This is a genomic window from Haloferula sargassicola, from assembly GCF_040362925.1.
Classification (GTDB): Bacteria; Verrucomicrobiota; Verrucomicrobiia; order Verrucomicrobiales; family Akkermansiaceae; genus Haloferula; species Haloferula sargassicola.
Window position 1 is genome coordinate 1 of record NZ_BAABRI010000003.1, and the last position, 115343, is coordinate 115343.

Here is a 115343-nt window from a genome sequence, read left to right on the forward strand (position 1 = left end):
GCTTGGTAGATATTTTTTGGGGGTTCTGGGCGGGGGTTTTGGCCCGGGGGGGGCGGGCGGGGTGGCGCCCCGCCCAAAACCCCCCCCGCTCCGATGTTAGAAAGGGAGCGGCGTGCCTTCGGCCGCCGCTGGGAGGAGGCCGCGGGTGGGTGATGGCCGGGAGGAACTCCGAGCGCCTTTTCCGGTCGGGCCTCGGTGCCGCTGCCCAGCCCGGCGGTCGATGCCCGCCGCCCCGGTCACACCACCTCGCCGTAGAGGGTGAAGCCGGTGGATTCGTGGATGCGGAGGTCGAGGAGCTGGCCGGTGAGCTTGTGGGGGTCGCCTTCGAAGATGACGATCTTGTTCTGGCTGGTGCGGCCGCTGAGGCGGGATTTGTTGGTCTTGCTGGGGCCTTCGCAGAGGACTTGCTGGACCGTCCCGACCAAGGCTTCGTTCTTGGCCTTGGTGATTTCGTTGACGACTTCCAGCAGACGCTGGTTGCGCTCTTCCTTCACGCGCTCGGGGAGCTGGCCGTCCATTTCGGCCGCGGGGGTGTCCTTGCGCTTGGAGTAGCGGAAGATGAAGGCGTTGTCGAAACGGAGGCGCTGGCAGGTGTCGATGGTCTGCTGGAAGTCCTCTTCGGTTTCCTCAGGGAAGCCGACGATGATGTCGGTGGTGATGGCGAGGTCGGGCCGGGCGCCGCGCATCTTTTCGCAGATCTCAACGAACTTCTCGTTCTTGTACGGCCGGCGCATCAGCTTGAGGATGCGGTCGCTGCCGCTCTGCATGGGGAAGTGGATATGCGAGCAGAGCTTGGGCAGATAAGTGAAGGCGGCGACGAGGTCGTCGCGGTAGCCGATCGGGTGGGGGGAGGTGAAACGGATGCGCTGGAGGCCGTCGATTTCATGCACCGCTTCGAGCAGCTGCACAAAGGGCGACTTGCCGTCGATCTTGTCGAACTCGGTGCGGCCGTAGAGGTTCACGATCTGGCCGAGCAGGGTGACTTCCTTCACGCCGTGATCGACGAGCCGCTTCACTTCCTCGACGATCTCGGCGATCGGGCGGCCGCGTTCTTTTCCGCGGGTGTCGGGGACGATGCAGAAGGAGCAACGCATGTTGCAGCCCTGCATGATGGAGACGAAGGCGCTGGCTTCGTGGGCCTTGGGGACGTGGTCGCGGATGGTGTTCTGCGAGCCGGTCTCCTCCTCGGTATCGCAGACGCTCTCGCCGGTGAGGCTGAGGGAAAGGTCGTCCATGCGGCGCTCGAGCCGGCGCTGGAGGATGCCGTCGACGTATTCGAAGACCTTGTGGTATTTCTGGGTGCCGACGACGACGTCGAGGTGCTTGACGCGCTCGAAGAGTTCGGGCCCGCGGCTCTGGGCCATGCAGCCCATGAAGCCATAGACGACGTGGGGCTTTTCCTTCCGGTGGGCACCCATGAGGCCCATTTTCCCGAGCGCCTTCTGCTCGGCCTGGTCGCGGACGGAGCAGGTGTTGATGAGGATGGCGTCGGCCTCCGACTCCACGGGCGTGAGCGTGTAGCCGCCCTCGACGAACATCTGGGCGACTTGCTCGGAGTCGCGCTCGTTCATCTGGCAGCCGTAGGTGCGGATGTGGACTTTGGGCACGGGGCGGGAAGAAAGGGGAAATCGGAGCGAGGGATCAAACCGAAAAAGCGCGTGGTGGCGGCTGGACCTCGGGCGGGCGGCCGCTCAGCTTGGCCCCGCGATGAAGCCGGGCGCGCTGAGCATTTACCGCGACTTCCACCGCCGCAAGGTGCCGGTGGTGGCGGTGATCGTGCTCGGCATCATCTGGGCGATCTTCGAGTGGGGCGATCCCGGCGAGGAATCGTCGGATGATGTGGTGGAGGCGATCGCACGCTCGGCGGACGTGTCGATGACCCTCGGCGAGCAGCTCGGCGGGTGGAGCCGTCCCGTTTCCTGGCTGTTGGCGGAGGAGAATCGCGGCGAAACGCGGGCATGGGTGATGGATGATCTGAAGCGCGAGGAGCTTCTCAGCCTGACGGATCTCGACGAGTTCCTGACCGGTCGGATTTCCAAGGAGGACGAGGACGAGCTGCTGGTCCGGCTTTCGATCCGCGGGGAAAAACCGGACGCGGAGGAGTGGGCCAAGCTGAAGGAGGACTACGACGGGCTGGCCCTCTATTCCTGGGAAGCCGCGGCCTTGGAGAAGCTGGACGGCGCGCCGGCATGGGTCGGGACCACGGTCGCGCGCCGGGCCGAGATGCAGCGGTGGATGCTGTTCGGGACATGGGGGGCGGCAGGGGCGACGGCCTTGGCCATGGTCGCGGGCTTGTTCGGCCTGCCGGCCGCGTGGCGGGGGCTTCGCGATGCCCGCCCGCCGCGGCTGGCGTTGCGGGTGGTGTCGTGGCGCTGGGGGCTGTTTGCGTTTTTCCTGTCGGATCTGGCGCTCGGCTGGATGGTCGGGCGGGCTTGGGACGGCGTCGATGCGGTCGCGTCCAGCTCGCTGCTGGTGGAAGCGGCCATCGATGCCGCCTGGCGGCTCGGCGGGGCGGCCCTGCTGATGGTCCTGGTGCTGCCGCGTTTTCAGGACGGCTGGCGCGTGTTCGGCTTCGACCGTCAGCTGGGATGGAAAGCCACGCTCGGCATGCTGGGCTTGTTGTTGGTCGGCAGCTCGGTGTGGTATCCGCTGTCGCTGAGCTGGTTCCCGGAGGCTCCGGCGCTGCTTTTCGACGAGGACGGCTGGGGCGGCCTCGGCTATGCGCTGCTGTCCGGCGTGGTGCTGGCGCCGCTGTGCGAAGAGCTGGTCTTTCGCGGCTGCCTGTTCGGCACCCTGTGGCAGCGCGTGGGTTTCTGGCCGGCCACGCTGGCGTCGTCGCTGGTGTTTTCCGCGATCCATCACTACGGCGTGCCCGGCAGCGTGGGGGTGTTTGCGATCGGCGTGGCGGCCTGCGTGCTGTTCCGCCACACGCGTTCGCTCAAGGGACCGATCCTGCTGCACGCGGCCTACAATTTCCTGATCACGCTGGCAGTGTGGCCGGTGTATCAGGCGCCGTATTCGCTGTGATCCGGCGAAAAAACCCCGCCCGCAAGCGGGCTTGCCAGTCCGCGGGTCCGCCGCGAAGCTCCCGCGCATGATGACCGGCTACGACCTGTGGGATCTCCTCCGCCCGAACTTCCTGCTGCCCGGCTGGAAGAAGGAGGCGAAGCACCTGGTGAAGGGCGCGAAAAAGTTCGTCCACTACAAGCGCGACCTGCTGCCGGAGGATCGCATCGCCGAAATCGAATCCCGCCGCATGGACCTGAAGGACGCGCTTCGCCGCGGCGACCGGAAGGCCACCGAAGAGGCCGGGAAACACCTGCAGGACACCTGCGAGCGCGCCACCTCGAAGGTCTTCGTGCAGAGCTGGTGGGAAGAGAACCTCGAGGTCATCTTCGTGGCGCTGGTGGTGGCGCTCGGCTTGCGGGCCTACGTGGTGCAGCCGTTCCGGATCCCGACCGGATCGATGCAGCCGACCCTCAACGGCATCGTCATCCGCAACGAAGGCCCCGACTTCAAGGCCCCGTGGATCGGAAAAAAGGCATGGGACTTCGTTTTCAGCGGGAAAACCTATCACAAGATCATCTCCGATGCCGACAAGCGTCCGACCCACATGCGCGATGCCTCGTGGTTCCTCTTCACCCGCACCGAGGTGACCTTCAGCGATGGCAGCAAGATCAAGCTGCCGGCAGCGACCGGAGAGGTGACGGATCTCTTGGGTTTCAAGCGCGTCGAAATGCCCGACGGCCGCACCGGCGTCATGACCAAGTCCTACAAAAAGGGTGACGCCATCCTCAACGGTTCCATCACCACCGGCGATCTCGTCCTCGTGGATCGCATCTCCTATCATTTCCGGCGCCCGAAGCGCGGTGAGGTCTTTGTCTTCGATACCCGCGCGCTGCCGACCGGCGGCGACGTCCACCCGGAGCTCAAGGATCAATCGGGAGGCTCCCACTACATCAAGCGGCTGTGCGGGGTGCCGGGCGACGCGCTTTCGATCGACGAGCCGGACCTGCTCAACCACGGCCAGATCGTCCAGGCGCCGGGCATCCGCCGGGTCGCCGAGCGCGAGGGGAAATACGCCTTCACCTACGATGGCGAACCGCGCCGGGGCTATCATCTGGCCTCGAAGCAGAACGCGGCCGAGTTCCGCCACGCGCCGCTGGTCGAGCAAGGCGATGTCTTCGACCTGAAAGCCGACGCCCCGCCCGGCCTGCGGGAATATGCCGCGCTGGGCGACAACACCGGCAACTCGCTCGACTCCCGCTACTGGGGCCCGGTGCACGAGTATAATCTGGTCGGGCCCGGGTGGGTTTCGCTGTGGCCCTTCGGCTCCGGTCATTGGGGGAAAATCAGGTAGTTCTCTCGCCCGTAAGAGTACGCATGTCACGGAGGCCGCCGAACGGCCATGCTCCCCCGCGAAATCCCTGAATCATGAGTGAAGCGGTCGACATCACCAGGCAGGCGAAGTCGAACCTCGCTTTCGCGCTCAACATCCTGCCGAAGGACCGCCGCGATGATGCGGTGATCTTTTACGCCTTCTGCCGGGTCATCGACGATCTGGCGGACGATCTGACCCAGCCGGTCGAGCTGCGCGAAAAAGGCCTGGAGGCCTGGCAACGCGGCTTGTCCGAGGGCTTCGCGGCGCCGGACGAACTCCAGCAGCAGATCCTTTCCCTCCGCGAGCGGCGGCAAATCCCGGCCGAGCTGCTGGTGGCGATCGTCGAGGGCTGCCGCATGGACCTCCATCCGCAGCGCTTCGAGACCTGGGACGACCTGTCCGAATACACCTGGAGGGTCGCCTGCGCGGTGGGCCTGGTCGCCATGCGCATCTTCGGCGCGCGCGATCCGAAGACCGAGAATTACGCCGTGGCCCTCGGTCACGCGCTGCAGGTCACGAACATCCTGCGGGACGTCGGCGAGGACTGGGAAAACGGCGGCCGGATCTACCTGCCGATGGCTTCCCTGCGGGAGCACGGCTACACCGAAGCGGAGCTGGCGGCAGGCGTTCACAACGATCGCTTCGTGGCCCTGATGAGGTCCGAGGCCGACCGGGCCGACGCCTATTTCGCCCAAGCGGGCCGTTCGTTGCCGGAAGGCGACCGGGACACCATGATCGCCGCGGAAATCATGCGCTCGATTTACTCGGCGCTGCTCGACAAGATGCGTCGCGACCGCTTCCACGTCTTCAAGCGGCGATATCGGCTTTCCAAAGCGCGCAAGCTGGCGATTTTTTCCAAACACCTGATCGGAAGCGGGTTTTCCCCTGAATAGCCGGTCGGTTTCCACGTTTCATCAAGCACATGAGCACCCCACGATTCGCACTCCTCGGCGCAGCGCTGATGCTGGCCTCCTGCACGACCGGGCAACAGAGCGGTGCCGTCATCGGCGCGGTGGCCGGCGGCCTTGCCGGCGCGGCCTTCGGCGATGACCACCAGGATGTGGTCGCCGGCGCGGCGGTCGGAGCCGGGCTCGGAGCCGGCGCGGCGGCCATCCGGGAAAACGAGATGCGCAAGCGCAACTACGACCGCTATGGCATCCCGCAGGATGGTCCGGAGACCTACCAGCGCCAGGCCCCGCCGATCGAGGACCCGGAGCCGCCCTCCCGCGGTGGCAACCTGAGCGGCGACTATCCGACCGCCAACCCGAGCGGCACGCCGAATCAGGTGGTCAGCCCTTATCCGCCCTACAAGAAGATCGACGTGAGCGGCTTCTCGTCCGGCCAGTTGGCCAAGGACCCGACCAGCGGCAAGATTTTCCGCGTGCCGTAAAAGCCCGCTGGCGGAAAGGCCCCTGGCCTCGCAAGAACAACCGCGCCTGGCTGGAAGGCGATGGAGGTCCATCGACGCCCATGGAGCGCCATGCCGAGGAGCCATTGGGGGAAAAGCTCGACCTGAGGCATCCCGCCTTCCCGCCCCAGCAGCGGGCACGGCCGCTGGCCGGGCATTGAACATTCATGCAATTGGTCCTTGCCTCCAGGCCGTGCGTTGTGCAATTCATGGTAATTCCACTCCCATGAAACGCCTCGAAATCCTCCAGCTGTCCGTCTTCACCGCCTGTTTTTCGGTGGGTTCCCCCATCTTCGCCGCCGGCATCCTTCAGGCCGGTGACGCCATCATTGCCATCGATACCACGCCGGGACCTTCGGGCGGCTATCCCGGGGGCGAGGCCCCCCAATATGGCGTGGATGGAAACAACGGGACGAAGTATCTGAATTACGGTGGCGCCGGCACCGGCATGATCGCGACGCCCTCCGGCAGCTCCACCGTCACCAGCTTCCGTTTCGTCACCGGCGGTGATGCCGAAGGGCGCGATCCCTCGCAGGTCTCGCTTTACGGCACCAATGATGCCATCGCTTCCGCCGACAACAGCCTCGGCACGGCCGAGAATTGGCAGCTCATCACGACTTCGAGCCTGTCGCTGCCCTCCGGCCGGAATACGGCGGGGTCCTTCGTGAATTTCGGCAACTCAACCGCCTACAGCTCCTACAAGCTGGTCATCGATTCGGTGAAGGGCAGCAACCTCATGCAGTTCTCCGAATTCGAGCTCTACACCGGCGCGGACGGTGCCGGCACCAACGTGCTCACCTCGACCATCCCGATCGCCACCAGCACCATCGCCGGCTATCCTTCGGGGGAAAATCCCACCAATCTGCTGGATGGCGACCCGAGCACGAAGTACCTCCATTTCGGGAAATCCGGCACCGGGTTCATCGTGACGCCCTCCCTCGGTCCCTCGGTGGCGGCTTCGTTCGAGATCGTCACCGCCGGCGATGCCGCGACCTATGCGGGTCGCAATCCCGGCAGCTACATGATCTATGGCACCAACGACGCGATCCTCAGCGGCGACAACTCCGCCGGCGACGCCGAAAACTGGACCCTGATCAAGGGCGACGCGCTGAGCCTGCCGGCCGCCGACACCACCAGCAGTGGGGAGATCTCCTTGGACAACACCGAGTCCTACACCTCCTACAAGGTCGTGTTCGACACGCTGGTCGATGAAGGAAACGTGGACTCGATGCAGATCTCCGAGTTCCAGTTCCATACCGTTCCCGAGCCCTCGACGGCCCTGCTTTCCGCCTCCGCCCTGGGTCTTCTCGCCCTCCGCCGGCGGCGGCAGGCGTCGTAGAAGCCCGGAACTTGGCCCTTGGCACTTGGAACTCCGCGCCGTTCACTCCGCGGCATGTCTTTCCAGCGTCCCAGCGGCCGCCGCGCCGACCAGCTCCGCCCGGTCTCCTTCGTCCCCGACGTGGCCCCGCACGCCAAGGGCTCGGTGCTCGTTTCCTTCGGCAACACCAAGGTCATCTGCGCGGCCACCGTCGAGGAGGACGTGCCGCGCTGGATGAAATACCAGAAGGTCCAGGGCGGCTGGCTGACCGCCGAGTACTCGATGCTGCCCTACTCGACGCTCGACCGGAAGCAGCGCGACATTTCCCGCGGCAAGCTCGACGGCCGGTCGTCGGAAATCCAGCGCCTGATCGGGCGCGCGCTGCGCGCCGTGGTCGACCTGAAGAAGCTCGGCCAGCGCACGATCTGGGTCGATTGCGACGTGCTCCAGGCCGATGGCGGCACCCGCACCGCCTCGATCACCGGCGGCTGCGTGGCGCTGGCGATCGCGCTCAACCGCCTGATGGGCGAGGGGAAACTGAAGGATTTCCCGCTCCACCAGCTGGTGGGTGCCATTTCCACCGGGATCTATGAAAACGAGGCCGTGCTCGATCTCGACTACCCCGAGGACAAGGCGGCGTCGGTCGATTTCAACGTGGTGATGACCGAGAAGCTGGAGTTCGTGGAGGTCCAGGGCAGCGGCGAGGAAGCGGTCTTCACCGGCGCGCAGATGAGCTCGATGCTCGACCTGGCGCAGGCGGGGATCGGCGAGCTGTTCACGCTGCAGAAGGCCGCGATTCTGGAGGCGGACCGGCCGGATGGGCCCGCGCTGGCGGACTTGGCGGCGGCGTTTTCGAGATAGGTCCTATAAGCCCTATAGGACCTATGGGGTGAGAGCCCCCTTACCCAATCACCTCTGCTCCAAAGTAGGGCACCAGCGCCTCAGGCAGCTTGATGGAACCATCCGGCTGCTGGCATTGCTCGAGGATCGCCACGTAGAGCCGCGGCAGCGCGGTGCCGGAGCCGTTCAGCGTGTGGCAGAAGCGGTTCTTCTTGTCCCCGCCCTTGAAGCGCAGCTTCATGCGGCGGGCCTGGTAGTCGCCGAAGTTCGAGCAGCTCGAAACCTCCAGGTATTTCCCCTGGCCCGGTGCCCAGACCTCGATGTCGTAGGTCTTGGTGGCGGAAAACCCGACATCGCCGGTGCACAGCTCGATGGTGCGGTAGTGCAGGCCGAGCTTTTCCAGCACCGCCTGGGCGTGGCCGAGCAGCTCCTCAAGTACGGCGAACGACGTATCCGGGTGCACCACCTGCACGAGCTCGACCTTGTCGAACTGGTGCATGCGGATGATACCGCGGTTGTCGCGCCCGGCGCTGCCGGCCTCGCGGCGGAAGCAGGGGGTGTGGGCGCAGAGTTTTTTCGGCAGCTCGTCCTCGGCCAGGATGGTGTCGCGGAAAAGGTTCGTCACCGGCACCTCGGCGGTCGGCGCAAGGAACATCTGGCTGCGGCCGTCCTCGCCGGCGTCGGTGCCATACATGTCGTCCTCGAACTTCGGCAGCTGGCCGGTGCCTTCCATGCATTCGCGCTTGATGATGTGAGGCACGTTGACCTCCTCGTAGCCGTGCTCACCGGTTTGCAGGTCGAGCAGGAAATTGATGAGGGCGCGCTCGAGGCGGGCACCTTTTCCCCGATAGACGGCGAAGCCCGAGCCGGCGATACGGGTGCCGTCCTCCAGCGAGATCAGGCCCAGCGCCTCGGCCAGGTCGAGGTGGTCCTTCGGCGCGTCGATGGCCGGCTTTTCCCCCCACTCGCGGACGACCGGGTTGGCGGTTTCATCGCTGCCCACCGGGCAGGCCTCGTGCGGTGTGTTGGGGATGAACTGGAGCAGCCGTTCCTGCGCGGCGTTGGTGGCGGCGACGGTTTCCTCGAGCTTGGCGATCTGCTCGTTGATGCCGCGGACTTCGGCCTCGATGGCGGTGGTGTCCTCGCCCTTGGCCTTGAGCATGCCGATCTGCTTCGAGATCTGCTTGCGCTGGGAAAGGAGGGCCTGCTGCTCGGTCTCGGACTTGCGGCGGGTTTCGTCGCAGGCGAGGACTTCACGGATCTGGGGGCCGAAGTCGCCGCCGCGCGCGTTGAGGCGGGCGATGATGTCGTCGGCGTGGTCGCGGATTTCGCGGATGTCGAGCATGGCGCAGGCGCTTTAGAACATCGCACTTCGAACGTCCAATGCTGAACGTCGAAGTTTTCGCAACGGCGGCTTACTGCGACTGCTTGACCTTGATCCGCCCGCGGATGTGGTCGGCGACCTTTCCGGAGAGGTCGATCAGCTCATCGAGGTTCTCCTGATCGGCGGCCTGGTGGATCTGGTTGACGATTTCCAGCGCCCACGGCTCGGGTTCACGCTGGGCGAGACCGCGCACGATCGAGGTTTTCTCCTCGGTGGTGATGGCCTTGTCGGAAAGTTTGGTCCACAGCTGCTGGCGCAGCTCCACCGGCCGTTCGCGGTCGGCGGTGACGAAGCGATAGGCGGCGTCGAAGGCCTTCGAGCGAAGCTTTTCGTCGGTTTGGCTGGAGAAGAACTCAAGCAGCGGATCGAACATTCCGGCGTCCGGCCAGTCGGACAGGGCCTCGAGCGCGGCGAGCTGGTTGAACTGGTTGCCGCTGCCGAGGAACTCCTTGATGTAGCCTTCCGAGCGCGGGCCGCCGGCGTGGCCGAAGAGGCGGATGAGGGCGCGGCGGGAGTCGTCGGACTCGGCCTTGGCCAAGGCTTCATCGATCAGCACGGCAAGGGCGAGCCTATTGTCCGAGCGATCGATCACCTGCGCGGCGGTGTTTTCCGCGGCGCGGCGGAGGGCGTCGTTGGAGGTGGTGGCGAGCACGTCGAGGATCTCGGGGATCTGGCGGTCGGCGCCGATGCCGGCGATGGCCTTCAGCGCGGCCGCCGCGGTGGCGGGGTCGTCGGCCTTGCGCACGGCGCGCATCAGCACGGGAATGGCGGAGGAGGCGTCCTTGCGAGCGACCATCACGCGGGTCAGCAAGTGGCCGCGGATGTCCTGCGGCAGCGGCTCGGTGGTGGCGAACTCGGCGATCCGGGCATCGACGTCGGTGCCATCGGAGGAGCGGGCGATCGACAGGCCACGGTAGACGGTCTCGCGGGATTCGTTGGTGCCGAGGCGGGTGGCGTTGAGCAGCAGGTCGAGGTCGGAGGAGGTGACGTTGAGGGACTTGACCGACTTGTCGGCGGCCTGGGTGATCAGCTCGTTGTAGCGCTTGTTGACGGCGTTGGAGCGGGTTTTCTGGACCACCACCATGGCGGCGATGGCCACCAGGATGGTCAGCGCGATGGCCAGCACGCTTTTGGCGGCCATGCTCAGGCCTTTTTTCTTTTTCCGGGGAACCGGGCGGGGAACCACGGCCGCGACCGCGGGTGCGGTGGGCACGGTCGTCGCAGCGGCGGCCCCGCCCGGCGCGGCCGGGTGGGTCACCGGTGCCGGCGGCGGCGCGTCGGGCGCCGGTTCGAGGTCGGCGGGGGCGGCGTGGTGGGAGGTGGTGTGAAGGCTGGGCGGCGAATCCGAGGGCGGCAGCAGCGGCTGCGGCATCGTCTGGGTGGCCGGAGGCGGCGGCGGGGCCGGCGCGGGCTCGGGCTCCGGCTCGGGCGCGGCGCCGGGAATGATCAGGCGCGGGCGCTTCGGAACGATCGGGACGGGATCGGCGGGGGGCTTGGGCATCTGGGTTTTCGAGCCTTCGAGCTCGATGAAGGTGGACAGTGCCTCACGGGCGTTTTCCGGTCGGTCGTCGGGCTGGCGGTTGATGTGCCACATCACCCAGTCGATGATCCACTGCGGCAGGTCCGGGCGGACTTCGGCGAGCGGCCGCACGCGGTGGTCGAGGTGCGCGGCCATGACCTGCGGGCCGGTCTCCCCGGTGAACGGGGATTTTCCCGCCAGGGCGAAATAGTAGACGCAGCCGATGGCATACATGTCGGTGCGCGCGTCGAGGAAGCCGCGCTCGAACTGCTCGGGCGCCATGAAAAAGATCGAGCCGTAGACCGAGTCGGAGTGGTCGACCGTCTGCTGGCTGGGCTTGGGGGAAAACTTGGCCAGCCCGAAGTCGACCAGCTTGACCTGGAATTTCCCGGACGGAAGCCAGTTGAGCATCACGTTCGAGGGCTTGAGGTCGCGGTGGACGATGCCGAGGTCCTGGGCGGCGATCATGCCCTCCTGGACCTGGAGGGCGAACTCAAGGAAGTCGGCCTGGGTGAGCGGCGCCTTCTCGACGATCAGGTCGAGGGTATCGCCCTTGATCAGTTCCATCACCACGAAGGGGCCGTCGTCATCCGTGCCCACATCGTAGATGGTGACGATGTTCGGATGCTGGAGCGCGGCGAGGGCGCCGGTTTCCTGCGTCATCTGCCGCGCGGCCTCTTCGGTCTGGTGGGCGTCATCGGCGGTGATGATGCGCTTGAGGGCGACCTCGCGATTGAGGTTGCGGTCAAATGCCCGATAGACCGAGCCGAGTCCCCCTTGGCCGATTTTTCCTCGGATTTCGTAGCGTTCCTCCATGTCGGGCTTCGCAACACTACTGACGCGGATACCGCGTGGCCGCAACGATATAACTTGTCCGCAGGCCGCGGGAAACCACTCAGGAAGCCGCTTTGGAGAGCTGGTCCTGGCGCCAGCGGGTGGGTGAGGAGCCGACGATGCGGACGAAGCTGCGGTTGAACTGGGACAGCGACTGGTAGCCGACCTGGAAGGCGATCTCGGAAATGCGCTTTTCGGGCTTGAGGAGTTCTTTCTTGGCCCATTCGACGCGGCAGCGGTTCACGTAGTCGGTGAGCGTCAGGCCGGTGGCGTCCTTGAACAGGCGGCAGAAGTGGGACTCGCTGAGGCCGGCCACGCGGGCCACGGTGCCCAGCGGCAGCGGTTCGTCGAGGTGCTGGTGGATGTGCTTGCGGGCCTTGGCGATGGCGGCGGGCTCGCTGCCTTCCTCGATGATCGCCAGCGACTCGGCGTGGGTGCCCAGCTGGTGGGCGAAGCTTTCCAGCAGCTGGACCATGCTGGCGTAGCGGTCGGGATTGACCGTGCGGGTCTGGAAGTAGGCCTCGCGCAGCGTGCGCTCCGACTCGTGGTCGAGCTGCTTGCGGCCGAACTTGCCGAGAAAGGTCTCGAAGTCCTCCTCGTTCGGCGTGCGGGTGAAAACCTGGCCGGTGCGCAGGAAGCCGACGATGGTGGCCCCCATTTTCACCGGCACGGCGGTGGAGGTGAGCCCGGCGAAACAATGGCAGGTGGTGGGGCCGCCGACCTCCACCTCGTGCATCAGCCGGCGGTTGGTGTCCACGCAGGCCGCGCAGGCGGACTTGCAGAGGTTGATGTGCTCGCAGAACGGACTGCGGTTGACGGCGTTCTCATCGAGGCACCAATGGTCGGGATCGGCCCCCAGCAGGCGCAAGGGCAGGCCGGTGGCGGTCCGGAAAGCATCCCGATAAACATTGAAGAGCTCGGAGTGCTTCAGGCGCTCGTGAAGTGTGGATTCAAATCCCTTGGCGGCGTTCATGATCGAAAGGCGATGCCTAGGTATCGCAATAATCTGCGCACTTCAACTCCCACGATCCCCGCGCTTTTAGAAGCCAAATCTTGCGCCGAATGCCCGGGAAGGGATAGGGATTTTCCCTGATGGGTCAAGGCTTTGCAGCTGCCCCGGGTCGGCGATGGGGCAGAATGCAACCGACTTGGCACGGAATTCCGCGACGAGGATTATTTTCCCCCTGCGGCCGCGGTGTCGTGAGGGGAAGGCGCGTGCGGGCCGCGCGATCCGGGGAGATTCCCCTTTCGTCTGGATCATCGGGGCTCTTGGCCTAGCCTTGGAGGATGAAACGCTGGCTCTGTCCCCTGTTGGGCGTCGCGATGGTGGCGCTGCTCGCGTCCTGCCTTGAGGAATCGACCGTGATCAAGGTCTCCAAGGATGGCTCCGGCGTGGTTCAGGTCCGTCATTTTTTCCGCACCCTCACCACGGAGGAGCAGGTGGAGCTGCCCGCCGAGGCCGAGCTTGCGGCGAAGGCCGCCCGCATGGGCGAGGGCGTCCGGCTGGAGGCCGTGCGCAAGTCCCACAACGCCCGCGGCTGGTTCGGGCACGAGGAAATCTACCGCTTCAGCGACATCAACCAGCTCGTCATCCGCATGAAGGACGACCCGGACTCAAAGGAGAAGTCGGAACCGGCCGACCGGCCCGAGATGCACTTCCAACTGAAGGATGGCGTGCTGGAAGCAAGGGTCGACAACCCGGCGTGGAGCGAGCTCGCCAAGGTTTCCCCCAAGACCGAAACCGGTCCGACCCTCGACCCCTACGTGGATGCCCCCGGTCCTCCGGCGAAGGCGGTCCGGCTCCGGCCCGCCGGCATGAAAATCGGCGGCGACGCCTGGAAAGAAGTGACGGATGGCATGCGGATCGGCGTGTTCCTGCAGTTCGACGACCCCCTGGTGGAGGCCGCTTCCCGCTATCGGAAGGGTGGGCTCCACACGCTGGTGAATGTCGATTTCGAGCGCGTGTCCAGAAATCCGGACATCGAGAGCCTCCAGCAACTGCATGCCGGGACCCGGGAAGAAATGCGTGAGGTGGTCCGGCAGGTCGATGGCTTCGAAATAGACCTGCAGCAGCCGATCCGCTTCGTGTTCGAGTAGCCCTCCATTCCCGGAGTCACAGGGTGCGCTCCAGCGCGCCGGGCGCGTGGTAGTGCCATTCCCGGCCGTCGATCACGTTGCCGAGGTTGTTCCACGTCATGTAGACCATCAGGCAGCCGAAGGTGGTCCAAAACCCGGCCGCGGCCCAGGTGGCGGCGGCGAAGCCGCGTCCGCGCTGGGCGGTGGCACCGAGGATCCACGCGGACCAGCTTCCCAGGCCGGCCACGCAGATGCCCAGCCACGGCCAGAAAAAGATCCGTACGAGATCGCGCAACCACACCGGATAGCCGCCGATGTTGCGCCAGAAAAGCGGCTGCTCCTTGAGCACGATGCCGGCGGTCAGGACCAGCAACCCCAGGACCAGACACGGCACGCAGGCCCACGCCATCAACACCGAGTGCTCCGCCGATGCTTCCCGAGCCCCGCCACGGCCGGCCGGAATCGCGCTCGACCGAACCTCGCCCCAGCTCGCGGCCGGGCTCGATCCCAAGGAGGTCATGCGCAAGATTCGTGACATCTCCCCCCCAATCGCAGCCCACGCCCTTCATTTTCCATGCAAATGCTGCAGCGGGAGAAGTCCCCGCGCAGCTGGAAGGATGGGACCTTCGGCATTCCCGAGACCATCGAGGAAATGGAGCAGGCCTCGTGGTTCGACGTCGACCTCGATGCCCGGGGCGAGTGGTGGTTTTCCGGCAGCCGGGCGGTCAGCTATCTCTGTTCATCCGGGTGAGGGTCGTGCGGCGCTGATCGCCCGCTAGCGGCGGCCGACGGTGACCAGCAGCACCGAGACGATCGAGCTCAGCGGCATCAGGATGGCGGCGAGCAGCGGGTTCATGTGGCCGGAAAGGCACAGGGCGACGGCGATGGCGTTGTAGGCGATCGCGAACAGGAAGGCGTGGCGGACGCCGCGGGCGCGGAGGTCGGCAATGCGAAACAGCTCGGGCAGGAAGGCGAGGCCGGAGCCGAGGGTGTAGAAATCGGACTTGGCTTCGAGCAGCGAGCGATCGACCACCGGGGTGCCGGTGACATGCGCGGCATCGAAGGCGAGCGAGTCGTTGGCGCCATCGCCGAGGTAGAGGGTGTCGTGGTGGTCGAGCGCGCCGACGCGCTCGGCCTTTTCTTCGGGATCGAGGCCGCCGTGGGCGTGCGATCCGGGAATCCCGAGTTCGCTGGCGAGGCGGGCGACCTTTTCCGGGGTATCGCCGGAGAGGATGTGGAGCTGGCAGCCGCGGCCACGGAGGGCGGCGAGGGTTGGTTCGGTGTCGGGGCGGATCGAGTCGCGGAAATGGAAGGCGGCGAGGCGTTGGCCATCCTGCGAGAGGACGGTCGCGCCGTCGCTCGCCGCGTCGGCCCAGCCAGCGCGGCCGAGTTTCCAGCGCACTTCACCCGAGTGCCCGGGGATCAGTGCCGAGCGATCACCGCCGGTTTGGGCGACTGCTTCGGTGAGGGAAACCCCTTGGCCGGGGTGGTCGTGGATTTCGGCGGAGCCGTGCTCGGCGAGGAGGCGCTGGCCGCGGGCGCCGAGGGCTTCGTGGAGGGTGCGGCCGACCGGGTGCAGCGAGCCGGCGGTGAGGCGGGCGAGGGCGAGGGCGGCCTCGTCCGGCAGCGCGGCGACCTTTTCCGGATCGACCAGAACCGGGCGCTCGAGGGTCAGGGTGCCGGTTTTGTCGAAGATGACTTTTTTCACCTGCCGCAGCCGCGACCACAGCGAGGCGGTGCGGACGAAGGCTCCCTGGCGTTCGGCGCGGGAGGCGGCGAGCTCATCGGCCAGCGGGATGGCCACGCCCAGCGCGCAGGGGCAGGAGACGACGAACACGGAAATCATCGCCTGCAGGCCGGTGACGGCATGGCCGGCGGCGATCCAGCCGATCAGCCCGCCGAGGCCGAAAAGCAGGACGACCACGAGGTAGGCGCGGAGCACGGCTTGGAGGACGGGTGAGCCGCGTTCGGTGTCGTCGCGCCGGGCGAGGCGGGCGAGCAGCGAGTCGGCCCACGGTTGGTCGGCGGTGAGGGTGATCGGCTGGCGGGAAAGCAGGATGGCACCCGCGGGCAGGCGGGTGCCGGGGTGGACGAGGACCGGCTCGGCCTCGCCATTGATCCACTCCAGCGAGACTTCGGCTTCGTGCTCGGAAACGGTGCCGGCGACGGGCAGGGCCTGGCCGGGATCGAGCTCGAAAAGCTGGCCGGGCTGGAGGGTCTCAAGGGCGATCGTTTCCCCGCCGCTGCGGACGGAGGGCGGGATGGGCGAGGCGCGCAGAAGCCGGCGGCGGTTGCGGTCGACCGCGGCGGTCTGCAAAAACCGGCCGCCGAGCATGAGGAAGACGAAAGTGGCGACGAAGTCGAAATACATCAGGCCCTCGAGGCCGAGCGCCCAGCCGGCGATCGAGCCGAAGTAGGCGAGCAGCAGGCCGAGGGCGATCGGCAGGTCGATGTGGAGGGTGCGGAACTTCAGCGCGCGCCAGGCGCGGTCGATGAAGTAGGTGCCGCCGACGAGCATGGCGAGAGTAGCGGAAATGAACGCGATGAGGCGGAACAGTCCGGCAAACTCGAAGTCATCGGGCATGCCGAGGTAGCCGGGCAGGCTGAAGGCCATGGCATTGAGCGCAAAGGCACCGCAGAGCCCGAGCCGGGCGCCGAGGCGGCGGCGTTCGTGGTCGGGCGCGTCGCGGCGGACCGGGCCGGCGACGTAGCCGAAGCGGGTCAGCTCGCGCAGGAAGCCTTCCACATCGCACTGGCCGCTGCGCCAGGCGAGATGGAGTTTTCCCGAAGCCGGGTGGGCGGCCGAGCGGATCGAGCCGGGGTGCTGGTCGAAGAGCTTGTCGATGAGCCACACGCAGCCGACGCAGGAAATGCCCTCGAGTCCGCAGTCGAGCGAGGCGCTGCCGTCGCTGCTACGCGTTTCCGCCTCGGCGACCATCGGGGCGAGCCAGGAAAAGTCGTGCTGCTCGAAGGGGCGCGACCTCACCGGTGCGGTGGCGAGCCCTTGTTTGAGGTCGTAGAAGCGCTCGAAGCCGCTGTCGCGGATCATCTCGGCGACGAACTCGCAGCCCTTGCAGCAATAGACCTCGTCCGCCCGGGACGGGGTGAAGGCGGTGCCGCAGTGCTCGCAGGTGGCCATGTGACGGCGACGATGGCCGCGGCCACCGGCGAGGTCGATGCCCGGTTTCTGGGAAACGGACCGCCGATTGTGAAATCGGCATCCCGGAGCGGGGAGGCGAACCGCGAAACACGCGAAAACCGCGAAAGGAAAAGCCGGCAAGGTCGCCAGGCTCGACTTCTCCCATTCCGCGCCCTTTCGCGATTTGAGGGGTTCCTTAATTCTATATTGACCGCTACCTTGCATCGCAATATAGCAAGGGGAGTCGCCGTGAATCGAAACACCAGCCCATCTCCAGCCAATTCATGGCCCGGCCGCCGCGGGCTGGATCGGGATGGCCGCGCGGCGCTGGCCCAGTGGTCGCTGATGCTGGTCGGCGCGGTGCTGTTCCTTCTATTCGCCACGCTCGGGCCGGCGTGGTTCGTCGATCATTTCCTGCGCGGATGAAATACGGCATCCATCGTAGCAAGAGTCGGGAGGAGGTGGCGCGATGAAGCCGTCGCTCGACGAACGCTTCGACAACTGGACCGTGCAGATGCGCAAGGGCCTGCTGGACTACTGCATCCTGCGGGCACTGGAGGGCGGGGAGTGTTACGGCTACGCGCTGGTCAAGATGCTGGTGGCGATCCCGGGCATCGGCGTGGCCGAGGGCTCGATCTATCCGCTGCTTTCGCGCCTGAAAAAGCAGGGCCTGGTGACCACGCGGCTGGAGGAATCCACCGAGGGACCGGCGCGGAAATACTACCGGCTCACCGACGACGGCCGCCTTCTGGCGCGCGAGATGGACGGCTACTTCACCTCGATGACCCAAGGCGTGGAGCAGCTCGGGGTGCAGGATTTTTCGAAAAACCCGTCGGCCTCCGGTGAGGCGGACGCATCCATCAACGACCCGGGAACGCAATGAAAGCATGGTCCAAGCAAGCGGAGGAAAGGCTGGAGGAATACCTGCGGGCGCGGGTGATCCGTGAAGGCCTGGAGGGCGACGATGCGCGGGAGTTGAAGGAGGACCTGCGGGCGCACATTCATGAAGAGGTCGAGCATCTTGACGAAGATCAGGTGGGAAGCTGGATGCTCGAGCGCGTGTTGAAACGCATGGATGGTGACGGGGAGCCTTCCGAAAATCCGTCGCGTGGTGGCAGCGCCAGGGGCCGGAAAGCGGCGTGGGCGTTCGGCGTGGTGTTGCCGGCCTTGGTGATCGCCATCGAGGCCCTCATCGGCTTCTGCGCGGGCGTGTTTTTCAACCCGCTGCCGACCGTGTGGCACGGGCTGCTGGCGTCGGTCGTGCCGGCGGTGAACGCGTGGTTCCTCACTACGGCCTGGCGTTCCAGCTCGCGGGTTCAGGGAATGGCGGCGGGGGTGGCGATCGCGGTGGCTGCCTTTTACGGATTCCTGTTTCTGCCACTGTTTCCCGTGTCGGTGATGGCCATCATCGCCTTCGGGCTCGGGATGCTTTCGCTGACTCCCGTCTTCGCCTGGCTGGCGACCTGGCGGATCGCCCGCCTGCGGCGCCGTCAGGTGCCCTATGCTTGGCAATTCCGCCAGGGCTGGTGGGCCGGGCTGGCGGGAGCGGTGGCTCTGTTGGCGATCCTTGAGGGCCCCGGCATCTGGACTCGGTGGCAGATGACGCGCGCGCTGGATGGCAGCCAGGCGGCGGTGGAAAACCTGCGCGCCTTCCACTCCGAGGAGCACCTGCTCAAGGCCTGCTATGAGGGAGGCGACGGCTCGCAGGTGGCGACCGACATCCCGGGCTGGGTGATGGTTTCCTGGGAAATTCCGCTGTCGATGTTCACCCAGGCAGGCGGCGGGCGGAGGATGGACTCCGCCAAGGCCCGCGACGTGTTTTTCCGGGTCACCGGCAAGCCCTTCAACTCGCTCAAGCCACCCCGCGGCGCGACCGGCGGCCTGGTGGGCCGACGCAGCGCACTCATGGACGAATGGGAGTTCGATCCCGACCTCGGTGGCGATGCGGTGGCGATGCGCCTCAAGGACCTCGACCTCGCCGAGTCGCGCTTCGATGCCCACGTCGATGGCACCTCGGGGCTCGGCTACGGCGAGTGGACGATGGTTTTCAAAAACGACAGCCCTCAGGAAAAGGAAGCCCGCTGCCAGGTCCGGCTGCCGCGCGGCGGTCGGGTCTCGCGTCTGACGCTATGGGTCAACGGCGAACCGCGGGAGGCCGCCTTCAGCACCGTCTCGAAGGTCAAGGCGGCCTACCGCGAGGTCGCCGTGCGGCAGCGGCGCGATCCGGTGCTGGTCACCATGGCCGGGCCGGACACGGTGATGGTCCAGTGCTTCCCGGTCCCCGCGCAGGGCGAAATGAAGATCCGCTTCGGCGTCACGGCTCCGCTCCAGCCCTTCGGCTGGGAGCTGCCGCGGATCATCGAGCGGAATTTCGGACTCGCCGCGGAGGCCACGCAGGCAATGTGGGTGCAGTCCGACCGCCGCTTCAAGGTCGCCGGCCTGCCCGCCGCGCATCCGGATGGCGAAGGCTTCTCCTGCCAGGCCAGCCTGCCGGTGGGCGAGGCGGTCGAGCACCCGATGGTGGTGGAGACGACGGCCGTTGCCGACATGAACGCGCCGGTCTGGTGTCGCGATGACTTCGCCGGAGCGGACGAAGGCATCCTCTGCCGCCGCGGTCGGGCGGGGGCCGGGCCGGCGGTCGACCGGTTGCTGGTGGTGGTCGATGGCTCGCTCTCGATGGCCGGGGCCCGCTCGTGGCTGGAGCCGGTGCTGGCGGCCTTGCCGGCCGACCGCGCGACCGTGCTGCTGGCCACCGACGGGGTGGAAAACTACCCGCCGGGCTGGGATTTCAGCGGCGGCCGCGACAACGAACCGGCCCTGCGCGAGGCATTGGTGCGGGCCCGCGAAGGACGCCATGGCGTGGTGGTCTGGCTGCACGGGCCGCAGCCTGTCACGCTGACCAAAGGCGAGGAGCTCAAGCAGTTGCTGCAGCGCGGCACGACGCGTCCGGAAATGTTCGAGGTGGAGGTGGCCGCGGGGGCGAACCGGCTGGTCGAGGAGCTGGGCCGCGAGGCAGGTCTCCAGCGCGGCCCGAGCCTGATCCGCCCGGCCGATGATTTGGGCCGGTTTTTCACCGAACTCCTGCAGGGCCGGCCGACCCGCGACTGGCAATGGCAGCGCGTCGCCACGCCGGAGCAGGCGGAGGGCACCGAGGTCTGGAGCCAGCTCGCCCGCCAGTGGGCGATGGAGCAGGCGGAGTCCGGCGAGCCCGAGGCTTCGAAGACCGCCGCCGCCTACCAGCTGGTCACGCCGGTGTCCGGGGCGGTGGTGCTGGAAACGCAGGAGCAGTACGAGCAGGCCGGGCTGGAGCCGGCCGATCCCGCCGCAGCGGCCTCGATCCCGACCGTGCCCGAGCCCTCGACCGCGCTGCTGGTCGCGATCGCGGCGGGAGCCGCCGCGCTGAGACGGCGGCGCGGGCCGGCGGGAGGAAGCCGGTCCGAAGAACCGTCGATGCCGATTTCATAATCGGCGCTCCAAGGCGCGGCGCGTGGCGGCTCAGCCCATCGCGGCCTCGTAGCGCTGGGTGGCGGTGTCCCAGTTGACGATGTTCCACCAGGCGGTCACGTAGTCGGCGCGGCGGTTCTGGTATTTCAAATAGTAGGCGTGCTCCCACACGTCGATGCCGAGGATCGGGGTGCCGAGCTCGTCCGGCTCGACGATGCCGGTCATGCGCGGGTTGTCCTGGTTGGGCGTGCTGACCACGGCCAGCTTGCCGTCCTTGGCGATCAGCCACGCCCAGCCGGAGCCGAAGCGCGAGCCCGCCGCCTCGCCGAAGGTCGTCTTGAACTCGTCCATCGAGCCGAAGGCCGAGTCGATCGCCTTGGCCAGCTTGTCGCCGGGCTGGCCCGACTTGGCCGCCGGGGCCATCGTTTCCCAGAAAAACGTGTGGTTCCAGTGGCCGCCGCCGTTGTTGCGCACCGCGGTCTTGAGCTTGCCGTCGGCGATGCCGGAAATGGCGGCCATCAGGTCGTCAAGCGAGCGCGCGGCCAGTTCGGAGTCGGCCGCCAGCGCGTCGTTGAGCTTCGCCACGTAGCCGGCGTGGTGCTTGTCGTGGTGGATTTCCATCGTCTGCGCGTCGATCGCCGGCGCCAGCGCATCGAAGGCGTAGGGCAGGTCGGGCAGCGTGGCCACCTTGCCCTCGGCGGCGCGGGCGGAGCGGGGCAGGGCACCGCCGGCGAGGGCGGTGAAGGCGGCGAGTTGGTTGAAACGGCGGCGGGAGAGAGGAGTGCTCATGGTCCTACCCTGTTAGCATGCCCCGCGGGAACGGCAAAAGGAAACCGGCCCGGCCGCCGTTTCAAGAATCGCATCGCCGGACGCCGGAGGCGCGTCTAGCGTGCGGTCAATGACCCTGTCGGCGAAGCGCAAGGAGCTGTTCTACACCGAGCTGACCAAGCTCGCCGACGCCGGCTTCGGGATCCGCGAGGCGGCGCGGACGATGATCGAAAGCGGCGTGCCGGCGGCGGAGCGCGAGCTGCTGGAGCAGGTCGATGCGGCGCTGGAGTCCGGAAAATCGATCGGGCAGGCATTTCGCGAAGCGGGCGTCTCCCAGCTCGAGCGGGTGCTGGTGGAGGCCGGCGAGATCAGCGGCCGGCCGGCGCCGGCCTTCCAGCACCTGACGAACTATTTCGGCATGGTGGCGGAGGCGAAACGGCAGGCCTGGCAGGCGATGATCTATCCGCTGGTGCTGCTGCACCTCGGCTTGCTGCTGGCGGCGATCCCGGTCCGGGCGGGGCTCGACGGGCTCGATGTGAACCTGCTGGCGACCCGCTTCGTGGTGTCCCTCGGGGTCACCTACGCCTTGATCGCCGGGGGTTGTTTCCTCGGTCGCGGGTTGTTGAAAAAAGCGCCGCGGAGCGAGGCGGTGGACCGCCGGTTGAACGCGCTACCCTTCATCGGCAGGGCGCGGAAGTCGCTGGCCCTGGCGCGGTTCGCGCGGGTTTATCACGCCGCCTTGCTGGCCGGTCTGCCGATGCGGGAAACGGTGCGCATGGCGGGCGAGGCGTCGCAGAGCGGGCAGCTCGCGGCCGCGGCGGGGCGGATCGAGGCCGCGGTGCGGGAGGGCGGCGCGGTCGGCCCGATGCTGGCGGCCGAGCCGGTGTTTCCGAAGGCCTTCGCGCGCTCGTATGCCACCGCGGAGGAGTCGGGGAAACTCGATGAGGACATGGACCGCTGGGCGAAGCACTTCGCGGCGGATTCGATCGAGCGGGTGTCGCGGCTGTCGGTGGTCTTGCCGAAGCTCGGCTATGCGCTGATCGTGGCCTTCGTGGTGTGGAAGATCCTGGCGTTTTACGCCGGCTACTACGGGGCGATCGAGAAGGAGCTGGGATGGAGCGCCGATTATGAAATCGGCATCGCCTCTTCTCACGAGTCGGCGATTTCTCGATAGAGTGCCTCGAAGCTCGTCTCGTCAGAAAACTCCGGAGCCTTCTATCGAGAATCTCCAAGCTCTCATGCCGAGGCGATGCCGATTTCATAATCGGCGCTCCAAGCTTCTACCGCGTTACTCCGCGCTGCGATCCCTCAATGAAGGCGATGAGGTGCTTCACATGGGCGTTGTTGGCGGTCGACTCCGCCTTGAGCGAGGAGATCGCCAGGCCGAGGTTGGCGTCCTTTTTCAGGAACAGCCGCTTGTAGGCGCTGCGCAGCGCCTTCAGGTCGTCCTCGGTGAAGCCGCGGCGGGAAAGCCCGACCTGGTTGATGGCGCGGGTGGTCGCCGGGTTGCCCTCGACCACCGTGTAGGGCGCGATGTCCTGGATGATCCGCGAGCAGCCGCCGATGATCGAGTGGCAGCCCACGCGGCAGAACTGGTGGATCGCCGTGAGCCCGGACACGATGGCGTGGTCCTCGACCGTCACGTGGCCGGCCAGGGTGCCGTTGTTGGAGAGGATCACGTGGTTGCCCACCTGGCACTCGTGGGCGATGTGCGCGTAGCAGAGGAACAGGTTGTCATGGCCGATGCGGGTCGGCGTGTGGTCGAAGGTGCCGCGGTGGACGGTGGTGTTCTCGCGGAACACGTTGCGGTCGCCGATGATCAGCGCGGTTGGCTCGCCGGCGTACTTCAGGTCCTGCGTTTTCCCGCCGATCGCGGCGAAGGGGAAGAACTCGTTGTCGCGGCCGATGGTCGTGTGGCCCTCGATCACCACGTGGGAGTGCAGCCGGCAGCCATCGCCCAGCCGGACGTTTTCCCCGACCACGCAGAACGGGCCGATGTGGACGTTGTCGCCGAGCTGGGCGTTTTCGGAAACGAGGGCCGTCGGGTGGATCACGCCCCGGAGTGCAATGGGCGACCCCTCAAAGATCAAATCCCAATTCGCACAGCATCAGCGCGATGTGGGGGACCCCGGGATTCACGGAAAGGACGGAAGCCGGTGAGGGGGCGGGGGATCCTTTCCGCTCCGGGCTCCTCATTTCCGCATCCGCTCGTAGTCCCGCCGCCACTTGGGCAGGAAGAGGCGACGGATCTTCCGCCGGAGCGAGCGCAGCCATGCCCACGGTCCACGGGATCGGGTGTAGCGAGGTTGGGGGGGGGCAGCGGTCATCGGATCGGGAAGTGCCGCAGTTTGCATGCCTAACAGATCCCCGCCTGTCACGAGGAAAGCGGTCTTGCCGCGGCATCCGGCGGTTGCCCACGATTCAAGTCGTTCAGCCTGAATCGCGCTCCACCCATCGCGTGACAGCTTTGTCGCTCATCGGTTTCCTAACTTTTTTCGCAGGGTGCCCCGCGGTCGGAGGCGAGCGATGGTTTCCGCGGTTCCCATCCCCACCACCTGCCGCCGAAGGATCGGCCCGCTCGCCCCCGTAGGACCCCTGCCCATGAGACTCCGTGCTTTCCTGCTGACCATCGCCCTCGCCTCCACGGCCTCCGTTTCCGCCGACACCGAACCGGGCGGGCCGCTCGCCCAGGCCGCCAGCCGCGGCGTCACCGCCCGCGATCCCTCCACGCTGGTCCGCGAGGATGACACCTGGTGGTGCTTCTATACCGGAAGGGGCGTCCGCTCGCTGCACTCGAAAGACCTCGTCACCTGGCAGCCCGGCCCCGCCGTGCTCGACGAGCCTCCGCCATGGATCGCCGCCGCCGTGCCGGAAAACCGCGGCACCTACTGGGCGCCCGACGTGATGAAGGTCGGCGACCGCTGGCTGCTCTACTACTCGGTCTCCAGCTTCGGGAAAATGGATTCCGCCATCGGTTTGGCTACCACGCCCACGCTGGATCCGGCCGATCCCGACTTCCAGTGGACCGACCGCGGCGAGGTCGTCCGCTCCCGCGAGGGCGGCGATTTCAACACCATCGACCCCGCCATTTTCCACGCCCGTGACGGACGCCTGTGGCTGGCCTTCGGCTCCCAGTGGAGCGGGCTCAAGCTGGTCGAGCTCGACCCCGCCACCGGCAAGCGCCTCCACCCCGCCGCGCCGCTGATCCCCATCGCCGCCGGCAAGTCGATCGAGGCGCCCTACCTTCACCAGCACGGCGATCGCTACTACCTCTTCGTCAACCGCGGCGACTGCTGCCGCGGCGACCAGAGCACCTACTACATCACCGTCGGCCGCAGCGACCGGGTCGAGGGCCCGTACGTCGATCGCGATGGCAAGCCGCTGCTCGAAGGCGGCGGCACCCTGGTGCTCGGCATCGAGAACGGCCCGCTCACCGGGCCCGGCCACGCCGGGATCATCGAAAAGGACGGCAAGGAATGGTTCAGCTGCCACTTCGAGGCCGACGACCGCATGGCGGGCGAGGCGACCCTCGGCGTGATGTCCCTCGAATGGTCGGGCGACGGCTGGCCGCAGGTCACCCCGCCCGAGGCGCGCTGACGGCCGGCCCACCCGAGGCGGGTTTTCCTTTTCCCCGCCGCCTCCCCATGCCATAGCGGGCGCGGGCCGACGGACGGCCCGCCTCGCGAAAGCACCTCCGCATCCGCCATCCATCCGCAGGCCGAGCGCTTGCATACCTCCACCTCCGGCCATGAGCGAGCGGGCCGATCTCACGAGAAAGGTATGCACATGAGCAAACACCGTCCGTCGCCTGGCAACGCCAGGCCCGCCTCCGTCACCCGGATGCTTTATCTGGGAAAACGCCTCCATCGGGCCGCCCGCAGCGGCTCGCCCGCCGAGTCCCTGCCCGTCCTGCGTCGCCTGCTGAAAAGCGGCGTCGTGCGCGGGCATTCGCTTTCCAGCCTGTTCGCGCAGCGCGCGATCATCCAGCGGAAGCACCTGCTGCAGCTGCTCGCCCTCGAGGCGGGTCATGGCGATTGGCCGGGCTTCCGCCGCACGCTCGCCGGGCTTCCGCCGGACCAGCTGGAGGCCTTCGACCTGATCGTCCGCGAGGCCGGCTACCCGAACCACTGGTTCGCCACCTACGAGGAGGCCGAGCACTTCGCCCACACCCGCGGCGGCCGCTGCCTCCGCGTCGGCGGGCAGGGCGTCGTCATCCCTTGAACCGGTTTCCGGGGGCCGTCTCGCCCGTGCGGGACGGCCTTTTCAAGCTCACGGCGCGAACACGATGCACATCGCTTGCGGCACCTCCGCGCGATGCCCGGCATAGGCCGGCGTGCCATCGTCGCCGATCCGGAACACCGGCACGCCGCCCGATTGCTGGCCGGCCACCAGCAGCCATTTGCCATCCGGGCTGAGCTGGATGTTGCGCGGGATCACCACCTCGGCCGGCACCTCCGCCTTGCGGGAAAGGCGGCCGTCATCGCCCACCGCGAAGGTCGTCACCGAGTCCCGGCCTTTTCCCGCCACGTCGCGGTTCGCCGTGTAAACGAAGCGCCCGTCCGGGCTGATGAGGATCTCCGAGCAGGTCATGCCCCCGCCATCCGCACCCTCCGCCAGCACCCCGGCCTCCTGCACCAGGGTCAGGCCGCCCATTTCCGGGTCCCGGTCGTAGACCAGCACCGTCAGGCTCATCTCGCCCATCACGTAGGCCCGCTTGCCGTCGGGGCTGAATTTCAGGTGCCGCGGCCCCGATCCCGGCGTCGTCTTCGCCTCGCCCTCGGCCGTGGTTTTCCCCGAGGAAACGTCCAGCGCGTAGATCTTCACCCGGTCGATCCCCAGGTCCGGTGCGTAGGCCCGGCGGTTGTCCGGTCCCGGATAGAACGAGTGCGCATGCGGCTCTTTCTGCCGGTCCGGGTTCACGCTCGAGCCCTCGTGCTTGAAATAGGAGGCCCGCTCGCCCACCGAGCCGTCCTTTTCCACCGGAAAACTCGCCACCGAGCCATCGCCGTAGTTGGCCGACAGCAGGCAGCGCCCGGACGGGTCGATCGTCACGAAGCAGGTCCCGCCGCCGCTCTCCCGGCGGTTCATTTCCTCCAGCGTCCCGTCGTCCTGCACGGAAAACGCCGCCACCGCGCCGGTCGGGCGACCGCCCCCGGCCGGCTTCGTCGAGCTGGTGGCGTAGAGGTGTTTTCCATCCGGCGCCATCACCAGAAAGCCCGGATTCGGCGCGGCCGCCGCCAGCTTCAGGCCGGAGATCGCGCCCGTTTCCGGGTCGAACTCCGCCGTGTAGATGCCCTTCGCCTCCCCGTTGCCCGAGGTCCCGAAATACACCCGCTCCGTCTCCGCCGCCGCCCCCAGCGCCAGCCCCGCCATCAGTCCAAGAATTCTCAGCATGCTCCCCAACTACGTTCAGCCCGCCGCCGAAATTCCAAGTTCCAAACCCCGGAAAGCGGAAGCGCCTTGGCAGCGCGAAAGAGGATGGAACCCTTGAATGGGCCGACCGCCCCCGGGCGACCCTACCGTCTTCAGATTTTTCGTCCCTTTCGCCGATTTCGTGGTTCCTGAATCGGTCAGCGCTGCCCGTGCCGCTTCCGCGTTTTCCATGCAGGTAGGGTCGACCGCCCTCGGTCGACCGCGAACCGCCTGCGGACGCCTCTCCCCCGTCACCCACGGCCGCGCCCATGCAGCCCTGAGGAAGGAAGGAACAACGAAACGGTCGAAATGAAGAACGAAGCACTGCGAACATCACCCGGAATCGCGTTCGATCGTCCCCTTCCGAGCCGTGTCTTCCCAAGCGTCGGCCTCAGCCAAACCCGACAGGAACATCGGAGCTGCGGGGTAGCTCGCGGTCGACCGAGGGTTGTCGTCCCTACCGTCTTCAAATTTCGTCCCTTTCGCCGATTTCGTGGTTCCTGAATCGGTCAGCGCTGCCCGTGCCATTTCCGTGTTTTCCGTGGTTCCTGATCGGTCACCGTGAAAACGCCCGCTCGCTGGCTGAAACGCTCGTCGCCAGCCATTCCCCGTCGCTTGCGTGTCCTGGATTCGGGATCAGTCCTCGGTGGAGCTCTTGTCATCCTTCGTGGGCCGCACGAAGACGATGAAGATCAGCACATGTGCCAGGACGATGGCCCCGGTGATCCCCAAGGCGATCCATAAAGCCGATGAAGCCAGCATGGTCGGATCATCGACCGGCGGAGGCGAACCGCGCTCCGCATTTCTTGCGTCAATCCCCGCGCCACCTCGCGAATCCGGACCGTAAAACACGCGAACGCCCCCTCACCACCAGCGGGAGCGAGTAGCAGGGAGCAGGGAGCAGGTAGCAGGTAGCAGGTAGCAGGTAGCAGGTGGCAGGTAGCAGGTGGCAGGTGGCAGGTGGCAGGTGGCAGGTGGCAGGTGGCAGGTGGCAGGTAGCCGGTAGCCGGTAGCCGGTAGCCGGTAGCAAGGGACGAAGCACCAAGCACCAAATGGCGAGGTAGGGTCGAGCGCCCTCGCTCGACCGGCCCGTGGCCCGCGCGCGTCCAGCCCCGTCCTCGCGCGAAGCCCTTCACGCGTGCAGCCGGAATGGTGCGAATCACCCGCGATGCCTTGGCGTTTCCCCGCGCCGGACGAGCGAGGGCGGTCGACCCTACCTTTCCGTGCCTTCCGTGTATTCCGTGGTCAAATTTCGATTCTTTCGCCCATTTCGTTGTTCCTATCACCAAGTGAGCAGTGAGCAGTGAGCAGTGAGCAGTGAGCAGTGAGCAGTGAGCAGTGAGCAGTGAGCAGTGACCACGGACCACGGACCACGGACCACGGACCACGGACAACGGACAACGGACAACGCTCTCCACCGAGATAGGTCGGTCGGAGCCAGGGCTCCGGCGCCCCGACAACAGATCTCGGTCCCACGCTGGACAAGGCCGGGATCACCCGATAGGTGCCTTGGCGACAGTTGACATCAGGTGTCTGCCACATCGCCTTGGTGCCGTGCCCGGGATTGTGGGGGATAAACTTCCTGGCGTGCAGGAAGCCGCATCGTCCGGGAGCCTTCGGTTCTTGGAAACCAGTCAACGGTCATCACCCTGATATCATGAAAATTCCGAAACCTGCCGCCCTGTTCGCGGTCACCGCCATCGTCGCATCCTCTGCCCAAGGGGCACTCACTTTTCCCTACACCGAGGATTTCTCCTCCGGCTCGGAGGGAATGAACATGTCTCCCCTGAGCGATTCGCTCGCTTTCAACGGGTTCACCTACAGCGTCGATGGCACCGGGGGCGTCGCGATCTTTGACGTGGCCGGCTTTCTGGCACCTTCCTCTCTTGGAAATTTCGACGGGCTCGGCGTCATCGGCGATTGGCAATGGAGCGGAACGACGACCCACAACGTGCACACCTTCTCCGTCTCTTCGGATGGCAACACGACCTTCGCGCTGACCTCGCTGGACTGGGCCACGGGAAACGCCGGGCCGCCGACGCTTTACACGATCACGGGTTACAACGGGCTCATCGAGGTCGCCCGGGTCGAGAATGTTGACCTGATGTTCGCCGGAACCTACGGCGCCTCCACCGGCAGCGAGATCGTCGCCACCGACATCGGGCCTGGCGACGGTTCCGCCTATGGATTGAATCTGGCCTTCTCCGGCTCCGACTGGGGGAACATCGACCGATTCGAGTTCACCGCCACGGGCAATGACATCGTGGTCGCCTTGGACAACATCGAGTTTTCCGCGGCCGTCCCGGAACCCTCGGCCGCCATCCTGGTCCTCGGAGCCGGAGCCTTGGGGCTCGGTTTCCGGCGTCGGTAGCAGGTAGCAGGTAGCAGGTAGCAGGGAGCAGGGACCCAGGGCCATCGTCGCGAGCGGTCGAGCTTGTTCGTAGGAGGAAAAATAGGGCGGGCTCGCAGGGTCGGCGGCCCCAGGCACGCCGCTCCTTTCTCGACCAAGCACCAGGACCAGCGGCTAGGGCAAGGACCAGCGGCTAGGGCAAGGACCAGGGGCTAGGGCAAGGACCAGGGGCTAGGGCAAGGACCAGGGCTAAGGACCAAGGACCACGGACCAAGGACCAAGGACCAAGGACCAAGGACCAAGGACTACGGACTACGGACTACGGACCAAGGACTACGGACTACGGACTACGGACTACGGACCAAGGACTACGGACCAAGGACTACGGACCAAGCACGAAGCACGAAGCACGAAGCACGTCCAGTCCCAACGGGACGCAGGGCCGTAGCCCCGGGGTTCACCCCGGGGGGCCGCCGCACCCCCGCCTAACCGGAGCCCCGGCAGGGGCGCAGGCGAAGTCCGCCACGGCACCCTCGGATCGGATCGCCCGACAGGTCCGCCAGCCCATTCGGCCGGCGCGCCAGCCTACCCGGCCGCTCCGCCAGCTCGTTCGGCCGGCCCGCCAGCCTACCCGGCCGGTCCGCCAGCCTACCCGGCCGGTCCGCCAGCCCACTCGGCCGGTCCGCCAGCCTACCCGGCCGGCCCGCCAGCTTGTTCGGCCGACCCGCCAGCTCGTTCGGCCGGTCCGCCAGCTCGTTCGGCCGGTCCGCCAGCCCACTCGGCCGGCCCGCCAGCCCGGTGCGTCGTCCGTGGTCGCCAGCAAGGGACAGGGAGCAGTGAGCAGGGACCCAGGGCCATCATCGCGAGCGTTCGAGCTTGTTCGTAGGAGGTAAAATAGGGCGGGCTCGCAGGGTCGGCGGCCCCAGGCACGCCGCTCCTTTCTCGACCACGGACCACGGACCACGGACCACGGACCACGGACCACGGACCAAGCACCAAGCACCAAGCACCAAGCACCAAGCACCAAGCACCAAGCACCAAGCACCAAGCACCAACGAACGCCAAGGCGCGGGCATGCAAGACAGGGCTCCGGCAGCGGAGGGAGGAAATCGGAGAGCGAGAATCTCCCAAATTTTTGTCCGATTCTCGTCGTTGACCCGCTCTTCTCCTTCGAATGGCGAGTGGAATGGACAGGTGTGACCGTGATCTCCTGAGGGAATTCGCGGTCAAAAGAGATCAGGAGGCGTTCGCCGCCTTGGTCGCCCGTCACCACGGTCTCGCCTTTGCCACCGCCTTTCGGATTCTGGGTCATCGGATGGATGCGGAGGATGCCGTCCAACAAGCGTTCACCATTCTGGCCCGAAAGGCCTCCAGGTGCTCCGAGATCGAAGTGTTGGCAGCCTGGCTTCACCGCGTGGTCGTCCACGAAGCCGTCAGGATCCGGAAAAAACGATCCGTTCGAACCATGAAGGAACGGGCTGCGGAACAGCATCACCAGACCGCGGCGGAGGGTCGCGATCCCGCCATCGATCTCGCTCCCGCACTCGATGAGGCCCTGAATTCCCTGTCCCGGCGGGACCGCACCGTTCTCACCCTGCACTTTTTCGAAGGAAAGACCTTCAAGGCCATCGCCGGTCAGCTGGGAGGAACCGCGGGCGCGTGGCAAAAGCGCAGCGTCCGGGCCCTCGGCACGCTCGCCAAACGCCTGCGCCAAAACGGAGCGCCCGTCACGGTGACCCTCCTCGCCTCAGTGCTTGCCGGGGCCCGGGTCGAGGCCGCTCCACCCACCGCTGCGGTCGAATTCATCGCCCGGAATGCCATTCAAGCATCCTCCCAGGCCTCACTCGGAGGATTCGGGAAGATTGCCCTCCTCATGTCCATGAAAACCGCCTCCGTCCTCACCTTCGCCGCCGGGGCCATGGCCGCCTACGGCTGGAAGCTTGCCACTCCACCCCTCGAGCGGGCGGTCGCCAGCGCGACTCCTTCCTCCGCCCACCCGGAGGGCGTGGTCAGCCCATCGATCCGGGGCTCCCAACGGACTCCGGCCTTTTCCGTGGACCTCGTCCGCCAACTGATGGCCAAATATGAGGCGAGCCGCGGGCAGGACACCCGGATCGCCAGCCATCTGCGCAGCCTCATGTTCATGGCTCCTCCGGAGAGCTTCGAAGAGGTGCTGGAGCTGCTCTCCGCTTCCGATCACACGGGCTGGTATCGGGAGGTGGCCGCCGCCCTTTTCGCCCGCTGGGCGGAGGTCGATCCCGAAAGGGCGCTCGCGCGATTGGGAAAATCCGCTGAGTTTGCGGAGGAGGGCTACCGTGCCGTTCTTCTCACCTGGCTGAATATGGACGAGCAGCGGGCCCTATCGCTCCTCCTGAAAAGCAGGACCGGGAAGGATCTGGAGATCCTCAGCCAGTTCCTCGACTACCAGTGCGAGCGTCGCCCCCGCGATGCCGCCCGGCTGGTCGACAGGGTCGCCGACGAGTGGCCGGAGGCGGATCGGCCGCTGTTCGAAAAGGTCGCAAAACTGTGGGCCCGCAGCGAGCCGTTGGAAGCCGGCACCTGGGTGGCCTCCTACCCGGATGACGGGGTGAAGAACCCCCTCCTGCGATCCATCGCCGTGGATGTCGCCAAAACCCGCGGTTTCGACGGCCTGGCAGTGGCCGATCACATCGCGGACCCGGCGGAAAGGTCGCGGGCCAGGAACGACGCCATCTACTGGTGGGGAACCACGAGTGGAGGATTCTCGATCGCCCCGGATACCAACCCGGTCCGGAACCTTTCAAGCGGCTTTCCCGCGGATTGGACCGATGAAAACATCACCACCTTCGCGCAGGCCTTCATGGTCAATTTCTCGAAAGACCTGCCCAAGCTGGTGGCCCTCGGGGACGGCGAGCATCAGGAGACGCTGATTTACCAAGGCTCGGTCAGGGGAGCGGCGTGGAGCAATCCCGCCGCCGCCAAGGAGTCCGCCGAACGATTGCCGTCCGACTTTTCGCAGTCCGAAAGCGGCAGCGAAACCCTGACCGCCTACATCCTCCGGTGGAGCGAAATGGATCCCGCCGGAGCCTCGACCTGGCTTTCCCAGCAACCCGACAGCCCGAATGTCAGCACCATGAAGAAAGCTCTAGCCGGGAGGGCCGAGCCATGAAGTCGAAAGGGCTCATCCTCACGGCATGTGCCATCCTTGGCTTCGGTGTCGGCCTCGCCGTTCTCCAGCCCTGGGAACCACCCACGAAAGCCGGCGATTCCGACCCGCCTTCTTCGGCCGCGAAGCCCGCGCCCTCGGCCGATTCCCCGGGCCCCGAGACCGCCTTCGGTCGCCTCGTGCGCCAGGGATCCCCGAACCTGCTGTCGGCTTCCACGCGGGACGCCGCCCAAGCGTTGGCGGATGAAAAACGGAGTCCCCTCCGGACCCGCGCCTTCCTCCGGACCAAGATCGAGCTGATGGATCACGATCAACTCGTCCTCGAAATGATGGATGGGGACATCGACACCCTGCCGGAAATCCGTGCGGCCACCCGGCGACTGACCCTCGAAGATCCCGAAGGGACCTTCACCGCCTACGAGCGGGGCCTCTATCGGCTCAACACCATGGAAAAGCTCTACGCTTTCCTCGACACCCTCCTCCACACCTGGACCGATGCGGATGCGCCGGCGCTCCTGTCGCGCTTGAAGGCGATGAAGCGGGGAGGCTCCCAGCAGGATGCCTCGCTGCGATTCAGCGACTACTGGGCCGGCACCCAACCCGAAGCGGCCGCCCAATACTTCACCGACCTGATCTCCATCCGGAACATGGACGACTTCGGCCGCATGGCTTTCAACGAACAAGGCTACGCCAGGAAAATCGCCGAAGCCTGGCAACGCACGGACGAGGAGGGGCTTCGTGAATTTGTTTCAAGGCTTCCGAAGGGGAGCACGAAGACCGCCTTTGGCTCCGCCATCAAAGACATGGAGGCTGCCCATTGAGGCGGGGGATTCCTCTTCGGCGGCCCATTGCCTGCGGCGAGGTGTCGTCTTCCAAGGGCGCAGCTCCAAGCACCAAGCACCAAGCACCAAGGACGAAGCACCAAGGACGAAGCACCAAGAACCAGGAACCAGGAACCGGGAACCAATGCCTTCCAGTCCCAACGGGACGCAGGGCTGTAGCCCCGGGGTTCACCCCGGGGAAACCCCGTCCCCGAATCATCGGAGCCCCGGCAGGGGCGTAGGCGAAGTCCGCCACGGCACCCTCGGATCGGGGTGCTCGACAGATCCGCTTGATCGCCCGACACGCCCGCCAGCCCATTCGGCCGGTCCGTGGTCCGTGGTCCGTGGTCCGTGGTCCGTGGTCCGTGGTCCGTGGTCCGTGGTCCGTGGTCCGTGGTCCGTGGTCCGTGGTCCGTGGTCCGTGGTCGAGCCATGCGCCGCATCGTCTTTTCTTCTTCCGACCAAGGACAACGCACCAAGGACAACGGACCACGGCCTTCCAGTCCCAACGGGACGCAGGGTTGTAGCCCCGGGGTTTACCCCGGGGAAACCTCGTCCCCGGATCATCGGAGCCCCGGCAGGGGCGTAGGCGAAGTCAGCCACGGCACCCTCGGATCGCCCGACAAGTCCACCTGATCGCGGCGCCAAGGACCAAAGACCAAGGACCGAAGAGACGCCCACGCGCCGAAATGAGACGCCTTTTCGATCCCATGGGACGCCCCGCCACTGAAATGAGACGCCCACGCGCCGAAATGAGACGCCCCCGCGATTCAAGGAGACGCCCCCGCGCTTTCGAGAGACCCCCTCGCGTTTCAAAGTGACTCCTTTTCAATCCGAAGTGACGCCCCCACGGCTCGAAGGAACGCCTCCTCAAAACGGGTCACGGCTCATTGGCGCAAAAAAACAGCCCGCTCCCCGGCTCGTCATTGGACTTCCTCCCCGGCGGGCTCTTTGCTAGCAAAAAGATCCGCCGCCCCCGCAAGGGGAGCGACGGACCGTTGACGGCTCGGAATCACTCCGAGCCGGATCGGGACCGTGAGCTGCCTGGTGCTCAGTCTTGGCGGATCGACATCAGGCAGCTTCGTTCCCGGGATCAACCGGAGGATCAGCAGGGGGCGACTCGGTGGACTTGGACCGCCGGGTCAGGCCGCTCTTCCGTTCGCTGAAGGGCACGAAGCCCATTGCGCTGTAGAGCGGACTGTCCTCTCCGTGGCCGGCATCGCTGCTCACCGCCCGGCCGACGTTCCGAAGGATCCGGCGGGCCTTGGTTTCCAGCTCATCCTTCTTCCGCAACGCGGCCTCCGTGAGGGCTTCGAGACGCTTGATTTCCGCCTCGTTGTCCAGCAGGGGTTGCGTGTCCTCCACGAACTTCTGCAGCGTCATGCCGGAGAAACTCGCTTCGGGTGCCAGTTCTTCCCACGCCGTGCGGAACAACTTGATGCGTTCCGGCGGCGCGGGGTATCTTCTCTTCTTCATATCAGTATCGTGTTGGGGCGGCGTCCTTCATGCATCCCTGCCGCGATCGGGAGTCTGGTGCTTCATGCACCGAGATTGGTTGATCAGGCGAACATTACGGAAACACGTGGGGCGGGGTCAATGGGGGTAAGTGTGAATAACCCTGCATGCGTGGAACATGGGTTTGTGGAACAATTCTTGCGGTCGTGGATGGCAGTCATGATGAGCCCTGACGCGGCGCTCGGACTCCGGCGCATCGGGTAGGGTCGAACGCCCTCGCTCGACCGCCTGTTCGGGAACCACGCGCCGTCTCCATGCTCCCCCTGACGCGGCGCTCGGACTCGGACGCATCGGTAGGGTCGAGCGCCCTGGTCGCGCGGACGGGTGGGGTGATGGGATGTGGCAAATCATGGCAGCCATCGTCCTACAAAGTCGGGGCACCGGAAGGAAATCGAGTGGCCCCGTGAAGTTCCGGGGGTGGGTTTGAGACGCCGGACCTTTGGGGCGGCCGCGTGCGCGGGTGGTAAAAAGACATGCCCGACATCCTCCCACGAACCTGGAAACCGGGAAGAAAAACGAATGGCCCCGCCTTTCTCAGGGTCACTCCCAGCCCCGAATCAGCCGGTTGGAAGGATTCACGCCCAGGACCGCCGACCATGAGATCGGCATCGCCCCGGCCCCGGAGCCCTGGCCGCCAGCGGAGGGCCGTCCCACGTCCACCGTCACGATCACCGCAATTCATCGGGTCAAGCACGCGCTTCCTGACGCGGCGTTCCGGGCGCACGAAAGCCACCGTTTGGTCCCTTGAACCGGAACGGAAGGCTTCGAGATGCGTGCAGGGTGGTTTCCTCACGCACGCATGCTAGCACGGGTTTTTCAGCGGAATCATCGGCCGGCCACCCGGATTCGGCCGATTCGGCGGGTTTTGCCCCAACCGCGAATGAACGCCAATTGACGCGAATGGCACAAGGAGGCCGTGGAAGTCCTTTCACCCACGTTCTGAAGAAGAGCGCCGCAGCTACTCCTCAAAAATTCGTGCCCATTCGCGTTGATTCGCGATTCCAGCCCCGGCCAACTCTTCTCCTCGGATGAATCGGAGCGCAGCTCTCCGCTCTTGCGTCTTGAAGTCTTGGGTCTCTTTCCCTGTCTCCGGCCGTCCCGGTTCGGCGCTGATTTTAACTTTGAGGGGCGCCGGGCTCCCTAGGCAAACCCCGCGAAGACACAGTAGAGGGTTGTCCTAACCCGCCGGATGCTGGGATGTTGACAGAATCAAGGAACAACCATGAGATACCATTGCGATGTTCTGATTCATTCCGACCCTGACGAACTGCGACAGGCCCTGATTTATCGCCATTTGGACTATCGGACGGGAAAAAGCATTCCATTCCTGATGGATCGCGAACAGGAACGGCATCTGCGCTGGAGTTCGATGACGGACGGCAGGCTCTACGGGAGAATCTCGTTTTTGAGGGGGCTGCTCACCGGCACACCGGTCTGGTATTTCCGGTTCTGGATTTGCATGGAGCCGGTGGGTAACGGAGCAACGGCGGTTTACATCGCCGCCGATCCCGGGTTGAGGATAAAGACATTAAAAGTTTTCCACTACCTTTTAGCCGTATTCTGCACGGCGGGTCTCCTTTGTCCGCTGGTGTGGCTTTCGTGGAAACGCGCTGAGGTTTTCGTAAACCAATATGTCGCGTCCTTCGCCCACCGAATCTATCAATGGGATCGAGGTCGCATTCACGGACCACACGCCTTACCCGCAGCGATGGCTCACCTCAAGACGCTGCCTTGTCCGTCGGCAGCTCCGTGGGTATTGGCAGCGCAGGCTAGGCAGAATCACGGTGCCGTGACCCGGCCGCCAGCTTTGCCGGCCCCGGCAACACCCGCCCTCATGGCTCCCGTGTCGGAAGTCGATCCGGAAAGACAGCCGTCGGTTCCGGCGACTGCCGAAGTTCCCGAGGCTCCCGAAATTCCCCCGGCAGGCATCGCCTTTTTTCGACCACGGCTGTGGATTCCTGCGGCGGCGGTGATCGTCGCTTTGCTGATCGGAGCCTGGGCATGGTTCCGGCCCACGAAGCCGGCGGCCCCCGCCATGGCGCAATCGGTCATGACTCCCCCCATGAACACCGGTGCTCCCCCTGTTCCGGCTCCAGCGCTGGCAGCCCGTTCCGTGGAGCGCGAGGCCACTCCTTCCCAGCCTCTGGCGGTGGAGGTTTCGCCCGCCCCCGGGGTGCAACCTGATCCGCCGGCCGAACCCGCCCCGCCCACCACCCCACCTCGATTCCTCGTTCTTTCGGGCTCTCCGGTCCCGCTCGATTCGCAACCCAATGGCGAACTGGTCGCCGTCCTGGAGGCCGGGCGCGTCGAGCGGACCGATCAGAATCCGATTCTGGTAGGACCTCTGGAATGGATCGAGATCGATGTCAGCGGATGGATGGCGGCGGGAAATGTCGTCTCGCAAGAGGTGAACCTGGCCGTCGAGGGGACTACCGGGCGGGTGGTGTGGGACGGCGGCGGCAATCCCGACGATGCGTTCCTTTCCCTGCGTGACCAGCCGGCAGCCGGCGCACTGCGGCTTGGAAAGGTGCCGACCGGAACCCGGCTCAGGGTCGATCCCTCGTCTCCGGCCCGCGTGGTGGGTTCCCATCGTTGGGTGAAGGTCGGCCTCACCGGTTGGATCCCGGTCTCCGCCCTCACGCCGCGCGATTCCGGGGCACCTCCTCCGATAGCCTCCAGTGTGGTCCCGGACGGCGAGCTTTCCATCGAAACCGGGGGGGATGGCATTTCGAGAATTCTCCTTCCGGGATCCGACCAGCCGTTCTGGACTGATGAGGGAGACCTTCGTGGGCAGATGGGGCTGCGCTCTGTCCACCGTGCCGTCGGTTTCCCCTACGCCGCCGGAATCAGCTCGGCCCGCCACATCGGAGATCAGCTCCACGTGCGCATCCTCAAGCGCGGTGCGTGGATCGCCGTCCCTCAGGACTTGGGTGTCCTCGAGGATTTTATCACCCTTGCGGGCTGGGAAGGGGCCGGCACCTTCGACCCCCATCAAACCGTTGAACTGCTCGGTTTCAGCTCTTCGGGAAACCTGATTTACCGCATCGACTCCGAGGCGTGGGGCGCTCCCGTGACGGTCGAGACCTCCGTCACCAAGGGACCGGTCGCGATCTGGAAAGGGCAGCGCAGCAGCAGTTTGACCGCAATGGACAGGGTCGCGTTCCTTCTTGCGCTCGAGCGAAGCCTCGAGCGCTCCGGGAAATGGGCTGGCTGCGCCGGCTGCTTCGCCCCGACAGCCGACTACTTCGGGAAATCATTCACCCGCGGCCAGATTGCGGCCGACAAGAAGGATAGCGCTCTCCGGACCAAGGTCATCGTGAATCAGGTCACCGACCCGGCTGCGGTGGTTACGCGGGCCGATGGTCGGCTGGGCGTGAACTATCGCACCGCTTTTCATCTCATCATCGACGGTAAGCCTTCGAAGGGCAGCATCGATTACGCGGCGATCCTCGCTCCCGATGGCGATGGCAATCTTCAGATCACGGGATACGCGGCGAGGGTGCACCGGCAATGACCCGAGGTCCCTGCGTTCCGATAGACGGGGCGATCGGCCGACTCGGTGAAGAGACAACATCGCCATGCTTCAAAAATTCGTGCCCATTCGCGCAGATTCGCGGTTCGCTTCACCGAAAGCTCGCCCCACGGCCGCTCGCTGCTCGCCGCCGAGGGGAAAGCGCTGCATTTCCACGATCACTCCCGGCTCCGCCCGTCTCCTGACTGTCTTGCATGGCATGCGGGGAAGCATGGGATTCGTGCGTGAGACCGAACAAAGGCCGCGAAACGCGGAGGCCGGACTACGGTTTGCAGGTCTGACTCGACGTCTGGCTTTCTCTTCCTCACCCTCCGCTAGCCCACAAAATGCCTCCTGCCGCCACTGCCCAACGCCGCTTCACTGGCCACGAAACCTTCGTCTGTCGCTACGCCTGGCTTCCCAAGGTGGTGCGGGAACTGGAATCGACGCCCCTCCTCTTCAAGAACGAGGACGAAGCTATGGTGAAGTTGGGCGTGGGGAAGAACATGGTGCGCTCCGCCAAGTTCTGGGCGGAATGCACTGGCGTGATCGAAGACGTTGAGGGAGGCGGTCATGGTGCGACCGAGTTCGGCCGGTTGATCCTCGGTCATGATGGCTACGACGAATTCCTCCAGCGCATTGAGACCCTCTGGCTCCTTCATTGGAAACTCGCCACAAATCCGAAACGCCCGCTCTTCCACTGGGAGCAGATGCTCAACCACTGGCAGCGCGCCGAGTTCTGCGAATCGGAGGTGCTGCCGTTCCTCGTTCGAGGCCTGCGGACAGACGAGACCGTCAAATCGGAGCGCACCTTTGCCGATGGCTTCCGCGTCTTCGTGAACTCGTATCTCCCAACCCGTGGGCGGAAAGGAGAAATCGCCGAGGACAACCTCGACTGCCCGCTGGTAGAACTCGGACTGCTCCAGAAAGTAGGCGAACGACTCAAGGACGCTCAAACCCGCGAACCGCTCTACGGCTTCGTCATGGGGCCGAAACCCGGAATTAGCACCGAACTGCTCGCCTACTGCATCTGGGATTATTGGCGGAACAGCCCCTTCAAGGATCAAGACTCGCTCGGCTTCCGCTTCGTGTCCTCCGCCGAGGGTAGCCCCGGGCAAATCTTCAAGCTTCCGGAGCTCGCCGTGCGACCGCTCCTCGATGGATTGGCGTCCTCCACGGAAGGAGCGCTCTCCTTCGTGGAATCCTCCTCGATGCAGCAGGTCGTCATCCAGGGCGACCTCACGGAAGAAGACCTCCTCAAGTTCATTTACGCGCCCGCCGAGTCATGACCCTTGTCCGCGACCTGTTGAACGTCAGTCCGCGCTTCATGCGCTCCGTGAATCTGGAGCGTGATTTCGCCGATGCGCGGTCCCTTGAGGGCTACGTCACGACGACGGATGCGGCGGCGCACCTGAAGTTGATCGCCGATGGCCTTCGAAAGGAGTCCGGGCAACGTGCTTGGCACATCACTGGTGATTTCGGCTCGGGAAAATCCAGTTTCGCCCTCGTGCTCGCCACCCTGATGGGCCGACAAGCGTCGGAGGTCCCCGATTCGCTCAAGGAACTCGGCTCGGTTCTCGGCTTGCGTCCGAAGGCACCGCGGTTTCTGCCGGTTCTCGTCACCGGATCGCGCGAAGCGATGTCGCTCGCCGTCCTGCGAGGTTTGGTTTCCGCATTGGAGAGCGCCATTCCCGCGAAGAAAAAGTCCACCGTCCGGAACAAGGCCTCGGCGCTGCTTTCCAAGGGTGGCTTCCAGGACCGGAACGTGGTGGGACTCGTGGAACAAGCCGCAGCGGAACTGGTGAACGGTGGCTCGCACGGGGGTCTGCTCCTGATCATCGACGAACTCGGCAAGTTCCTCGAATTTGCCGCGCTCAATCCCGACGCTCAGGATGTCTTCTTCCTGCAATCGCTCGCCGAAGCCGCATCGCGGAGTCAGGCGGCTCCCATCCACCTCGTAGGCCTTCTGCACCAAGGCATCGCCGAGTATGCCGAAAAGCTCTCGATCACGGCCCAACGTGAGTGGGCAAAGGTGGGCGAGCGCTTTAGCCAAATACACTTTGCCCAACGCCTAAATCAAGACACCGCACTCGTGTCGGCTGCAATAGGCGCGAACCCCGATGCTAAGGAACTGAAGGGGTGGAAGACCGCGGCGAAGGAAGCCATGGCCTCTGCCATCGACCTCGGCATGTTCGGTCCCGCGCCTGGCAAAACGGAACTCGGCCAACTGGCTCCAACCCTCTATCCGCTTCATCCGACTGTCATTCCGGTTCTCTCGAAGTTCTTCCGCCGTTTCGGCCAGAACGAGCGGTCGCTCTTCAGCTTCCTGCTTTCGGCAGAACCTTTTGCTCTCAAGGACTTCGCCGAGCGGTCGGCCTCTGCCGATTCGCTCTTCCGTTTGGCCGAATTCTACGACTTCGCCGCCTACAATTTCTCCCACCGGCTGAGTCAGAACTTCAAAAGTCACTGGAACCACATCGATGCCGTCGTACGTGGAGCGGCGGAAGAAGACGACGACACCCGGCGGATCCTCAAGACCGTCGGCATCCTGAATGTGCTCCAGGAACCGGATCTGCCGCCGACCCTCGACATCGTCTCGCTCGCTCTCGGTCATCCTTCCGACCTTGAGAAGCGTCTGCTCAGGCTCTGCCAGCGGGGTATCCTGTTCAACCGGGGTCAACTCTACGGTTACTCGCTGTGGCCCCACGCCAGCGTCAATCTGGAGCAACGCTTCATCGCGGCGACCGAGACGGTCGCCCACGGCGCTCCTATTGCCTCGGTGGTGCAGGACCGGTTAGACGCCCGCCCCGTGGTGGCCCGTCGCCACTACATCCAGACCGGCAATCTCCGACACTTCGATGTCCGATTCCTGACCGCATCGGAGTTTGCCAAAGCAAACACCGAACTCCAGGCCTCATTCCCCGCCGATGGCATGATCGCCGTCATTCTCTGCGAATCGGCTGCCGAGCGTGCCGAGGCGGAGAAGGCTGCCCGCCGGCTGAACGACGATCGTCGTCTTCTCATCGCCATCAGCCCCGCATTAGAATCCCTCGCAAGCTACTCGCTCAATCTTGAGCGCTGGCATTGGGTTGAACGCTCCACGCCGGAGCTGAAGGACGATCGCTTTGCCGCGGAGGAAGTGGACCGGCAGATCACGGCTGCGACCCAGGCGCTGGAGCAGCGCATCCAGGAATACGTCGGATTCCGTGGGACCGATCCCTCCAGCACCGGTGCCGGAGTCGCTTGGTATCACCAGGGCAAGGAAGCCGCCCCGCTCAAAAAGCGGGAGAAATCCCTTCAGGAGTATCTCTCCAGCCTTTGCGATGACCTTTTCCACCTCGCCCCGCAGGTCCGGAACGAACTGGTCAACCGCAACGCGATCAGCACCGCCGCAGCCAGAGCTCGTCAGCTTCTTTTCGAGGGCATGCTCAAGGATGCAGGTCACGAGTCTCTAGGCCTCCCCGAAGACCGTTACCCGCCGGAGAAATCGATGTATCTCTCTGTCCTCGCCGCCGGTGGCTTGCATCGCGAGCGGAAAGGAAAGTGGTCGATAGAATTTCCGCCTGTGGACGACGACCCGCTTCACCTGCGGCCTGCTCTCGATGCCGTCCTCGCGAAGCTGGAGGAAGTCCCCGATCGCCGCGTGCCGGTGGCGGAACTCTACGAGATGCTGCGCTCGGAGCCCTATGGTGTCCGCGACGGACTCATCCCCATCCTGCTCCTCGCGGTCTTCATCGTCCACGAAACGGAGATCGCCGTTTACGAGGACAACGTCTTCCAGCCGGAGGTGGAGGAGAACCTCATGATGCGCTTCGCGCGCCGCTGGGAAACCTTCGAGTTCCAGCTCTGCCGCATTCAAGGTGTGCGGAAGACGCTCATCTCCGAGCTGGCCGCCGTGGTTGAGGCCGACCGCGCGGAATCCTCACAGCTCCTCTCGATTGTCCGGCCGCTCTATCTGTTTGTCTCCGGACTCCAGGACTATGCCCGGCAGACCGACAAGCTCTCGCCGGAAACCCTCACGCTACGCAAGGCCATCGAGGCCGCGCGGGAGCCTGCCGACCTCGTCTTCCACGAAATCCCGAAGGCTCTCGGCTTCGATCCGAAAGCCAGGGGCAAGCTCGATGCCGTCGCTCTCGCAAAAAAGCTCGGAGAGTCGATCACGGAACTCCGCCGCTGCTTCCCCGAACTTCAGGGCCGCATGGCCACCGCCATCCTCGAGTCGTTCCGCCACGAGGGCCCGCTGGATAGCTGGCGCCAATCGATCGCCGAGTCCGCGGAGACGGTAGCGATGGGTCTTGGCGATCCGGAGTTCCGGGCTTTCTGCCTGAAGCTCACCGATGCCGAGAATCCCGAAGCGGAATGGCTCGAAGCTCTCGGCAGTCTGCTCACCCGTTGCCCCCCAAGTCGCTGGAAGGATCGGGACGAAATGGTCTTCTGCGAACGCATCGAAACTTTCGCCCGTCAGTTCGAGCGGGTGCTGGCCACCTGCTTTCTCAAGGACGGTAGCCTGCCGGAAACGGCGATTCGAGTCGCGGTTACTCTGCGCAATGGAGTGGAAAAGGATCTTGTCGTGAGCCTCACGCCGGAGCAGTCCCGAGATGCGGAGAGACTGTTGGGAAAACTCAAAAAGCTGCTTCCGGAGGACAGCGAGACTTCACTCGCTGTGGTTGCACGTCTTCTCTGGAACGCTCTGCCCAATGCTGACGAATAGATGATAATCTTGAATCCAGTGATTCTAGCAGTTGCGAATCCTGCGCAGCCGGCAAGCGTCGGCTGGCTGGCATGGCCGGTAGCATCTGGTGCTCTAATAGCTCTGGTCACGGCGTTGAAGGTCTGGGTCGATGGCAGAAACCAAGCGTTAGCGCTGAAAGAGCAGCTAACGCGTCCATCGCGGGATCAGATTTCCAAAACGTTAAACGATTTTCTTCTGCCGATGAAGGTCCTTCGAGGAGAGTCGAGACACCTTTATCACATTTTCGCGGCCGGGATCAGAGACGATCTCAAGAAGAAGTGGGAAAGCACCGGCGAGAAAGAGTTCTTTCGGACGCTCCGCTACTTGGCGTCCGGCAGCCAACTTGTGGCTCACGATCAGAGCTTGCTCGCGGAAATCATAAATGTCGGGAAGAAGCAATTGAAGCTCATCGAATCGTCAAGTTCTGCGCAGACGAACCCCGCATTTTCCGAACTGATGGGAAAGCTCGGGGCCCATGTTCGCACATTGATTCTGGCCTCGGAGCACAAGTTGGATGGAATCCCCGACCTAGCAGAGAAGCTGGTTTTCCCACTCGAAGTCGATGGAGCCCTCGAAACGGAAATCAGACGCTTGCAGGACGACTTTCGAAGAATTGATCCCAACGAGAAGCGGGTGAGGCGAAAGCAGAGCTGTGCTGATGCGCCCACTGTGGACTTCTACACAAGGAATTCATCGGACTATTTTCGTCAGACCGCGTTCCTAAACCTCGAGGAAATCTACGAGAAGTTTCGCGGTGCCGGACTGCCTAGAGGTGCCCTGATTCTTGATGCTGGTTGTGGTGTTGGGCGTGATACCCGCTACTTCATTCAGCATGGGTACCGAGTGGTTTCTTTCGATGCCTCAAAAGGAATGGTGGATCTGTGCAACGAGTATCCTTTTGCCTATTGCGTTGAGAACGAGTTCCGAGACCTCAGCTTCTGCGAGGAGTTTGACGCCGTCTGGGCATGCGCGTCGCTTCTCCATGTGGGAAGGGACCTGATCCAAGTCTCCATCGAGCGGTTGGTTCGAGCCTTGAAGCCCGGGGGCGTGTTCTACGCGTCCTTTAAGGAGGCTCCTGGTTCTTCCAGAAAAGACTCACGGTGCTTCCACTACTACGATCAAGTATTTCTAGATGGCCTTCTGGCTGGGAAGCTTGGGCTTGAGGAATTGGAAGTGTGGTCGAATGCTCCACGGAAAGAGAATGACAAGTCAGAGTTTATTAACTACCTGTACCGGAAACCGAAGGTTGTCCCTCTAGTGAAAGGATTGAACACGTGACCGTAGCCACTCCAACTTTTGCCGATGAAAGACCGGTCCGACATGTCCTGAACGTGTCTGGCGGGAAAGACAGCTCGGCATTGGCCTTGTTGATGGCAGGCCGTGTGAAAGGCCTGGAACACTTCCGGCACGACGGCATGGAATACGTGTTCTGCGACACGCAGAAGGAGTTGCCGGAAACCTACGAATACCTCGCCCGGCTCGAAGCGGAGCTGGGTTCGAAGATCATCCGCCTGAACGCGAAGGCGGGCTTCGATCACTGGCACAAGCTCTTCAATGGCTACTTGCCCTCGCCTCAGAATCGCTGGTGCACGAAATACCTGAAGCTGAAGCCCTTCGAGGCCCATGTCGGAAACGACAATGTTGTCAGCTACGTCGGACTCCGGGCCGATGAGGATCGAGTCGGCTACATCAGCCGGAAACCGAACATCAAGACCCGCTACCCGCTCAAGGAGGCAGGAATCGATTACGACGGCGTCATCAAAATCCTTGAGGACAGCGGACTCGGGCTTCCGACCTTCATGAATTGGGGGCGGACCAATTCGGGCTGCACCTTCTGCTTCTTCCAGACCCCGTTCGAGTGGGCGAAGCTTCTTGAGCACTACCCCAAGTACTTTGAGGAGGCGATGGGCTACGAAACCATCGACCCCGCTGATCCCAATAAACAATTCACATGGATGGAGGGCGCCCCGCTCAGTTCGCTCTTAGATCCTGAAGAACGTGAGCGCGTGCTTGAAGCAGGGATTCGTGAGATTGCGCCGAAAAGTGATGGGAAATTGGCGTCCATTTTCGGGATTCAAACGGGTCGAGCAGGGGTGGCTTGCTTGATGTGCCAGAAGTAAAACCTGAGATTCTCGTATGAGCGAACCTACAGAGATTAGCGAAATCCATCACATTCCTCTCGCTGAGATCGAAGTGAGTGGCGACAATGTTAGGATTTCAAAACAGACCGTAGCCCTCGATGAACTGGCTGCGAGCATCGCGATTCACGGGCTCCTACAGCCAGTTGTTTTGGTGGGCGTGTTGGGCAACCCTCCTTACCAACTGATCTCAGGGCAGCGGCGCTTTCTGGCCCACCAGAAGCTTGGCAGGAGCGATATCAAGGCTGTGTTCACTGGCCCTTTGAGCCGGACGGAAGCCATTATCCGAAGCCTTGTTGAGAACCTTCAGCGAGTGGATCTGAATTTCGCAGATACACAGATTGCTGTCACTGAATTGTATAAGGAGCTTGGGTCCGAGGAGGAGGTGCGAAAGCGGACTGGCCTCTCGATGCGTACGATTCGAGATCATCTGCAAATCGAGGCAAAAGCCTCTCCTGAGATTAAAAAGAAAATCATCGATGGAGAGATTTCGGTCATGGACGTCAAGCGCGCTCTCAGGGCGGCTCAGGATGATATTGCAAAGGCCGAGAAGTTGGTCGATTTGATTATCCAGAATGGCCCTCCGGCCAATGTGAAGAGGCGTCTTGTGACGTATGGTTCTTCTGATGAAAGGCTCACCGCGGATGAAATTTTCAAGGAAGCTAGCAAACCACATATTGAGCAGAAGATCATGCTTACCTTGGATAGGCACATGCAGGATTCCCTGATGACGGCCGCGAATAGTTTGGAGATGGATCCTTCGGAGTTGGCTGGCAGAGCACTTGAGGAATGGTTAACGGAGAACGGGTATTTGGTGACGCAATGAATGGTGCCGCCTTAGATCAGGATCTTGCCAAGATTGTTGGTAATACTCGACGGAAGAACCGAGTTTTGAGTATCCCTGACCTCGCCGATTGTATCCGTCGGTCTGCAGATGCTCTCGGTGGCGTTGTTCAGCTTGGTGAGAGAGTCATGCTGTCTCCGACAATGCTTCGGCAGTTCCTGAGTGTCGAGAATCTGCACCCAAGTGTGAGAGCGTTGTTTGATAATCGGGACTTGGACAGTGTGGATTTGTGTGCGCAGCTTGCTACGCTGGATTCAGAGGATCAGATAGTCCTTTCGCGGGAGGTATTGGCGGGTTCGCTGCAAACAAAAGACGTCAGGGACTTTAGGGAGCTTCGAAAGCGAAGTAAGACCTGTAGCGCGGACGAAATACTTAGAAAAGTGGTCGAGGCAAAACCCCAGGTCGAGTTTCTGGCGGAGTTCATTCTAAGATCGGGGGATGACCCGCAAAGTGTCGAAAATAGGCTGCTCAAGCATCTGGATGCAGCTGATGTAATCCGAATAGGTGTTGACGGTTCGATCGCCTCTCTTTCACTAACTAAGGCGGGTCGAGATCGGCTTCTCGACCTATCCAAGAGCTCGGGATTCACTCTTGAGCAGACCATCCAAATGGTGGCTTCCGGAAATCTATAGTAACGACATTTATGGATTTGCGACTTGGACTGGCAACGCAGCGACTCTCTTCGATGGCGAATGAGCTATACATGCTTCGCGAGAATTATCCCCCTTTAACGAAGAAAGCGGATGGAAAGTATGAAGGAGACATCCTCGCCTTCGTCAAGGGACTCCGGATTGCAGCTCTTTTGACTTACTGCCTGAGAGATTGGGTGTCTGGATCACACTGGGAAGCCAGTTGGGGTCATGTGATTGACAGTAACGGGAAGAGCTGTTCGCCTGAATGCGATATAATTATCCACAAGGGGCATGTCGCTCATTGGAATGGTGACGGTGGAAAGAATCCGATGATGGATTTTAAGTTTGTCGATGCGTCTAGCGTGCTGGCGGTCGTCAGCTGCAAATCTCGTGTGGCAAGTGTAGATGACGACTACCCGGGGCAGCTTGCGAAGTACGGCGTAAGGAAGGTCCTGCTGTTTGGGGAGTGCTGCTCTCAGTCAAACTATGAAAACCTGGTGAGTAAGGCTAAAGCGGCCGGATACCAAGGTTTGTGGTGTGCGTATTTTCAGAATGGATCTGGGGAAGGAATGGCCACGGATGAGAGCGTGTACGCCAATTTCTACGAAACGGTTAAGGCTCTTTTGGGGAGCGGTCATGTAAGAGCAAATGAACCAGCGGCTATTTGATTGGCTCTTATCTGCCAGATCTTCTGATGAAGTGGATCGGGCTCTTGAGGGTTTGAGTGGCACCTGGCTTCCGCTGGGAAGTAACGAGAACAACTTTGGCGTCATTGAGAACCAGCAGGCGTCACCGATTGCTGCGCTGATTGAGAAGCTGACCAACTCCATTGATGCCATTTTGATGAGGCGCTGTTTGGAGGCGGGTATCAATCCGAAGGGTATGGAGGCTCCGGATTCGATGCACTCGGCGATCGAGACCTTCTTCCCGGCGGATCACAAGAATTGGAATCTGACCGGTGTCCGCCGCAAGCAGGCCCAGTCCATCCAGATCCTTGCCGCGGGTTCGCGGACGAAGCCTTGCCTGACCATCTACGACGACGGGGAAGGCCAGCATCCCCGAGATTTCGAGCGGACGTTTCTCTCCCTTCTTCAAGGCAATAAGAACGAGATCCCGTTCGTCCAGGGGAAATACAACATGGGGGGAACGGGAGCGATCGTCTTCTGCGGGGAGCATCGCTACCAGTTGATCGGCTCGAAGCGCTTCGATGGAACTGGTGAGTTCGGATTCACGCTCATCCGCAAGCACCCACTTTCCGCGGAGGAGAAGAAGACCAAGAAGAACACTTGGTATGAGTATCTGAAGATCGACGGCAAGATCCCGAGCTTCCCGATCACCGAGCTGGATCTCGGCTTGGCGGGTGACCGGAAGTTCACGACCGGGACGATCATCAAGCTCTTCGACTACCAGCTTCCTGCCGGGAGCCGGGGTGGCTTGCCGCAGGAGGTCCGGAGGTCGCTGAACCAATTTCTCTTCGAGCCAGCGCTGCCGATCTACCTGAAGGACAGCCCCGAGCGGTATCCGAATAACAAGGTGCTGGAGGGTGACACCTTTGGCCTGAAGCGACGCTTGGAGGAGGACGACAGCCGCTACATTCAGGAGCATTTCACCGATGAGTTCGCCCACAAGGGCGTCGGGAGTTTCAAGGCGACCTGCTACGTCTTCAGGGCGAAGGTCGATGGCAAGACGGTCAAGGAGACGCGGGACGCGATCGACCGGGAGTTTTTCCCGGACGGAATGTGCGTCCTCTTTTCGCTCAACGGGCAGGTCCACGGGCACCTCGGAAGGCAGTTCATTTCGACGACGCTCAAGATGCCGTTGCTGAAGAACCATCTGCTGATCCACGTGGACTGCACCGGGATGGACTACGATTTCCGCTCCGAGCTGTTCATGGCGTCGCGGGACCGGTTGAAGTCCGGCGAGAAGACCGCGGAGTTGCGTCAGCTGCTGAAGGACGTGCTGATCAAGAGCCGGCTGACGGAGATCTACAAGCAGCGCAAGAACTCGATCTCGGTCGAAGGCGGCGATGCGAAGGACCTGCTGAAGGCGTTCTCGAAGAACCTGCCTTTCAACAAGGACTTGATGCGGCTCCTGAACCAGACCTTCAAGATCGAGCAGCACGACGAGGAGAAGAAAAAGCCCGACAATCCGGAGAAGCTGAAGGAGAAGAAGCACAAGGAGCCCTTCCAGCCCCAGCGCTACCCGTCTTTCTTCAAGCTCAAAAGTGGAGAGGGAAAGCAGTTCCTCACCATTCCCGAGCGGGACGAGAAGACGATCCAGTTTTCGACGGACGTGGAGGACAGCTACTTCGATCGCAGCGAGGACCCGGGCGACCTGAAGGTCTCCATCCTCCAGCATCGGAACAACGAAACCGATGGCGGCACACTTCCCGGCATGGTCGATTCGCCCGAAGAGCTGCTGGATATCCGTAAGAGTAGCCCGAAGGACGGAACCATCCGCATCGGACTCGGTGCGACCAGCGAACTGAAGGTGGGTGATGAACTTGAGATCACGGCCACCCTCGGCGGTCCCGAGGATTTCGAGTGCCGGTTCTGGGTGAAGATCACCAAGCCGAACGAGAAGCCGAAGGAGGTCAAAAAGGAGGACGAGGAGGAAGAGCCGCCGATGGGCTTGCCGGACTACTCGCTCGTCTATGAACACGCTCCCGAAGAGACGCCCGATGCCCTCACTTGGGAGAAGCTCGGCGAGTCAGTGGGAATCGACATGGATTGGGAGGTCCCAATGTTCCCCTCGGTGGGAGAGGATGGAAACCTTGAGCGGGTTTACATCAACATGGACAGCCGGGTGCTCCGGAACTTCAAGAGCCGGCAGGGTAACATCGGCGCGGATCAGGCCGAGCTGTCCGAGAAGAAGTACATTTCCTCAGTGTATTTCCACACGATCTTCCTGTTCAGCATCACCAAGAACAAGAAGTACGAGCTGAAGCAGGGCGAGAAGGAGGTGGATCTCCAGGATTACCTCAAGGACGTCTTTTCCAGCTACTATTCCGAGTTTCTGCTGAACTTCGGCATGGAGGACCTGATCGCCACGATGGCGGATTAGGGGACCTGCACGGTGAAGGCCTGCAGCGCTTTCACTAGTTGGAGCAAGTCGTCCTCGGTCGTTTCGAGGCCGAGGCTGACACGGATCGACTCGTCGGCCATCTCGTAGGAACCCGTCATCGCTTGGAGAACGTGGGAGGGGGTGATCGCGCTTTCCAGACAGGCTGAACCTGAAGAGACGCAGATTCCCTGCTGGTCGAGGTAGGTTACCGCACAGTCGCCATCGAGGCCGGGAAGGTGGAGGCAGCTTGTGTTCGGGAGGCGAGGGGACTTTGCAGCGTGGATTTCGGAACATCGGATTTCCTCCAGCATCGTACGTTCGAACCGATTGCGAAGATCTGCCACTTTTCGCCAAGTGGCTCGATCTCGACTGGCTGCAATTTCCGCTGCTTTCCCCAAGGCAACGATGTGCGGCACATTCTCCGTCCCGCCGCGAAGTGCGCCCTCTTGTTTGCCTCCGTAGAGAAGTGGCACGAACGAATCGGGATCGCGAACGATCAGGGCGCCGATCCCCTTCGGGGCACCGAACTTATGGCCGCTCAGAGTAAGGAACTCGACGGAGCTGTCGCGGAACGAGACGGGAATCTTTCCGACGGCTTGAACGGTGTCGGTGTGAAGCGGAACGCCCGCCTCCGAGCAGATCGCAGCGAACTCGGAGATCGGCCAAATGACGCCGGTTTCGTTGTTGGCCCACATCAGCGACACGACGGCCGTCTCGGATCGGATCGCTTGGCGGAGGTCATGCGGGTCGAGCATTCCCTCGGAATCCACCGGCAGCCGGGTCACCTTGACTCCGTGGTGCTTCTCAAGGTAGTCGCAGTAAGCCAGCACCGCCGAATGCTCCACGACAGAGGTGATGACGTGGCGTTTGCCGGGTTGGCGGAAAACGGCCGAATGCAGAGCCGCGTTGTTGGCCTCGGTGGCACTGCTGGTAAAGATCACCTGATTGGGTTCCGCATCGATTAAGGCCGCGACCTTGCCACGAGCATCCTCAATGGCCCGCCGCGCCAGCCGGCCGGGGGCGTGGATACTTGACGGGTTGCCCCAATTCTCGCGCAGCCAAGGCAACATGGCCTCCACCACTTCGGAGAGAACGGGCGCCGTGGCGTTGTGGTCGAGGTAGATCACGCTGAAGGAGACTAACCGGTGCGCAGGCAGTTGCGATGTCAAATCCGGTAAGTAGTGCCAATTCTGGCATCACGACGGCCTGAAGGCCGCACTACGAACGTTGGAGGCGTGCCACGAGCGAGGGCACGGAGAAGAAGCTAAGTTTCAAGACTCCAGGTTCAAGTTTTTCAGGAGGAACCGCGGCGGGGGAGATCAGGCAGGGAGAGAAGAAGCTGGACCACCGAAACACCGAAACCCCGAAACACTGGGCTGTCCGAGGATGGGGAAGTGAGCGGGAGCGAGAGGGCCGATCTGGAGATCGGCGCTCCATAGCCTGCGGCTGCCTTCATCCGCGATCTACAATCTAGCATCTACGATCCACCCTCTTCCGCCATCGGCGGGCGGAGGAAGGGCCGCTTGGCTTGCGGGAGAGAAGCGACGACGAGGTCGTAGGAGTGGTCGATCCAGTCGGCGATGAGCGAGGTGGCGATGGACCCGTCGAGGGTGACGGTGTTCCAGTGCTTCTTGTTCATGTGGTAGCCGGGGATGACGGCGTCGAACTCGTCGCGGAGGCCGATGGCGCGATCAGGATCGCACTTGAGGTTGAGGCGTGGGGGGAAGTCGGAAGGGTCGGTGAGGGCGAACATCTTGCCGCCGACTTTGAAGACCAGGACCTCGGGGCCGAAGGGGGTGGTTTCCTCGGCCCCGGGTTTGGCGAGGCAGCGGGCGATGGCGTCGGGGAGGTCCATGGTGGTAAAAACTGAAAGGCTGAAACACGGAAACGCCGGGCGTCCGGGAATTGGGAAGTGAGCGGAAGCGTGACGGCCGGTTGAAAGCCGGCGCTCCATAGCCTGCGGCTGCCTTCATCCGCGATCTACAATCTACAATCTAGCATCTACGATCCACCCTCTTCCGCCATCGGCGGACGGAGGAAGGGGCGGATGCGTTTGAGGGTGGAGGGGCCGATGCCGGGACGCGGTCGAGCTCGGCGAGCGAGGGCACGGAAGAGAAGAGCTGAAAAGCGAAACGAAGTTTCAAGGCTCAAGTTTTCAGGTGAAGCAGCGGCGGGGCGGATCAAGCCGGGGCGGGCTCGAGCGGCGGCATGTAGGCGGATTGGGAAAGGGTGACGCCGTGGTTGGTGAGGGCCCGGCCCGTCCGTGGTCCATCGTCCTTTGTCGGAGGAGGAAGGCACTTGGGCTGCGTTCACTCATCCCAAGTTCGACCACGGACCACGGACCACGGACAACGGACCCATCTTCAAATTTCGTCCCTTTCGACTCTTTCGTTGTTCCCCCCTTCTTCCGCGGTGGTCGGGACCTTCCGTGTATTCGGTGGGTTCCGTGGTTCCGTGGTTCCGCCGTTGGGCGGTGGCCGGGGTTGGGCTTGGTTCGATTGGTCAAAGCCCCGGATGACTTGATCTCTTCTGACAAGGGACCTCGGACGGGCCGCAGGCCGCCGACAACGGACCTGGAGCTTGCTCTGGCTCCGCGGCCGCCTGAAGGCGGAACTACGTGCGGATGGTGGCGGGGTGCGGGGGCTGCCGCCCGTCCGTGGTCGGTGGTCCAATGTCCTTGGTCCGAAGACAAAGAAGCACTTGAGATGTGATCTCTCGCTCCAAGTTCGACCAAGCACCCATCTTCAAATTTCGTCCCTTTCGACTCTTTCGTTGTTCCCCCCTTCTTCCGCGGTGGTCGGGACCTTCCGTGTTTTCGGTGGGTTCCGTGGTTCTGCCGTTGGGCGGTGGCCGGGGTTGGGCTTGGTTCGATTGGTCAAAGCCCCGGATGACCCGATCTCTTCTGACAAGGGACCTCGGACGGGCCGCAGGCCGCCGACAACGGACCTGGAGCTTGCTCTGGCTCCGCGGCCGCCTGAAGGCGGAACTACGTGCGGATGGTGGCGGGGTGCGGGGGCTGCCGCCCGTCCGTGGTCGGTGGTCCAATGTCCTTGGTCCGAAGACAAAGAAGCACTTGAGATGTGATCTCTCGCTCCAAGTTCGACCAAGCACCCATCTTCAAATTTCGTCCCTTTCGACTCTTTCGTTGTTCCCCCCTTCTTCCGCGGTGGTCGGGGATCTCGTCTGACAAGGGACTACGGACGGGCCGCAGGCCGCCGACAACGGACCTGGAGCTTGCTCTGGCTCCGCGGCCGCCTGAAGGCGGAACTACGTGCGGATGGTGGCGGGGTGCGGGGGCTGCCGCCCGTCCTTGGTCGGTGGTCCAATGTCCTTGGTCCGAAGACAAAGAAGCCCTTGAAGTGTGATCTCTCACTCCAAGTTCGACCAAGCACCAAGCACCAAGCACCAAGCACCAAGCACCAAGCACCAAGGACCACGGACCCATCTTCAGATTTCGTCCCTTTCGACTCTTTCGTTGTTCCCCCCTTCTTCCGCGGTGGTCGGGGATCTCGTCTGACAAGGGACCACGGACGGGCCGCAGGCCGCCGACAACGGACCTGAAGCTTGCTCTGGCTCCGCGGCCGCCTGAAGGCGGAACTACGTGCGGATGGTGGCGGCGTGCGGGGGCTGCCGCCCGTCCGTGGTCGGTGGTCCAATGTCCTTGGTCCGAAGACAAAGAAGCCCTTGAAGTGTGATCTCTCACTCCAAGTTCGACCAAGCACCAAGCACCAAGCACCAAGCACCAAGCACCAAGCACCAAGCGCCAAGCGCCAAGCGCCACGGACCACGGACCACGGACCACGGACCACGGACCACGGACCACGGACCACGGACCACGGACCACGGACCGGCGCAGTCCCGGCATCGGTGGAAACAATGGTCGACAAGGCTTCGCGAGTTTTTCAGTCTGGTGTCGCCCATCAGGTTGCGGCGTTCCGAATTCCACCCCGGGCTCTTCCATGCAGAAGGAGACGTCATCCACCTTGTTCGTGCCCACCCGCTGGACGCTGGTGCGGGCGGCGGGGGGAGCGGATGGCACGGCCTCCCGCCGGGCGCTCGAGGAGCTGTGCAGAACGTATTGGCTGCCGCTTTACGGCTATGTCCGGAGGCGGGGACATCGTCCGCACGATGCCGAGGATTTGACGCAGGGATTTTTCGCGCGGCTGCTGCGTCTGCGTTCCCTCGAAGGCCTGCAAAGCGAGCGCGGAAGGTTCCGGGCGTTTCTCCTCGCTTCGATGAAGCACTATCTTTCCGATGAGAGGGACAAACAGTGGGCGGCCTGCCGGGATGAGAGGCTGAACGTCACCCTGGATGCCGAGGCCGCGGAGCAGAAGCTCAGGCACGAGCCGACCGAGGGCATATCGCCCGAGCGGCTCTTCGCGCGGCAATGGGCGCTGACCCTGCTCGAAACCGTGGTCGAGCGGCTGAGCGCGGAATATCATGCCTCCGGACGGGGGATGCTCTTCGATGCTTTGCGCTTCGTCATTGCGGGTGACGAAGGGGCGGAGCCCTATGCCGTGGTGGCCGGGCGGCTGGGATCGAGTGAAGAGGCGGTCCGCGTGGCGGCGCACCGGTTGCGCAAACGCTACCGCGCGATCCTGCACGAGGAGATCGCGCAGACCTTGGATGACCCGGCAGACGTCGCCGACGAGCTGCGGGAGCTGCGCCGAAGCCTGGCGCCATGATTTTTTGGTAACGTTTCCGGTCCGGTTCCTCTGAAGAAAGTAGAGGGCAACCATGACCGACGACGAATGGAGCGACCACCCAACGCATTCTCCCGGGGAAACAGGCGCCGCGCCTGCCTTTCCTCGAATCACGGGAGGCGGGAAAGAAGGTCATTCCGGGACGCTTGCGGAGCCCCGTCACGCCTCCCGCCTGGCCGCTCACCATTCCAGTCCGTCCGCCGTTCCCTTCTCGTTTGAATCCGATCCTTCCAGCCCATCACCGCTATGAAAACGAATCCATCGATACTCCCTTCCAGCTCGACGTCCACCCTTGCCGCCGCCCTGGTCCTGGCTTCCACCGCAGGGGTCTTCCAGCTCAGGGCGCAGGACGAGGCTGCCGCCATGCGCGAGCGCATCGCCGCACTCGAAAAGCGTCTGTCCGAGCTGGAAAGCAGGGAAGCCGGGGAAAAAGCCAGGGAACGCCTCCGTGAGCAGAACAAAATGAGTGCTCGAAAGCGTGCCGCGGAAGACCGGCGCCGATACAAGCCGGAGGAGCTGGCCGAAATCGAAAGCCTCTATCAGATCGCCAACAAAAAGTGGCGTTCCGACGAAGCCCGGGAAAGCCTCAAGAAGCTTCTGGAAAAGTATCACGATGCCAACCGGACCGGCTGTTCCCTGCTCTACATGGGACAGATGAGCAAGGGGAAGGAACGCGTGGAATACCTCACCCGCGCGGTGGAGGAGTTCAGCGATTGCTTTTACCTCGATGGCTGCCAGGTCGGCGGATACGGGCGCTACGTGCTGGCCATGACCCTGTGGGAAAATGGCGACAAGGACCGGGCGCTCGCGCTGCTGGCGGAGTTGAAGGGAAGATACAAGGATGCCATCGACCACATGGGGCGTCCGATGTCCGCGGTGGCGGAAGCCGCCGAGGCGAGTATTGCCGCGGAACCATGAACTTGTCAGGCATCGAACCCGCACGAATCGAAAGGCAAGGAGATGAGCAGTGACCTGATCGCCGGTATCACAGGTTCAGTCCTCGGAGTGGCTGGAGGCTTGATCGGCACCTATTTCAGCTATCGTCGGGCACGGAGTGCGCGCGAGCGGCGATTCGTGATTCGAACGAGCACCGCAACCTTCGTTTTCGTCGGCTCGTTTCTGGCCATCTTGATTCTGTTTCCACAAGCACGGCCGATGGTTTTTCCATCGTATGTGCTGGTTTTATCCGGAGGCATGATTCTTCTGGATCGGAGATGGAGAAGGATCCGGAAAGAGGAAGCCGCACCATGACCGTGTCTAACCGTATTATACCCAAGTCTTTCAAACTTACGAGGGAACCTCGAAAACCATGATCCATGAATCTACATCCACGTGCCCGAAGTGTGGGCGATCGCTGATCGCCGGCTCGCTGATGGGCCTGTGCCCGGAATGCCTGCTCGCTGCGGGATTCTCCGCCTCGCCGGAAATCGGTGGGGCAGGATCCTTCGTCCCACCTCCGCCGGAGGAACTCGCCCCAGGGTTCCCGGATTTGGAAATTCTCGAACTCCTCGGCCGTGGCGGCATGGGGGCGGTTTACAAGGCCCGCCAGCGGAGGTTGGACCGGCTGGTGGCATTGAAGATATTGCCCCCGGGTCTGGGCGACGACCCTTCCTTTTCCAGCCGCTTCGAACGCGAGGCACGGGCACTGGCGAAGCTCCAACACCCCAACATCGTCACGCTCTTCGAGTTCGGAGAAAGCGGCGGGCAGTTCTATTTCCTGATGGAATACGTCGAGGGCGCGACCTTGAGGCAGTTGCTGAAAAACGGCGGGCTTCCGCCACGGGAGGCGCTGGCCATCGTGGCGCAGGTATGTGACGCGCTGCAATTCGCCCACGACCACGGGATCGTCCATCGCGACATCAAGCCGGAGAACATCCTTATCGCCAGCAAGGGCGGCGTGAAAATCGCGGACTTCGGCGTGGTGAGGATCGTGACCGGAGAAAGCGGCGAGGTCCCCGCCGCGCCGCCGGGGGTGCAGGATCCCGGCCAGACGGAGGTGGGTAAGGTCATCGGCACGCCTTCCTACATGGCTCCCGAGCAAAAGGAGCATCCCAGCGACGTCGATCATCGAGCCGATGTGTATGCCCTGGGTGTCGTTTTTTACGAAATGCTCACGGGGGAGCTGCCCGGCCAGCCCATCGAGGTTCCGTCCGGAAAAATCGGGATCGACGTCCGCCTGGACGAGGTCGTCCTGCGCGCCCTGGAGAGAGAGCCCGCGCGGCGCTACCAGGAGGTTCGCGAGATGCGGACGAGCGTCGAGACGATCGCGGCCACTCCCGAAAACGGCGCGGCTGCCGGAGGCGCCGCGAAAGGCGGGGATGATTTCACCCCGCAAGTCATGCTGCCGGTCGGGGGAGCGATCCTTGCAAGTTCGCTCATCGCGGCCTTGTTGTTTGCGACGGGGTTCTTGACCGCCGCCCTCGCCGTCTTCGTCTCCGGGCTCACGTTCGCGATGGTCTTCGGCGCGACCCGCATGCTGAGGGAGCCAAGGCAGGCGGGCGATTCCACCGGGTCATCCCGGGTGACGGGAAGGCGTCTCTTGGCGTGGACCGCCGCCTGCCTGCTGGTGGCGGCTCTGGGGGTGGGCATTGGGTTCTGGATTGCGCAAGGTGGTGAATTCCGCCGGCGGTTCGGGACGATGCATCATCCTGTCAGAGCCGCGGTCTCCGATCCGGCGAAGTTCGCGACGGCGGTGGAGGTGGAAGCGGCGCTCCGCGATGCGATCACCGCCCGCATGCGTGATGCGGGTTACGAGCCGGAATCGGTCTCCGTTTACGTCACCCCCGATCTGGAAGAAGCCGAATGTCGGTTGGGTCGGGTGTCGAAGGGTGGTCTTTTCTCCGATCCCTGGAACGGCTCGTTCGAGTTGGAGCCTCAAGGTGGCAACACCTGGCGGGTTGAGGGCCGCGGAGAACTGGGCGCGCTGAAGTTTTCCGTAAGCGTGCCGCCGGCAGGGCGCGGGGATGCGCGCCCGGAACCCGGTAATACCGAAGCCCGGATACGCTTTTCCGCAGAAAAGCAACTCTTGCTGGTGGACATCCACAAGGGCGACCAGTTTCAACTGCTGAATTTGAACACCGGCGAATTCGAGCCTCTGCCGGCGGGCTTCTCGAAAAAATCCGATCAGGAACAGAAGCAATGGGTCACCGAGAGCGATACGGATCTCATGCTGAACCTCATCGGGGACCAATGGGGGTTGTTCACGATCGAGTCGAAAGCCGTCGAACTTGTCAAAGTTGACGACACGCTCTGGCGGCAGGAGGCGATCGACGCCGGGGAAATTGCGCGCTTGCTGAACTCCCCGCCGATGGCCTCGAAGAGTCTCAGTGGATTTCGCGCTTATCTGCTGGGCAGCGACCCGGAGCTGCCCATGACCTTCCTCTACCGGACCGCCGCCGGAACCGCCGGGCTGCTTCAGATCACGGAGTTCAGAAAAAGTCCGCGCGCTGCGAAAGTCCTCGTGAAAATCGCGGAAACCCAGCCTGGTGCCGCAACCAAGGACCTTGGAGCCACCGGACTCGAAAGCGCCAAAGCGGAGACGGCGCTTGTTCGGAAAAGAGTCGAGGCGGGGTTGGCGCCGACTCTTGATCTCCTCATCGCGGAAGAGAAAGAGGCGCTGCTTCGGGCACGCGAGGAAGGAAGACCGGCGTCCGCCATCGCCCGGATCAAGGTCCGGTTCGCGCGGGAGCGACTGGAGATGAAGCAGGCCCGCTTCGATGCCGGAGTCATTTCCCAAGCCGAGCTCGACGCCGCCCGACGCGATCTCAGAAACGCAGAGGCCGAAATGGAGCAAACTTCCAGTCACAATTGACCTCCCTCAATCGAACCCCGTGCCGAGCACGAACCCGATCCCCACCACCTATATCCCATGAAAACGAGCATCTTGTCCGTCACCATCCTGGCCGCTTCCGTGGCATCTTTGTTTGCAGGAGATCCTTCGATTTCCATCGTCGAAAAATCCTCCCGCGGAGAATCGAAGGACATCGCATCCATCCGCGCCGATGGCGACGTCGAGCGGAGTGAAATCCGTGCCTTGTATCAGGAGGCGAAAAGAGCCTTCCCGGAAAACCGGCGCGATCTGTTTGGCCCCGACGCCGGTTTCGTGTCCATCGAGCTGACCGATGGCAACGAGACGATGCGGATTCGTTCATGGCATCCGCTTTTTTCCGACAAGCAGGACCTGGTGGTCACGTCCCACGGCGTGGAATCCCTGAATGGAAGAGAGCGCGAAGATGTGTTGAAGAAAGATGAAGCATGGTATCGCGAGGCACGGCGGGTTTTCGACAAGATCCTCAGCTACGCGGCGAGTGAGAGGAAAAAGGATCACGGAGACGTTGAAGCCCCGGGCAGGGACTCCCGCGACCCCGGCTTCACCTCATCTCTGGATGAACCTCCTGGCCGTCTGGACTTCAGCGTCGAGAAAAACCTTGTCCTCTCTGCGATCGAGGGTGACTCGCCCCACCGCTTCCTGAGTCTGCAGACCATGGAATTCGTTGCCGCACCGGACGGGCTGGAAGATTGGCCGGATGACAAACTGAAGCAGTGGATGATGCAGAACCCGGAGACTCTCATCCTGAGCCGGGGCCGCGGCCAGGGCTGGGAGCTGATCCATTTCGCCAAACCCAAGGCAGGGACCCGAATGATCAAGGTTCATGAAGATGTTTGGGAGAAGAAGAGCATCGACTTGAAGGACCTGAAGGGGATGATGCATCGCTCCGCCACGCCGGGCGCGTGGGGCTTCATCACCCACCGTGTGAACGCGTCGGCGGCCTTCCTTTTCCACAGCTACTCGGGTGTGACCTATCTCTGGAGGGTGGCGGAGTTCGTGGGCAATCCCGGCTCCGTCAAGCTCACCTTCCGCGCCCCCCAGCGGGAAAGGAAAACCGAAGTCGTACCCGGAAAAGAGACCGTACCCGGAAAAGAGGCCCTACCGAAGTCTGCCTCCCCTGCGCTGAAAAGAGCGGCGGCGCGATTGGACGACGTCAGGAAAATGGCGGCTGCCAACATGATCTCGAAGTCCGAACTTCTCAAAGTGGAAGAGGAAGTGGCGCTGCTCCGGGCGAGGGAGGAAGGAAGCCCCGCGCCCGCCATCGCCTGCATCAAGGTGCGTTTTGCCAGGGAGCGTCTGGAAAGGATCCAAGCTCACTTTGATGCGGGGATCGTGCCCCAGGTCGATCTCGATGCCGCCCAACAGGAATTCGCAGACGCTGAGGCCGCATTGGCCAAAGCTTTGAATGAGATCGAAGTCATCGAGTCCGATTGAAGGGCTGTACGGGCGAAGCCGTGGGTGAGGGGGGAGAGGGGTCTTCAGGCGGTTCGCGGACGACCGAGGGCAGTTGACCCTACCTGCACGGGAATCACAGACAAACCGCGGCAGCGTGGAGGGAATGGGGGAACAACGAAATCGGCGAAAGGGGCGAAATTTGAAGATGGTAGGGTCGACCGCCCTCGGTCGACCGCGAGCTACCGGCGCGGCTCCGATGTTCCTATCAGGCGGATCATGGGAAATCGGCCGACCGACATGCGCTCCGACCAACGCAATCGGAACCACGGAAGTCACGGAAGTCACGGAAAACCGGGGCAGCGTGGAGGGAATGGGGGAACAACGAAATCGGCGAAAGGGACGAAATTTGAAGAGGCTTTTCCATCTTATGCTGACATTTTCGATCGTTTCGGGGTTCCCGGTGCTTTTGTGCGGGTCGCGTGTTTCCGCGTGGCCCGTGTTCGCCGCCGCCGTGCATGACAGAAGGAGGCGACGGAGGCTGTCGGGTTGGTGGGGGGAAAGACGCCATCAGGGGTGGAGGCCATTGATTCCGCCTTCCGACCCTCATGAAAACCCACCTGATCCTGATTTCCGGACTTCTTTTTGGCTTGTTGCCCGTCCTCGGCGCCGACCCCGCGCCCAATACCCTGACTCTCCGGCAGAAGGCCGATGGCTGGCGCTTGTTGTGGGATGGCCGGACCTCGGAAGGCTGGAGGTCGGCGAAGAGCGACCAGTTTCCCGCCAAGGGCTGGGAGATGAAGGATGGCATCCTGACCGTGCTGCCCAGCGGCGGTGGCGAGTCGGGCGGTGGCGGCGACATCATCACCCGCGAGCGCTTCAAGGACTTCGAGCTGCAGGTGGACTTCCGCATCACCGAGGGCGCGAACAGCGGCATCAAGTACTACGTGCAACCCAATCTGGGGCCGATCGACAAAGTGACGGGCAAGCCGGCGAAGACGGGCTCGGCGATCGGGCTGGAATTCCAGATCCTGGACGATGCCCGCCACCCGGACGCCAAGCTGGGAAGGAACGGCAACCGCACCATTTCCTCGCTCTACGACCTGATCCCGGCCGACGCCGACAAGAAGGTGAACCCGGTGGGCGAGTGGAACACGGCCCGCGTGGTGGCGAAGGACGGCCACGTCGAGCACTGGCTCAATGGCGAGAAGGTGGTCGACTACGACCGGAACTCCGCCGCGTTCCGCAAGCTGGTGAAGATGAGCAAGTACAAGGACATCCCGCAGTTCGGCGAGTGGCAGGATGGCCACATCCTGCTGCAGGACCACGGCAACAAGGTGTCCTTCCGCAATATCATGATCCGGACGCCGAAGACGAAGTGAGCCGGCATTTTTTCCAAAGCCTACCCATCCACCCATGAACTCCTCCGTTTTTGAAAAGCGCGGCTCGTCGGGCATCGACCGTCGCCATTTCCTCAAGGGCGCGCTGGTCGCCGGCGCCATCGGCTGCGCGCCGAACCTGCTGCTCGGCGCGGGCACCCGACGGGACAAGGTAAAGCTCGCCTGCGTCGGCATCGGCAACCGCGGGCGCGACGTGATCCGCGACCTGCACCGCACCGGACTCGCCGAGATCGTGGCCCTGTGCGACACCGACATGGGCGCGCCGCACACGCAGGACATCCTGAAGCAGTTCCCGAAGGTGCCGCGCTTCCAGGATTTCCGGAAGCTGTTCGACAAGATGGGCCGGGATTTCGACGCGGTGTGCATTGCCACGCCGGACTTCTCGCACTTTCCGGTGGCGATGCTGGCGATGTCGCAGCGCAAGCACATCTACGTGGAGAAGCCGATGGCCCACAGCTTCCGCCAGATCGAGCTGATGATGGCCGCGGAAAAGAAATACGGCGTGGCCTGCCAGATGGGCAACCAGGGCCACTCGGAGGCGAACTACTTCCAGTTCAAGACCTGGGTCGATGAAGGCATCATCCGCGAGGTCGACCGCATCACCGCCTTCATGAACAACCCGCGGCGCTGGCACGGGATGAAGGTGGACGATTATTTCCCCAAGGAGGAGGTGCCGGAATCGCTCGACTGGGACACCTGGCTGGCGACGGCCCGCAACCACGCCTACAACCACGGCTACATGAACGGCGAGTGGCGTTCATGGTTCGACTTCGGCAACGGAGCGCTCGGCGACTGGGGGGCGCACATTTTCGACACCGCGCACCAGTTCCTGGATCTCGGGCTGCCGGTGGAGGTGGAGCCGACGCTGGAGGGCTACAACCCGCTGATCTTTCCGCAGGCCTCGACGCTGGCCTTCCGTTTCCCGAAGCGCGGATCGCAGCCGCCGCTGGAGCTGACCTGGTACGATGGAACCCGTAATTTGCCGCCGCTGCCGGAGAACTTCGGCAGCGCGGTGGTCGATCCGAACATCCCGCCGCCCTCGGCGGGCACGATCGACACCAAGGCCTACCCGCCCGGCAAGGTGATCTACGGCGACGGGCTGGTCTTCAAGGGCGGCAGCCATGGCTCGACGCTGGAGATCATCGGCGGCGAGCGCGCGGAGGACGTGCTCGCCCACCTGCCCGAAGTGCCGAAGAGCCCCTCGAACCACGCGGCGAACTTCCTGAAGTCCGCCATGGGTGAGGAAAAGTGCCGCTCGAACTTCGCGGTGGCCGGGCCGCTGTGCCAGGCGATGGCGATCGGGATCATCGCCCAGCGGGTCAATGCGAAGCTGGAGTTCGATCCCGCAAGCAAGCGCATCACCAACCACAAGCTGGCCAACGAGCTGCTGGACGGCGTGCCGCCGCGCAAGGGTTGGGAGACCTTCTACCGGATTTGATTCTCGGGGAGATCGGGCCGGTCGTTCTGGGGGTATGGGTTTTCCTCCGGAGCGGCCGGTTCCTTTTTTGAACCACGGAAAAGTCGGGCAGCGTGGGGGGAATTCGGGAACAACGAAATCGGCGAAAGGGACGAAATTTGGAGACGGTAGGGTCGACCGCCCTCGGTCGACCGCCCTCGGTCGACCCCGAGTGACCCCGCGGCTCCGATGTTCCTATCAAAACCGGCCGACCGCCATGCGCGCCGACCAACGCCATTGGAACCACGGAAATCACGGAAATCACGGAAAGCCGGGGCAGCGTGGAGAACCGGGGAACAACGAAATCGGCGAAAGCGACGAAATTTGAAGACGGTAGGGTCGACCGCCCTCGGTCGACCGCGAGCTACCTGCGCGGCTCCGATGTTCCTATCAAAACCGGCCGACCGCCATGCGCGCCGACCAACGCCATTGGAACCACGGAAGTCACGGAAATCACGGAAAGCCGGGGCAGCGTGGAGAACCGGGGAACAACGAAATCGGCGAAAGGGACGAAATTTGAAGACGGTAGGGTCGACCGCCCTCGGTCGACCGCGAGCGACCCCGCGGCTCCGATTTTCCTATCGGATTCGGCCGGACCCGACGCTTGGGAAAACGCAACGCGGACGGGGAAGACTGATCCACAGACTTCAGGATGATGTTCGCAGTGCCTCATTCTTCATTTCGACCCTTTCGTTGTTCCTTCCATCTTCAGGGCTGAGCGGGCGAAGTCGTGGGTGAGGGAAAAGAGATCTCTTCAGGCGATTCGCGGTGGACCGAAGGCGGTCGACCCTACCTGCACGGAAATCACGGAAAGCCGGGGCAGCGTGGAGAACCGGGGAACAACGAAATCGGCGAAAGGGACGAAATTTGAAGACGGTAGGGTCGACCGCCCTCGGTCGACCGCGAGCGACCTGCGCGGCTCCGATGTCTCGATCGACTTTGGCGGAAACCGACGCTTGGGAAAACGGATCGCGGACGGGGAAGATCGGTCAGACGACTTTAGGGTAATGTTCGCAGTGCCCCATTCTTCATTTCGTCCATTTCGACCCTTTCGTTGTTCCTTCCTTCTTCAGGGCTGCACGGGCGCAGCCATGGGCGAGGGAAAAGAGATCTCTTCAGGCGATTCGCGGTTGACCGAGGGCGGTCGACCCTACCCCGTTGAGCGTTTCTCTTATGGAAGATCCGCGCGGACGCGGAGCAGGAGGCGGGGGCCGGCCATGGCGTGGAGGAAATGGCTGAGCGTTCCGGAGGCGGTCAGCTCGGCCACCATCGACCAGTCGCGGTCGTCCTCGCGCCAACGTTCGATCTGGTAGAGGTTTCCCGGAACACTGGGCCAGTAGATGGCGAAGAAGCCCGGCGGGTCGGCCAGGGCTTCGCCCGTTAGCCTGACCCGTGACGCGGGATCCAGAGGCGAGGTGCCGAAGGAGACCTCCATGGCGTCGTCCTGATCATCGTGATCGCTGTCGGCGCGATCAAGGTCGGTGCCGAGCTCGACCTCGCGCACGTCGTCGAGTCCGTCCTGATCGCTGTCGAGCAACTCGTCGCTGGCGATGAGGCGGACGGCCCTTCCGTCATCGATGAAGCGCACGACCAGCTGCCGGTCCGCGGCCGACCAGAACCAGCCGGCGTCCATGCCGGTGAGTGCCTCCTCCGAGGCGGCCTCGGCGACCAGGGCGTGGCCGAGGATGACCATGCGCGGGCGGGCATCCCAGTCGTGGGCCCGGACCACCGTGGCCCGCGGCAGGTGCGGCGTGTAAGCTGCCGGATTCTCCGAGCGGGTCTCGTCCTTGACGAAGCGGAGCGTGTTGTCGGCCGGCCACTCGGCGGTGAAGCGGGTGAGGCACCAGGCCTTTTCCAGAAGATATCTCCGCGTAAGGCCATCGTCCTCGTAGAGATCGTAGCGGGTGGGTGAAGGTCCCGGGAAAAGATCGAGGGTCAGGGGGTCGAGCGGGGCTTCATCGGCGTGGGCCATCGCCGGCCCGGACGGCAGGATGGCACCCTCCTTCACGAACACCGGGATCTGGTCGAGCGTGGCCTCCACCTCGATGGTACGATCTCCCTCGTAGATCGTTGTGGGATCGAAGAAGTCATGCCATTTTCCCGGCGGCAGCCACACGGAAACGGTGGCCGGGTCCGCGGTGGAGAGGGCCGGCGCGACCAGCAGCCAGTCGCCCAGGTAGTATTGGCTTTCGTGCGTCCAGGCCTCCGGCCGCTGCGGGTGCTCCAGGGCCATCGCCCGCATCATCGGGATGCCCTCCTCCGCGCCCTGGCGGGCGGTGGTGTAGAGATAGGGGAAAAGCCGGTAGCGGACCTTGAGGTAGCGGCGCAGGTTTTCCTGCGCGCGGGCGCTGTAGAGCCACGGCTCGCGGCCGTCGTGGCCGTGGGCGCGCATGAGGCCGCTGAAGGCCCCGAACTGGGCGACCCAGCGGATGTAGAGCTCGTCGCTCGGCTTGGCGAAGAAGCCGCCGAGGTCGTTCGAGCACCACGGATAGCCGGACATGCCGAGCGCCAGCGCGCCGGTGATCTGGCGGCCCATTTCCTCGATGGTGTTCGGGATGTCGCCCGACCAGGTGGCGGCGAAGTGATGGTTGGCATAGCCGCCGCGGGTGATGAACATCGGCCGCTGGTCGGGCGTTTCCTCGAGCCAGCGCTCGTGGACGACCTTGGCGGCGCGGTTGGCCATCAGGTTGTCGCCGGCGACGTCGAACTCGTCCGGCCAGAACCAGTCGCCATAACCCGGCGCGATGACCTCATCCCAGTGGGCATGCCACCAGGCGTCCGCCACGGCGGGGTCGGTGAAGTCGCCGTTGCCGGCCTCGGGCGTGCCCTTGTTGTTGTGGAGGCCGACGTGGAAGCCGAGCCCGCGGGCCTCCGCGAACATCCCCGGCAGGTCGGGGAAACGCTCCGGATCCCAGCGGTGCGGCGCGAACTTCGAGCCGCGCCAGCCGTAGTCGAAGACATAGACATCGGTCGGGTAATCCTCATCCCGCAAACGGTGGATCCATTCGGAAAACTCGGCCTGCGTGGCGTGGTCGTTGCCATACTTCGATAGCATGAAGCCATAGGCCCACTTCGGAAACAGGCGCATGCGTCCGGTCAGCTCGCTGTAAAGCCCCAGCACCTTCTTGAAGCCGCCGGCCATGTACCAGTAGTCGAGCTGGTCGGCGGTCTGGAAGCCGCCCGCGGCGTCGAACGAGGTTTCCTTCGACACCGTGTTCAGGAAGATGCCGTAGCCGGCGGTGCTCATGAAAAAGGGCACGCAGGTGCGGCCGTGGGTGACCGTGAACTGGTCGTAGCCCGCGCGCTTGTCGAGCGGGCTGGAGTGGCCGTGATCGCCGCTGCCGAAGCCGAAGCGGGCATGATCGCCGCCGTTCTCCTCGCGCGTCACGCCGCGCTGGTCCTGCTCCGACCACATGCCTTCGGGATCGGCATCCTTGACGATGAGATAGGTGTTCGAGGCATCATACATCTGCAGCCGGAACGGGCTCTTGCAGGCGCGGAGGGTCATGGCCGGCGTGTGGATGCCGATGTAGGGGCCGTGGTCGACCACGGTGTGCTCCACGGGATCCCAGTCGTATTTCCGCACCATGAAAAGGTCCGGGGAATCGTCGCTGCGGAACTGGCCGTCGGGCGCATACTGAATGCGCGCCATGTCCGGGGTGTTGAGGGTGATCCTCGTTTCGGCACCGTGGGCGAGGTCGAAGTGGATCACGTTGCCCTCGCTACGGTGGCCGACGTAGTCCGGCACGCCGAGCCGGTCCTGCAGGCCGGCGGTAAGGGTGATCGGCAGCTCGGGCTGGTTCTCCGCATCGCTCTCGAGCACGATTTTGCCCCCATAGCGGGTGCGGCCGGCCACGGGCGAGATCGAGGCCTCCAGCCGCAGCTCGTCGCCGGCGGCTTTCGAAAGGGAGAAGGGAAAGGCCGCCGGATCGGCAGGATCGATCTCCGCGCCGCCCACGAAGGCGCGCAGGCGGAAGTCGCCGAGTTGGTCGAGGCGGAGCGACGAAATGGTGATGGTGGCATCCGGTGCCCCGACGGGGGTGATGGAAACCGTGCGCGCCGAGGTTTCACCGAGCCTCACCGAGCCGAGGTCAACGTCCTGCGGGCTGGCCGCGATGGCCGCGGTGCCGGTGATCCACTTTTGGGAAAGCCACGACTCGGTGGCGCGCCGGTCGCCACCGGAGACATCGGCGGCATACACGAGCACCTCGGCGAGCTGGCCCTGATAGGGATCAGTGGTGCCGCCGCTGCGGCCGTTGTTTCCCAGGTCGAAGCGGTCGAAGGCGGGAAGCGGGACCTCGGTGTTGGAGGTGGCGAGCAGGTTGCCATCGACGTAGAGGCGTGCCAGCGAGGGGTGGACGAAGCGGGCGGTGACCACGTGGAAGGCGTTGTCGTTGAAAGCGGTGGAGGTCGGGGTCTCGATCCAGGTGGGGTTCCGGCGGAACAGACTGAGCCGCCCCGGGCCGCCCGTGCCCTCGTTCACGAAACGAATGCCCGCCATCTGGTTGAAGGCGCTCTCCCTGACCAGCGAGAAGATGACCGCGTTGCGTTCAGTGTCCGACCGGACGACGGCAAACACCGTAAATGGATAGGCGGGGATCGGAGCCGCGGTGGCGTGGAGGTGGTCGGCGCCATCGAAGTCGGCGGGCTCGAAGGCCACCACCGGCAGGCCGCCGAAGCCGGGGCCGGGCTGGATGTAGGTCGGCGTGCCCCGGGTGTCGGTCAGGTCGTGGCCGTGGCCTGAAAGGTCCTTCCATGCTTCCACCGCCTGACCGTCGAGGAGGCCGGAGTTGGCTGAGGCATCGATGTCGGTCGCATCGAAATGAAGCGCCAGGCCTTGCGAAAGCGGCGGCGCGGAGTAGGCGGGCAGGACGAGCGAGAGAACGAGAAAGAGAAGGCGTTTCACTGGGGTGGAAAAGGCGAACAGAAGGGCCCGGCGATCGGAGGGCGGACTGCCCTGGGATCGCCGGGCCCGGAGGTGGGCGTGGGTGCTGGGAATCAGGGGCCCTCGAGGCGGTAGAACTCGGCGGGGTCGGATGCCTCCGCGGCCGGCACCGTGGCGCTGCCCTGGCCGAGGGCATCGGTGGTGACGTTTACCGCCGGATCGAGCGGGACGAAGTCGCCGAGGGTGGTGGACTTCGTCAGCTCATAGGCGGTGTCCGGGCTGCCGGTGAAGGTGATGATGAAGTCGCCGCCGGCGGTGAACTCGGCGGACGTGACCTCGAGGGTGGAGATCACGACCGGGAGCGTGCCCGCGGTTTCCTCTTCCTCGTTCAGGATGCCGTCGCCATCGGGATCGCCGGAGCCATCCTGGGCGGTGATGCTGCCGAAGTACTGGATTTCCCATAGGTCGTCCAGCCGGTCGTGGTCCTCGTCCGCGGAAACGCCCGGCGTTTCGTAGAGCGAGGCGATGCGGGCGGGGGTGAGGGCCTCGTTGTAGACCTGGACGTCATCAATGAGGCCCTGGAACGCATCGGTGGGCGTGGCCCGGCCGAGCCGGCCAACCTCGAAGTTGTTGAACAGCGGAAACTGCGCCAGCGGCACCGCGGTGGTCTCGGCGGTGAGCACGCCATCGACGAACTGACGGAGGGTCGCGGTCTCCAGGTCGAGCGTCATGGCCACGTGGTGCCAGGCGTCGTCGTTGACCACGACCGCACCCGGGGCGGAGGTGCTGAACAGCTCGGCGATGTTGGTGTCTCCCCCCGGCCGCAGGCGGCTGCTGAGGGCTCCCAGGGTGGTGGTGCCGCCGGCGATGGTCATGTCGACATAACTCTTCTCGGCGGCCGAGTTTGCTGCGGAGATGAAGACATTGCGCCCGCCCGAGGTGTCGGTGGACTTGATCCACGCGGTGAAGGTCAGCGCTTTCCCCGCCGTGATGTCGGTCAGGAAACCCGCCTGACCCATGTCGATGATGTCATCCTGTCCCGCCAGGTCATTGAGCTGGACGGCGCTGCCGGAAATACCCGCCACACCGGTGACGACCGCCGTGCCGATCGCTCCCGGATCGCTTCCGAGTTCGTTGGCCGCGGTGCCGGCGCCGGCGGACTCGTCGAACTTGTAGTGCGCGACCAGGCCCTTGGCGGCGGTGGGAAACGATGCCCCGTCGGTGGGATCGGTGCCGTGGGTGAACTCGGCGTAGTCGTTGAAGCCATCCTCATCCGTGTCCGCGAGATTCGGGTCGGTGCCGGGCGTGACGCCTGCCGCGTAGGCGAGGTCCGGGTTTTCCTCGCCGTCGAGGAGGCCGTCGCCGTCGGTGTCGGGGTTGGTGGGATTGGTGCCGGTGAAGGCCTCGCCGCCCCAGACGCCGATCCGGTCCTCCTGCTCGTCATCGTAGCCGTCGTCGTCGGTGTCCGCCTTGTGGGGGTCGGTGCTATTGACGCCGTCGTGGTATTCCTGGCCGTTGTCGAGCCCGTCGCCGTCGGGATTGCCGAACTCTCCGTCATCGCCCGCGTCGCTGTTCGGGTCGAGGGAAACGGAGATCTCCCACGCGTCGGGAAGGTTGTCGGAGTCGCTGTCGGCGCTGTTAGGGTCGGTCAGATAGGTGTTGACCTCGTCGCCGTCGGTCAGCGTGTCGTCGTCGGAGTCGGCATCGAGCGGATCGGTCAGCGGGGGCGTGTTGAGTTCGTCGCCGTCGGTGCGGCCGTCGTCGTCGGTGTCGGCGAGGGTCGGGTTGGTGCCGGCGGCCTGCTCCTGGAGGTTGGTGGCACCGTCGTTGTCGGGGCCGATGTCGTTTCCGCCGTAGGCCTCGATGTTTCCGAAATAGAGGATCTCCCACACGTCGGCGAGGCCATCGAGGTCGGAATCCGCGGCGGTGAAGGCGTCGCCGGGATGATCGTGCAGGTAGCCGACCTGCTCCTCGGTCAGGGCCTGGTCGTAGACCTGGACGTCATCGATCAGGCCTTGGAAGGGATCGACCGGCGACGAGCGACCGAGGCGGCCGATCTCGAAGTTGTTGAAGGTGGGAAAATCGGCCGTTCCCATCGTCTGGGTGTTGGCCAGGACGCCATCGACGTAGAGGGAGAGCAGCGCGGTCGAGAGGTCGACGGTGATCGCGAGGTGGTGCCAGTTGCCGTCGTTGACGGTGACTCCCGTGCTGTAGATGCCGCCTTGTTGGGCTCCTGCGCCCGGCAGGTTGGGGCGGTTGCGCGCGGTCACTTCGCCTTCATGGCCGGCCTGTCCGGCGGCCACGCCGAAGTCGGTGAAGCTGATGCTGCTGGTGTCGTCGCCGGCGAAGACCACCGTGTTGCGGTTGCCCGTGGTGTCGGTGGTGTTGACCCATGCGGCGATGCTCAGTTTGCCGCTGGCCGCGATGGCCGCGAAAAAGGAGGCGGTGCCCATGTCGACGATGTCGTCCTGGGTGGCGGTCGCGCCGCCGAATTGGTAGGCGTTTCCGGCAATGCCGGTGACCCCGGTGGTGACGGCGCTGCCGACCAGGCCCTCGGTGCTGCCGGTCACTTCATTGGCGGCGGTGGTGGCGGAGGCGGCTTCGTCGAACCGGTAGTGGGCGATCAGGTCGGCCCGGGCATGGGTCGCCGTCAGGGCGATCGGGATGAGAAAATGGATGCTGGATTTCATGGGTTTGGGTGGGAAGTGGATGGGTGTGCCCGACGAAGCGCCCGCAGGTCGGACCTGCGGGCGGAACCGGGACGTTTCCCGAAGGGTGGTGGCTCAGGCGCGACGGCGGCGCAGCAGCGACAGCAGCCCCAGGCCGGCCAGCGCGGCACCGGCGGGTTCCGGAACGGCTTGGCCGGGATTGGCGAACAGATAGGCGATCCCGGTGGCATCCAGAGCTTCGTCGTAAACCTGGACGTCATCGACCAAGCCCTCGTATCCATCGGTGGGCGAGGAACGCCCGAGGCGGCCGATCTCGAAGTTATTCATCACGGGAAAGGTCTCGAAGCCGGAGGGAATGGTCTGCGAGTTGGCCAGCGCACCATCGACATAGAGGGAAACGACGGCGCCGGAGAGATCGACCGTCATCGCGATGTGGTGCCAGGTGCCGTCGACCACCGTGGCGCCGTCGCTGAAGTAGCCGGTGGCCACCGACGGCGTGTTGGTGTTCGGTCGGTTGCGGCCGTAGGCCTCGCCTTCGTGGCCGGGCTCGGTGACCGTGGTGCCGAGGTCGGCGTAGTCGTTGCTGTCGGCGTCGTTGCCGGCGAACACGACCACGTTGCGGCCGCCGGTCGCCTCGGTCGAGTTCACCCAGGCCGAGAGCGTGTAGGCACCGCTGGTCGTGATGGCGGCGAAAAATGAGGCGTTGCCCATGTCGACGATGTCGGCCTGCCCGGTCGCGCCGGAGAAGCTGTAGGCGTTGCCGGAAATGCCGGCGGTGCCGGTGACGACGTTGGCTCCTACGGTGCCGGTCGTACTTCCGGTGACTTCGTTGAGCGCGGTGGTCGCGCCGGAGGCTTCGTCGAAGGTGTAGTGGGCCACCAGGGCGGCGGGGCTGGCGAGGGCGAGGCCGACAAGGCCGGCGGCGGTCAGGAGGGGGCGATGGGTCATGTTCAGGTCGGGTTTGGGTTTCCAAACGGGCCGCGGAATCGGCCCATGAAAGGGGAAGACGGAATCCCGCCGACAAACCCGACACGGTTTTTTCCTGAAAAAAGCCGGCCCGCCGGCAAGCCGCTAGCGCGGCGCCCCGCCCACCAGGGCTTCGGCCTCGAGCAGCAGCAGCAGCGCCGCATGCTGGTTGTACCAGAGCGTGCCGTCCGGATTGACCACCTGGAAGGGCTCCTGCAGCCAGCGATCGACCTTTTCCCGCACCCGGACGACCTCCTGGCGGGCCTCCTTTTCGCGGCCACGCTCGAAGGCGATCATGGCGAGCAGCAGCTGGTTGGAAACCTCGCGCGGGGCGCTGTTGCTGGCCAGCCCGAGGCTCAGCCGCGCGCGCTCTTCGGCATCGTCCCAGCGACCTTCGCGATAGGCGATGAGGGCCAGGGAAAACTGCCGCCACGCCACCATGTGCGGCCCCCGCCGGTCGTCGGTGACCTCCAGCGAATCCCGCAGGACGGCCACCAGCGGAGCCAGCCGCGCGAGCGTGGCCGGGTCGGCGGGCTTGAGCAGCGTGGCCTTGACGGTGTGCTCGGCGACCACCGGGTTGGACGAGTCGCCGAAGCGGTCGATCGTCAACTGGCGCAGCTCGTCATACTGGCCGGGCTCGCCCCACTCGGCCACGGCGGTCAGGACCGAAAGTACGCGGAACGAAATGTCCTGCGAATCGCTCATGTCCACGCTGGTGACGACGTGGCCGAGCGAGAAAAAGCGCTCGCTGGCGGCCTGCCAACGCCCGTGGGCGAGGTTCCACTCCGCGACGTTCATGAGGGTGGACGAGGCCTCCAGCGAGGCCGGGATGCTGGTGGCGGGCAAGCCGGCCAGCAACTCATCGGCCGCCTGGTCCTCGCCGTATTTCAGATGCACCGCGGCCTGACGCACGAGGTCGGCCACCTGCGCGTTCTCCCGCAGCCGGACTTCGTTGGCGGTCGCCTGCTCGGCCTGGACGCGGAGCTTCGCCTGTTCGTGGCGGGCGCTGCGTTCACGAAAGAACAGCCAGGTCGAGACGCCGAAGCCGCCCAGCAGCCCGGACAGCGCGATGGCCGCGGCGATGAAGACGACGCGGTTGCGCGCCACCAACTTGCTGAGCAAATACCAGCGGCTCGGCGGACGGGCGATGACCGGCTGCCCGGCAAGGTAGCGCTGGACGTCGAGCGCCAGCCCGTTGGCGGTCTCGTAGCGCCGCGGGCGGTCGCGATCGATCGCCTTCATCACGATGCCGTCGAGGTCGCCCGCCAGCAGGCCGGGCAGCCGCGCCGCGTCGACGCCGCGCTGGCGGGCGATCTCCGCCAGGGCGGCGGGCGATGCTTTCCGCACCCGCGCGGAGGGCGTCTCGGTCACGCCGCGCCGGAGCCGCTCGCGCAGCTCCGCCTCGCCGACCGTGCCGTCCGTTTCCACCGGCACCGGCGGGCTGCCGGTCAGCAACTCGTAGAGCAGCGCGCCGAGGCTGTAGATGTCGCTGCGGGTATCGATGTCCACGCCGCCCTCGGCCTGCTCCGGGCTCATGTAGGCGGGGGTGCCGATGAATTGGCCCGGACGGGTGGCGGTGCCTTCCGCCGCCAGCCCGGTGGCGGTGACCTTGGCGATGCCGAAGTCGATCACCTTCGGCACCAGCCGGCCCTCGTGCCTGCGGACGAGCACGTTGGACGGCTTGATGTCGCGGTGGATGACGCCCTTCTGGTGGGCGTGCTGGATGGCCTCGCACACCTGGACGAAGAGTCCCAGGCGGTCGCGCAATCCGAGCTGCTGGTGGTCGCAGAAAGCGGTGATCCTTTCGCCATCGGCCAGCTCCATCACGAAGTACGGCCGGCCGGTGGCGGTGGCCCCGGCATCGAGCACGCGGGCGATGTTCGGGTGGTCCATCAGCGCCAGCGCCTGGCGCTCGATCTCGAAGCGGGCGATCACGCTTTCGGTGTCCATGCCGAGGCGGATGATCTTCAGCGCCACCTTGCGCCGCACCGGCTCCTGCTGCTCGGCCAGGTAAACGACCCCGCCGCCGCCCTCGCCGAGCCGCTCGATCAGCCGGTAGCGGCCGATGCTGGTGCCGACGTTTTCCTCGGCTCCGTGCCGGGACTCGGCGGCCGGCGGTGGATTTCCGGACGCCTGCGGGAAAGTGAAGAAGTCCTCCGCCTCGTCGCGGACTTCGAGCATTTCCTCCAGCAGCGTGCGAAGCGCCGGATCCTCGCGGCAGGTGTGGTCGAGGAACGCGCGCCGCTCGTCGGGGTCGGTCAGGCCCGCGGCGGCATCGAACAGCAGCTTGTCGATCGGCCCGCTCACGGGGCGCCGGTTTCCTGGCGGATCATCCGGAACAGGCGGGCTTTGGCGAAGGCCCACTGGCGCTCGATGGTGCGCTCCGTGACGCCGTCCATGGCCGCGACCTCCTGGTTGGTCAGGCCGCCGAAAAACTTCAGCTGGATGATCCGCGCGCTGGATGGATCCTCGATTTCGAGGCGGTCGAGGAGCTCGTCGACCATCAGCACGCGCTCGTCCGGCGAGGTGCCGGCGATTTCCAGGCTGTTCGACTGGATCGGCACCACCTCGAACTCCGAGCCGCGCTTCAGGCTCAGCTTGGCCCGCGCGCGATCGACCAGGATGTGGCGCATGGCCTTGGCGGCGGTGCCGAGAAACTGGGAGCGGTCGCACCACAGCTTCTCGTCCTGGTGAGAAAGCTTCAGCCAGGCTTCGTGGACCAGCGCGGTCGGCTGCAGCGTGCCTTGCAGGGCCTTCTGCGACATCAGCCGGCGGGCCACGTTGCGCAGCTCGTCGTAGACCAGCGGCAGCAGCTCGGCCGAAGCGAGGGTGTCGTCCCCGCTGGAGGTCTTCAGGATCTGGGTGAGCTGGTCCACGGCCATGACGCGAGGGAAACGAACGACCGCTTCTTTAGAGCATCCCAGGTCATGATTCAAGGAGAGGCCGTGACCTACGGGGATGCTGAAAAGCTGAAATGCTGAAAAGCTGAAATGCTGAAATGCTGAAATGGGCGAAGTCTGGAGATGGTAGGGTCGACCGCCCTCGGTCGACCGCGAGCTACCCCACGGCTCCGATTTCCCTATCAGGCGGATCATGGGAAACCGGCCGACCGCCATGCGCTCCGACCAACGCAATCGGAACCACGGAAGTCACGGAAAACACGGAAAGCCGGGGCAGCGTGGAGGGAATCGGGAACAACGAAATCGGCGAAAGGGACGAAATTTGAAGACGGTAGGGTCGACCGCCCTCGGTCGACCGCGAGTGACCTGCGCGGCTCCGATGTCTCGATCGACTTTGGCGGAAACCCACGCTTGGGAAAACGCATCGGGAACGGGGAAGATCGATCCGCAGACTTCAGGGTGATTATCGCAGTGCCCCGTTCTTCATTTCGTCCATTTCGACCATTTCGTTGTTCCTTCCTTCTTCAGAGCTGCATGGGCGAAGCCGTGGGTGACGGGGGAGAGGGGTCTTCAGGCGGTTCGCGGACGACCGAGAGCGGTCGACCCTATCTGCACGGGAATCACGGACAAGCCGGGGCAGCGTGGAGGGAAGGGGGAACAACGAAATCGGCGAAAGGGACGAAATTTGAAGACGGTAGGGTCGACCGCCCTCGGTCGACCGCGAGCTACCCCGCGGCTCCGATTTCCCTACCGGATTCGGCCGGACCCGACGCTTGGAAAAACGCAGCGCGGGAGGGGAAGATCGATCCGCAGACTTCAGGGGAATCTTCGCAGTGCCCCGTTCTTCATTTCGTCCATTTCGACCGTTTCGTTGTTCCCTCCCTCTTCAGGGCCGCACGGGCGCAGCCTTGGGTGAGGGGAAAGAGATGTCGTCAGGCGATTCGCGGTCGACCCTACCGTCACTTGTCCCACTCGCGGTCCTTGACGAGCTTCTGGATGTCGTCGGTTTCGTCGAACTTCGCGATGTCGAAGTGGGCGAGGTACTGGAGCGCGCCGTTGACTTGGAGGACGTCGCCCTTCATCGACTCGAGCTTGTCGTCCGGGGTGCGCTTGAGGTTGGAGGCGAAGGCACCGACCATCTTGGCGGCTTCCTTTTCCGCGGCGGCGTCCTGCTCGTAGCAGAGGGATTCGAGGAGGTGGAGCAGCTTGTCCTTGCCTTTCAGGTCGGCGGCCTGGTCGCGGATGCCGGCGGCGATCTCGTGGCGCTTGGCGGTGGTGGCCTCGGGGCTCATCACGCTGGTGTCGCCGCCCTCAATGGCGCGCTTTGGCAGCGGGCGGATCCAGATGTTGCGGAAGCGCACGGGGTTGCCGTGGTCCTGGAGCTTGAGCGGTCCCGTTTCCGGAAACGGACGGTCATGGCTGCGGGTGCGGTGGCCGCCGCCGCCCTCGAGCGGGGTGTGGTCCTGGAGCAACACGCCGTTGCAGAACACGGTGAGGTAGCCGGGATCGACGAGCTGGTCGCCCTCATACACCGGGCGGCGGAAAACGATGTCGTAGTACTGCCACTCGCCGGGCTTGCGCAGGGCGTTGGCCATCGGCGGGTTCACGCCATACACGGAGCCGGCGAAGCCGTCGGAGTAGGTCGGGTTGTCGTAGTTGTTGAGGACCTGCACCTCGACCTCGCCCATGAGGAAGACGCCGGAATTGCCGCGGCCCTGGCTGTTGCCCTCGATCCGGGTCGGCGAGGCCCACTCGACGTGGAGCTGGCAGTCGCCGAATTGTTCCTTGGTGCGGATCATGCCGGAGCCGGGCACGCACTGCAGGGCACCATCGCGGGCGACCCACTGGGTGGTTTCGGGCGGGTTTTTGTCGGCCTCCCAGCGGGAAAGCGAGGCGCTGGTGCCGTCGAAGAGAATGGTGGCGTCGGAGGGCGGGGTGCCGGGCTGCTGCTGGGTGCTGAAGGTGCCGGGCTCGACGCGTGGGGGCTGCGGCCGGTTCATGTCGTGGATGGCCCACGGGTGGGTGGCATCCGGCGGGTCGCCGTAGAACGCGCCGTCGGCGAACAGCGGGGAGACGAGGGCGGGCAGGACGAAAACGGCGGCGATGGAGCGTGGTTTCATGAAAGGAATCGAAGTGGTCGCTGGGCGGGATCCGCATACGGAATGAAGCCAGCGGGTGTTTCAGCGGCGATCGGGGACGGTGGGTCCGTTCTCCCCGTCATGCGGATTCCGCGCCGCATCCCCGTCAGGGTTTTTTGCCTCCTCCGTGACGACCTGCCCCGTGCGTTTGGTGATTGTTTGGTGGAGCCGGTTGAAGTAGGGAGCGAGGATCATGAAAAGCTTTCTGATCGGTTTGCTCGGGATGGCGGCGGTGGCTTGCGGGCAGGAACACGCGTGGCGCTACGAGGTGGGGACCCTGGCGCCGAACCAGCAGAACCTGCCGGTGGACGTGGAGGCCAGCGGCAGCGTGGCGATGATTCTCCAGCCGGTTCCCGGCGGGCGGAAGGCGGTGGTGTACCGGCGCGATGGCACGGGCACCTGGGCCGAGGAGGACGAGCTTTCGACCGGCACCGCGATCACCGCGGCGGCCTTGAACGCCTCCCAGGAAATGGCCGCGATCGGGGTGGGCAACGTGGTCGAAATCCACCGGCCGTCGTTTCCGCCGGACTGGCAGTACTTCGGCAGCGCCGGGAGCATCGTGCTGCCGGTCGATGAGGAGGCGGTCCGGATCTCGATCGATGGCAACTACGCCGCCGTGCAGACCAATGGCTCGGGCGCCGGGATCCTGGATCCCGTCGTGCGGGTGTACGAGTTCGCCGGGGGGGCGTGGACGGAGGTGAATCACTTCCGTTTCACGCCGCCGCCCGAGACCTTCGGCGGGGCGGGCGTGAGCGGGCTGTGCCTGCGGGGCACGCGGCTGGTGGCGGCGAGCCAGGCGGCGGACGAGGTGCAGGTGCGGGAGCGCACGGCGGCGGGCGGGCCATGGGAAACGGTGGCCACGATCGATGTGACGGCGCTGGGGCTGAAAAATCCGGGTGCCGTGGCGCTGGCGGGCGACCGCCTGGCGGTGGTGGCGGAGGCGGCGACCGGCGGCGTGCTTCAGGTGGAGGCCTTTTCCCGCAACACGGGCGGCACGGATGCCTGGGGGCACGCGGGCACGGTGCGCGCGGGCACGGCGAACGATGCCTATCTGACGCTCGATGCCGATGGCCCGAACCTGGTGGTGATGTCGCTGCCGCGGCCGGAGCTGCTGGTTTTCCATGAGGTGGCCACGGCCGACTTCTACGGGCCGGGGGCCGGGGCCACGGGCTGGGCGCACGAGGCGACCCGCGACCTCGGTCACGTCAATGGCTCCCCGTCGCTGCTGACCGTCCGGTCGGGGTTGAAATTCGTGGCGGTGGCAGGCGACGACGCCCTCTTCGGCCTGGCCGACGAAGCCTATGCCGGGGGCGGGGCGTCCTGGGCGGCGACCGTTTTCCGTCGTGCGGCAAGCTGGGCGCAGGTGCAGCGGATCGATGGCCCGGGCGCGCCGGCGGGCCTGGGCAAGTCCATTTCGATGTCGGGCGGAATCATCGCGGTGGGCATGCCGGACGATGCGTGGATGGGCGCGCAGACCGGCGCGGTGATGCTGTGGGGGCTGGCGGTGACGGGCGAGGACAGTGGCCAGATCCTGATCCCGCTGGGCCGGGTGGTGAGTCCCGCGCCGCAGGCCGGGGCCCGCTTCGGCGAATCGGTGGCGGTCCACACCGGCGAGGATTCGCTTTTCTCGGGCATGGTGCTGGTGGTCGGGGAGCCGGGCCGCGATGGCGGCAAGGGTGCGGCCTACTGGTTCGGCGGGCTGCTCGGCGAGGTGGGTCCGGGCACGGCGCTGGCCCACGGGGAAACGCTGGCGGCCGGCGACGAGTTCGGAGCGTCGGTGGCCGTGACGGGCAATCCCCTCGGAAGCAGCGAGGGCGCGACCACAATGGCGGTGGGCATGCCGGGCGACGACGACGCGGGCGCGGATGCCGGAGCGGTGATCGTGTTCGGGCGGGATACCGGCAGCCCGACGACCTGGAGCCGCCTGACGAAGCGCGTGCGGCCGGCCACGATCCCCGGCGCGGCCTTCGGCAGCGGAGTGGCGTTTTTCGGCCCGGGGGACACGCTGCTGGGAGTGTCCCAGCCGCCGATCGGCGGAGCTTCCGGGCGGGTGGCGGTGCTGGGGCGGAACGAGGGCGGCTCGGATGCCTGGGGCGTGCAGCAGACGCTGACCCCGCCGGCGGGGTCGCCGCCGGGATTCGGCAGGAGCGTGGCGGGGGATCTCCTCACGCTGGCGGTCGGGGCCACGGGAAACACCGGCGGCACCGGCAAGGCCTACCTTTACGCCTACAATGCGCTGGCGGGTGACCCCTTTTCGACCGTGAGCGGGACCTCGACGGAGGGGCCGAGCTTCGGCAGCTCGGTGGCGGTCTCCAACCTGAACCTGTGCGTCGGCTCGCCCAAGGCGGCCAGCGGCGCGGGGCGGATCTCGACCTGGGGCCAGCTCGGGCCGACGCTCGGCGTGCTGGACCTGCTCTACCACCAGACCGGCACCGCCGGCGAGGCGCTGGGGACGGCGGTGGGCAGCTACTTCATCTATAGTGCCGGCGGCGCCCCCGGGGCCGACTTTTCCGGCACCAACCACGGCGGCGTGGTGCTGAACCGCGCCGGCAGCTACGAGGTGTGGGCGAAGTCGCGCGGCACGGCGCTGATGCCGCAGTGGCTGCCGCAGCAGGATGCGGATGGCGACGGGCAGGCGAACCTGATCGAGTTCGCGCTCGGCTCGGATCCCCTTTCGGGGTCGAGCCTGGGGCCGTTCACGATGGTGCCGGGAACCTACTCGGGGCTTTCCATGGAGCCCTCGATGATGTGGACGGTGCCCGCCCCGGGCTACAGCCAGAGGTATCTCGATTTCCGCATGCAGCGCAGCGAGGCGCTGGGTTCGTGGCAGACGGCCGACTGGTCTTCCGCCGCCGGCGTCCGTCATTTCCTCAGGCAGGGCCGGCCCCGGCAGTTCTATCGCCTGAGCCCGCTTTATCCGTGGTTCGGGCGGCCGAGCGGCGACACCGGCATCATCGTCACGCCGCTTTGAGGGGGCAAAAAGGGCGGCCCGCGAACTCCCCCCGGAATCCCGGGCCGCCCTTGGTGTTCTCCCTATTCTTTAAAGCTTGTCAGTTCGATCGGGCGCCGGGCTCGCTGTCCTGTTGAGTGACCGGCCGCTCGCGGCTGACGGGGGCGACCATGATGAAAATCCGCATTTTTTGCCATCACGCGATGGGGTGGGTGCGATGACGGACGGATTGTTAGGAGTCGGGGCTCCCATCCTTCTGCATGACCTCAGGCGGTTGGGTCGGACGCCCTCGCCCGGCCGTGCTCACGACGGGGAATCGTAGTGGACGGCTTCGAGAAACAATCCGTCGGCCGGCGCGCAGTGCGAGCTGCGGCCGTGCGGGAGTCCGGCCGGCTGGTCGAGCAGCGCGGCGATCTCGCCGAGCGGCATGCGGTCGGTGGCCACCTGCACCGCGGTGCCGACGAGCAGGCGCACCATTTTGTAGAGGAAGCCATCGCCGGTGAAAGTCAGCCGCAGGCCGCCGCCGGACGGGGAAACCTCGGCCCGGGTGAGCGTGCGGTGATGGTCGGTCGCCTCGGTCTCGTTGCCGCGGCGGGCGCAGAAGGCCTCGAAGTCGTGCCGGCCGCGGTAGGCATCCAGCGCGGCGGCGAGCAGGCCGGCATCGAGCCCGCGCGGCAGATGCCACGCCAGGCCGTGGCGGAAGGGCGTGAGCACGGGCGAAGTACTAAGTTCGTAGTGGTAGGTTTTTCCGCAGGCGGAGAAGCGGGCGTGGAAACCGGCATCCACCTCGCGGGCGGCCATCACGCGGATGGTGCGGGGCAGCTTGGTGTTGAGGGCGGCGAGCCAGTTGTCCGGCCCCATGGTGAGGCCCTCCGGCGGATCGAAGTGGGCGGTCTGGGCGAGCGCGTGGACGCCGGCATCGGTGCGGCCGGAGCCGTGGACGCGGAGCGGCTGCTTGGCGATGGCGGAGGCGGCGTTTTCCAGCAGGTCCTGGACGGTGTTGCCGCCGGGCTGCGACTGCCAGCCGTCGAACGGACGGCCGTCGTAGGCGAGGGTGAGGAGGAGTCGCACGGCGCCGAGCTTCGGGCCGTGGCGGCCCCGGTTCAAGAACGCGGGACGCGGAAAGTTCCCGCTTCCGCCCGCGCGGGACGCTGGCTAGGAAAGGGAGAATGAGAAAACCCTGGGTGGTGTCGTGCGTGGTGGTGGCCCTGGCCGCGGGCTGGGGCCTGGGTCGGCTGGGAAAAGCCGCGCCACCGCCGGGGGACGAGGCCGTTTCGACGAAGTCGGAGGTCCGCGACGGCCGGCGGACCCGGTTCGAGGGCGGCGCGCAGGCCGGCGTGCGGACCTTCGAGGAGCTGCTCGCCGCCGGCGGCTCGGACCGCCGGATCCTCAACGCGCTGACCCGCCAGCTCGACGGCTGCGGCGAGGAGGAGCTGGGCGAGATGCTGAAGCTGCTCGATTCCGCCCAGATCCGCGGCTCGTGGGGAAAGCGCATGGTCGCGGTGCAGATGATCTTCGAGCGCTGGGCGGAGATCGATCCCAATGCCGCCCTCGGGCAGGCGATGGAGCTCGATCGCTGGGACTCCGACCAGGCGATGCAGGCGGTGTTTTCCACCATGGTGAAAACCGACGCGCAGGGGGCGTGGACGCTGGCCCGCTCGGTGACCGAGGGGCCGCTGCAGCGGCGGGCCTCGGAAATCGTGCTCGGCTCGATGGCGGAGACCGACCCGCAGGGGGCGTTCGCGCTGCTGAAGTCGATCCCCGGGCTCGAGCCCTCGCCCCTGTTCGCCTCGTGGGCGAAGGTCAACCCGGTGGAGGCGCTCGAGGCCTGCCGCACGCTGCCCGGCACCGGGCGCAACGGCATCCTCGGCTCGGTCTTCGGGCAGTGGTTCCGCGACGACGAAGGCGCGGCGATGGCGGCCTTCGACCAGCTCGAGGGCCTGGAGCGGCGCTCGGCGGCGGACTCGATCCTCGGCACCTGGCAGAGCCTCGATGTCGATGCCGCCGCGGCCTGGGCGGCGGAGCACCCGGGCGAATGCTCGGACGATGCGATGCGCAGCGTCTGCCGGGAAATGGGTCGCAACGACCCGCAGGCGGCCGTCGCCTGGGCGGGCGAGCACCTCAAGGACAACGTGCGGATCGAGGCGCTGGAGGGCGTGTTCGGCGAATGGGCCAGCCGTTCGCCGGGGGAGGCGGCGGAGTGGCTGAAAACGGTCGCCAACCCGGCCGAGCAGGTCCGCATCGCCAAGGACGGCTTCTGGTGGCTGGCGTGGAGCTCGCCGCAGGAGGCGGTGGCGCTCGCCAAGGACATCGGGGAAAGCAACTTCGACGGGTGGTTCGTCCAGCAGATCGGCCAGCAACTGGCCGGCCTGGACATGAAGCGGGCGATGGAGATCGTCGACACCTTCGATACCGACAATTTCAAGGACGGCATGCGGCAGGGGATCGTGGAGGCCTGGATGGGTGTCGATCCCGAAGGCGCGCTCACTTTCGCCATGGGCGAGCCGAACGAGTCGAAACGGACCGGCATGCTGGGCGTGATCGCGGCCCAGATGGCGGACCGCGATCCCGCCCGGGCGCTGTCGCTGGCCGAGACGCTGCCGCCCGGGCAATCGCAGACCCGGGTCGTCACCGAGGCGATCGAGCAGTGGGTGGGAAAGTCGCCGCAGGATGCCTCCGCCTACGTCGCCGGCCTGAGCGATCCGGTGGTCAAGGAGGCCGCGTTGCAGACCTTGTTGCGAAGCTGGTCCTGGCAGGATGGCGAGGCGGCCTTCAAGTTCGCCGAATCGCAGGATGGCGGCGCCGCCCACCAGGGCATGATGCAGGCCGCCGGCCAGTGGGCGGAGCGCGATCCGGAAGGGGCCTTCCGCTACATCAGCCGGCTGCCGGCCGGGGGCTCGGCCGACAGCGCCGTGGCCGCCGTGCTCCGGCACTGGGCGGGCGAGAGCCCCGCGGACGCCGCCTCGGCACTCGAAGGCATGAACGGCGGCACGCCGAAAATGTATGAATCGCTGGCCGCCACCTGGTCCGCCAAGGAACCCGACCAAGCCCTGCAGTGGGCCAGCCGCCTGTCCGATCCAGCGGCGCAGGCCGGAGCCTACGAGGCGATTTCCCAAAACTGGGCCGAGCGTGATCCGACCTCCGCCGGCCAGTGGCTCAGCGGCCTTTCCGAGGGTGAACCGCGCGACAAGGCGGTGATGGCCTACGCCCAACAGGTGGTCGGCGTCGATCCCGCATCGTCGCTCGGCTGGGCGGCCTCCATCGGCGATGAATCGCGCCGTTGGGACACGGTGAAATCCCTCGCCAACCGCTGGTATCAACGCGACTCCAACGCTGCGGTCGGCTGGCTGGAAGACCAGGGTTTCAGCGAAGCGCAGATCCGCGAGGCGACCCGCGACTGAGCAGGTGGGGCACCCCGAGGCTCGGGCGTTGCTTGGTCCGGCCGACCGCCTGCAGCTCATGATCCGATGTCATGGCTTTCCTGCGGCGGCGGTCGTTGGATAAACTCGGGCTGTTTGCTTTCTTGAACTCACCCGTCCCTACCGATCGCCGGGGAGTGGTGGTTATCCTTCTCTAACGGGATTCTAAAGCCGCTCATGATGAAGGGCTTCAAACTGTTTAAATATGGTTTAAGGAAAAGGTTCACGGCCTATCTTGTAAGCGGGACCGATTGTGGGAAGGATCACTCCACTCGACTTGATGCGGTCTGTCCCGGGCCGGAGTGGAGGAGAGTGAGCCACGATGCGTGGCCCCCTTCGAAAACCAGCCATGAACTTTATTTTCCGCCTGCTCGGCGGGCTCAGCTGCCTCGTCTGCGCAGGGCTGCCGTCAGCGGCGTCCGCCCAGGTGGCATGCTGGGCGCCCGGCATGAACGCACCCGTGACTCTTCAAGAATACCAACGCTCCGCCTCCGTGTCCTTGGGGACGCCCTATCGCTACCAGGTGTTCGGCGTGGCGGGGCAGCTCGAACTCGGGAACCGAGCGGCCTCCGCCACGACCGTGGATGGCAGGTTCCACTCGAAGTTCCTCGGCTTCGTGGACACGGGCCACACGGTGGATTCGGTGGCGTGGGTGTGCCTGCAAACCGGGCTGGTGAAGTTTTATCCCGAGGTTCTCGCGATCACCGGTGACACGGTTGGCGCTGCGAACGGCCCGGTGCACATCTACGGGGAACGCTGGACCTTGTGCGACCCGGACCATCAGGTTCCGGTGAACCTCGCCTTCCACCTGCCGGGATCGACCCTCCTCGGCAGCGTCCTCGGTGCGGTCGCCAGCCCCGACCATTACAACCTGAACCCGAAAGGTTACTTCTACGTTCTCGGTGAGTGCCACTTTGCCCCGCCGCCGATGACCGGAAAGCTCACTGTATCCGGAAACACGGTGCTCTACGGGGCCGGTGCGGTCATCAGATATCGCATCGATCGGGATGATCCCGAAACACCCTACCGGCCGCCGTTTCTCGGGCTGGATCTCGGGGACGTGAACCTGATCGTTCTCGGCACGCCGCCGGCCGGGGCATCCGGCAACGGGCTGGCTTTGCCGGATTTCGATGTCCCGGAACTGGCGAGCGTGACGATTGACCTGAGCGGCCCCGGCGGCCCCGGCTGGAGCCGGATCGAGCGCTGATCATGATTAACGTATGCATTCTGTGGGGAATCACGATGGTTCCGTTGGCGACTGCCCAAACAAGGCCCGGGGTGGGTCAGGGGCGGATTCCTTCGGACTGGGGGGTACCGAGCAGCGAATCCTTGAGCGATGCCGAGTTTTCGGCTCGCCGGTCTGCCAGCGGAACCATCGTCCCTCGCCCGCTTCCCGCCAGGAAGCGCGGCCTCGGGCTCGCGGAAATGTCCACCTTCCTCCGGGCGGCGGACCGCTGGGCGATCCTGCCGAAAGGCTCGGTGATCTTCTGCCCTGACAAATGGGCGGCAAAGGTCGGCCGCAGCGCCGGGGGAGAGCCGCTTGCCTGGCCGGCCTTCCTCGCCGCCAACCGGGCCTGGGTTTCCACCTACGAGGTGAGTCCGGAGCAGGTCCGCGGAGAGAAGCCGATCCCCGACTCGGCGCGCCGCGAATTCGCCCGGGCGGATCGCGTGGTCGTCGCCACCCTCCGCGGCCATCCGGTCACCCTGCTACCCGCTCGCCCGTGAGACTCCCTTTACTCCTCGTCTCCGCGTGCGCGGTGATGCCGGCGCGGGCCACCGATTTCGTGCGCCAGATCCAGCTCCTCGAGCCGGGGTGGGTCGTCTATGACATCCCGGTCTCGGGAAAAACCGGTGAGATCCTATCCAAGCCGCTGGAGGGCGAGGGTGCCATCTTCCAGCTCTACGCCTATCAGGATGAAACCTACGACCCCTTCTCGCTGCTCGATCTCAACGCCGGCGATGAGGTCCACGTGAACGTCTCGCTCGATTCGCACCTGGTCGATGCCGACCTTCTCGGCATCCACCTCGATGGAATCCTCGGCGGCTCCGAAGACACCGGACCCATGCCTCGGAGGCTCGATGAAATCACGGTCGGCACCCACCTCCCGACCGCCTCCGTGACGCTCGGCTCGGAGGATCCGTGCCCGACCCCGCGCACCCGCGCCGACCGCCCCTACCGGATGCAGCTCTCGATCCGCAATCTGGCGGCCCCCGGCGATCCCCGTGGCGGGATCATGCGGCTGACGCTGGAGCGGGATTTCAAGTTCTACCATCCCGACCTCCACGTGCCTTATCCCGACGGCTCCGGCCAAGGCAGCTACGATCAGGCATGGGAGTTTACCCGGAACGGCGATTTCGAGGATCCGACCATCTACCAGGCCCTGCCCGCCGCGCGTCCCACCAAGGCCTGCGGCGAGGAAACTTTTGCCGCCTGCGTGCAGCTCGGTGAGGACCGGGAGGCCGTGATCACCTCCTCGAAGATCCAGGTCTGGCCGGTGTGCGATGGAATCATCGAGGGCATCGATCCCACGCACCCCTATCATGCGATCCCCTCCGAGGTCCGGGCCGTGTGCCACGACCTCTATCCGGACAGCCAGACCTATGTGCAAATCTATCCCGGCTCCGAAATCCTGGGCACCGTCGGCCGGGTCGTGGCCTCATCCGTCATTTCCTACAACACCTATGCCCCGCAGGATGCCGTGCTGCCGATCGAGATCGATCCCGCCGACGTCGAGTCCGACGGCCGATACACCCTCGAGCTGCTGACCGTCACCCCCTTCGACGGACGCAGGCCCGAGCGGGTGGCCCACATCACCTTCGATCTCGACCGCACGATCGAGGTCCGCGGCACGCTTTCCACCAGCGAAAAGTGAGGCCCGGAGCCCGGGTTCGCCGAGCGGGATCGGAATTTCGAAACTCGCCACGGAGGCACGGTTGATTCGGGCAAGCCTGCGGCTATGATCCGCCCGCCCATGCTGAGCCTCCTGAAAATCCGCAACCTCGCCCTGGTCGATGAACTCGTGTGGGAACTCGGTCCCGGCTTGGTCGGCGTGACCGGCGAAACCGGCGCGGGCAAGTCGGTGATCGTCGGCGCGCTGAAACTCGTGCTCGGCGAACGCGCGGACAAGTCGCTGATCCGCTCCGGGGAAACGCAGTGCATCGTCGAGGCCGTGTTCGAGCTGGAGGACTCCGCGGAAATCGATGCCGTGCTGGAGGAGGGCGGGCTGGAAGCCTGCGGCGGCGAGGCGCTGATCGTGCGGCGGGTGATCGGGCAGACGGGAAACCGCCAGTTCGTCAACGACTCGCCGGTGACGCTGAATTTGCTGAAACGCCTCGGCGAGCACCTCGTCGACCTGCACGGGCCGCACGACCACCAGTCGCTGCTTTCCACCGAGCGCCAGCTGGCGATGCTGGACGCCTACGCCGGGGCCGACCTCGACGGCTACCGCGAGCTGTGGCGCGCGTGGCGCGAGAAACAGAACGAGTGGGAAGAGCTGCGCGAAGCCGAGAGCGCCGGCGAGGCGGAGCTGGAACTGCTGCGCCACCAGCTGGCGGAGATCGATGCCGCCGAGCTGAAGCCGGAGGAGGAGGACGAGATCACCGACCGCTGCCGTCGCGCGGGAAATGCCACCCGGCTCGTCGAGTTGGCCGGCGCCGCGGCCGGGTTGCTCGGCGGTGACGATGGCGGGATCGTGACCCTGCTCGGCGAAGTCCAGCGGCTGGTGCGGGAGATCGAAAAGCTCGACCCGAGCGTGTCCGACCGGACCCTCGGGCTGGAGGGCGCGGTGCTGGAGCTGCAGGAGCTGGAGCGGACCTTTTCCGACTACGCCGAGGATCTCGACCTCGACCCGCGTGAGGCGGCGGCGCTGGAGGACCGGGTGAACCTTTTCGAAACGCTGAAGCGGAAATACGGACCTACGTTGGACGCCGTACTGGCGCACCGCGATCGCTGCGCGGACCGGCTGGACGCGGTCGACAACCGTGGCGAGCGGCTCGACGCACTGGCGGCCGAGGCGGCGGCGTTGCGGGAAAAGGTCGACAAGGAGGGCCGGGCGATCGGCCTGAAGCGCAAGAAGGCGGCGCCGAAGCTGGCGAAGGAGATCGCCGGCCAGCTGCGCGACCTCGGTTTCAAGCAGTCGTCCTTCGAGATCCAGCTCGCGGTGCATCGCGAGCCGGGCGCGGCGGGCTTCGAGTCGACCGAGTTCCTGTTCGGGCCGAACCCGGGTGAGCCCCTGCAGCCGATGCGGCAGATTGCCTCGAGCGGCGAGGTCAGCCGCGTGATGTTGGCGGTGAAGAGCGCGCTGGCGGACCAGGACGCGACGCCGTTGATGGTCTTCGACGAGATCGACGCCAACGTCGGCGGCGAGATCGCGCGCGCGGTCGGGAAAAAGATGGCGGCGCTGGGCGAGCGGCACCAAGTGGTGGCGATCACGCACTTCCCGCAGGTCGCGGCGACCGCGGCGCGGCACTACGTGGTGCTCAAGGAAGTGACGAGCGGCCGGACCCGGTCGCGGCTTTTCCCGGTGACCGGCGACGAGCGGATCGACGAGCTGGTGCGCATGCTCGGCGGCGGCGGAAAGTCCGCGCGGGAGATGGCGGTGAGTTTGCTGGAGGGCTAGGAGCGCCGATGATGAAATCGGCATCGCCAGTTCGCGGTGATTGCCATTTCTGGGTAGAGACCTGCGAAGCAGTTCACCATCCTCTCCTTTCGTCCATTTCGACCCTTTCGTTGTTCCCTGCTTCTCTTCGTGGATGGGGAAAACAACGAAATCGGCGAAATCTGATAAGGAGAAGATCAAGTCCGCGCACCATGCTGGCTGGCCTCGGCGTGATGGGGCTTGGAAGCTCTCTATCGAGGGTGAGTCCGGCTTGGGCAGGCGGGGCGGGCCGATTTCACAATCGGCGCTCCTTACTCCTTTTCCAGCTGCTCGCGGATCAGGCGGATGACGAGCGAGGTCCAGCCGGTCTGGTGGGAGGCACCGAGGCCTTCGCCGGTTTCCGCATGGAAATACTCGTGGAAGAGCAAAAGGTTCTGCCAGTGCTCGACGTCGGTGTAGCGCTTGGCGTCGCCGAAACACGGTCGGTAACCTTCGGCATCCGGCTTGAAGAGCGAGACCATCCGGTTCGACAGGTCTTCGGCGATCTCGCGGAAGGTGACCTGGTTTCCCGAGCCCTTCGGATACTCCAGCTTGATGGAGTCACCGTAGAAGTAGTGGTAACGCTCGATCGCCTCGATGATGAGGAAGTTGATCGGGAACCAGATCGGGCCGCGCCAGTTGGAGTTGCCGCCGAACATGTCGGTGTCCGACTCGCCCGGGGTGTAAGCGACCTCGTTCCGCTGGCCGCCGTGCTCGAAGACGAAGGGTTTTTCATGGGCCTTCGACAGCGAGCGGATGCCGAACCGACTGAGGAACTCGTCGGGATCGGTGAGCCGCTCCATGCAGCGCAGCAGGCGGCGCTCGGTGGGGATGGCGAGCAGGCAGCGCACCGGGTTTTTCTCGCCGTTGTGGCGCTGGACCTTGATGTAGCGCAGCAGGTCCGGGCGGATGGAAAGGAAGTAGTCGACCCGCTTGCGGAAGCCGGGCAGCTCGTCGAGGTGGCTCTGGTTGAGCACCGTCGATGCGCACAGCGGCAGCAGCCCGACCAGCGAGCGGGTGCGCAGGGGCACCGACTCCTGGCCTTCGAAAATCAGGCGGTCATAGTAGAAGCCGTCTTCCTCGTCCCACAGGCCGGTGTCGTCGTCGGAGTTGATCGCATCCGTGATGGAAACGAAGTGCTCGAAGAACTTCGAGGCGATGTCCTCATAGGCGGGCCGGGTGCGGGCGAGCTCCAGTGCCATGGTGAGCATGGTCAGGCAGTAGCCGGCCATCCAGGCGGTGCCGTCGGCCTGGAACAGGACCGAGCCGTCGGGCAGGTGGTGGGAGCGGTCGAAGACGCCGATATTGTCCAGGCCGAGGAAGCCGCCGCCGAACACGTGGTTGCCATCGGCGTCCTTGCGGTTGACCCACCAGGTGAAGTTGAGCAGCAGCTTCTGGAAGCAGCGCTCGAGGAACAGCAGGTCGCGCTCGCCCTTGGCGGCGGAGATCTTGTAGACGCGCCACACGGCCCAGGCGTGGACCGGCGGGTTGACGTCGGAAAAATTCCACTCGTAGGCCGGCAGCTGGCCGTTCGGATGCATGTACCATTCCCGTAGTAGCAGCAGCAGCTGGTGCTTGGCGAACTCCGGGTCGATCCGCGCGAAGGGGATCATGTGGAAGGCGGTGTCCCAGGCGGCGAACCAGGGATATTCCCATTTGTCGGGCATCGAGAGGACATCGCGGGCGATGAAGTGCTTCCAGTCGTGATTCCGCCCCGTGAGCCGCTCCGGCGGCGGCGGTGGGCCGTGCTTGTCGCCGGACAGCCACTCGTCGATGGCGTAGTGGTAGAACTGCTTCGTCCACAGCAGCCCGGCGTAGCCCTGGCGGAAGATCAGGCGCTCCTCCGGGGAAGTGCCCTGCGGCATGATTTCGCCGTAGAAGGCATCGCACTCGGCGATCCGGGCGGCGATGGTTTCATCGAACTCCTCGAAGCCGGGAAAGCCGTTGTCCTCCTTCAGCCGGTGCAGCCGGCAGCGGAAGACGACGGTCTTTCCCGCCGGGATCCGCACCTTGAACCAGGCCGCGGACTTGGTGCCGGTCGGCTTTTTCGAGACGGCGTCCTTTTCCCCGTGGACCACGTGGCGGTCGATGCCGTCCTTGAAATACTTGTGGGTCGCCTTGATGCCGAAGACGGACGGCTCGTTGGTCTCGTTGTCGGTGAAAAGCCACTTTCCCGGGGCCTTGCCGTCGGCGGTTTCCGCCATGAAATGGAAGCGTCCGAGGGTCGAGTGGGTCAGCAGGAGCCGGCCGTCCTCCAGGGTGATGGTCGGCTTTTCCACCGGCTCCTCCCGCAGCACGCCGAAGCTCCAGGTGTTGCGGAACCAGAGCTGCGGCAGCAGGTGGATCGGCGCAGCCTTGGGGCCGTGGTTGGTGATGGTGATCCGCCACAGGATGTCCTCGGGCGTGCGTTTGGCGACTTCCTGGACGACGTCGAAATAGCGGCCCTCGTTGAACACGCCGAGGTCGGCCAGCTCGAGTTCCGGCTCGGTGCGCGGGCGGGCCTGGTTTTCATTCCGCAGGCGGGTGTAGGGGAACTCGCACTGCGGGTACTTGTAGAGTGCCTTGGTGTAGGAGTGGGTGGGCGTGGAATCGAGGTAGTAGTAGCACTCCTTGACGTCTTCGCCGTGGTTCCCCTCGTGGCCGCCGAGGCCGAAAAGCCGTTCCTTCAGGATCGGATCCTTGCCGTTCCACAGGGCGGGGCAGAAACACAGGCGGCACTGGCGGTCGGTCCAGCCCTGCAGCCCGTCCTCGCCCCAGCGGTAGGCGCGGCGGCGGGCATGGTCGTGCGGAAAGGCACCCCAGCTCCAGCCGCTGGCCGAATAGTCCTCCCGCACCGTTCCCCACTGGCGCTCACTGAGGTACGGACCCCAACGCCGCCATGCCGAACTCCGCTTCGGGGATTCGGCCAGTCTTTCCTTCTCGCTCTCCATCAACACCCGCAACCGAGCACAAACCCTGCCGGATTCCAACCCCCGGTGTGGGAAGTTTCGGGGCGCGGGGGAAACCCGCCCGCCTCCTCAGGCACCGGTCCTCAGCACCAGGCCGTGCGGCCCGACCTGCAGCCCCTCCGGCAGCGGCAGCGGGACCCGGCCGGTGGCCGGGCCGCAGATCGTCCGCTGGTCCTCGCCGACCGCGAATCCGGGCAGCAGGTGGCCGAGCGTGTTCTCGCGACCGCCGGGCTGGGCCTTCGAGGCGGCATTGGGAATCGGAGGATCGGGAAACGACAGGCTCACCATCACGCCGCCCGCCGCCAGACAAGGACAGTGGGTCCAGCCCTCGGCTTCCAAGGGCTCCGCGGCGCGCGTGCCGAAGTCGAAAAACACCGCCGGGACCGCCGGCCGGGCACCTTTTTCGATGGCCGACCGCAGGGCGTCGCCGCCGACCCAGTGCGCGACCTCCGAGTCCGCGGGCGTGCCGGGCTTTTCGAAACGCGAGCCGAACAGCCGGGAAAACGCGGCCAGGCCGGGCAGGGCGTCGATTTCCGGGTCCGTGGCCAGCCCGGCGAAGCGCGCGCGGCGGGGCAGCGCGTTGATCTGGCCGAGCTGGTAGCCATTGGCCATCACGGCCGGATCCCGCCGCCAGCTCGGCAGGCGCGAGGCCAGCGCCGCCGCGGAGGCGTCGAGCATCGCCAGCCGGATGCGCTCGACGGTGGTGCCGGCACCCTCCAGCGGCGCGCCGAAGGCGATCCCGATCCCGTAGGGCACGCGGTAGGGCCGTTTGCGGAAAAAGCGGTTGCGCTCGAACGAGAAAATCGAGCCCCAGGCCCCGTCCATCCACACCGGCACGATCGGCGCCCCGGCCTGGCGGGCGATCAGCTCCGCGCCGCGCTGGAGCGGTTGCAGGGTGCCGGTGCGGGTCAGCTGGCCCTCCGGGAAAAGGCACACGACGTCGCCGGCGTTGAGCGCCTCGGCGGCGATCCGCAACGCCTCGCGCGGCCGGCCGAGCGAGATCGGCACGGTGTCGAAAATCCGGCAGAACCACGCCACCGGCCGGTATTTCATGTAGGTGGCGTCCATCACGAAGCGCACCGGCCGCGGGCTGGCCGCGGTGAGGAAAAACGCGTCGGCCCAGCTGACGTGGTTCGCCAGCAGGAGCACGCCGCCCTTTTCCGGGACGTGGTGCGCATCGACCGCCCGGATCCGGTAGAAGGTGCGGATGACCGTCAGGCCCAGCACGCGGACGAAGTGCGACGGCAGCAGCCGGATGATGCCGACCGTCATGGCACCGCAGAACACCGCCGCAAGCAGGAGCAGCCAATGCAGCACCGCGAGATTTTCAAGCCCGCCGAGCAGGCTGAACCCCAGCCGGATGAACACCACCGCCAGGATCCCCGCCAGGCAGTCCTGGAGATTCACGGCCGACTGCAGCTCGCCGCGCTTGGCGGCCGGGTAGCGGTCCTGGATCCAGGCATTCAGCGGCGCCAGGAAAATGGCGGCAAAGAAGGCGAGCAACGTCATCACCCACAAAAAGGCCGAGCCGAAGGCCGCCGCGGGGCCGTCCGTCAGCAGGTCCAAGCTGCCGCGCGGATCAATGAAGGCCAGCACCACGGCGGCGATCGTCATCAGCAGCCCGCCGACCGGCACCCAGCCGAGCTCGATGCGCCGCCGCAGCAGCACCGAGGCGACCCCGAAGCCCGCCGCCATGCCGATCCCCGCCGCCGCCATGAACCACGACTGCAGCGTGCCGAAACCCTCGCCGGACTGGGTCAACTCCGCCGCCACCTTGATCGCCCACAGGTTGAGAAACGCCGCAAAGCCCCAGAAAAACGCGATGCCGAACGAGGCCAGCCGCATCGGCCCGTCCGACCACAGCTCGCGCAGATGGTTGAAATGCTCGATAGTCGTCTTGAGCCGCAGTTTCGCCGCTCCCTGCGCCGGCGTGCGGGGGACGATCCAGGCCAGCACGATCGCCGGGATGCCCCCCAGCATGATCAGGAACAGCGGCCCGCTCGCCGCCTGCCAGGCCGCCTCGTGCCCGCCGCCGCCGGTGATGAACCGACGGTCGAAGACCACTCCCATCGCGATCTGGCCGACCAGGATCGCCAGCATCGCCGTCATCTGCTGCACGCCGGCGCCGAAGCCGAGATGCTTCGAACCGATGAGCTCCTTGGTGATGCCGACCTTCGCCGGGCCGAAAAACGCCGACTGCACGGCCAGCGCGAAGAAGCCGGCCAAGGCCAGCGGCATGCTGCGGAAATAGACCGAGCCAGCCAGCCAGACGAGGATGACCAGCTGGGCGATCGCCGCGCCGAGCATGACGTTGCGTTTGGAAAACCGATCGCTGACCCAGCCCGCGAGCGGCGCGAACAGCACGAAAGGCAGGGCGATCATCAGGCCCGCGGCATCCTCGATCGGCAGGCCGAAAATCGTCGCCCCCACGGCTCCGGCCAGCGGCACCAGAATGAACTGCGCCGCCTTGTCGTTGAACGCGTTCTGGGTCTGCTGGACGATCATGCTCCAGAACCCGACCCACTTCCGGCGGTCGGGTTCCAAGTGATCCGTATCCGGCTCCGCGGGCTGCATGCCGCGGAGGCTAGGCGTGCATTTCCGGAGGGGAAAGGACGGAAAAGCCGGTCAGGCGAAGGCACGGTGGGGCCAGTGAAAGGTAGGGGCCGAGCGCCCTCGCTCGGCCGCGAAGCGAGGGTGGGGCGGACTTTCCTGGGTTGGAGAAGAAGGTCCCGGGGTGAGGCGCGGTTGACCGAGGGCGGTCAACCCCAGCTTTTGCCTCGAGTGACCTTTGCTGCTGGGATAGCTCTACGGTTATGAAAGAGCCCAAGCCGGTTCGGAAGACGCTACCCCATTCGCCTCCTTGGTGGGTCGAAATCGAAGGTCAGGTCTTCTTTGTTACAATTTGCACCCGGCCGCGCGGGAAGAACCAATTGGCCAACGGACACGCATGGTCGTCGATCTTGGGCACCTTCCTGAAGTATCAGCAACTTGGACATTGGCACGTGCGACGGGTTCTCGCGATGCCGGACCACCTTCACGCCCTGCTTTCATTTCCAGCAGAGCTGAACATGCGTAAACGGGTGCAGAGCTTCAAGTCATGGACTGCCAAGGAGGCAGCCATTTCCTGGCAGGACGGTTTTTTCGATCACCGAATCCGGGCAGACGAATCGCTCGAGGAAAAGTCGCACTACATCGCGATGAATCCGGTTCGCGCCGGATTGTGTGAGAAACCCGAGGATTGGGACTACGGCTGGAAAAGGTAGGGCCGAGCGCCCTCGCTCGGCCGCGAAGTGAGGGTGGGGCGGAGGTTCCTGAGGTGGAGAAGAAGATCCCGGGGTGAGGCGCGGTTGACCGAGGGCGGTCAACCCTACCGGCTTCGCCGGCGGCTCGCGCTCGTGTTCGATGCGGCCGGGATAAGGTAGGGCCGAGCGCCCTCGCTCGGCCGCGAAGTGAGGGTGGGGCGGAGTTTCCTGAGGTGGAGAAGAAGATCCCGGGGTGGGGCGCGGTTGACCGAGGGCGGTCAACCCTACCGGCTTCGCCGGCGGCTCGCGCTCGTGATCGATGCGGCCGGGATAAGGTAGGGCCGAGCGCCCTCGCTCGGCCGCGAAGCGAGGGTGGGGCGGACTTTGTGGGTGAGAAGAAGGTCCTGGGGTGAGGCGCGGTTGACCGAGGGCGGTCAACCCTACCGGCTTGCGCGCCCACCTACTCCCGCCACTCGCCGCGTTGCTCGCGTTCGAGCTCGATGCGGTCGTTCAGGTTCCGCGCCTTCACGCGGTGGGCGCGCTTGGCGCGGCGCTCGGAGGTCATCTGGCGCTTCTTCGCCCGCTTCTGCAGTTTCTCGATTTCCTCATCGAGCCGCAGGAAGCTCTCCAGCCGGGCGGGCGCCAGCTCGCCGGCCTCGACCGCGGCGCGGATCGCGCAGCCCTTGTCGGTGCCATGCTTGCAGTCGCCGAACTTGCATTGCGCGGCCAGCTCTTCGACGTCGGAAAAGCTGTCCCGCAGCGTCTGCTCGTCGGTCCACATCTGGATCTCCCGCATGCCGGGGTTGTCGATCAGCAGGCCGCCGTCATCGAGCGGCACCAGCTCGCGGGAAACGGTCGTGTGGCGGCCCTTTCCGGTCACTTCGTTGACCTCGCCGGTCCACTGCCATTCCTCGCCGAGCAGCTGGTTGACCAGCGTGCTTTTTCCGACCCCCGAGGAGCCTACGATGCACAGCGTGACGCCCGTCCGCAGGTGGCGCTGGAGGATTTCCAGGCCGCTGCCCTTGAGTGCGCTGACGAGGTGGATCTCGGCCTCCGGCGAAAGCGCCTGCAGCTCGGCCGCGGCGGACTCGCAGAGCCCGGCGTCGAAGGCGTCGGCCTTGTTGATCAACACCAGCGGTTTTGCCCGGCTGCGGCTGATGAGTGTGAAGTAGCGCTCCATCCGCCGCGGATTGTGGTCGGGCCCGGGATCGGTGACCACGCACACGACGTCGACATTTGCGCCGATCACTTGCTCCTCGGTGCTCTTGCCGGGGACTTTGCGGGAAAAGCAGGACCGCCGGGTGAGGCCCGCGCGGATCACGTGGTCCTCGTTTTCCCCGCCCAGCTCGAGCGCCACCCAGTCGCCCACGGCCGGCAGCTCGGCGTCGTTGGCGGCGTCGTGCCAGACCTTGCCGGAGAGCACCACATCGAGGTCCACGAGGTCGCCCTCCTCATCGATGATGAACGCGCCATAGTTGATCGGCGTCTCGCGGTTGAGGCGCGCGGGGACCCAGCCGCGTTGGGCGTGCGGCGCGAATTCGCGTTCGAGATCGTCGGACCAGCCGAGGTCGGTGAGCAGCATGCGCGCGCAGCATCGGGCACCGGGCGACATTCGTCCACAGAGAACGCCGGCGGACCGATTGTCCTTGAAGGCGCGGAGAGGGCACAGACCTTGATGGGGTGAATTGCTCGAAGTGCGGCGGTCGTCTGGAAGGCAGCCTGACGGTGTGCCCGTTCTGCGGCGTCCGGCAGGACATCGACTTGAGTCAGGTGAATTTCCGCGATCTCGGGACCAAGGAGTCGATGCCTTGTCCGGAGTGCGATGCGAAACTGAATGTCATCGAGATCGAGCAGAACCCCGCCATCCACATCGAGCGCTGCGGGTCATGTCACGGCCTGTTTTTCAATCCCGGCGAGCTTGAAGCCCTGTTGGAGGCGACCACCAGCGAAGTGGCCTGGTTGGATCCGAAGCAGTGGGCTTCGATCTCCGAGCAGTTCGAGTTCGAGAGCGAAATCGTTTACCGGAAGTGTCCGTTTTGCCGCGAGATGATGAGGAGGGAAAACTATGCGGGACGCAGCGGAGTGATCCTCGATCACTGCCCGGCGCACGGGGTGTGGTTGGGAGCCGGTGAGTTGAGGCAGCTGACCGAGTGGTGGAGGGCGGGAGGCCGGTTCGTGCACCAGAACCACGAGCAGGAAAAGGCCCGGCGCATCCCGTCGGCCCACTTCCGGCGCCGCCGTCATCCATTTCCTGAAGCTCCGGATCCACCGCAGGATCAATACCTCTCCGGCGGCGAAGCGACCCTGGAGGCGCTCCGGGACTTTCTGAGGATGTGGGTGGGATGAGCGGCGAGGAAACTACGCGAACAGGGCGCTGATCACTTTTGCCGGGATGGTGCCGGTGAGCTTCTGGTCGAGGCCCTGGAACTTGAAGGTGAGCCGCTCGTGGTCGATGCCGAGCAGGTGCAGGATGCTCGCGTTGAGGTCGCGGACGTGGACTGGATCCTTGGTGATGTTGTAGGAGAAATCGTCGGTCTCGCCGTAGGTCATGCCGGGTTTCACGCCGCCGCCGGCCATCCACATCGAGTAGCAGCGCGGGTGGTGGTCGCGGCCGTAGTTGTCCTCGGTCAGGCCGCCCTGCGAGTAGACGGTGCGGCCGAATTCGCCGCCCCAGACGACCAGCGTGTCGTCGAGCAAGCCCCGCTGTTTCAGATCAGCGATCAGGGCGCCGGTCGGCTGGTCGATGTCCTCGCACAGCACGCGCATGCGCGCCGGGAGGTTGCCGTGGGTGTCCCAGCCGCGGTGGAAGATCTGGGTGAAACGCACGCCGCGCTCGGCCATGCGGCGCGCCATCAGGCAGTTGTAGGCGTAGGTGCCGGGCTCCTTGGCCTTCGGGCCATACATTTCCCACACCGATTCCGGTTCGTCCGACAGGTCGGTGAGCTCCGGCACCGAGGCCTGCATGCGGAAAGCCATTTCATACTGGGCGATGCGGGCGTTGGTTTCCGGATCGCCGATCCGCTCGTGGAGCAGGCGGTTCATTTCGGACACCCCGTCGATCATCTGGCGGCGCAGTTCGCGCGAGATGCCGTCGGGATTCGACAGGTGGATTACCGGATCGCCGCCCGAGCGCAGCGCCACGCCGGCGTGGTCGGGCGAGAGGAATCCGGCCGACCACAGCCGCGACGACAGCGCCTGGATGTTGTCGGTCACCGGCAGCTTTGAGGTGAGCACCACGAAGGTCGGCAGGTCGTCATTCAGCGAGCCGAGGCCGTAGGAAATCCACGAGCCGATCGAGGGCTTGCCGGGCACCATGTTGCCGGTGTTGGCCAGCAGGATGGCGGGCTCGTGGTTGATGGCATCGGTGTGCATCGAGCGGATCACCGCGAACTCGTCGGCCACCTTGGCGGTGTGCGGCAGCAGGTCGCTGACCCAGTGGCCGGCCTGGCCGTATTGCTGGAAGTTGAAGATCGACGGCGCCACCGGGAAGCGGCTCTGCGAGGCGGTCATGCCGGTGAGCAGCTGGCCGCCGCGGATCGATTCCGGCAGGTCCTGGTTGAAGCGCTTGGCCAGCTCCGGCTTGTAGTCCCAGGTCTCGAACTGCGAGGGCGCGCCGGCCATGTAGAGGTAGATCGCCCGTTTCGCCCGCGGGGCGAAATGCGGCAGGCCCGGGAGTTCGGCGGCCTCGGCCGTGCCGAGCAGGCCGGCCCGACCGGCGATGGCCGACAAGCCGGCCCAGGCCAGCGATTTTCCGGCCCGGCTGAGGAACTGGCGGCGGGTGGCGAGCTGCAGCCACTCCTGCTTCAGCGCGGCGGGCACCGGCAGGTCGAGGACGCTTGGTCCCTCGCCGCCGTGATCGGAGCAGAGGTCGGCGGGGTGATGGTGGTGTCCCATGAGCTTACTTGGTGAGGGTTTCGTCGAGGTTGAGGAACTGGTTTGCGACCAGCGTCCAGGCGGCGGTTTCCACCGGGTCCAGCGCGGAATCGGCCGGGGCCTCGCCGGTGGTGAGCAGCGCGCGGGCGTCGTCCGGATGCTCGCGGAAGTGCTCTTCAAAAGTCTCGTGGCTGCCGGCGAGCGCCGCGAACTCGGCATCCGACAATCGCCGGGAGAGCAGTGTCTCCGACATGAAACCAAGCCGTGCCGCGGGCGACACGAAACCGTGGATGGCGCGCTCGGCCAGCATCCGTGCCGCCTCGACGAACTGCGGGTCGTTCATCGAAACGAGCGCCTGCAGCGGCGTGTTGGTCCGCGCCCGGCGGGTGCACACGACCTCGCGGCCCGGTGCATCGAAGGTCTCCAGCGAGGGCGGCGGGGCGAAGCGTTTCCAGAAGGTGTAGAGCGAACGGCGGTAGAGCGCATCGCCGGTGTCCTGCTGGTAGTGCAGCGTGTCGGACTCCGGCATCGAGACCGCCTCCCAGATGCCGGGCGGCTGGTAGGGCTTCACGGACGGGCCGCCGACCTTGGCGACCAGCAGGCCGGAGGCCTGCAGGGCGGTATCGCGCAGGACCTCCGCATCCATGCGGAAACGCGGGCCGCGCGAGAGCAGGCGGTTCTGCGGGTCGGCTTCCAGCTTTTCCGCGGTGATCCCGTGGCTCTGCCGGTAGGTGGCGGAGGTGAGCAGCAGGCGGTAGATGTGGCGGAGATCCCAGCCGGACTCGCGGAACTCGACCGCCAGCCAGTCGAGCAGCTCCGGATGGCTCGGGCGGCCGCCCATGACGCCGAAGTCGTCGGTCGTCTCGACCAGCCCGGTGCCGAAAATCTCGGCCCAGGCGCGATTGACCGTGACGCGGGCGAAGAGCGGGTTTTCCGCAGTGAAAAGCCAGTTCGCCAGATCGAGCCGGCTGGCCTGGGCGGGATCGGGCAGCGGCGGCAGGAACTCCGGCGTGGCGGGCACGACCAGTTCCTTGCGAGCCGAGTAGACGCCGCGGTCGAGCACCCAGGCGTAGGCCGGACCGGAGCGCTCCTTGGCGACGAGGGTCGGCGTGCCGTCCTTGCCCAGCTCGGCCATCTGCGCCTCGGCGGCGGCGATTTCCCCGCGCAGCCGGCGGGCCTCCTCCTCGTGCGAGCCGAGGAAGAACTGGGTGATGCCGAGGAAACGCTCGGCCGGCGACCACTGGGCGGGGTCGGGCGAGGTCTCGACCAGCCGCGCGGCGGGGTCCTCGAAGGGCAGGCGCGCGACTTCGTCGGCGGACAGTGCGCGACGGTAAAGGCGGACGTCCTGGTAGCTCGTCTCCCGCAGCAGGTCGGTCTCGTGGCGGCGGCCCAGCTCCAGCGCGAAGTCGTTGCACATCGTGTCGCCCGGCTGCAGGCCGTCGTGCATCACGTTGAGCGGTGCAGGATGGCCATTGATGTAAATCCTAGCTCCGGCGGCGCTACGGGAACCATCGTAGGTCGCGGTCAGGTGGACCCATTCGCCCCGCGGGATGCCACCGGTATCGACGTGGATCGCACGTTCGGGCCAGCTGGAGATGAGCTGGAACTCGACCTTGTCGCCATTGAGGTAGAGGTCCCAGCCGCGGTAGTGCTCGTCGGCGTCGCCGCCCATTTTCGCGATCAGCGCGCCGTTGCCGGAGCTGATGTTGCCCGGCTTCAGGCGCAAGCGGGCCCACATCGAGACCGTGAAGGCATCGTCCGCTTCGAAATCGCCCTGATCCGGCATCGGGATCCGGCTGGCGATGTCCATCCGCATCGAGGGCCAGAACCACACGTCCTCGCCCCACACCAACGGGTTGGTCAGGACCGGGTAGGCGGCCGTTTCCGCGTCCGGCGCGGAGTTGGTGGCGGATTCGCCGCCGCCTTCGTCAAAGCGGAGCTGGAGGTCGAGCTTTGCCGGTGAAACGGCCTGCGGCCGGTTTCCGGCGCGGATCCAGTCGGCCATGCGTGCCGTGGCGGTGCTACGAAGCTTGTCGTACTTGGCCACGGCCTGCGAGCGGCGCTCGACCGCGGCCTCGAAGGCGGGCCGGTTTTCCTCTGTGGGCAGGCTCAGCACGGGGGCCGGGTTGCTGATGTTCTCGTCCCAGGCCTTTTCGGCGGTGTTGGCGAAGAAGGCGCCGAGCGAGTAGAAGTCGCGCTGGAGCGTCGGGTCGAACTTGTGGTCGTGGCAGGCCGCACAGCCGACCGTGAGGCCGAGGAACGCTCCGCCGAAGGCCTCGGCGCGGTCGCGGACGTTGTTGACGTGGACCTCCTCGGGGATCGCGCCGCCTTCGTTGGTGGTGACGTTGCAGCGGAGGTAGCCGGTGGCCACGAGGCTGTCGGCGGTCGATTCCGGCAGCAGGTCACCCGCGAGCTGCTCGCGTACGAAGCGGTCGAAGGGAAGGTTCTTGGCGAAGGCGCGGATGACGTAGTCGCGGTAGGGCCAGATCGAGCGGTAGTTGTCGAAGTGCAGCCCGTGGGTGTCGGCATAGCGGACGTAGTCCAGCCAGTAGCGGGCGCGGTTTTCGGCGTAGGCCGGCGCGTCGAAGGCGCGGTCGAGGAAGGCCGCGTAGGTGGCATCGTCCGGCGACAGTGCGAAGCGTTCGGCGTCGGCGGGGTCGGGCAGCAAGCCGGTGAGGTCGAGCGATGCCCGTCGGATCAGCGACCGCGGCTCCTCCTCCGGTGCCGGCGAAAGACCGGCCGCGGTCAGCTCGCGGAGCACGAAGGCGTCCACCGGGTTGTTGCCCCAGCCCGAGTCCGGGTTTTCCGGAACGGGAGGGCGGACCGGCGGCTCGAAGGCCCAGTGCTTCTCAAAGTGCGCTCCCTCCGCGATCCAGCGCTCGAGGAGGTCGATCTGCTCGCTCGAAAGCGTCTTGTGCGACTCCGGCGGCGGCATCACGAAGGACCGGCGGCCGGACTTGATGCGCTTGATGATGGCGGAGTGCTCCGGATCCCCGGCGACGATCACCGGCTTGCCATCCTCGCGCTCGGCGAGGGCTTCGTCGGGCAGATCGAGGCGCAGCGGTTCCTCCCAGGGTTCGCGAGTTTCGGCATCCGGACCATGGCAGTGGTAGCAGTATTCCGAGAGGATCGGCTGGATGTCGGTGTTGAAGGAAACCGGATCCTGTGCCGGGAGCCGACCGGCCACGGCGAGAACCGCGAGCACGGCGGAGTGAGGTTTCCAATGCATAAGCCCATCAAACGGGCCGCGGGCAGTCGGTTTATCATCGGAGCGCTGGCTTTAGCCGGCGCGTCGATCGCTCCGAAAACCGCACGTGGACCCAGACGGGATAATGATCGGAGGGCTGCTCGTCCTGCCGGTCGGCGCGTAAAATCCCGGCCTCAAGAAACTCCGCATTCTTCGAGACCAGGATGTGGTCGACCTTCATCCAGCCATCGCGCCGCGCGCTCCAGAAGTGCAGGGTGCGGCGGTTCTTCACCTCAGGATGCAGCGCGGCGTAGGGATCTCCGAGCGCGTGCGGCCATGGCGACCGACCGCGGCCGGCGAGGAAATCGACGGCGGGATTGCCCTCGGTGGCGTTCATGTCGCCGAGCAGGACGATCTCCTCATCCGGGCGGGCCAGGGCGTCGATCCGCTCGGCGATGAGGCGGGCGGCCTTTTCCCGCGAGGGCTGGTTGCGGTGGTCCCAGTGGGTGTTGAGCACGAACACGCGGCGGCCGGTGGGGCGGTCGGTGAGGTGGATCCAGCTGGCGATGCGGGTGATGCCGTTGCCCCAGGTCTTCGAGCCGGGCTGTTCGGGAAAATCCGACAACCAGAAGGTCCCGCTTTTTCCGGCTTCGAAGCGCTCGTGTTTCCAGAAGATCGCGGCGTATTCGCCGGCCTTTTTTCCATCCTCGCGACCGATTCCGTAGAAATCGAAGTCCGGTAGCGATGCCCGCAGGTCGGCGGCCTGGGCGTGGATCGCCTCCTGCACGCCGAGGATGTCGGGGTCCATGGTGCGGATGGCGGTCACCACGCGATCGATGCGGTTCTTCCACTCGCGCCAACCGGCGTCGTCGCCGGCATTGCGGCGGACATTGAAGCTGGCGAGCCGGAGGTCGAGCACGCCGTCCTCCCTCACCACGACGGCACGTGGCGGCTCCTTTTTTTCGCAGGAAACCAGAGCCAGGCCGGCGAGCAAGGTGATCGCGGCAAGCCGGCTCATTCGGTGGGGATCATGTCGTAGTAGACGTGGACCGCGACGTTCTTCTGGGTGTTGCGGATCGCCTGGCGCTGCGCGTTGACCCGCTCGGCCCGCTTGGCGCTGCGGAGCGCGGCGATGACTTCGTCCTTGGCTTCGTCGAAGCTGCGCAGCTCGCGCGGCCGCTTCTCGAGCACCTCGACGTAGTGCCAGCCGAGCTTGGTGCGGATGATTTCCGGCTGGCCCGGCTGCATGCGGAAGACGGGCGTGGCGAAGTCCGCCGGCAGCCGGTCCTCGGTCACCCAGCCCAGGTCGCCGCCGACCGGCTTGCTGCGCGGGTCATCGCTGATCTCGCCGGCCACCGCCTCGAAGGTCTGCGCGCCGGAGGTGATGCGGGCCACGGCGGCATCGAGCTTTTTCCGCACCTGCTGGGGATCGACTCCGAGCGTGGCCAGAAACACATGCCGCACGTGAACCCGGGGCGGGATGGCGAGCTTGTCGGCGTTCACCGCGAACCACTCGCGGGCTTCGTCGTCGCTCACCGCGACGTCCTTGGCGATGCGGGTCTCGATGTATTTCACCTGCTGCAGCCGGGCCGCGAGGCGGAAACGAAGCTCCTTTTCGCTGTCGATCCCCTCCGCGGCGAGTTCGGCCTTCATTTCCTCGCGCGTGGCGAAACGCGAGGCCAGGCGGCGGACGGCGTCGTCGATCTCCTGATCGCTGACCGGCAGGTCGTTCTGGTTCGCCTGCACCTTGGTGCGCAGCAGCTCGTGGTCGATCAGGTCGTTCAAGGCCGCCAGCCGGGCATCGTGGCGTTGCTCCGGCGTCAGGTCGGCGGCGGATTTCCCCTCCAGCCACAGCCGCTCCTGCATGGCCCGCTCCACCTGGGACAGGTAGATCGGGTACTTGAAAGCGCGGGCCACGACGCCCTGGTTCTTGGCGCTCTGGATCGATTCCGTGCTGCCCGGCATCGATCGGCGGACCCGTTGGCTGACCGGTCCGTCGAACCAGAGCAGGTCGGCCGCGAGGTAGGCCAGGACCGCGGAGTAGAGGAAAATCCGGACCGTGAACTTCCGCGAGGGGCGCATGGGATCAGCGGATTTCCACCGACGCGCCGGGCCGCACGAAGTCGGTCATGGTCACGGCGTCCCAGTTCGAGAGGCGGATGCAGCCGGCCGAACGCGCGCGGCCGATCGTTTCCGGATCGGAAGTGCCGTGCATGCCGATGCCCGACACGCTGAGGCCCATCCACACCACGCCGACCGGGCAGTTCGGCCCGCCGGGGATGTTCAGCGCGTTATTGCTGCGGCCCTTGCCATCGAGCAGCGACTGGTCGTAGCGCCACACCGGCAGCTGCACCGCGTTGCGCATCTCCCACTTGCCATACTTGATGAAGCGCTCCTGGCCGGGCGTGATCGGAAACGAAGCCACGAGCGCCCGGTTGGGCACGGTCTTGACGGTGCCGTCGGCGTTTTCCTCGACCACCAGCGCGGTCGGCTCGGACTCGTAGACGCGGGCCTGATTGATCTTGGTATCGACCACCACGTGGCGCTTGGCCAGCAGCTCTTCCGCCTCGTAGCGGCCGCCGTTGAGATTTTCGATCAGGAAAGCGGACACGTTCGGCACGATCAGCGACTTGCCGGGGGAAAGGTTCCACACGGTGCTGCTGGAGTTCAGCTCGATCAGGAACTCGACGTCGGTGTGATATCTCTCCGACATGAATTCGGCATAACTCCGATAGCTCATGCGCTTCAGCTTGGCCTGCTCCTGCCGGCTGCTCGGGAGGTTCGGGTTGACCCATTTTTTCGCGACCGAAGGCACGGTGGCGGTGGCGAAGGGGCTCGGCACCGCCTTTTTCGCGGCCTCCATCACGGCGGAAAAATCATTGAGCGGCAGCCCGCGGACCTCGTTCCACGAGTTGACCGCGAGGATGGTGAAGCGGCCCGGCTTGCCATCGATCACGCCCGGTCCGAAGTGGGCTTCATCGAGGAAAATCTGCAGTCGCACCGCGTCCTCGCCGGTCGGGAGGTGGTTGATGTCGATCGGCGAATCCGAGCGCGGGTTGCGCTTCAGCTCCGGCATTTTCACCTCGCCGGGTGGCAGCGGCTTGGCCTCGCCGACCTCCGGCGCGGCGGGCTCCGCGACCTGGCCTTGGTTGGGCGTGATTTCGGAAGGATCGACGGGAAGTGCCTTGGGGACTTCCTGAGCGTGAAGCAGGGCCGTGGAAAGCGCGATGAGGGCGAAGCCGAATCGGATCATAAGGAAAAAAGATGCCGGGAACGGCGGGAAGCTGGCATGAAAAGCCGGGTCTGTCAGTCGGGAAACGGCCCGCTTCAATCGAGGAATTTTCCGGGATTGAGCGTGTCGCCGGGATCCATGGCCTCCTTGAGCGCGCGGTGGACCTCCAGCCCGGTCGCGCCGAGCGCCTGATGGATCCACGGCTTTTTGGCCATGCCCACGCCATGCTCCCCTGTGATCGCGCCGCCGTGGTCGAGCACCCAGGTGAACAGCCGGTCGAGCGCACCGTTGGCCTTTTTGCGGGTGGCGGGGTCGTCGTAGTCCGCCACCATCAGGTTGGTGTGGATGTTGCCATCGCCGGCGTGGCCGAAACAGGCGACCGAGATCCCCGTTTCCCGCTCGAGCTGGCGGGCGAATTCGACCAGCTCGACCAGTTTCGAGCGCGGCACCACGATGTCCTCGTTGAGCTTGGTCAGGCCGGTGTCGCGCAGCGAGTAGGAGAACTCGCGCCGCAGCTGCCAGATGCCCTCGCAGGCCTCCTCGGTCTCGGCGCGGTCGATGCGGGCGGCGCCGAGCTTTCCGAGCAGCTCCTCCAGCTCCTCGATCTCGGAAGCCACGGCGCGCGGGCGGCCGTCGACCTCGACGATCAGGTGGGCGTTTCCATCGGGCAAACGATCGGCCCCGAGCCGCTTGCGGGCTGCGGCGAGCGTGAAGCCGTCGGTGATTTCCAGGGCGGAGGGCAGGTGGCCGGAGTTCAGAATGCCCTGCACCGCGGCCGCGGCGGTGGCGAACTCCGGGAAAACCGCGGCCAGCATTGCACGGGCCGGCGGGCGGGGGATCAGGCGGACGACCGCCGTGGTGACGATCCCCAGCATGCCCTCCGAGCCGGTGAACAGGCCGACCAGGTCGAAGCCCGTCTTGTTCTTGTGCACGCGGCCGCCGCACTTGAGCACGCGGCCATCGGCCAGCACGACCTCCAGTCCGAGGATGTAATTACGGGTCACGCCGTACTTCAGGCAGCGCGGCCCGCCGGCGTTGGTGGCGATGTTGCCGCCGATCGAGCACTCCTTGAGCGAGGCCGGGTCCGGCGGGTAGTCCCAGCCGACCTCGCGGGCGGCGGCCTGCAGGTCGCCGGTGATCACGCCGGCCTGCACGACGGCCACGCCGTCGGCCGCGTTGACTTCGAGGATCCGGTTCATGCGCGCCAGCGATAGCGCGATGCCGCCCTTCAGCGGCACGCAGCCGCCGACGTAGCCGACCCCCGCGCCGCGGGTGGTCACCGGCACGCCGTACTCGTGGGCAAAAGCCATCACCGCCACCACGTCGTCGGTGTTTTCCGCGAAAACCACTACGTCCGGCGGGTGCGAGGCATACCACTTGTCGGTCGAGTGCACCGCGATGTCGTCCTCCCTCTGGGAAACCTTGGCCGCGCCCACGCGCTCGCGCAGCTCGTCGATCAGGCGGGCCGGCGTGGCCTCCGTGGCCGGGGTTTCCAAGTCGGTGAAGGCACCGGTCGGGCCCTGGGCGCCGGGGCGGCGCGCGTCTCCGGCGACGGTCGAGCGGATCAGTGTGTGGCGTTTCGGCGGCAGTTTCACGGGCAGCCTAGAGTCCACCGGACGACCGCCGCGGTCAACGGAGGAGTGGTGGCGCTTGCGCCGGCCGCGAGACCGGCCGAGCGTGACGGCATGCCCGAGGATATCGCCCGTGAGGTCGCCGCGCACTACGACGATCTCGACCTGTTCTACCGCCGGATCTGGGGCGAGCAGGTCCACCACGGGCTGTGGCTTCAGGGCGACGAGACGCCCGAGGAAGCCGCGCTCGGTCTGACCCGCCTGGTCGGCGATCGGCTGCGGCTGGAGGCCGGCCTGCGGGTGTGCGACGTCGGCTGCGGATACGGCCGCACCGCGGCGGAGCTGGCGGAGCGTTTCGGCGTTTCGGTGCAGGGCCTCACGCTCTCGGCGCGCCAGGCGGCGGTGGCCGCGGAGCGGGGCGACCCGCGGGTGGAGATCCGCTGCGCCGATTGGCTGGAAAACGACCTGCCCGATGCCTCCTTCGATGCCGCACTGGCGGTGGAGAGCACCGAGCACATGCCCGATCCGGCGCGGGCGATCGCGGGAATGGCGCGCGTCGTGAAACCCGGCGGCCGCATCGTCCTGTGCTGCTGGCTGCGCGCCTCCGATGCCCGGAAATGGGAGACGCGGCATCTGCTCGACCCGATCTGCAAGGAAGGCCGCCTGGCCGGCATGGGCACGGAAAGGGACTACCTCGACTGGCTCCACGCGGCCGGTCTGGAAATGCTGGACGCCGAGGATTTCACCCGCCAAGTGGAGAAAACCTGGTCGGTCTGCCTCCGCCGCACCCTCAAGGCCCTGCTGCACGATCGCGACCTCCGCCGTTTCCTGATGAGCCGCCACCAGGAGAACCGCGTGTTCGCCATCACGCTGCTGCGCATCCGGGCGGCCTACCTGCTCGGTGCCATGCGCTACGTCGTCTTCACCGCGATGAGGCCTTGATTCAGGATCGTGCCGCGGCAGGTTGGCCGGCATGGAACAACGGCGCCTGGGCGAAAGCGGGATCGTGGTCAGCTCGATCTGCATGGGGACGATGACCTTCGGCCTTCAGACCGATGAAACCGAGTCCTGCCGCATCATGGACCGCGCGCTCGATGCCGGCGTGGATTTTTTCGACGCCGCGGAAATCTATCCCGTGCCGCCGAGCGCGAAGCTGGCCGGGATCACCGAGGAAATCGTCGGCCGCTGGCTGAAACGCCGGCCGCGAGAGAGCGTCATCCTCGCCACCAAGATCGCGGGTCCCGCCCACGGCTGGTTCAATCCGCCCGCCCGCGCGCCGAAGGCGGCGATCGACCGCGTCCACCTGCGCAAGGCGCTCGAGGGCTCGCTGCGGCGGCTGCAGACCGACTACCTCGACCTCTATCAGGTCCACTGGCCCGATCACGGGATGCGCGCCGAGGACACGCTGGAAACGCTCGATGAATTCGTCCGCGAGGGGAAGGTGCGGGCGCTCGGGATCTCCAACGAGACCGCCTACGGCCTGATGAAATCCCTGTGGGCCGCCGACGTGGCCGGCTTCCGGCGTTTCGACACCATCCAGAACAACTTCTCTCTCAACAACCGCCGCTTCGAGGACGAGCTGGCCCAGGTCTGCCGCCGGGAAAAGGTCAGCTGCCTGCCCTACTCGCCGATCGGCGGAGGCGTGCTCAGCGGAAAATACAACGACGGCGCCCGCCCGGCCGGTGCGCGTTTCACCGACTATTTCGACAAGGCCGGCCCGCGGCAGCGGGCGATGGTCGAGCGTTTCGTCAACGACCGCAGCCTCGAATCGACGCGGCGTTTCATGGAGATCGCGGAAAACGCCGGCCTGCATCCGGTCACCCTGGCCGTCGCCTGGAGCAAGCAGCACGATTTCGTCGGCAGCACCATCATCGGCGCCACCACCGCCGAGCAGCTCGAGCCCAGCCTGGCCGCCGCCGGGGTGGTGCTGGAGCCCGCGGTGTTGGAGGCGATCGATGCCGTCAGCCGCGACATCCGCTACCCCATGGGATAAAACGGCCAGCCCTGAGTCTCCGGCGGGCCGAGCTCCTCCTGCTCGGTGCCGCCCTTGTGCCCCGCGCGTTTCAGCCGCAGCAGCGCGGGCCGCAGATCTTCCAACACCTCCGATTCGATCAAGCGGTCGAGCGTGAGCTGGTCCCTCGGGGTGAGCGCCGGACCGGTCGCCCGGGGTTCGCGGTCCATGTGGAAAGCGTGCACCGGCCGGCCGGCGAGCTGGCGGAGGTTTTCGAGGATCAGGAAACCGGTCGGATCGGTATCGCCGAAATGATGGAGCTCGACGGTCTGCGGCAGCTTCTTGAGCAGAGCTCGCATCGCCGGGGTGGGGAAGGAGCTGGCGACCAGCAGCGTTTCCCCGTCGCGATTCTTTTCGGCGAACTGGCGCAGGGTGGTCTTCTCGTTCTCGATGATCAGCAGGCGTCGGCAGGACGTTTCCAGCCGCACCGCGCGTTGCAGATCCACGGCGGAAAGCCCGTGCAGGCTGAGTGCCGAGGAGTCGCTGCGGCTGCCGTCGTCGAAGTGCAGGATCAGCGGCCCTTGGGTCAGCAGGATCGCCTCACTCATCGCCAGCCCGAGGTCGGCCAGCGTGGTGGGCTTTCCTAACAAGATCTCCAGCGCCTGCGCCAGCGAGAGCTGGTGGCGCCCCAGCCATTTCGAGTCCGGAGCCACCTCCGAGCTGGCCCGACGAATTCGCGTGCCCGGCTCCCACTCGCGCGCGGTCAGGCCGTGAAGCGTGTCCAACAAGATGCTCAATCCCTCGGGATCTCGCCAGCGGAACGGCGGCAGGGTGGAACCCGCGGCGAAGTGCTTCGCCAGCCGATCGAGCAGCTGCTGCCACGGTCCCGCGAAGCGCGGGTGCGACGGCTGGCGGGCGAGCACCGCCTGCGCTTGGGCGAGAATTTCGGCGGCCGGGCGGCTGCCGAAGGTTGCATGGAGCCAGCTCTCCTGATCGAGCGGCAGGACGATGCGCTCGACGATGTAGCGTCGGGCGCGGTGGCGTTTCAGCAGGAAATGCCCGGCCCTGGCCAGGGCTTCGGCCTCGCGCAGGGCGGTGTGCTCGTCCTCCGCGCTGGTGATGCCCGCGGCTTCCAGCAGGGCGCTCCATTTCAGCCCGTAGTCCCGGCCGGGCGGTCCCACCGTGCGGTCGCGGGCGGCATGCCAGCGGCGGTGGAACTCGCTCAGCCAGGCGGGGTGGGTCATGTCACGCGAGGGCTTCGGCGAGCCGGTCGCGGTCGACCTTGATCACCCAGTTTTCGATGTCGGCCACGGCGCCGTTACGGGACTTGTCGTAGCTGCGCTCGACGCGGCACTGGAGCACCGTCTCGGCGTGCTCGATCATCGTCGGCAGGCGGTCCTCGGGAAAGGCCATCACGAGCTGCAGGCCGAAATTCCGCGCCAGCGCGAGGCAGGCGTCGATGCGGTCGCCGGAGAGCTTCGAGAAGGCCTCGTCCATGATGATCACGCCGAGGTTCGGCCGCGGTTCGCGGTCGCCGAGGTCGTAGACGCGCTGGAAGGCGGCGAGCATGGCCACGAAGAACGGCGCCTGGTTTTCCCCGCCGCTCTGCTTCTTGGCGCTCTTGTTGAGGGAAACGGCGGCACCCTCGCCCTGACCGACCGGGTGGGCCTGGATGTCCCAGTGATGGTAGTAGCGGTAGTCGAGCGCGCGCTGGTGGCGCGGCTCGTCGGCGTGCTCGATGGCTTCCATCAGCGCCTTCTTGGCGTTCTCGATTTCCTCCCGCGCGCCGGAGGCGAAGAGCTCGAGGCCGGGGTTGAGGCCCTTGTCGACCAGCGTCCAGATCGCGGTGTGGCTGAGGTCCTTGCGCATGCTCAGTTGGTAGCGCCAGCCGCCGATCTCGTGATCCATGGCGCGGTTCAGCTCGCGCTTCGTGCGCTCGGCCTCGTCGAGCTTTTCCTTCAAAACGTCGAGAACCTGGTGCTGCAGGCGGTCCTCCCACTCGCGCCGGGCGTCGTCGGCCTCCTGAGTGAAGCGTTCGAGGTCATGGTCCTCCAGCTCCCTACGGCGGATATCGTAGCGGGCATTGTCGTCGTCCTCGGGATCGAAGGCGTCGGAAGTTTCCGGGTGGGTCTCGGCGAGCGCGCGGCGTTCGAGCTGGCGCTCGGCGCGGGCCTTGTCGGCGTCGTGGAGCTGGGTTTGCGCGACCAGCGCGGCGGCCTCGATGCGTTTCGCCCAGGTCGGCAGCTCGGCGATGCAGGCCTGGAGGCGTTCGTCGATTTCCGCATCGCGGAAGCCTTCGAGCGACTCGCGGCTGTGCTGGCGCTCGATGCGCAGGCGCTCTTCCTCGCTGGCGAAGTGCTCTTCGTTTTCCTTCAGCTCGCGCTCGCGCTGGCTGGCGTCCTCGATCGCCTTGGCCAGCCGGCCGGTGCGCTCGACCACGCCCTTGAAGGTGCTCTCGAGGCGCCGCAGGTCATCGACGAGCTGCTGGCGCTCCGGCGTGGCGAGCAGGCGGATCGTTTCATCGAGCGTCTGGAGTTCCTTGCGCAAGTCGGGCAGGCGGTGGAGCCGGCCGGTGCCTTCGGGGCGGCGGGCCTGGTCGAGTTCCCAGTGGGTGCCGCGGTGCAGGAAAGTGTTCCAGCCCTCCTCCTGGCGGCGCAGCGTGGCGATCTCCTCGGCCAGCTCGGCGAGGTCGTCCTCGATCCGCGTGCGCAGTCGGCGGCGGCCTTCCTCGCCGATGGTGAAGTCCTTCGACGGCTGGAGGTGGACGCGCAGAGGCGGGTCCTTGAGCCAGCCGTCCTTCGACAAGGCGCGCGGATGGGCGTCGAGCTTGGCGGCCTTGTCGACCGCGATCAGGTCGCCGTAGCGGTGATTGAGGAAACGCGAGGCGAGCGGGTGATCGGTTTCGAAAAACGAGGCGACCGTGCCGCGGCCGGGCTTGGCGTCGGCGGCGAGTTCGTCCGGCTGGACCAGCGGTTCGTCGCTATGACCGAGTCGCTGGGCCTGGTCCCACGCGGCGCGGAAATCCTCGGCCAGCACGGCCTGGCGATGCGGGCCGAGCAGGCTTTCCAGCAGCGGCCACCAGTCCTCGGCCTCGGGGCGGACCTCGATCACGCGGCCGAGCGCCTCGGCCTTCTGGCCACGCGATTTCAGCGCATCGAGCAGCGGCGAGGCGCTCGCGCTGCCTTTGTGGGTGAGGTCTTCCAGCTCGCGGCGGAGTCGAAGTTCGCGGGCTTCGAGTTCCTGCCGGCGTTGCTCGACCGGGCGCTTTTGTTCGGCGGCGGCGTTGTTCAGCTCGTGGAAAACGCGCGGCATCTTTTCCGCGGCATCGAGCCCGGCGGCTTCGTCGGTGCCCTTCATCGCATCGATCCAGGAGGTGGCGTTGGCTGGGGTTTCGAGATCCAGCTCGCCGGCCATGCGCAGCCATTGTTTCCAGTGGGAAACGCGGTCGTGGAGATACTCCCGGGCCGTCTTGGCGGCGGCGTTGAGGCCATCGAGTTCGCTGGCGACTCGGTCGCGGTCCTGCCGCGCTTCGGCCAAGCGGGTGATCTGGGTGTCGTTGCCGGCGACGAGGCGGACCTTGCCGAGCTGCGCGTCGAGTTCGTCGCGCTCGGTCAGCGCGGCGTCGTAGTCCTCCCGCTGTTGCGACGAGTTCTGACGCAACTCGTTCAGCTCGGCGCGGCAGGCATCGAGCTTTTCGCGGCGCTCTTCGTGAACGAGCGCGTCGCGCAGGTGGCGGAAGAGCGAGGCCTCGCGCTTCGCGTCGAGGAAGGCGCGGTGACGCTCGTCGATGCGGACGAGCCGCGCGTGCTGGTCGCGCATCTTTTCCAGCCGCTCCTGGGCGCGGCGGTGGGCATCGACGCTGCTGCGCACGGTCGCGACGTCCGGAAGCGCCTGTTCGAGCAGGTAGTCGCGGATGAATTTTTCGAACGACTCGACCGGCTGGAAGGCCATCGAGTTCGGCAGCGTCTTGTTCATCTGCCGGCGGTCGAAGCCGAGGTGGCTGCGCGAGGCCATTTCCTCGAGATAAGTCGTCTGGCGGTCGAAGATATCGCCTTCCATCTCGCGCTTCACGTGGACGCGGAACTCGTCCTCCGGCAGGAATTGCAACGAGTCCGCCACCAGGTCGTGGGTCAGGAAATCCTCGCCCTCGAGCCGTTGCGGGACGGTGAACCAGAGCGTGCTCGGCTTGGCGGTGGGGCCTTCATACTCGATGCGGGCGCCCCAGGTTTCGCGACGCGGCTCCTCGCCGGGCCAGGTGAATTCGAGCGCGACGAGGGTGACGCCCGACGGCCGCAGGTAGCGTTCCTGGCCGTCCTTGCCGAGCGTGTTGGTATCGCACAGGCAGTAGCCGCGCAGCGTGCGACCGCTGCCGGCGCCGGCGGCGGCCTTGTTGAAGCGGCTGTGCTGCTCGCCGAGGAGGACGAACTGGAGCAGGTCGAGCAGCGCGCTTTTTCCCGACCCGTTCGCGCCGGTGATCAGGGAAAGCCCGGACAGCTCGATGATACGACGGTAGCCGTACCAATTGTAGGCGATGATGCGGCTGAGGTGGACGCGGGAGTTCACTCGGAATCTTCTTCTGGGGTTTCCGGCGCGGCGTTTTCCGGGTCGGCGGGTTGGTAGAGGTCCTTGCGCTCGGTCCAGGCCTCGATGGAGTCGAAGGGGATGGTGCGGGCGAGGCTGGGCAGGATTTCCACCAAGGTCTCGCCGGGCTGGGTGGCCGCGTCGGGCCGGTGAGTGCGGATCAGGCGGTGGCGCTTGAGCTTGGCGAGGATGGCCTCGAGGTGGGTTGCCTGCGGCGGCTCGATGCGGTCGAAGGTGTTGCGGAACTGGTTCCAGAGGTCGTCGATCGTGAGGATCACGCGGTCGGCGGCCTGGTGGCTGCGTTGGTCGTCCCACGCGCGCCAGAGGACGAGCAGGACGAGCGTCTCGTCCTTGCTGAACTGGCCGAGCAGCAGGCAGGCCTCGGGCCGCGGGCGGGCCTGAATGAGGAGCGCGTCGTCATCGATGATCAGGTCCATGGCGAGCGGCGCGAGGTAGTCCTTCAAATGCGCGGCGTAGTGGTCGCGGGCGAGCCGGAACAGGTCGCGGCCGGCGCCGGTATCGCCGATGAGGGTGCCGTGGCCGAGCAGCTCGGCGAGGATCGAGCGCAGCGGCGCGCGGTCCTCGGCGGGGACGTCGGGCCAAAAGCCGGGCCAAAGGGGATCGGAGGAGGTTTCGCTCATGATTCGCGGGTGATGTCGAAGTGGTCCATGCGCCAGCCGGCCTGGTCGTCCTGCGGGATCGACGCGGGCTCGAGCCCGGAGCGGCGGCCGGGTCCGTCGATGCTCCAGCGGACCTTTTTTCCGCCCGGCGCGGGCGACAGGTGATAGGCGGCGATGGCGAGCAGATCGAGCATCTCGTCGGTGGTGGAGGCGGTGAAATCCGAGCTGGCGGCGGTTTCCCCGGCTTCGGGGATCAGTCGCGAGACCAGGCGTGCCGCGCGCTGCGGGGTGAGGGCGAGCCGCTGGCGTTCGCGCAGCGCGGCCAGGGCGTCCTGCTCGTCGTCCTCGCGGACGCGACCGCCGCCGAAGGAAAGATCGGCCGGGGCCTTGACGCGGCGGGTGCGGGCCAGGGAACTAGATCCATAGTAGAAACGCAGCTCGGGGCTGAGCACGGGAAAGTCTGGCCCGGCGTCCTTGAGCTGGGACGTGCGGCCGCCAGCGAGCTGTTCGTTGAGCGCGTCGCAGTAGGCCTTCACGATCTCGGGCCGGCGGCCGCGCAGCTCGGTCTGGTAGCGGTAGCGCTGTTGTGAAAGCTGGTTGAAGCCGGCCATGCGGGCATCGATGCCATCGGCCACCAGCCGGATCGCGGAAAGCCGGTGCTCGAGGTCGCGCAGCGCCTGCACGGCGCGGTTCCAGGCCTCGTCGCGCGGCCAGCCGTAGTGCTCGGCGATGGCTTGGGCGAGGCGTTCCTTGAGCTGTTCGTGATCGCGCAGGTCGGCGACTTTCCCGCGCAGGGCGGAAAGCCGGGGCAGCAGGCCGTTTCGCCGCAAGGCGTCGTAGCAGACCATGTGCTGGCCGGAGCCGAACTCGGAGTAGAGCAGCCGTAGCGTCTCGGCGGGCGTCTCGGAGGCGCGCTGCTTGCGGTCGAAGATGGCGATGATTTTCTCGACGCCGTGGAGCTGGATGAGGGCGTTTTCGAGGCGCGAGTTCAGGTCGGTCACGGTCGCGCGCAGCTCGTCCGGCTCGCGCAGGCGGGGGTCGAGGACATCGTCGCGTTCGAGCGTCTCGCAGACGCCGCGGACGGTGTCGGCGAAGGTGCGCAGCTCGGCGATTTCGTCCTCGGCGAGGTCGCGCAGCAGCCGCAGCAGTGGCCGCAGGCCCGGGGAAACGAGCGCCCAGCGGTCGCGCAGGCCGAGCTGCTGGTCCTCGAGCCATTTCGAGTCGCAGAGGCGGGTGAAAAACTGCCCGGCCCGCTGGCGGATGTCGCGCAGCGCGGCACCTTCGTCCTCATCGAGCTGGACCTCCGGGTGGGAGGCGAGGACCTCGCGGATGATGGCCAGCGTTTCCCCGTGAGGCAGCCGCCCGGCCTCGCCCGCCTCGGTGAGCAGCCGCTCGGCGCAATCGACGTAGATGGCCGACGACGGCCGGGTGAGCGGGCGGAAAAAGTCCTTCGAGACGTGGGTCTGGAGTTTTTCGCTGAGGGTGGGAGCGGACACGGGCGGCGAAGCTACCAAGCCGCGCCCGGGGATCAATGGCCGAGGTGGGCGGTGAAAAGATCGCCGTGGATCACTCCGCCACGGCGACGATCTGGAGCGCGTTGAGGGGGGCGCGGAAGAGGTTGTCGAGCCCGTCGGCGGCCGATCCGCGGATGGAGATCGAGTAGCTGGCCGAGCCGGTGAGGTTCACGTCGGTATAGTTCCCTTCGCCGGTGGTGCCGGGGTAGACGCGCTGGTACGCGCCCTCGAATTGCTCGCCGGCGGTATCGGTGATGCCGGTGGTGATGCCGCCGAGCACGAAGGTTCCGGTGCGCGAAACGGGCTCGCCGAAGCTGGCGTTCTGGCCGTCGGAATAGAGATAGACGCGGTAGGTTTTGGCGGGATCGAGCCCGTTCAAGGTGACGGTGGTGGCACCGGGGCCGCCGATGTCGAGGTAGCCTTTCATCAGGCGCGCGTCGGGCGAGTCGCCGCCATTTTCCGGGTTGGCCCAGCCGCCGACGCTGAAGGTCACGGTGATCGGGCTGGCGGCGCCGCTGTCGTCGACCAGCGCGCTGCCGGACGTGGTGACGTCGTTCCAGTGGGCGGCGGGCGCGACGCCTGCGGTGTCGCCGGCGGCTACGGAACCGCCCGCTCCGGCGTTGCCGACGAAGTTCACGCTCACCGTTTCCGCCATGGCCGGGAGACCGAGCAGGGAAAGGAGGAGGACAAGGTTACGGTCGGACATCGGGAAGGAAGTGTCCGAGGCGAGGGATGCCTGACGAAAGAATGCGGCGCGTTTTTGTCCTGAAAGGGCCGGAAGGCGGTCAGATCGCGGAGGCTGCGGGCACTGGCTGAATGAATTCCCAACCCAAGGCATGCGTTTTCTTTCAGCCCTCCTCGTCCTCGTCAGCCTCTCGCCGCTTTCTTTTTCGCAAACGATCACCAGCCCGAACGGACGGATCGCGGCCGGGATCGCCACCTCGGGCGGGAGGCTGGTGTGGTCGCTGTCGCTGGATGGCGAGACGGTGATGGACGCGTCCCCACTGGGATTCGAAATGAATGGCAGCGACCGCGGTGACTCCGTCTCCGTGGCGGGCGTGACCACCGGTGAGGGCGACACGTCCTTTCCCTCGCGCCACGGGGTGCACGGGATGGCGGTCGATCATTTCCGCTCCGGGCGGTGGGAAATCACGCACGGGCCGACCGGCGAGAGGTATTTCCTGAACCTGCGGGCGTACGACGGCGGCATCGCGTTCCGCTACGAGCTGGAATACGAGGGCGCGAAAAACATCACGGCGGAAAAGACCGGCTATGCCGTGCCGCAGGGCTCGCGGATCTTCGCGCAGGGGAATGTGGACATCTACGAGAACAGCTACGGCGGGGCCGATATCGATGCCATCGCCAACGGCACGCAGATGGGCCCGCCGGTGGTGGGGCGGTTGGCCTCGGGGGTTCACTTCGCGATCACGCACTCGGGCCCGGGCGAGGGCTTTCCCAGTCCCTATCTCCGGAAGGCGGCGGGCCGCTTGCTGGAGACGGTCTATGTGCGGAACGGCGACAACACCTTCGGCGCCTCGACCGGCGCGAATGCCTACAGCCCGTGGAACGTGGTGACGGCGGGCTCGCTCGACGATCTGGTGAACAGCGATCTGGTGGAAGTGCTGGCACCGGCCCCGGACCCGGCGCTGTATCCGGACGGCGGGGCATGGGCCCGGCCGGGGAGGTCGGTGTGGGACTGGATGTCCCGTTTTCCCGGCGGCATCACGCCGGAGAACTCGAAGCTCGAATCGCTGTGGGCGAGCCGCCTGGGGTTCGAATACAACACGATCGACGAAGGCTGGGGAAACTGGAATGGCGGCGATCCGTGGGACGACTTGCAGGAGGTGGTGGAGGCGTCGGAGGCCGTGGGCGTGAAGGTGCTGGTGTGGGTGCGCTCGCGCGACATCCGCTCGAGAGCCCAGCGCGACGCGTTTTTCGGCAGGATCCGGTCGCTCGGGGTGAGCGGTTTCAAGGCGGACTTCTTCGATTTCAGCGGGCTGAGCCCG

General features: G+C 65.5%; 78 protein-coding genes (1 of these 78 running past the window's edge). 44 read left to right on the forward strand and 34 right to left on the reverse strand.

What is annotated here, in order from left to right; all coding sequences use genetic code 11:
• Positions 1–236 precede the first annotated feature (236 nt).
• On the reverse strand, positions 237–1607 hold the full coding sequence (gene miaB / locus ABXH26_RS02870) for a tRNA (N6-isopentenyl adenosine(37)-C2)-methylthiotransferase MiaB (protein ID WP_353565524.1): 1371 nt from the start codon (positions 1605–1607) through the stop codon (positions 237–239).
• Between the two features lie 100 nt (positions 1608–1707).
• On the opposite strand from miaB, the gene ABXH26_RS02875 reads away from it, so the two are divergent.
• The 6 genes from ABXH26_RS02875 (at position 1708) to rph (ending at position 7968) form a co-directional block, all read left to right on the forward strand.
• Entirely contained in the window at positions 1708–3027 is a 1320-nt protein-coding gene (locus ABXH26_RS02875) for a CPBP family intramembrane glutamic endopeptidase (protein WP_353565525.1), read from the forward strand.
• Between the two features lie 67 nt (positions 3028–3094).
• On the forward strand, positions 3095–4360 hold the full coding sequence (gene lepB, locus ABXH26_RS02880; protein WP_353565526.1) for a signal peptidase I: 1266 nt from the start codon (positions 3095–3097) through the stop codon (positions 4358–4360).
• Between the two features lie 74 nt (positions 4361–4434).
• Entirely contained in the window at positions 4435–5274 is an 840-nt protein-coding gene (locus ABXH26_RS02885) for a phytoene/squalene synthase family protein (protein ID WP_353565527.1), read from the forward strand.
• Between the two features lie 29 nt (positions 5275–5303).
• Positions 5304–5771, forward strand: a complete 468-nt coding sequence (locus tag ABXH26_RS02890) for a YMGG-like glycine zipper-containing protein (protein ID WP_353565528.1) — start codon at positions 5304–5306, stop codon at positions 5769–5771.
• A 244-nt stretch (positions 5772–6015) separates the two neighbouring features.
• Positions 6016–7128, forward strand: a complete 1113-nt coding sequence (locus ABXH26_RS02895; protein ID WP_353565529.1) for a PEP-CTERM sorting domain-containing protein — start codon at positions 6016–6018, stop codon at positions 7126–7128.
• A gap of 54 nt (positions 7129–7182) precedes the next feature.
• Complete coding sequence (gene rph, locus ABXH26_RS02900; RefSeq protein WP_353565530.1) at positions 7183–7968, forward strand: ribonuclease PH; 786 nt, start codon at positions 7183–7185, stop codon at positions 7966–7968.
• A gap of 40 nt (positions 7969–8008) precedes the next feature.
• On the opposite strand, the gene serS is transcribed toward rph, so the two are convergent.
• The 3 genes from serS to ABXH26_RS02915 all read right to left on the reverse strand — a co-directional run bounded on the left by serS (position 8009) and on the right by ABXH26_RS02915 (position 12657).
• Positions 8009–9292, reverse strand: a complete 1284-nt coding sequence (gene serS / locus ABXH26_RS02905; RefSeq protein ID WP_353565531.1) for a serine--tRNA ligase — start codon at positions 9290–9292, stop codon at positions 8009–8011.
• 70 nt (positions 9293–9362) lie between these two features.
• The gene (locus tag ABXH26_RS02910; RefSeq protein ID WP_353565532.1) at positions 9363–11666 is read right to left on the reverse strand and encodes a serine/threonine-protein kinase; all 2304 of its coding nucleotides are present in this window, start codon (positions 11664–11666) and stop codon (positions 9363–9365) included.
• 79 nt (positions 11667–11745) lie between these two features.
• Positions 11746–12657 carry a helix-turn-helix domain-containing protein gene (locus ABXH26_RS02915; protein ID WP_353565533.1) on the reverse strand — a complete coding sequence of 304 codons (912 nt, stop codon included), beginning with the start codon at positions 12655–12657 and terminating at the stop codon, positions 11746–11748.
• Positions 12658–12971: 314 nt separating this feature from the next.
• Between ABXH26_RS02915 and ABXH26_RS02920 the strand changes: the two genes are divergently transcribed.
• Positions 12972–13781: a hypothetical protein gene (locus tag ABXH26_RS02920; RefSeq protein ID WP_353565534.1), complete on the forward strand. Its 810-nt coding sequence runs from the start codon at positions 12972–12974 to the stop codon at positions 13779–13781.
• A gap of 16 nt (positions 13782–13797) precedes the next feature.
• Here the strand turns inward: ABXH26_RS02920 and ABXH26_RS02925 are convergent, their stop codons facing one another.
• The gene (locus ABXH26_RS02925) at positions 13798–14280 is read right to left on the reverse strand and encodes a hypothetical protein (protein WP_353565535.1); all 483 of its coding nucleotides are present in this window, start codon (positions 14278–14280) and stop codon (positions 13798–13800) included.
• Positions 14281–14334: 54 nt separating this feature from the next.
• On the opposite strand from ABXH26_RS02925, the gene ABXH26_RS02930 reads away from it, so the two are divergent.
• Positions 14335–14511: a hypothetical protein gene (locus ABXH26_RS02930; RefSeq protein WP_353565536.1), complete on the forward strand. Its 177-nt coding sequence runs from the start codon at positions 14335–14337 to the stop codon at positions 14509–14511.
• A 24-nt stretch (positions 14512–14535) separates the two neighbouring features.
• Here the strand turns inward: ABXH26_RS02930 and ABXH26_RS02935 are convergent, their stop codons facing one another.
• Entirely contained in the window at positions 14536–16899 is a 2364-nt protein-coding gene (locus ABXH26_RS02935; protein ID WP_353565537.1) for a heavy metal translocating P-type ATPase, read from the reverse strand.
• Positions 16900–17148: 249 nt separating this feature from the next.
• On the opposite strand from ABXH26_RS02935, the gene ABXH26_RS02940 reads away from it, so the two are divergent.
• Genes ABXH26_RS02940 through ABXH26_RS02950 form a run of 3 tightly spaced genes read left to right on the forward strand, consistent with a single transcriptional unit; the run spans position 17149 to position 20364 of the window.
• Entirely contained in the window at positions 17149–17325 is a 177-nt protein-coding gene (locus tag ABXH26_RS02940; protein ID WP_353565538.1) for a hypothetical protein, read from the forward strand.
• 43 nt (positions 17326–17368) lie between these two features.
• A complete protein-coding gene (locus ABXH26_RS02945) occupies positions 17369–17782 on the forward strand; it encodes a PadR family transcriptional regulator (RefSeq protein WP_353565539.1) in 414 nt (137 codons plus the stop codon).
• A complete protein-coding gene (locus tag ABXH26_RS02950) occupies positions 17779–20364 on the forward strand; it encodes a VIT domain-containing protein (RefSeq protein ID WP_353565540.1) in 2586 nt (861 codons plus the stop codon). The genes ABXH26_RS02945 and ABXH26_RS02950 overlap by 4 nt, the downstream gene beginning before the upstream one ends.
• Positions 20365–20394: 30 nt before the next feature.
• On the opposite strand, the gene ABXH26_RS02955 is transcribed toward ABXH26_RS02950, so the two are convergent.
• The gene (locus tag ABXH26_RS02955; RefSeq protein ID WP_353565541.1) at positions 20395–21132 is read right to left on the reverse strand and encodes a superoxide dismutase; all 738 of its coding nucleotides are present in this window, start codon (positions 21130–21132) and stop codon (positions 20395–20397) included.
• 109 nt (positions 21133–21241) lie between these two features.
• On the opposite strand from ABXH26_RS02955, the gene ABXH26_RS02960 reads away from it, so the two are divergent.
• A complete protein-coding gene (locus ABXH26_RS02960; RefSeq protein WP_353565542.1) occupies positions 21242–22285 on the forward strand; it encodes a type II secretion system F family protein in 1044 nt (347 codons plus the stop codon).
• Positions 22286–22391: 106 nt separating this feature from the next.
• On the opposite strand, the gene lpxA is transcribed toward ABXH26_RS02960, so the two are convergent.
• A complete protein-coding gene (lpxA, locus tag ABXH26_RS02965; RefSeq protein WP_353565543.1) occupies positions 22392–23165 on the reverse strand; it encodes an acyl-ACP--UDP-N-acetylglucosamine O-acyltransferase in 774 nt (257 codons plus the stop codon).
• Positions 23166–23712: 547 nt separating this feature from the next.
• On the opposite strand from lpxA, the gene ABXH26_RS02970 reads away from it, so the two are divergent.
• Complete coding sequence (locus tag ABXH26_RS02970) at positions 23713–24708, forward strand: arabinan endo-1,5-alpha-L-arabinosidase (protein ID WP_353565544.1); 996 nt, start codon at positions 23713–23715, stop codon at positions 24706–24708.
• Between the two features lie 189 nt (positions 24709–24897).
• The gene (locus tag ABXH26_RS02975) at positions 24898–25332 is read left to right on the forward strand and encodes a hypothetical protein (RefSeq protein WP_353565545.1); all 435 of its coding nucleotides are present in this window, start codon (positions 24898–24900) and stop codon (positions 25330–25332) included.
• Between the two features lie 48 nt (positions 25333–25380).
• Here ABXH26_RS02975 and ABXH26_RS02980 read toward each other — a convergent pair whose 3' ends face one another.
• Together ABXH26_RS02980 and ABXH26_RS02985 are read right to left on the reverse strand one after the other, a co-directional pair.
• Positions 25381–26505, reverse strand: a complete 1125-nt coding sequence (locus ABXH26_RS02980) for a lactonase family protein (RefSeq protein WP_353565546.1) — start codon at positions 26503–26505, stop codon at positions 25381–25383.
• A gap of 654 nt (positions 26506–27159) precedes the next feature.
• The gene (locus ABXH26_RS02985; RefSeq protein ID WP_353565547.1) at positions 27160–27285 is read right to left on the reverse strand and encodes a hypothetical protein; all 126 of its coding nucleotides are present in this window, start codon (positions 27283–27285) and stop codon (positions 27160–27162) included.
• An 895-nt stretch (positions 27286–28180) separates the two neighbouring features.
• On the opposite strand from ABXH26_RS02985, the gene ABXH26_RS02990 reads away from it, so the two are divergent.
• From ABXH26_RS02990 to ABXH26_RS03000, 3 genes are all read left to right on the forward strand, one after another.
• Complete coding sequence (locus ABXH26_RS02990; RefSeq protein ID WP_353565548.1) at positions 28181–28894, forward strand: PEP-CTERM sorting domain-containing protein; 714 nt, start codon at positions 28181–28183, stop codon at positions 28892–28894.
• A gap of 1165 nt (positions 28895–30059) precedes the next feature.
• Positions 30060–32021: an RNA polymerase sigma factor gene (locus tag ABXH26_RS02995; protein ID WP_353565549.1), complete on the forward strand. Its 1962-nt coding sequence runs from the start codon at positions 30060–30062 to the stop codon at positions 32019–32021.
• Complete coding sequence (locus ABXH26_RS03000; protein ID WP_353565550.1) at positions 32018–32839, forward strand: hypothetical protein; 822 nt, start codon at positions 32018–32020, stop codon at positions 32837–32839. Before ABXH26_RS02995 ends, ABXH26_RS03000 begins: the two co-directional genes overlap by 4 nt.
• Positions 32840–33910: 1071 nt before the next feature.
• On the opposite strand, the gene ABXH26_RS03005 is transcribed toward ABXH26_RS03000, so the two are convergent.
• Positions 33911–34315 (reverse strand): hypothetical protein, encoded by a 405-nt coding sequence (locus ABXH26_RS03005; protein WP_353565551.1) that lies wholly within the window; start codon positions 34313–34315, stop codon positions 33911–33913.
• Between the two features lie 1261 nt (positions 34316–35576).
• Between ABXH26_RS03005 and ABXH26_RS03010 the strand changes: the two genes are divergently transcribed.
• From ABXH26_RS03010 to ABXH26_RS03050, 9 genes are all read left to right on the forward strand, one after another.
• Positions 35577–37868, forward strand: coding sequence for a hypothetical protein (locus ABXH26_RS03010; RefSeq protein ID WP_353565552.1), 2292 nt, complete (start codon positions 35577–35579; stop codon positions 37866–37868).
• Positions 37869–38212: 344 nt separating this feature from the next.
• The gene (locus ABXH26_RS03015; RefSeq protein ID WP_353565553.1) at positions 38213–39154 is read left to right on the forward strand and encodes a DUF4007 family protein; all 942 of its coding nucleotides are present in this window, start codon (positions 38213–38215) and stop codon (positions 39152–39154) included.
• Positions 39151–42576 (forward strand): hypothetical protein, encoded by a 3426-nt coding sequence (locus ABXH26_RS03020; RefSeq protein WP_353565554.1) that lies wholly within the window; start codon positions 39151–39153, stop codon positions 42574–42576. Before ABXH26_RS03015 ends, ABXH26_RS03020 begins: the two co-directional genes overlap by 4 nt.
• 18 nt (positions 42577–42594) lie before the next feature.
• Entirely contained in the window at positions 42595–43875 is a 1281-nt protein-coding gene (locus ABXH26_RS03025; protein WP_353565730.1) for a class I SAM-dependent methyltransferase, read from the forward strand.
• On the forward strand, positions 43872–44717 hold the full coding sequence (locus ABXH26_RS03030) for a phosphoadenosine phosphosulfate reductase domain-containing protein (protein WP_353565555.1): 846 nt from the start codon (positions 43872–43874) through the stop codon (positions 44715–44717). Before ABXH26_RS03025 ends, ABXH26_RS03030 begins: the two co-directional genes overlap by 4 nt.
• 16 nt (positions 44718–44733) lie before the next feature.
• A complete protein-coding gene (locus tag ABXH26_RS03035) occupies positions 44734–45561 on the forward strand; it encodes a ParB/RepB/Spo0J family partition protein (protein ID WP_353565556.1) in 828 nt (275 codons plus the stop codon).
• Complete coding sequence (locus tag ABXH26_RS03040; protein ID WP_353565557.1) at positions 45558–46211, forward strand: hypothetical protein; 654 nt, start codon at positions 45558–45560, stop codon at positions 46209–46211. The genes ABXH26_RS03035 and ABXH26_RS03040 overlap by 4 nt, the downstream gene beginning before the upstream one ends.
• Positions 46212–46282: 71 nt before the next feature.
• Entirely contained in the window at positions 46283–46879 is a 597-nt protein-coding gene (locus tag ABXH26_RS03045; protein ID WP_353565558.1) for a DUF6602 domain-containing protein, read from the forward strand.
• A 175-nt stretch (positions 46880–47054) separates the two neighbouring features.
• Positions 47055–49274, forward strand: a complete 2220-nt coding sequence (locus ABXH26_RS03050) for a hypothetical protein (protein ID WP_353565559.1) — start codon at positions 47055–47057, stop codon at positions 49272–49274.
• Here ABXH26_RS03050 and ABXH26_RS03055 read toward each other — a convergent pair.
• Both ABXH26_RS03055 and ABXH26_RS03060 read right to left on the reverse strand, forming a co-directional pair.
• Complete coding sequence (locus tag ABXH26_RS03055) at positions 49271–50401, reverse strand: cysteine desulfurase family protein (protein WP_353565560.1); 1131 nt, start codon at positions 50399–50401, stop codon at positions 49271–49273. The genes ABXH26_RS03050 and ABXH26_RS03055 overlap by 4 nt on opposite strands.
• 350 nt (positions 50402–50751) lie before the next feature.
• Positions 50752–51129 (reverse strand): MmcQ/YjbR family DNA-binding protein, encoded by a 378-nt coding sequence (locus tag ABXH26_RS03060; RefSeq protein ID WP_353565561.1) that lies wholly within the window; start codon positions 51127–51129, stop codon positions 50752–50754.
• Positions 51130–53263: 2134 nt separating this feature from the next.
• On the opposite strand from ABXH26_RS03060, the gene ABXH26_RS03065 reads away from it, so the two are divergent.
• The 7 genes from ABXH26_RS03065 to ABXH26_RS03095 all read left to right on the forward strand — a co-directional run bounded on the left by ABXH26_RS03065 (position 53264) and on the right by ABXH26_RS03095 (position 62036).
• A complete protein-coding gene (locus ABXH26_RS03065) occupies positions 53264–53959 on the forward strand; it encodes an RNA polymerase sigma factor (RefSeq protein WP_353565562.1) in 696 nt (231 codons plus the stop codon).
• 264 nt (positions 53960–54223) lie between these two features.
• Entirely contained in the window at positions 54224–54895 is a 672-nt protein-coding gene (locus ABXH26_RS03070) for a tetratricopeptide repeat protein (protein ID WP_353565563.1), read from the forward strand.
• Between the two features lie 42 nt (positions 54896–54937).
• Positions 54938–55228, forward strand: coding sequence for a hypothetical protein (locus ABXH26_RS03075; RefSeq protein ID WP_353565564.1), 291 nt, complete (start codon positions 54938–54940; stop codon positions 55226–55228).
• Positions 55229–55286: 58 nt separating this feature from the next.
• Positions 55287–57788 (forward strand): serine/threonine-protein kinase, encoded by a 2502-nt coding sequence (locus tag ABXH26_RS03080; RefSeq protein ID WP_353565565.1) that lies wholly within the window; start codon positions 55287–55289, stop codon positions 57786–57788.
• 57 nt (positions 57789–57845) lie between these two features.
• Positions 57846–59240 (forward strand): HlyD family secretion protein, encoded by a 1395-nt coding sequence (locus ABXH26_RS03085; protein WP_353565566.1) that lies wholly within the window; start codon positions 57846–57848, stop codon positions 59238–59240.
• Between the two features lie 566 nt (positions 59241–59806).
• Positions 59807–60580 (forward strand): 3-keto-disaccharide hydrolase, encoded by a 774-nt coding sequence (locus ABXH26_RS03090; RefSeq protein WP_353565567.1) that lies wholly within the window; start codon positions 59807–59809, stop codon positions 60578–60580.
• A gap of 34 nt (positions 60581–60614) precedes the next feature.
• On the forward strand, positions 60615–62036 hold the full coding sequence (locus tag ABXH26_RS03095) for a Gfo/Idh/MocA family oxidoreductase (RefSeq protein ID WP_353565568.1): 1422 nt from the start codon (positions 60615–60617) through the stop codon (positions 62034–62036).
• A gap of 1189 nt (positions 62037–63225) precedes the next feature.
• On the opposite strand, the gene ABXH26_RS03100 is transcribed toward ABXH26_RS03095, so the two are convergent.
• The 6 genes from ABXH26_RS03100 to ABXH26_RS03125 all read right to left on the reverse strand — a co-directional run bounded on the left by ABXH26_RS03100 (position 63226) and on the right by ABXH26_RS03125 (position 75594).
• Entirely contained in the window at positions 63226–66960 is a 3735-nt protein-coding gene (locus ABXH26_RS03100) for a TIM-barrel domain-containing protein (RefSeq protein WP_353565569.1), read from the reverse strand.
• A gap of 92 nt (positions 66961–67052) precedes the next feature.
• Positions 67053–69629, reverse strand: coding sequence for a LamG-like jellyroll fold domain-containing protein (locus ABXH26_RS03105; protein WP_353565570.1), 2577 nt, complete (start codon positions 69627–69629; stop codon positions 67053–67055).
• Between the two features lie 93 nt (positions 69630–69722).
• Positions 69723–70556 (reverse strand): LamG domain-containing protein, encoded by an 834-nt coding sequence (locus ABXH26_RS03110; RefSeq protein WP_353565571.1) that lies wholly within the window; start codon positions 70554–70556, stop codon positions 69723–69725.
• Between the two features lie 123 nt (positions 70557–70679).
• Positions 70680–72881 carry a serine/threonine-protein kinase gene (locus ABXH26_RS03115; protein ID WP_353565572.1) on the reverse strand — a complete coding sequence of 734 codons (2202 nt, stop codon included), beginning with the start codon at positions 72879–72881 and terminating at the stop codon, positions 70680–70682.
• Positions 72878–73456, reverse strand: coding sequence for an ECF-type sigma factor (locus ABXH26_RS03120; RefSeq protein ID WP_353565573.1), 579 nt, complete (start codon positions 73454–73456; stop codon positions 72878–72880). Before ABXH26_RS03120 ends, ABXH26_RS03115 begins: the two co-directional genes overlap by 4 nt.
• Before the next feature lie 977 nt (positions 73457–74433).
• Complete coding sequence (locus ABXH26_RS03125) at positions 74434–75594, reverse strand: 3-keto-disaccharide hydrolase (protein ID WP_353565574.1); 1161 nt, start codon at positions 75592–75594, stop codon at positions 74434–74436.
• Between the two features lie 211 nt (positions 75595–75805).
• Between ABXH26_RS03125 and ABXH26_RS03130 the strand changes: the two genes are divergently transcribed.
• The gene (locus tag ABXH26_RS03130; protein WP_353565575.1) at positions 75806–78583 is read left to right on the forward strand and encodes a hypothetical protein; all 2778 of its coding nucleotides are present in this window, start codon (positions 75806–75808) and stop codon (positions 78581–78583) included.
• Positions 78584–78865: 282 nt separating this feature from the next.
• On the opposite strand, the gene truA is transcribed toward ABXH26_RS03130, so the two are convergent.
• Positions 78866–79633 carry a tRNA pseudouridine(38-40) synthase TruA gene (gene truA, locus ABXH26_RS03135; protein ID WP_353565576.1) on the reverse strand — a complete coding sequence of 256 codons (768 nt, stop codon included), beginning with the start codon at positions 79631–79633 and terminating at the stop codon, positions 78866–78868.
• Between the two features lie 98 nt (positions 79634–79731).
• Here truA and ABXH26_RS03140 point away from each other — a divergent pair, with 98 nt between their 5' ends.
• From ABXH26_RS03140 to recN, 5 genes are all read left to right on the forward strand, one after another.
• Complete coding sequence (locus ABXH26_RS03140; RefSeq protein WP_353565577.1) at positions 79732–81963, forward strand: hypothetical protein; 2232 nt, start codon at positions 79732–79734, stop codon at positions 81961–81963.
• Positions 81964–82330: 367 nt separating this feature from the next.
• The gene (locus ABXH26_RS03145) at positions 82331–83188 is read left to right on the forward strand and encodes a hypothetical protein (RefSeq protein WP_353565578.1); all 858 of its coding nucleotides are present in this window, start codon (positions 82331–82333) and stop codon (positions 83186–83188) included.
• A gap of 218 nt (positions 83189–83406) precedes the next feature.
• The gene (locus tag ABXH26_RS03150) at positions 83407–83706 is read left to right on the forward strand and encodes a hypothetical protein (protein WP_353565579.1); all 300 of its coding nucleotides are present in this window, start codon (positions 83407–83409) and stop codon (positions 83704–83706) included.
• Positions 83703–84854: a hypothetical protein gene (locus ABXH26_RS03155; RefSeq protein WP_353565580.1), complete on the forward strand. Its 1152-nt coding sequence runs from the start codon at positions 83703–83705 to the stop codon at positions 84852–84854. Before ABXH26_RS03150 ends, ABXH26_RS03155 begins: the two co-directional genes overlap by 4 nt.
• A gap of 99 nt (positions 84855–84953) precedes the next feature.
• The gene (recN, locus tag ABXH26_RS03160) at positions 84954–86600 is read left to right on the forward strand and encodes a DNA repair protein RecN (protein WP_353565581.1); all 1647 of its coding nucleotides are present in this window, start codon (positions 84954–84956) and stop codon (positions 86598–86600) included.
• Between the two features lie 290 nt (positions 86601–86890).
• On the opposite strand, the gene ABXH26_RS03165 is transcribed toward recN, so the two are convergent.
• On the reverse strand, positions 86891–89548 hold the full coding sequence (locus ABXH26_RS03165) for an MGH1-like glycoside hydrolase domain-containing protein (RefSeq protein ID WP_353565582.1): 2658 nt from the start codon (positions 89546–89548) through the stop codon (positions 86891–86893).
• Positions 89549–89635: 87 nt separating this feature from the next.
• Positions 89636–92140, reverse strand: coding sequence for an MFS transporter (locus ABXH26_RS03170; RefSeq protein ID WP_353565583.1), 2505 nt, complete (start codon positions 92138–92140; stop codon positions 89636–89638).
• A 239-nt stretch (positions 92141–92379) separates the two neighbouring features.
• On the opposite strand from ABXH26_RS03170, the gene ABXH26_RS03175 reads away from it, so the two are divergent.
• Positions 92380–92829 carry an REP-associated tyrosine transposase gene (locus ABXH26_RS03175; protein ID WP_353565584.1) on the forward strand — a complete coding sequence of 150 codons (450 nt, stop codon included), beginning with the start codon at positions 92380–92382 and terminating at the stop codon, positions 92827–92829.
• 439 nt (positions 92830–93268) lie between these two features.
• Here ABXH26_RS03175 and rsgA read toward each other — a convergent pair whose 3' ends face one another.
• Entirely contained in the window at positions 93269–94390 is a 1122-nt protein-coding gene (gene rsgA / locus ABXH26_RS03180; RefSeq protein ID WP_353565585.1) for a ribosome small subunit-dependent GTPase A, read from the reverse strand.
• A 98-nt stretch (positions 94391–94488) separates the two neighbouring features.
• Here rsgA and ABXH26_RS03185 point away from each other — a divergent pair, with 98 nt between their 5' ends.
• Positions 94489–95154, forward strand: coding sequence for a TFIIB-type zinc ribbon-containing protein (locus ABXH26_RS03185; RefSeq protein WP_353565586.1), 666 nt, complete (start codon positions 94489–94491; stop codon positions 95152–95154).
• A 12-nt stretch (positions 95155–95166) separates the two neighbouring features.
• Here ABXH26_RS03185 and ABXH26_RS03190 read toward each other — a convergent pair whose 3' ends face one another.
• From ABXH26_RS03190 to ABXH26_RS03215, 6 genes are all read right to left on the reverse strand, one after another.
• Complete coding sequence (locus ABXH26_RS03190) at positions 95167–96702, reverse strand: DUF1501 domain-containing protein (RefSeq protein ID WP_353565587.1); 1536 nt, start codon at positions 96700–96702, stop codon at positions 95167–95169.
• A gap of 4 nt (positions 96703–96706) precedes the next feature.
• The gene (locus tag ABXH26_RS03195; RefSeq protein ID WP_353565588.1) at positions 96707–99910 is read right to left on the reverse strand and encodes a DUF1553 domain-containing protein; all 3204 of its coding nucleotides are present in this window, start codon (positions 99908–99910) and stop codon (positions 96707–96709) included.
• Positions 99911–99944: 34 nt separating this feature from the next.
• Entirely contained in the window at positions 99945–100886 is a 942-nt protein-coding gene (locus ABXH26_RS03200; RefSeq protein WP_353565589.1) for an endonuclease/exonuclease/phosphatase family protein, read from the reverse strand.
• Positions 100883–101950 (reverse strand): peptidylprolyl isomerase, encoded by a 1068-nt coding sequence (locus tag ABXH26_RS03205; protein ID WP_353565590.1) that lies wholly within the window; start codon positions 101948–101950, stop codon positions 100883–100885. Before ABXH26_RS03205 ends, ABXH26_RS03200 begins: the two co-directional genes overlap by 4 nt.
• Before the next feature lie 4 nt (positions 101951–101954).
• Positions 101955–103121 (reverse strand): L,D-transpeptidase family protein, encoded by a 1167-nt coding sequence (locus tag ABXH26_RS03210; protein WP_353565591.1) that lies wholly within the window; start codon positions 103119–103121, stop codon positions 101955–101957.
• A gap of 74 nt (positions 103122–103195) precedes the next feature.
• Positions 103196–104695 (reverse strand): FAD-binding oxidoreductase, encoded by a 1500-nt coding sequence (locus ABXH26_RS03215; protein WP_353565592.1) that lies wholly within the window; start codon positions 104693–104695, stop codon positions 103196–103198.
• Between the two features lie 90 nt (positions 104696–104785).
• On the opposite strand from ABXH26_RS03215, the gene ABXH26_RS03220 reads away from it, so the two are divergent.
• Together ABXH26_RS03220 and ABXH26_RS03225 are read left to right on the forward strand one after the other, a co-directional pair.
• Positions 104786–105613, forward strand: a complete 828-nt coding sequence (locus ABXH26_RS03220; RefSeq protein WP_353565593.1) for a class I SAM-dependent methyltransferase — start codon at positions 104786–104788, stop codon at positions 105611–105613.
• Between the two features lie 31 nt (positions 105614–105644).
• Positions 105645–106664: an aldo/keto reductase gene (locus ABXH26_RS03225; protein WP_353565594.1), complete on the forward strand. Its 1020-nt coding sequence runs from the start codon at positions 105645–105647 to the stop codon at positions 106662–106664.
• Here the strand turns inward: ABXH26_RS03225 and ABXH26_RS03230 are convergent.
• From ABXH26_RS03230 to ABXH26_RS03250, 5 genes are all read right to left on the reverse strand, one after another.
• On the reverse strand, positions 106649–107866 hold the full coding sequence (locus ABXH26_RS03230; RefSeq protein ID WP_353565595.1) for a Wadjet anti-phage system protein JetD domain-containing protein: 1218 nt from the start codon (positions 107864–107866) through the stop codon (positions 106649–106651). The two genes, ABXH26_RS03225 and ABXH26_RS03230, sit on opposite strands and share 16 nt — an antisense overlap.
• Position 107867: 1 nt before the next feature.
• A complete protein-coding gene (locus ABXH26_RS03235) occupies positions 107868–111185 on the reverse strand; it encodes an SbcC/MukB-like Walker B domain-containing protein (protein ID WP_353565596.1) in 3318 nt (1105 codons plus the stop codon).
• Positions 111182–111844, reverse strand: a complete 663-nt coding sequence (locus tag ABXH26_RS03240; RefSeq protein ID WP_353565597.1) for a DUF4194 domain-containing protein — start codon at positions 111842–111844, stop codon at positions 111182–111184. The genes ABXH26_RS03235 and ABXH26_RS03240 overlap by 4 nt, the downstream gene beginning before the upstream one ends.
• On the reverse strand, positions 111841–113319 hold the full coding sequence (locus ABXH26_RS03245) for a Wadjet anti-phage system protein JetA family protein (protein ID WP_353565598.1): 1479 nt from the start codon (positions 113317–113319) through the stop codon (positions 111841–111843). The genes ABXH26_RS03240 and ABXH26_RS03245 overlap by 4 nt, the downstream gene beginning before the upstream one ends.
• Before the next feature lie 70 nt (positions 113320–113389).
• Entirely contained in the window at positions 113390–114043 is a 654-nt protein-coding gene (locus ABXH26_RS03250; RefSeq protein ID WP_353565599.1) for a hypothetical protein, read from the reverse strand.
• A 130-nt stretch (positions 114044–114173) separates the two neighbouring features.
• On the opposite strand from ABXH26_RS03250, the gene ABXH26_RS03255 reads away from it, so the two are divergent.
• On the forward strand, positions 114174–115343 hold the beginning of the coding sequence (locus ABXH26_RS03255) for a glycoside hydrolase family 97 N-terminal domain-containing protein (protein ID WP_353565600.1). Its footprint extends 2529 nt past the window's final position; 1170 of the gene's 3699 nt are visible here — the first part of the coding sequence; it begins with the start codon at positions 114174–114176; its stop codon lies off the right edge, out of view.

Coding starts and splice junctions, on each gene's coding strand:
- ABXH26_RS03090 (WP_353565567.1), top strand. CDS start 59,807: ATGAAAACCCACCTGATCCTGATTTCCGGACTTCTTTTTGGCTTGTTG.
- ABXH26_RS03060 (WP_353565561.1), bottom strand. CDS start 51,129: ATGGACCTCCCCGACGCCATCGCCCGCTGCCTCGCCAAACCCGGGGCC.
- ABXH26_RS03150 (WP_353565579.1), top strand. CDS start 83,407: ATGTCCACCTTCCTCCGGGCGGCGGACCGCTGGGCGATCCTGCCGAAA.
- ABXH26_RS02885 (WP_353565527.1), top strand. CDS start 4,435: ATGAGTGAAGCGGTCGACATCACCAGGCAGGCGAAGTCGAACCTCGCT.
- ABXH26_RS03240 (WP_353565597.1), bottom strand. CDS start 111,844: ATGAGCGAAACCTCCTCCGATCCCCTTTGGCCCGGCTTTTGGCCCGAC.
- ABXH26_RS03225 (WP_353565594.1), top strand. CDS start 105,645: ATGGAACAACGGCGCCTGGGCGAAAGCGGGATCGTGGTCAGCTCGATC.
- ABXH26_RS03220 (WP_353565593.1), top strand. CDS start 104,786: ATGCCCGAGGATATCGCCCGTGAGGTCGCCGCGCACTACGACGATCTC.
- ABXH26_RS03195 (WP_353565588.1), bottom strand. CDS start 99,910: ATGCATTGGAAACCTCACTCCGCCGTGCTCGCGGTTCTCGCCGTGGCC.
- ABXH26_RS03035 (WP_353565556.1), top strand. CDS start 44,734: ATGAGCGAACCTACAGAGATTAGCGAAATCCATCACATTCCTCTCGCT.
- ABXH26_RS02925 (WP_353565535.1), bottom strand. CDS start 14,280: ATGACCTCCTTGGGATCGAGCCCGGCCGCGAGCTGGGGCGAGGTTCGG.
- ABXH26_RS02985 (WP_353565547.1), bottom strand. CDS start 27,285: ATGCTGGCTTCATCGGCTTTATGGATCGCCTTGGGGATCACCGGGGCC.
- ABXH26_RS02955 (WP_353565541.1), bottom strand. CDS start 21,132: ATGAGCACTCCTCTCTCCCGCCGCCGTTTCAACCAACTCGCCGCCTTC.
- ABXH26_RS02960 (WP_353565542.1), top strand. CDS start 21,242: ATGACCCTGTCGGCGAAGCGCAAGGAGCTGTTCTACACCGAGCTGACC.
- rsgA (WP_353565585.1), bottom strand. CDS start 94,390: ATGCTGCTCACCGACCTCGGCTGGTCCGACGATCTCGAACGCGAATTC.
- recN (WP_353565581.1), top strand. CDS start 84,954: ATGCTGAGCCTCCTGAAAATCCGCAACCTCGCCCTGGTCGATGAACTC.
- ABXH26_RS03020 (WP_353565554.1), top strand. CDS start 39,151: ATGACCCTTGTCCGCGACCTGTTGAACGTCAGTCCGCGCTTCATGCGC.
- ABXH26_RS03095 (WP_353565568.1), top strand. CDS start 60,615: ATGAACTCCTCCGTTTTTGAAAAGCGCGGCTCGTCGGGCATCGACCGT.
- ABXH26_RS03250 (WP_353565599.1), bottom strand. CDS start 114,043: ATGTCCGACCGTAACCTTGTCCTCCTCCTTTCCCTGCTCGGTCTCCCG.
- ABXH26_RS02945 (WP_353565539.1), top strand. CDS start 17,369: ATGAAGCCGTCGCTCGACGAACGCTTCGACAACTGGACCGTGCAGATG.
- ABXH26_RS03000 (WP_353565550.1), top strand. CDS start 32,018: ATGAAGTCGAAAGGGCTCATCCTCACGGCATGTGCCATCCTTGGCTTC.
- ABXH26_RS02910 (WP_353565532.1), bottom strand. CDS start 11,666: ATGGAGGAACGCTACGAAATCCGAGGAAAAATCGGCCAAGGGGGACTC.
- ABXH26_RS03085 (WP_353565566.1), top strand. CDS start 57,846: ATGAAAACGAGCATCTTGTCCGTCACCATCCTGGCCGCTTCCGTGGCA.
- ABXH26_RS03205 (WP_353565590.1), bottom strand. CDS start 101,950: ATGCGCCCCTCGCGGAAGTTCACGGTCCGGATTTTCCTCTACTCCGCG.
- ABXH26_RS03140 (WP_353565577.1), top strand. CDS start 79,732: ATGAGAAAACCCTGGGTGGTGTCGTGCGTGGTGGTGGCCCTGGCCGCG.
- ABXH26_RS03175 (WP_353565584.1), top strand. CDS start 92,380: ATGAAAGAGCCCAAGCCGGTTCGGAAGACGCTACCCCATTCGCCTCCT.
- ABXH26_RS03050 (WP_353565559.1), top strand. CDS start 47,055: ATGAGGCGCTGTTTGGAGGCGGGTATCAATCCGAAGGGTATGGAGGCT.
- ABXH26_RS03130 (WP_353565575.1), top strand. CDS start 75,806: ATGAAAAGCTTTCTGATCGGTTTGCTCGGGATGGCGGCGGTGGCTTGC.
- ABXH26_RS03210 (WP_353565591.1), bottom strand. CDS start 103,121: ATGATCCGATTCGGCTTCGCCCTCATCGCGCTTTCCACGGCCCTGCTT.
- rph (WP_353565530.1), top strand. CDS start 7,183: ATGTCTTTCCAGCGTCCCAGCGGCCGCCGCGCCGACCAGCTCCGCCCG.
- serS (WP_353565531.1), bottom strand. CDS start 9,292: ATGCTCGACATCCGCGAAATCCGCGACCACGCCGACGACATCATCGCC.
- ABXH26_RS03120 (WP_353565573.1), bottom strand. CDS start 73,456: ATGGCCGTGGACCAGCTCACCCAGATCCTGAAGACCTCCAGCGGGGAC.
- ABXH26_RS02875 (WP_353565525.1), top strand. CDS start 1,708: ATGAAGCCGGGCGCGCTGAGCATTTACCGCGACTTCCACCGCCGCAAG.
- ABXH26_RS02920 (WP_353565534.1), top strand. CDS start 12,972: ATGAAACGCTGGCTCTGTCCCCTGTTGGGCGTCGCGATGGTGGCGCTG.
- ABXH26_RS03170 (WP_353565583.1), bottom strand. CDS start 92,140: ATGCAGCCCGCGGAGCCGGATACGGATCACTTGGAACCCGACCGCCGG.
- ABXH26_RS02930 (WP_353565536.1), top strand. CDS start 14,335: ATGCAAATGCTGCAGCGGGAGAAGTCCCCGCGCAGCTGGAAGGATGGG.
- ABXH26_RS03125 (WP_353565574.1), bottom strand. CDS start 75,594: ATGAAACCACGCTCCATCGCCGCCGTTTTCGTCCTGCCCGCCCTCGTC.
- ABXH26_RS03015 (WP_353565553.1), top strand. CDS start 38,213: ATGCCTCCTGCCGCCACTGCCCAACGCCGCTTCACTGGCCACGAAACC.
- ABXH26_RS03190 (WP_353565587.1), bottom strand. CDS start 96,702: ATGGGACACCACCATCACCCCGCCGACCTCTGCTCCGATCACGGCGGC.
- ABXH26_RS02975 (WP_353565545.1), top strand. CDS start 24,898: ATGAGCAAACACCGTCCGTCGCCTGGCAACGCCAGGCCCGCCTCCGTC.
- ABXH26_RS02915 (WP_353565533.1), bottom strand. CDS start 12,657: ATGAACGCCGCCAAGGGATTTGAATCCACACTTCACGAGCGCCTGAAG.
- ABXH26_RS03045 (WP_353565558.1), top strand. CDS start 46,283: ATGCTTCGCGAGAATTATCCCCCTTTAACGAAGAAAGCGGATGGAAAG.
- ABXH26_RS03145 (WP_353565578.1), top strand. CDS start 82,331: ATGAACTTTATTTTCCGCCTGCTCGGCGGGCTCAGCTGCCTCGTCTGC.
- ABXH26_RS03105 (WP_353565570.1), bottom strand. CDS start 69,629: ATGAAATCCAGCATCCATTTTCTCATCCCGATCGCCCTGACGGCGACC.
- ABXH26_RS03080 (WP_353565565.1), top strand. CDS start 55,287: ATGATCCATGAATCTACATCCACGTGCCCGAAGTGTGGGCGATCGCTG.
- ABXH26_RS02990 (WP_353565548.1), top strand. CDS start 28,181: ATGAAAATTCCGAAACCTGCCGCCCTGTTCGCGGTCACCGCCATCGTC.
- ABXH26_RS02970 (WP_353565544.1), top strand. CDS start 23,713: ATGAGACTCCGTGCTTTCCTGCTGACCATCGCCCTCGCCTCCACGGCC.
- ABXH26_RS02935 (WP_353565537.1), bottom strand. CDS start 16,899: ATGGCCACCTGCGAGCACTGCGGCACCGCCTTCACCCCGTCCCGGGCG.
- ABXH26_RS03110 (WP_353565571.1), bottom strand. CDS start 70,556: ATGACCCATCGCCCCCTCCTGACCGCCGCCGGCCTTGTCGGCCTCGCC.
- ABXH26_RS03005 (WP_353565551.1), bottom strand. CDS start 34,315: ATGAAGAAGAGAAGATACCCCGCGCCGCCGGAACGCATCAAGTTGTTC.
- ABXH26_RS03200 (WP_353565589.1), bottom strand. CDS start 100,886: ATGAGCCGGCTTGCCGCGATCACCTTGCTCGCCGGCCTGGCTCTGGTT.
- lepB (WP_353565526.1), top strand. CDS start 3,095: ATGATGACCGGCTACGACCTGTGGGATCTCCTCCGCCCGAACTTCCTG.
- ABXH26_RS03165 (WP_353565582.1), bottom strand. CDS start 89,548: ATGGAGAGCGAGAAGGAAAGACTGGCCGAATCCCCGAAGCGGAGTTCG.
- ABXH26_RS03070 (WP_353565563.1), top strand. CDS start 54,224: ATGAAAACGAATCCATCGATACTCCCTTCCAGCTCGACGTCCACCCTT.
- ABXH26_RS02980 (WP_353565546.1), bottom strand. CDS start 26,505: ATGCTGAGAATTCTTGGACTGATGGCGGGGCTGGCGCTGGGGGCGGCG.
- ABXH26_RS02995 (WP_353565549.1), top strand. CDS start 30,060: ATGGACAGGTGTGACCGTGATCTCCTGAGGGAATTCGCGGTCAAAAGA.
- ABXH26_RS03075 (WP_353565564.1), top strand. CDS start 54,938: ATGAGCAGTGACCTGATCGCCGGTATCACAGGTTCAGTCCTCGGAGTG.
- ABXH26_RS03230 (WP_353565595.1), bottom strand. CDS start 107,866: ATGACCCACCCCGCCTGGCTGAGCGAGTTCCACCGCCGCTGGCATGCC.
- ABXH26_RS02950 (WP_353565540.1), top strand. CDS start 17,779: ATGAAAGCATGGTCCAAGCAAGCGGAGGAAAGGCTGGAGGAATACCTG.
- ABXH26_RS02890 (WP_353565528.1), top strand. CDS start 5,304: ATGAGCACCCCACGATTCGCACTCCTCGGCGCAGCGCTGATGCTGGCC.
- ABXH26_RS03040 (WP_353565557.1), top strand. CDS start 45,558: ATGAATGGTGCCGCCTTAGATCAGGATCTTGCCAAGATTGTTGGTAAT.
- ABXH26_RS02895 (WP_353565529.1), top strand. CDS start 6,016: ATGAAACGCCTCGAAATCCTCCAGCTGTCCGTCTTCACCGCCTGTTTT.
- ABXH26_RS03010 (WP_353565552.1), top strand. CDS start 35,577: ATGAGATACCATTGCGATGTTCTGATTCATTCCGACCCTGACGAACTG.